At 32.2% G+C, this 115,343-nt stretch carries 114 protein-coding genes, 1 tRNA gene, 1 other RNA gene and 1 pseudogene (2 of these 117 cut by a window edge); 77 read left to right on the top strand and 40 right to left on the bottom strand.

Annotated features, from left to right (window positions below; genetic code table 11):
* On the top strand, positions 1-640 hold the 3' end of the coding sequence (gene cydC / locus MHI13_RS15920) for a thiol reductant ABC exporter subunit CydC (RefSeq protein WP_064210431.1). 1,052 nt of this gene lie to the left of the window's left edge; 640 of the gene's 1,692 nt are visible here — the last part of the coding sequence; the start codon falls outside the window, past its left edge; it ends in the stop codon at positions 638-640.
* Between the two features lie 106 nt (positions 641-746).
* Here the strand turns inward: cydC and mgrA are convergent, their stop codons facing one another.
* Entirely contained in the window at positions 747-1,187 is a 441-nt protein-coding gene (gene mgrA / locus MHI13_RS15915) for an HTH-type transcriptional regulator MgrA (protein WP_002433445.1), read from the bottom strand.
* A 224-nt stretch (positions 1,188-1,411) separates the two neighbouring features.
* On the opposite strand from mgrA, the gene MHI13_RS15910 reads away from it, so the two are divergent.
* The 5 genes from MHI13_RS15910 to MHI13_RS15890 all read left to right on the top strand — a co-directional run bounded on the left by MHI13_RS15910 (position 1,412) and on the right by MHI13_RS15890 (position 6,997).
* A complete protein-coding gene (locus MHI13_RS15910) occupies positions 1,412-2,338 on the top strand; it encodes a CobW family GTP-binding protein (RefSeq protein WP_030059123.1) in 927 nt (308 codons plus the stop codon).
* 17 nt (positions 2,339-2,355) lie between these two features.
* Entirely contained in the window at positions 2,356-2,640 is a 285-nt protein-coding gene (locus tag MHI13_RS15905) for a hypothetical protein (RefSeq protein WP_002433193.1), read from the top strand.
* A gap of 142 nt (positions 2,641-2,782) precedes the next feature.
* Positions 2,783-3,724: a malate dehydrogenase gene (mdh, locus tag MHI13_RS15900; protein ID WP_064210432.1), complete on the top strand. Its 942-nt coding sequence runs from the start codon at positions 2,783-2,785 to the stop codon at positions 3,722-3,724.
* A gap of 202 nt (positions 3,725-3,926) precedes the next feature.
* Positions 3,927-5,483, top strand: coding sequence for an SLC13 family permease (locus MHI13_RS15895; protein WP_064210433.1), 1,557 nt, complete (start codon positions 3,927-3,929; stop codon positions 5,481-5,483).
* Positions 5,484-5,623: 140 nt separating this feature from the next.
* Entirely contained in the window at positions 5,624-6,997 is a 1,374-nt protein-coding gene (locus MHI13_RS15890; protein ID WP_064210434.1) for a cryptochrome/photolyase family protein, read from the top strand.
* 90 nt (positions 6,998-7,087) lie between these two features.
* Here MHI13_RS15890 and MHI13_RS15885 read toward each other — a convergent pair whose 3' ends face one another.
* The 3 genes from MHI13_RS15885 to MHI13_RS15875 all read right to left on the bottom strand — a co-directional run bounded on the left by MHI13_RS15885 (position 7,088) and on the right by MHI13_RS15875 (position 8,541).
* Complete coding sequence (locus MHI13_RS15885; protein WP_047795960.1) at positions 7,088-7,366, bottom strand: hypothetical protein; 279 nt, start codon at positions 7,364-7,366, stop codon at positions 7,088-7,090.
* Positions 7,363-7,980 carry a DUF1361 domain-containing protein gene (locus MHI13_RS15880; RefSeq protein WP_002433397.1) on the bottom strand — a complete coding sequence of 206 codons (618 nt, stop codon included), beginning with the start codon at positions 7,978-7,980 and terminating at the stop codon, positions 7,363-7,365. The genes MHI13_RS15885 and MHI13_RS15880 overlap by 4 nt, the downstream gene beginning before the upstream one ends.
* A 423-nt stretch (positions 7,981-8,403) precedes the next feature.
* Positions 8,404-8,541 (bottom strand): hypothetical protein, encoded by a 138-nt coding sequence (locus MHI13_RS15875; protein ID WP_281104051.1) that lies wholly within the window; start codon positions 8,539-8,541, stop codon positions 8,404-8,406.
* A gap of 243 nt (positions 8,542-8,784) precedes the next feature.
* Between MHI13_RS15875 and norA the strand changes: the two genes are divergently transcribed.
* The 10 genes from norA (at position 8,785) to MHI13_RS15825 (ending at position 20,534) form a co-directional block, all read left to right on the top strand.
* Positions 8,785-9,954, top strand: a complete 1,170-nt coding sequence (gene norA, locus MHI13_RS15870) for a multidrug efflux MFS transporter NorA (RefSeq protein WP_064210435.1) — start codon at positions 8,785-8,787, stop codon at positions 9,952-9,954.
* 259 nt (positions 9,955-10,213) lie between these two features.
* A complete protein-coding gene (locus MHI13_RS15865; RefSeq protein WP_002433156.1) occupies positions 10,214-10,693 on the top strand; it encodes a hypothetical protein in 480 nt (159 codons plus the stop codon).
* A gap of 139 nt (positions 10,694-10,832) precedes the next feature.
* Positions 10,833-11,315 (top strand): Cys-tRNA(Pro) deacylase, encoded by a 483-nt coding sequence (ybaK, locus tag MHI13_RS15860; protein ID WP_064210436.1) that lies wholly within the window; start codon positions 10,833-10,835, stop codon positions 11,313-11,315.
* A 219-nt stretch (positions 11,316-11,534) separates the two neighbouring features.
* Complete coding sequence (locus tag MHI13_RS15855; RefSeq protein ID WP_064210437.1) at positions 11,535-12,293, top strand: DeoR/GlpR family DNA-binding transcription regulator; 759 nt, start codon at positions 11,535-11,537, stop codon at positions 12,291-12,293.
* A complete protein-coding gene (pfkB, locus tag MHI13_RS15850; protein WP_064210438.1) occupies positions 12,290-13,210 on the top strand; it encodes a 1-phosphofructokinase in 921 nt (306 codons plus the stop codon). Before MHI13_RS15855 ends, pfkB begins: the two co-directional genes overlap by 4 nt.
* A gap of 5 nt (positions 13,211-13,215) precedes the next feature.
* Positions 13,216-15,198, top strand: coding sequence for a PTS fructose transporter subunit IIABC (locus MHI13_RS15845; protein WP_064210439.1), 1,983 nt, complete (start codon positions 13,216-13,218; stop codon positions 15,196-15,198).
* A 200-nt stretch (positions 15,199-15,398) separates the two neighbouring features.
* Entirely contained in the window at positions 15,399-16,580 is a 1,182-nt protein-coding gene (gene nagA, locus MHI13_RS15840; protein WP_340761497.1) for an N-acetylglucosamine-6-phosphate deacetylase, read from the top strand.
* 235 nt (positions 16,581-16,815) lie between these two features.
* Positions 16,816-18,168: a hemolysin family protein gene (locus MHI13_RS15835; RefSeq protein WP_064210441.1), complete on the top strand. Its 1,353-nt coding sequence runs from the start codon at positions 16,816-16,818 to the stop codon at positions 18,166-18,168.
* Positions 18,169-18,368: 200 nt separating this feature from the next.
* On the top strand, positions 18,369-19,208 hold the full coding sequence (locus MHI13_RS15830) for an aldo/keto reductase (protein ID WP_064210442.1): 840 nt from the start codon (positions 18,369-18,371) through the stop codon (positions 19,206-19,208).
* A gap of 216 nt (positions 19,209-19,424) precedes the next feature.
* Positions 19,425-20,534 carry a glycosyltransferase family 2 protein gene (locus tag MHI13_RS15825; RefSeq protein WP_047795964.1) on the top strand — a complete coding sequence of 370 codons (1,110 nt, stop codon included), beginning with the start codon at positions 19,425-19,427 and terminating at the stop codon, positions 20,532-20,534.
* On the opposite strand, the pseudogene MHI13_RS15820 reads toward MHI13_RS15825, so the two are convergent.
* The 8 genes and pseudogenes from MHI13_RS15820 to queC form a co-directional block, all read right to left on the bottom strand.
* A pseudogene (locus MHI13_RS15820) lies at positions 20,535-21,581 on the bottom strand (sensor histidine kinase); the annotation flags it as partial.
* Positions 21,582-21,583: 2 nt separating this feature from the next.
* Complete coding sequence (gene saeR / locus MHI13_RS15815) at positions 21,584-22,273, bottom strand: response regulator transcription factor SaeR (protein ID WP_064210443.1); 690 nt, start codon at positions 22,271-22,273, stop codon at positions 21,584-21,586.
* A complete protein-coding gene (locus MHI13_RS15810; protein ID WP_002433139.1) occupies positions 22,248-22,721 on the bottom strand; it encodes a DoxX family membrane protein in 474 nt (157 codons plus the stop codon). Before MHI13_RS15810 ends, saeR begins: the two co-directional genes overlap by 26 nt.
* 51 nt (positions 22,722-22,772) lie before the next feature.
* Positions 22,773-23,210: a DM13 domain-containing protein gene (locus MHI13_RS15805; RefSeq protein ID WP_030059103.1), complete on the bottom strand. Its 438-nt coding sequence runs from the start codon at positions 23,208-23,210 to the stop codon at positions 22,773-22,775.
* 280 nt (positions 23,211-23,490) lie between these two features.
* Positions 23,491-24,090 (bottom strand): hypothetical protein, encoded by a 600-nt coding sequence (locus tag MHI13_RS15800; protein WP_002433459.1) that lies wholly within the window; start codon positions 24,088-24,090, stop codon positions 23,491-23,493.
* Positions 24,091-24,189: 99 nt separating this feature from the next.
* Positions 24,190-24,903: a 7-carboxy-7-deazaguanine synthase QueE gene (gene queE / locus MHI13_RS15795; protein ID WP_064210444.1), complete on the bottom strand. Its 714-nt coding sequence runs from the start codon at positions 24,901-24,903 to the stop codon at positions 24,190-24,192.
* A gap of 3 nt (positions 24,904-24,906) precedes the next feature.
* Entirely contained in the window at positions 24,907-25,326 is a 420-nt protein-coding gene (gene queD / locus MHI13_RS15790; RefSeq protein WP_002433142.1) for a 6-carboxytetrahydropterin synthase QueD, read from the bottom strand.
* Position 25,327: 1 nt separating this feature from the next.
* A complete protein-coding gene (queC, locus tag MHI13_RS15785) occupies positions 25,328-25,999 on the bottom strand; it encodes a 7-cyano-7-deazaguanine synthase QueC (RefSeq protein ID WP_002433505.1) in 672 nt (223 codons plus the stop codon).
* 305 nt (positions 26,000-26,304) lie between these two features.
* Between queC and MHI13_RS15780 the strand changes: the two genes are divergently transcribed.
* The 7 genes from MHI13_RS15780 to ltaS all read left to right on the top strand — a co-directional run bounded on the left by MHI13_RS15780 (position 26,305) and on the right by ltaS (position 33,145).
* Positions 26,305-26,892 (top strand): anthranilate synthase component II, encoded by a 588-nt coding sequence (locus MHI13_RS15780; protein ID WP_064210445.1) that lies wholly within the window; start codon positions 26,305-26,307, stop codon positions 26,890-26,892.
* Positions 26,882-28,036 carry an aminodeoxychorismate synthase component I gene (pabB, locus tag MHI13_RS15775; RefSeq protein ID WP_340761489.1) on the top strand — a complete coding sequence of 385 codons (1,155 nt, stop codon included), beginning with the start codon at positions 26,882-26,884 and terminating at the stop codon, positions 28,034-28,036. The genes MHI13_RS15780 and pabB overlap by 11 nt, the downstream gene beginning before the upstream one ends.
* Position 28,037: 1 nt before the next feature.
* Positions 28,038-28,646: an aminotransferase class IV gene (locus MHI13_RS15770; RefSeq protein ID WP_064210446.1), complete on the top strand. Its 609-nt coding sequence runs from the start codon at positions 28,038-28,040 to the stop codon at positions 28,644-28,646.
* A 45-nt stretch (positions 28,647-28,691) separates the two neighbouring features.
* A complete protein-coding gene (locus tag MHI13_RS15765) occupies positions 28,692-28,898 on the top strand; it encodes a hypothetical protein (protein WP_064210447.1) in 207 nt (68 codons plus the stop codon).
* An 18-nt stretch (positions 28,899-28,916) separates the two neighbouring features.
* The gene (locus tag MHI13_RS15760) at positions 28,917-29,627 is read left to right on the top strand and encodes a 5-oxoprolinase subunit B family protein (RefSeq protein ID WP_002433099.1); all 711 of its coding nucleotides are present in this window, start codon (positions 28,917-28,919) and stop codon (positions 29,625-29,627) included.
* Positions 29,611-30,615, top strand: a complete 1,005-nt coding sequence (locus MHI13_RS15755; RefSeq protein WP_002433206.1) for a 5-oxoprolinase subunit C family protein — start codon at positions 29,611-29,613, stop codon at positions 30,613-30,615. The genes MHI13_RS15760 and MHI13_RS15755 overlap by 17 nt, the downstream gene beginning before the upstream one ends.
* 589 nt (positions 30,616-31,204) lie before the next feature.
* Positions 31,205-33,145: a polyglycerol-phosphate lipoteichoic acid synthase LtaS gene (ltaS, locus tag MHI13_RS15750; protein ID WP_002433215.1), complete on the top strand. Its 1,941-nt coding sequence runs from the start codon at positions 31,205-31,207 to the stop codon at positions 33,143-33,145.
* Positions 33,146-33,323: 178 nt separating this feature from the next.
* Here the strand turns inward: ltaS and MHI13_RS15745 are convergent, their stop codons facing one another.
* Entirely contained in the window at positions 33,324-34,139 is an 816-nt protein-coding gene (locus MHI13_RS15745; RefSeq protein WP_064210448.1) for a ZIP family metal transporter, read from the bottom strand.
* A gap of 121 nt (positions 34,140-34,260) precedes the next feature.
* Here MHI13_RS15745 and MHI13_RS15740 point away from each other — a divergent pair, with 121 nt between their 5' ends.
* The 6 genes from MHI13_RS15740 to MHI13_RS15715 all read left to right on the top strand — a co-directional run bounded on the left by MHI13_RS15740 (position 34,261) and on the right by MHI13_RS15715 (position 42,599).
* A complete protein-coding gene (locus tag MHI13_RS15740; RefSeq protein ID WP_193750983.1) occupies positions 34,261-36,150 on the top strand; it encodes an ABC-F family ATP-binding cassette domain-containing protein in 1,890 nt (629 codons plus the stop codon).
* A gap of 10 nt (positions 36,151-36,160) precedes the next feature.
* Positions 36,161-37,942 (top strand): DNA helicase RecQ, encoded by a 1,782-nt coding sequence (gene recQ, locus MHI13_RS15735; protein WP_193750984.1) that lies wholly within the window; start codon positions 36,161-36,163, stop codon positions 37,940-37,942.
* A gap of 292 nt (positions 37,943-38,234) precedes the next feature.
* Positions 38,235-39,212: an ABC transporter ATP-binding protein gene (locus tag MHI13_RS15730; RefSeq protein WP_064210451.1), complete on the top strand. Its 978-nt coding sequence runs from the start codon at positions 38,235-38,237 to the stop codon at positions 39,210-39,212.
* The gene (locus MHI13_RS15725) at positions 39,205-40,719 is read left to right on the top strand and encodes an ABC transporter permease/substrate-binding protein (protein ID WP_340761485.1); all 1,515 of its coding nucleotides are present in this window, start codon (positions 39,205-39,207) and stop codon (positions 40,717-40,719) included. The genes MHI13_RS15730 and MHI13_RS15725 overlap by 8 nt, the downstream gene beginning before the upstream one ends.
* Positions 40,720-40,865: 146 nt before the next feature.
* Complete coding sequence (gene hisC, locus MHI13_RS15720; RefSeq protein ID WP_064210453.1) at positions 40,866-41,921, top strand: histidinol-phosphate transaminase; 1,056 nt, start codon at positions 40,866-40,868, stop codon at positions 41,919-41,921.
* 144 nt (positions 41,922-42,065) lie between these two features.
* Positions 42,066-42,599, top strand: a complete 534-nt coding sequence (locus tag MHI13_RS15715) for a 5' nucleotidase, NT5C type (RefSeq protein WP_002433463.1) — start codon at positions 42,066-42,068, stop codon at positions 42,597-42,599.
* A 174-nt stretch (positions 42,600-42,773) separates the two neighbouring features.
* Here MHI13_RS15715 and MHI13_RS15710 read toward each other — a convergent pair whose 3' ends face one another.
* From MHI13_RS15710 to MHI13_RS15695, 4 genes are all read right to left on the bottom strand, one after another.
* Complete coding sequence (locus MHI13_RS15710; RefSeq protein WP_064210454.1) at positions 42,774-43,700, bottom strand: diacylglycerol/lipid kinase family protein; 927 nt, start codon at positions 43,698-43,700, stop codon at positions 42,774-42,776.
* A 143-nt stretch (positions 43,701-43,843) separates the two neighbouring features.
* Positions 43,844-45,349, bottom strand: coding sequence for a peptide MFS transporter (locus MHI13_RS15705; RefSeq protein WP_064210455.1), 1,506 nt, complete (start codon positions 45,347-45,349; stop codon positions 43,844-43,846).
* Positions 45,350-45,668: 319 nt separating this feature from the next.
* Entirely contained in the window at positions 45,669-46,169 is a 501-nt protein-coding gene (gene queF / locus MHI13_RS15700; protein ID WP_002452724.1) for a preQ(1) synthase, read from the bottom strand.
* 13 nt (positions 46,170-46,182) lie between these two features.
* Entirely contained in the window at positions 46,183-47,049 is an 867-nt protein-coding gene (locus MHI13_RS15695) for a DMT family transporter (RefSeq protein ID WP_064210456.1), read from the bottom strand.
* A 787-nt stretch (positions 47,050-47,836) separates the two neighbouring features.
* Here MHI13_RS15695 and nrdI point away from each other — a divergent pair.
* The 3 genes from nrdI (at position 47,837) to nrdF (ending at position 51,384) form a co-directional block, all read left to right on the top strand.
* On the top strand, positions 47,837-48,235 hold the full coding sequence (gene nrdI / locus MHI13_RS15690) for a class Ib ribonucleoside-diphosphate reductase assembly flavoprotein NrdI (RefSeq protein ID WP_023350668.1): 399 nt from the start codon (positions 47,837-47,839) through the stop codon (positions 48,233-48,235).
* The gene (nrdE, locus tag MHI13_RS15685; RefSeq protein WP_023350667.1) at positions 48,198-50,303 is read left to right on the top strand and encodes a class 1b ribonucleoside-diphosphate reductase subunit alpha; all 2,106 of its coding nucleotides are present in this window, start codon (positions 48,198-48,200) and stop codon (positions 50,301-50,303) included. Before nrdI ends, nrdE begins: the two co-directional genes overlap by 38 nt.
* Positions 50,304-50,415: 112 nt before the next feature.
* The gene (gene nrdF / locus MHI13_RS15680; RefSeq protein ID WP_002433452.1) at positions 50,416-51,384 is read left to right on the top strand and encodes a class 1b ribonucleoside-diphosphate reductase subunit beta; all 969 of its coding nucleotides are present in this window, start codon (positions 50,416-50,418) and stop codon (positions 51,382-51,384) included.
* A 156-nt stretch (positions 51,385-51,540) separates the two neighbouring features.
* Here nrdF and MHI13_RS15675 read toward each other — a convergent pair whose 3' ends face one another.
* The 3 genes from MHI13_RS15675 to MHI13_RS15665 all read right to left on the bottom strand — a co-directional run bounded on the left by MHI13_RS15675 (position 51,541) and on the right by MHI13_RS15665 (position 53,463).
* On the bottom strand, positions 51,541-51,855 hold the full coding sequence (locus tag MHI13_RS15675) for a CHY zinc finger protein (protein WP_002433075.1): 315 nt from the start codon (positions 51,853-51,855) through the stop codon (positions 51,541-51,543).
* Positions 51,856-51,880: 25 nt separating this feature from the next.
* On the bottom strand, positions 51,881-52,813 hold the full coding sequence (gene murB / locus MHI13_RS15670; RefSeq protein ID WP_002433388.1) for a UDP-N-acetylmuramate dehydrogenase: 933 nt from the start codon (positions 52,811-52,813) through the stop codon (positions 51,881-51,883).
* Between the two features lie 131 nt (positions 52,814-52,944).
* Positions 52,945-53,463, bottom strand: coding sequence for a GrpB family protein (locus MHI13_RS15665; RefSeq protein WP_064210457.1), 519 nt, complete (start codon positions 53,461-53,463; stop codon positions 52,945-52,947).
* Positions 53,464-53,583: 120 nt separating this feature from the next.
* On the opposite strand from MHI13_RS15665, the gene MHI13_RS15660 reads away from it, so the two are divergent.
* The 3 genes from MHI13_RS15660 (at position 53,584) to MHI13_RS15650 (ending at position 56,353) form a co-directional block, all read left to right on the top strand.
* Positions 53,584-54,474 carry an EMYY motif lipoprotein gene (locus tag MHI13_RS15660; protein ID WP_064210458.1) on the top strand — a complete coding sequence of 297 codons (891 nt, stop codon included), beginning with the start codon at positions 53,584-53,586 and terminating at the stop codon, positions 54,472-54,474.
* 147 nt (positions 54,475-54,621) lie between these two features.
* Positions 54,622-54,942, top strand: a complete 321-nt coding sequence (ytxJ, locus tag MHI13_RS15655; RefSeq protein ID WP_002433080.1) for a bacillithiol system redox-active protein YtxJ — start codon at positions 54,622-54,624, stop codon at positions 54,940-54,942.
* A gap of 292 nt (positions 54,943-55,234) precedes the next feature.
* Positions 55,235-56,353 (top strand): glycerate kinase, encoded by a 1,119-nt coding sequence (locus MHI13_RS15650; protein ID WP_002433418.1) that lies wholly within the window; start codon positions 55,235-55,237, stop codon positions 56,351-56,353.
* Between the two features lie 101 nt (positions 56,354-56,454).
* On the opposite strand, the gene pepT is transcribed toward MHI13_RS15650, so the two are convergent.
* The 4 genes from pepT to gdpS form a co-directional block, all read right to left on the bottom strand.
* Complete coding sequence (pepT, locus tag MHI13_RS15645) at positions 56,455-57,681, bottom strand: peptidase T (RefSeq protein ID WP_064210459.1); 1,227 nt, start codon at positions 57,679-57,681, stop codon at positions 56,455-56,457.
* A 19-nt stretch (positions 57,682-57,700) separates the two neighbouring features.
* Positions 57,701-58,195, bottom strand: coding sequence for a threonine/serine exporter family protein (locus MHI13_RS15640; protein ID WP_002469625.1), 495 nt, complete (start codon positions 58,193-58,195; stop codon positions 57,701-57,703).
* Between the two features lie 15 nt (positions 58,196-58,210).
* The gene (locus MHI13_RS15635; RefSeq protein ID WP_064210460.1) at positions 58,211-58,972 is read right to left on the bottom strand and encodes a threonine/serine exporter family protein; all 762 of its coding nucleotides are present in this window, start codon (positions 58,970-58,972) and stop codon (positions 58,211-58,213) included.
* 248 nt (positions 58,973-59,220) lie between these two features.
* Positions 59,221-60,291, bottom strand: coding sequence for a GGDEF domain-containing protein GdpS (gene gdpS / locus MHI13_RS15630; protein ID WP_002433106.1), 1,071 nt, complete (start codon positions 60,289-60,291; stop codon positions 59,221-59,223).
* Between the two features lie 409 nt (positions 60,292-60,700).
* On the opposite strand from gdpS, the gene MHI13_RS15625 reads away from it, so the two are divergent.
* Positions 60,701-61,786, top strand: coding sequence for a glycosyltransferase family 4 protein (locus tag MHI13_RS15625; protein ID WP_023350662.1), 1,086 nt, complete (start codon positions 60,701-60,703; stop codon positions 61,784-61,786).
* Between the two features lie 73 nt (positions 61,787-61,859).
* Here the strand turns inward: MHI13_RS15625 and MHI13_RS15620 are convergent, their stop codons facing one another.
* On the bottom strand, positions 61,860-62,501 hold the full coding sequence (locus MHI13_RS15620; RefSeq protein ID WP_002433300.1) for a YigZ family protein: 642 nt from the start codon (positions 62,499-62,501) through the stop codon (positions 61,860-61,862).
* Positions 62,502-62,645: 144 nt separating this feature from the next.
* Here MHI13_RS15620 and fakB1 point away from each other — a divergent pair, with 144 nt between their 5' ends.
* From fakB1 to whiA, 20 genes are all read left to right on the top strand, one after another.
* A complete protein-coding gene (gene fakB1 / locus MHI13_RS15615) occupies positions 62,646-63,512 on the top strand; it encodes a fatty acid kinase binding subunit FakB1 (protein ID WP_064210461.1) in 867 nt (288 codons plus the stop codon).
* Positions 63,513-63,639: 127 nt separating this feature from the next.
* Positions 63,640-64,932 (top strand): DEAD/DEAH box helicase family protein, encoded by a 1,293-nt coding sequence (locus tag MHI13_RS15610; RefSeq protein WP_081253930.1) that lies wholly within the window; start codon positions 63,640-63,642, stop codon positions 64,930-64,932.
* Positions 64,925-65,602: a ComF family protein gene (locus MHI13_RS15605; protein WP_064210462.1), complete on the top strand. Its 678-nt coding sequence runs from the start codon at positions 64,925-64,927 to the stop codon at positions 65,600-65,602. Before MHI13_RS15610 ends, MHI13_RS15605 begins: the two co-directional genes overlap by 8 nt.
* A 61-nt stretch (positions 65,603-65,663) precedes the next feature.
* Positions 65,664-66,239, top strand: coding sequence for a ribosome hibernation-promoting factor, HPF/YfiA family (hpf, locus tag MHI13_RS15600; RefSeq protein ID WP_023350658.1), 576 nt, complete (start codon positions 65,664-65,666; stop codon positions 66,237-66,239).
* A gap of 313 nt (positions 66,240-66,552) precedes the next feature.
* Positions 66,553-67,329 carry a peptidoglycan recognition protein family protein gene (locus MHI13_RS15595; RefSeq protein WP_064210463.1) on the top strand — a complete coding sequence of 259 codons (777 nt, stop codon included), beginning with the start codon at positions 66,553-66,555 and terminating at the stop codon, positions 67,327-67,329.
* A 521-nt stretch (positions 67,330-67,850) separates the two neighbouring features.
* A complete protein-coding gene (secA, locus tag MHI13_RS15590) occupies positions 67,851-70,385 on the top strand; it encodes a preprotein translocase subunit SecA (protein WP_064210464.1) in 2,535 nt (844 codons plus the stop codon).
* A 206-nt stretch (positions 70,386-70,591) separates the two neighbouring features.
* Positions 70,592-71,708 (top strand): peptide chain release factor 2 gene (gene prfB, locus MHI13_RS15585; protein WP_098905506.1). Its coding sequence is split into 2 segments (ribosomal slippage): positions 70,592-70,663 and positions 70,665-71,708, totalling 1,116 coding nucleotides; the frame shifts between segments, so codons are not numbered across the junction.
* Between the two features lie 332 nt (positions 71,709-72,040).
* Positions 72,041-72,820, top strand: coding sequence for a COG3942 and LysM peptidoglycan-binding domain-containing protein (locus MHI13_RS15580; protein WP_340761481.1), 780 nt, complete (start codon positions 72,041-72,043; stop codon positions 72,818-72,820).
* Positions 72,821-73,132: 312 nt separating this feature from the next.
* Positions 73,133-73,774, top strand: a complete 642-nt coding sequence (locus MHI13_RS15575; RefSeq protein ID WP_002433218.1) for a YfbR-like 5'-deoxynucleotidase — start codon at positions 73,133-73,135, stop codon at positions 73,772-73,774.
* A gap of 5 nt (positions 73,775-73,779) precedes the next feature.
* Positions 73,780-74,016, top strand: a complete 237-nt coding sequence (locus tag MHI13_RS15570) for a CsbA family protein (protein WP_002433094.1) — start codon at positions 73,780-73,782, stop codon at positions 74,014-74,016.
* A 278-nt stretch (positions 74,017-74,294) separates the two neighbouring features.
* Positions 74,295-76,280 (top strand): excinuclease ABC subunit UvrB, encoded by a 1,986-nt coding sequence (gene uvrB, locus MHI13_RS15565; RefSeq protein WP_002433232.1) that lies wholly within the window; start codon positions 74,295-74,297, stop codon positions 76,278-76,280.
* Positions 76,281-76,287: 7 nt separating this feature from the next.
* Positions 76,288-79,122, top strand: coding sequence for an excinuclease ABC subunit UvrA (gene uvrA / locus MHI13_RS15560; RefSeq protein ID WP_064210466.1), 2,835 nt, complete (start codon positions 76,288-76,290; stop codon positions 79,120-79,122).
* Positions 79,123-79,588: 466 nt separating this feature from the next.
* Positions 79,589-80,521 (top strand): HPr(Ser) kinase/phosphatase, encoded by a 933-nt coding sequence (hprK, locus tag MHI13_RS15555; RefSeq protein WP_037548404.1) that lies wholly within the window; start codon positions 79,589-79,591, stop codon positions 80,519-80,521.
* A gap of 6 nt (positions 80,522-80,527) precedes the next feature.
* Positions 80,528-81,364 (top strand): prolipoprotein diacylglyceryl transferase, encoded by an 837-nt coding sequence (gene lgt, locus MHI13_RS15550; RefSeq protein WP_064210467.1) that lies wholly within the window; start codon positions 80,528-80,530, stop codon positions 81,362-81,364.
* 8 nt (positions 81,365-81,372) lie between these two features.
* Positions 81,373-81,867 (top strand): acyltransferase, encoded by a 495-nt coding sequence (locus tag MHI13_RS15545; RefSeq protein WP_064210481.1) that lies wholly within the window; start codon positions 81,373-81,375, stop codon positions 81,865-81,867.
* On the top strand, positions 81,867-83,306 hold the full coding sequence (locus MHI13_RS15540) for a tetratricopeptide repeat protein (protein WP_064210468.1): 1,440 nt from the start codon (positions 81,867-81,869) through the stop codon (positions 83,304-83,306). Before MHI13_RS15545 ends, MHI13_RS15540 begins: the two co-directional genes overlap by 1 nt.
* 64 nt (positions 83,307-83,370) lie before the next feature.
* Positions 83,371-84,312, top strand: coding sequence for a thioredoxin-disulfide reductase (gene trxB / locus MHI13_RS15535; RefSeq protein WP_340761476.1), 942 nt, complete (start codon positions 83,371-83,373; stop codon positions 84,310-84,312).
* A 169-nt stretch (positions 84,313-84,481) separates the two neighbouring features.
* On the top strand, positions 84,482-85,393 hold the full coding sequence (rapZ, locus tag MHI13_RS15530; RefSeq protein WP_058121563.1) for an RNase adapter RapZ: 912 nt from the start codon (positions 84,482-84,484) through the stop codon (positions 85,391-85,393).
* Positions 85,390-86,385 (top strand): gluconeogenesis factor YvcK family protein, encoded by a 996-nt coding sequence (locus MHI13_RS15525; protein ID WP_002433187.1) that lies wholly within the window; start codon positions 85,390-85,392, stop codon positions 86,383-86,385. Before rapZ ends, MHI13_RS15525 begins: the two co-directional genes overlap by 4 nt.
* 125 nt (positions 86,386-86,510) lie before the next feature.
* Entirely contained in the window at positions 86,511-87,455 is a 945-nt protein-coding gene (gene whiA, locus MHI13_RS15520; RefSeq protein WP_002433095.1) for a DNA-binding protein WhiA, read from the top strand.
* 178 nt (positions 87,456-87,633) lie between these two features.
* Here the strand turns inward: whiA and MHI13_RS15515 are convergent.
* Positions 87,634-87,705: transfer RNA gene (locus MHI13_RS15515), tRNA-Arg, on the bottom strand.
* A 190-nt stretch (positions 87,706-87,895) separates the two neighbouring features.
* Here MHI13_RS15515 and clpP point away from each other — a divergent pair.
* Complete coding sequence (gene clpP, locus MHI13_RS15510; RefSeq protein WP_002433484.1) at positions 87,896-88,483, top strand: ATP-dependent Clp endopeptidase proteolytic subunit ClpP; 588 nt, start codon at positions 87,896-87,898, stop codon at positions 88,481-88,483.
* 278 nt (positions 88,484-88,761) lie between these two features.
* Here the strand turns inward: clpP and MHI13_RS15505 are convergent, their stop codons facing one another.
* Entirely contained in the window at positions 88,762-88,944 is a 183-nt protein-coding gene (locus tag MHI13_RS15505) for a hypothetical protein (protein ID WP_002433351.1), read from the bottom strand.
* A 31-nt stretch (positions 88,945-88,975) separates the two neighbouring features.
* Complete coding sequence (locus MHI13_RS15500; protein ID WP_064210471.1) at positions 88,976-89,875, bottom strand: TIGR01777 family oxidoreductase; 900 nt, start codon at positions 89,873-89,875, stop codon at positions 88,976-88,978.
* 895 nt (positions 89,876-90,770) lie between these two features.
* On the opposite strand from MHI13_RS15500, the gene MHI13_RS15495 reads away from it, so the two are divergent.
* The gene (locus MHI13_RS15495) at positions 90,771-91,538 is read left to right on the top strand and encodes a hypothetical protein (protein ID WP_064210472.1); all 768 of its coding nucleotides are present in this window, start codon (positions 90,771-90,773) and stop codon (positions 91,536-91,538) included.
* A gap of 50 nt (positions 91,539-91,588) precedes the next feature.
* On the opposite strand, the gene MHI13_RS15490 is transcribed toward MHI13_RS15495, so the two are convergent.
* Entirely contained in the window at positions 91,589-91,843 is a 255-nt protein-coding gene (locus MHI13_RS15490) for a hypothetical protein (RefSeq protein WP_064210473.1), read from the bottom strand.
* Positions 91,844-92,211: 368 nt separating this feature from the next.
* Between MHI13_RS15490 and MHI13_RS15485 the strand changes: the two genes are divergently transcribed.
* From MHI13_RS15485 to MHI13_RS15425, 13 genes are all read left to right on the top strand, one after another.
* On the top strand, positions 92,212-93,225 hold the full coding sequence (locus MHI13_RS15485) for a sugar-binding transcriptional regulator (RefSeq protein ID WP_002433152.1): 1,014 nt from the start codon (positions 92,212-92,214) through the stop codon (positions 93,223-93,225).
* Between the two features lie 52 nt (positions 93,226-93,277).
* A complete protein-coding gene (gap, locus tag MHI13_RS15480) occupies positions 93,278-94,288 on the top strand; it encodes a type I glyceraldehyde-3-phosphate dehydrogenase (protein WP_002432992.1) in 1,011 nt (336 codons plus the stop codon).
* A 200-nt stretch (positions 94,289-94,488) separates the two neighbouring features.
* Positions 94,489-95,679: a phosphoglycerate kinase gene (locus tag MHI13_RS15475; protein WP_064210474.1), complete on the top strand. Its 1,191-nt coding sequence runs from the start codon at positions 94,489-94,491 to the stop codon at positions 95,677-95,679.
* Positions 95,680-95,848: 169 nt separating this feature from the next.
* Positions 95,849-96,610, top strand: a complete 762-nt coding sequence (tpiA, locus tag MHI13_RS15470) for a triose-phosphate isomerase (protein ID WP_023350645.1) — start codon at positions 95,849-95,851, stop codon at positions 96,608-96,610.
* A gap of 2 nt (positions 96,611-96,612) precedes the next feature.
* Positions 96,613-98,130, top strand: coding sequence for a 2,3-bisphosphoglycerate-independent phosphoglycerate mutase (gene gpmI, locus MHI13_RS15465; RefSeq protein WP_064210475.1), 1,518 nt, complete (start codon positions 96,613-96,615; stop codon positions 98,128-98,130).
* A gap of 135 nt (positions 98,131-98,265) precedes the next feature.
* On the top strand, positions 98,266-99,570 hold the full coding sequence (gene eno / locus MHI13_RS15460; protein ID WP_002432982.1) for a surface-displayed alpha-enolase: 1,305 nt from the start codon (positions 98,266-98,268) through the stop codon (positions 99,568-99,570).
* A gap of 198 nt (positions 99,571-99,768) precedes the next feature.
* Positions 99,769-100,227 carry a hypothetical protein gene (locus MHI13_RS15455; protein WP_153019934.1) on the top strand — a complete coding sequence of 153 codons (459 nt, stop codon included), beginning with the start codon at positions 99,769-99,771 and terminating at the stop codon, positions 100,225-100,227.
* Between the two features lie 68 nt (positions 100,228-100,295).
* Positions 100,296-100,529 (top strand): preprotein translocase subunit SecG, encoded by a 234-nt coding sequence (secG, locus tag MHI13_RS15450; protein ID WP_002433475.1) that lies wholly within the window; start codon positions 100,296-100,298, stop codon positions 100,527-100,529.
* Positions 100,530-100,843: 314 nt separating this feature from the next.
* On the top strand, positions 100,844-101,584 hold the full coding sequence (locus MHI13_RS15445; protein ID WP_023350643.1) for an alpha/beta hydrolase: 741 nt from the start codon (positions 100,844-100,846) through the stop codon (positions 101,582-101,584).
* A 30-nt stretch (positions 101,585-101,614) separates the two neighbouring features.
* Complete coding sequence (rnr, locus tag MHI13_RS15440) at positions 101,615-103,993, top strand: ribonuclease R (protein ID WP_002433114.1); 2,379 nt, start codon at positions 101,615-101,617, stop codon at positions 103,991-103,993.
* Between the two features lie 24 nt (positions 103,994-104,017).
* Positions 104,018-104,488, top strand: a complete 471-nt coding sequence (smpB, locus tag MHI13_RS15435; protein WP_002433363.1) for an SsrA-binding protein SmpB — start codon at positions 104,018-104,020, stop codon at positions 104,486-104,488.
* A gap of 119 nt (positions 104,489-104,607) precedes the next feature.
* Positions 104,608-104,969: a transfer-messenger RNA gene (gene ssrA, locus MHI13_RS15430) on the top strand.
* A 91-nt stretch (positions 104,970-105,060) separates the two neighbouring features.
* Positions 105,061-105,492 carry a GNAT family N-acetyltransferase gene (locus MHI13_RS15425; RefSeq protein ID WP_064210477.1) on the top strand — a complete coding sequence of 144 codons (432 nt, stop codon included), beginning with the start codon at positions 105,061-105,063 and terminating at the stop codon, positions 105,490-105,492.
* A 122-nt stretch (positions 105,493-105,614) separates the two neighbouring features.
* Here the strand turns inward: MHI13_RS15425 and MHI13_RS15420 are convergent, their stop codons facing one another.
* Both MHI13_RS15420 and MHI13_RS23500 read right to left on the bottom strand, forming a co-directional pair.
* Positions 105,615-106,187 (bottom strand): hypothetical protein, encoded by a 573-nt coding sequence (locus tag MHI13_RS15420; RefSeq protein ID WP_064210478.1) that lies wholly within the window; start codon positions 106,185-106,187, stop codon positions 105,615-105,617.
* A gap of 153 nt (positions 106,188-106,340) precedes the next feature.
* On the bottom strand, positions 106,341-106,409 hold the full coding sequence (locus tag MHI13_RS23500; protein ID WP_095658921.1) for an epsilon family phenol-soluble modulin: 69 nt from the start codon (positions 106,407-106,409) through the stop codon (positions 106,341-106,343).
* Positions 106,410-107,195: 786 nt separating this feature from the next.
* On the opposite strand from MHI13_RS23500, the gene MHI13_RS15415 reads away from it, so the two are divergent.
* Positions 107,196-107,396, top strand: a complete 201-nt coding sequence (locus tag MHI13_RS15415; RefSeq protein WP_002433447.1) for a cold-shock protein — start codon at positions 107,196-107,198, stop codon at positions 107,394-107,396.
* 124 nt (positions 107,397-107,520) lie between these two features.
* The gene (locus MHI13_RS15410; protein WP_002433286.1) at positions 107,521-108,255 is read left to right on the top strand and encodes an SGNH/GDSL hydrolase family protein; all 735 of its coding nucleotides are present in this window, start codon (positions 107,521-107,523) and stop codon (positions 108,253-108,255) included.
* 309 nt (positions 108,256-108,564) lie between these two features.
* Here the strand turns inward: MHI13_RS15410 and MHI13_RS15405 are convergent, their stop codons facing one another.
* The 3 genes from MHI13_RS15405 to MHI13_RS15395 all read right to left on the bottom strand — a co-directional run bounded on the left by MHI13_RS15405 (position 108,565) and on the right by MHI13_RS15395 (position 109,964).
* Complete coding sequence (locus tag MHI13_RS15405) at positions 108,565-108,789, bottom strand: hypothetical protein (RefSeq protein ID WP_002433282.1); 225 nt, start codon at positions 108,787-108,789, stop codon at positions 108,565-108,567.
* Positions 108,790-108,812: 23 nt separating this feature from the next.
* Positions 108,813-109,097, bottom strand: a complete 285-nt coding sequence (locus MHI13_RS15400; RefSeq protein WP_064210383.1) for a hypothetical protein — start codon at positions 109,095-109,097, stop codon at positions 108,813-108,815.
* 120 nt (positions 109,098-109,217) lie between these two features.
* Positions 109,218-109,964 carry a poly-gamma-glutamate hydrolase family protein gene (locus MHI13_RS15395; protein WP_064210382.1) on the bottom strand — a complete coding sequence of 249 codons (747 nt, stop codon included), beginning with the start codon at positions 109,962-109,964 and terminating at the stop codon, positions 109,218-109,220.
* A gap of 180 nt (positions 109,965-110,144) precedes the next feature.
* On the opposite strand from MHI13_RS15395, the gene MHI13_RS15390 reads away from it, so the two are divergent.
* A complete protein-coding gene (locus MHI13_RS15390; RefSeq protein ID WP_064210381.1) occupies positions 110,145-110,750 on the top strand; it encodes a GNAT family N-acetyltransferase in 606 nt (201 codons plus the stop codon).
* Positions 110,751-110,883: 133 nt separating this feature from the next.
* Positions 110,884-111,117 carry a hypothetical protein gene (locus tag MHI13_RS15385; RefSeq protein ID WP_002433190.1) on the top strand — a complete coding sequence of 78 codons (234 nt, stop codon included), beginning with the start codon at positions 110,884-110,886 and terminating at the stop codon, positions 111,115-111,117.
* A 61-nt stretch (positions 111,118-111,178) separates the two neighbouring features.
* On the opposite strand, the gene lnsA is transcribed toward MHI13_RS15385, so the two are convergent.
* The 3 genes from lnsA to tsaA all read right to left on the bottom strand — a co-directional run bounded on the left by lnsA (position 111,179) and on the right by tsaA (position 112,446).
* Positions 111,179-111,763 (bottom strand): lipoprotein N-acylation protein LnsA, encoded by a 585-nt coding sequence (gene lnsA, locus MHI13_RS15380; protein ID WP_047795995.1) that lies wholly within the window; start codon positions 111,761-111,763, stop codon positions 111,179-111,181.
* A 192-nt stretch (positions 111,764-111,955) separates the two neighbouring features.
* A complete protein-coding gene (gene tsaT, locus MHI13_RS15375; RefSeq protein ID WP_002433387.1) occupies positions 111,956-112,141 on the bottom strand; it encodes a type II toxin-antitoxin system toxin TsaT in 186 nt (61 codons plus the stop codon).
* 32 nt (positions 112,142-112,173) lie between these two features.
* Positions 112,174-112,446, bottom strand: a complete 273-nt coding sequence (gene tsaA / locus MHI13_RS15370) for a type II toxin-antitoxin system antitoxin TsaA (RefSeq protein WP_241497403.1) — start codon at positions 112,444-112,446, stop codon at positions 112,174-112,176.
* Between the two features lie 423 nt (positions 112,447-112,869).
* Here tsaA and MHI13_RS15365 point away from each other — a divergent pair, with 423 nt between their 5' ends.
* Positions 112,870-113,073 (top strand): sterile alpha motif-like domain-containing protein, encoded by a 204-nt coding sequence (locus MHI13_RS15365; protein ID WP_002432976.1) that lies wholly within the window; start codon positions 112,870-112,872, stop codon positions 113,071-113,073.
* Here MHI13_RS15365 and MHI13_RS15360 read toward each other — a convergent pair.
* Entirely contained in the window at positions 113,065-113,301 is a 237-nt protein-coding gene (locus MHI13_RS15360) for a hypothetical protein (RefSeq protein WP_064210380.1), read from the bottom strand. The genes MHI13_RS15365 and MHI13_RS15360 overlap by 9 nt on opposite strands.
* Before the next feature lie 211 nt (positions 113,302-113,512).
* Here MHI13_RS15360 and MHI13_RS15355 point away from each other — a divergent pair, with 211 nt between their 5' ends.
* A complete protein-coding gene (locus tag MHI13_RS15355; RefSeq protein ID WP_064210379.1) occupies positions 113,513-114,097 on the top strand; it encodes a histidine phosphatase family protein in 585 nt (194 codons plus the stop codon).
* Between the two features lie 55 nt (positions 114,098-114,152).
* On the opposite strand, the gene MHI13_RS15350 is transcribed toward MHI13_RS15355, so the two are convergent.
* Together MHI13_RS15350 and MHI13_RS15345 are read right to left on the bottom strand one after the other, a co-directional pair.
* Positions 114,153-114,770 carry a LysE/ArgO family amino acid transporter gene (locus MHI13_RS15350; RefSeq protein ID WP_002433295.1) on the bottom strand — a complete coding sequence of 206 codons (618 nt, stop codon included), beginning with the start codon at positions 114,768-114,770 and terminating at the stop codon, positions 114,153-114,155.
* 180 nt (positions 114,771-114,950) lie between these two features.
* Positions 114,951-115,343, bottom strand: the 3' portion of a protein-coding gene (locus tag MHI13_RS15345) for a GNAT family N-acetyltransferase (protein ID WP_002433370.1). It continues 114 nt past the right edge of the window; 393 of the gene's 507 nt are visible here — the last part of the coding sequence; its start codon lies beyond the right edge, outside the window; its stop codon occupies positions 114,951-114,953.

Raw genomic sequence — 115,343 nt, 5'->3', positions numbered from 1 at the left:
TTTAACTATTCACGAAGGTGAGAAAGTAGCTATCATTGGTCCGTCAGGTTCCGGGAAAAGTACTTTACTACAAGTCATGTTAGGTCTATATCATGTTGATCAAGGTACTGTAAAATTAAAACGCCAAATAGTTACTGATATTAATGAGGAAGACAAGTATTATAAGATGAATGGTATGTTACAGTCTCAACATATATTTGATGGGACGGTACGAGATAATTTATTTTCAGAAAAAGAGGATGCTATATTAAAACAAGCTCTTCAATCTGTAGGACTTGGGTACTTGAATCTAGAAAGAAATGTAACATTAGATGGAGAAAATTTATCTGGTGGCGAAAAACAACGGTTGAGCTTAGCTAGACTTTTACTCAGAGATTCAGCTGATATATGGATTTTAGATGAACCAACGACTGCATTAGATTTAGAAAATACTACTAAAACGATGAATTTAATTGAAGCATCTTCAAAAACGTTAGTTATTGCCACACATGATTTAGATGTGCTTCCACGTTTTGATAAAATTATAGTTATGATTGATGGAGAAATTAAAGAAAGTGGTTCTTATGAAAGTCTATTAGAAGGTAATGGCTATTTATCTCAGATGATTGAAATTAACCATAGTTCAAAAAATGTACATTAACAGCAAATAAAGTCGTATCGGTAATCGATACGACTTTGTCTGTTGTTTCATTAAAATGTATATTAATTCCTTAGTTTAACTTTAATTTCATGACAGAAACTTTCTATTATTCTTTCGTTTCAGTAAATGCATCGATGACTTTACCTAATAAGCGATTAAGTTCTTTGACTTCTTCTTTAGATAAAGATGAAGCTGTTGCAACTTTCTCCGATGCTGTGCTTAATTCAGGTCTAATTGTTTCGCTCTTATCTGTTAAGTGAATAAATACTTCACGTTGATCCACTTCAGAACGTTCGCGTTTAATTAAATCAACTTGTTCCATTCGTTTAAGTAATGGTGATACAGTCCCTGTATCTAGTGCTAATTCTGTAACGACTTTTTTGACATTAACAGGTGACTCGTCCCATAAAATCGTTAATACAAGAAATTGTGGGTAAGTTAGGTTGTACTTTTTAAAGACTTTGTTAGAGTAGTAGCGATTAACTTGTCTTTGAGCATTGTACAAACTAAAGCATAGCTGCTCTTTTAAATTATGTTGATCAGACATTAAAGTTCTCCTCCAGACATTCTATCCGTTTTTTCTCTTTTTCGGATTGGAATCCGTCTATGTTGTACAAAATATAATTTATACAACACTTTGATTCAATGCCATGCTAAAATTAAAGTATGCTTAAAGTTTAGAAGATATCTTACATTAAATCAAGTAAAAAGATAATTAAATATATATGTTATCATTTTCAAAAATGCTTGTAATAGAAAAGGGAATATAATATGAGAAATAATAAAGATGAAAAAATAACAATTTCTATCATTAGCGGATTTTTAGGTAGTGGTAAAACTACTTTACTGACACATTATATTAGTGAAATATTAAAAACTGATGAGAAAGTTAAAGTTATTATGAATGAATTTGGCTCATTAGACGTTGATGGTAATCATTTAAGTAATATCGTAGATGTACGTTCAATATTGAATGGCTGTGTTTGTTGTGATTTAAAAATAGATTTAGTGAATCAAATTGAATCACTTGTACAAGGTAATGAAACGGATCATATCATTATTGAAGCTACAGGTATCGCACATCCTATTGAAATTATAATGGCCTGCCAAGATCCACGAATTGTAAAGTATGTACGCCAACCACAAGTCATTGGTGTCGTTGATGCAGAGCGCTTTATAAATAGAATGCAGTATTCGGAGTCAACAATGAGATTAATGGAAGAACAGCTTGAAGTGAGTCATATATTAATTGTGAACAAAACAGATTTGATTAGCGAAGACAAACAGCAACAATTAAAAGATGAATTAAATCTAATCAATGCACAGGTTCCAATTATTTTAACAAGTTATGGAAAGGTAAACATCGATGAAATATCACAATTTCGTGACGATCTCGTAACGACACACACACATTCACATCATCATGGTATAAATAGTATGCAATATACGTTTAGTGGACCAATCGATCGGCAACTTTTTTATCAATTTATTTTACGCTTACCTGATAACGTTTTACGTTTGAAAGGATACGTTCAATTCCGTGATACACCAAATGAAACTTATGAATTCCAGTATGCATATGGTATGCCAGATTATGGAGTTATTGATAAAGATTTGCCTCTAACCATTGTAATTATTGGAGAGCAATTAGACGTTAATAGGCTAAAAAATAAGCTCGATATGATACAATTTTCATAATTAAGGAGAGTATGGTTATGAATAATGAAGATAAACGTGAACAACAAATTAAATTTGAGAAAAACTTAATCACATTTCCGTATTTAGGATTTGCTATAGTTGTGTTGTTATTTAATATTTTTTATCCAGATATTAAAGTATCTATGGCTCTATTTGGATTATTCTTTGCATATAATTTAGGACTACTATTTATTGCTTTCATCAGACATTTCAAACGCACGTTAATTTTAACTTTAGTATTAACTGTTCTAAGTGGTGCAGCTTTCTTCACATTATTATATGTGTTTGGTTTAAGACATTAATTTTTGTTTAATCAAAAGTTTATTTAGTAAAAATGAATAATGATATTTGAGAAGTTTTGTTATTTCAATGTTATACTTTAATTGAAATAACAAAGCTTTTTATTTTTTAGATAGATAAATATAAATTAGGAGGCTATTGTTCATGAATACTAGAAGAAAAGTTTCAATCATTGGAGCAGGAAACACTGGATCAACTTTAGCTTTTGTATTGGCTCAAAAGGAATTAGCAGATATTGTAATGATTGATCGTCCGCAATCAGAGGGATTTGTTAAAGGAAAAGCATTGGATATTTTAGAAAGTGGACCTATTTTTGGATTTGATACAAACGTTCAAGGTTCTGTTGAAATTGAAGATATTCAAGATTCAGATATCGTCGTGATGACTGCAGGAATACCACGAAAGCCTGGAATGACAAGAGATGATTTAGTCCAAACAAATGAAGAAATAGTTTATCAAACATCTCTTAATATAGCGAAGTACGCACCTAATGCTACGATTATTGTATTAACCAACCCAGTAGATGCTATGACTTATACTGCATTAAAAGCCTCAGGTTTTCCAAAAGAACGTGTAATTGGACAATCTGGTGTTCTTGATACAGCTCGCTATCAAAGTTTTATTGCTGACGAATTAAATGTTTCAGTAAAGGATATTAATGGTCTTGTGCTTGGAGGACATGGAGATACAATGGTGCCACTTGTAGAATCAACTCAAGTTAATGGCGTACCAGTCAAAGATTTAATTGCGGAAGATGTTTTAGATCGTATTGTAAATCGAACAAGAAAAGGCGGAGCTGAAATTGTAGAATTATTAGGCAAAGGTTCAGCATATTATGCACCAGCTACGGCTATATATGAAATGATTGAAGCTATTTTAAAAGATCTAAAACGCTTGTTGCCAAGCATTGCATATTTAGAGGGTGAATATGGATTCTCTGATATTTGTTTAGGTGTTCCAACTATTCTTAGCAAGAAGGGTATAGAAAAAATTGTAGAAGTCAATTTAAATGACAAAGAACTAGAACAATTAAAATATTCAGCTGAGTCAGTCGAAAATGTGAAAAATGCATTAAAAAATAAATAAGAAGTTGAATAAGCCTCTTTTGCATGGTTTCTAATCTTGCAAAAGAGGCTTATTTATCATTTTAATTTTAAAATTTGTACTAGTTATTTATTACAATTTACAAATATTTTGATGATTATGTGTATTTTATCACATCAGCAACTTATTAAAGCGCTTTCTTGATATAATCTAAGTGAAATCATAGTTTAAGGAGTCGATAGGGATGACTAAAGCGAAACCACAAACACATTCACAAAATCAGAATCAAAACACTCAAAGTAACAAGGGATATAAACCTATATGGATTATTATAAGTTTTGCTTTACTGATTGGAATCTTACTATTACCAACGCCTTCTGGTTTACCTATTATGGCGAAAGCAGCGTTAGCAATATTAGCATTTGCCGTGATTATGTGGGTGACAGAAGCGGTTTCGTATCCAGTATCTGCCACACTCATATTAGGTTTAATTATTATATTACTGGGATTTAGCCCTGTTCAGAACTTATCTGAAAAGTTGGGGAATCCTAAAAGTGGAGATGCTATTTTAAAAGGAAGCGAATTATTAGGTACAAACAACGCGCTTACTCATGCTTTTAGTGGATTTTCAACATCTGCAGTTGCACTGGTAGCTGCTGCATTATTCCTTGCCACAGCTATGCAAGAAACCAATTTACATAAACGTTTAGCATTAATAGTTCTTTCAATAGTTGGAAATAAAACCCGGAATATTGTTATCGGTGCGATAGTAGTATCTATTGTTTTAGCTTTCTTCGTACCTTCAGCTACCGCTCGTGCTGGCGCTGTAGTACCTATTTTATTAGGAATGATTGCAGCTTTTAAAATGAGCAAGGAGAGTAAGCTTGCTTCTCTACTAGTTATTACTGCAGTACAAGCAGTATCCATATGGAATATTGGTATAAAAACTGCCGCTGCTCAGAACATTGTAGCTATTAATTTTATCAATCAAAATTTAGGGCATGATGTTTCTTGGGGAGAGTGGTTTTTATATGCAGCACCATGGTCTATTTTAATGTCTGTAGCGTTATATTTCATTATGATTAAAGTAATGCCTCCAGAAAGAGATTCAATAGAAGGTGGAAAGGAATTAATCAAGAAAGAATTAAATGAACTAGGTCCTGTGAGTGCTAGAGAATGGCGTTTAATCGCTATTTCAATTTTATTACTCTTCTTTTGGTCTACTGAAAAGATATTACATCCGATTGATTCAGCATCAATAACATTAATTGCTTTAGGGATTATGTTAATGCCTAAAATTGGGGTTATTACGTGGAAAGGTGTTGAAAAGAAAATTCCTTGGGGTACCATTATAGTCTTTGGTGTAGGAATTTCTCTTGGTAATGTTTTATTAAAAACTGGTGCGGCACAATGGTTAAGTGACCAAACATTTGGGTTAATGGGGCTTAAAGGATTACCAATTATTGCAACAATTGCTTTAATCACATTATTTAACATATTAATTCACTTAGGATTTGCCAGTGCGACAAGTCTATCATCTGCTTTAATACCAGTATTCATTTCATTAACATCAACACTTCATTTAGGCGATCATGCAATTGGCTTTGTGTTAATTCAACAATTTGTAATTAGTTTTGGTTTCTTGTTACCTGTAAGTGCTCCGCAAAATATGCTTGCATACGGTACCGGAACATTTACAGTCAAAGATTTCTTGAAAACGGGGGTACCTTTAACGATTATTGGTTACATTCTAGTAATAGTGTTTAGCTTAACCTACTGGAAATGGTTGGGCTTAGTTTAAAAGATAAATTATAAAAAATAAGTAACATTTTATAGGCTGAGGCAAATGATTGTCTCAGTCTATTTTAATGAAATTCTCGTTGTGTTCAAGTCCTCTTTTCAGGGTAAATTAATAAAAAATTATGTTAGGTGGTAACAATCATGGCATTAGGAGTCATCTTAAATAGAGTCTTTAGAACGGATAACAATCCTTTATTTGAATATGTCTATCAAAATATGGAAGATATAGATCAATGCTATTACATTATTCCTAAAGAAGATTTTGGTAATGAAGCAAAAATGAAACGTAATTATTATTATGGAACATTACAAAAATTTGTTCATGCGCTCTATGAAAACGATATTCAACCATTTCTAATGGATTATGATGAATTGGTTGATTTCTTTAGAGAAAAAGGAATCAATGAGGTGGTTATTGCTGGTGATATAATGAGTTATCACAAGGAAGATTATGACATTTTACATCAGAGAGAACAATTTAAAAAAGAAGATATATCGGTAACAACAATAAGAGCCAATCATTATTTTAAACCAAGTAAAACACGAAATAATAAAGGCGAACCTTATAAAGTATTTACGAGTTTTTATAAAAAATGGCGCCCTTATTTAATGAAAAGAACAGTTTACAATTATGATATTAAAGATTTAGCTAAATTAGGGGTTAAATCAAAACAAAAATTAAAAGGGGACTATAGTCAAAGTGGTATAAGTGAGGAAACTGCCCAGTACAAATGGTCTGATTTTCTAGATAAAGACATAGAGGATTACGATTCAAATCGTGAATACTTGCCTGAAGTCCTTACGAGTCAATTAAGTATATATTTAGCATATGGAGTGCTCGATATTATTCAGATATTTAATGACTTACTAGATGGTTATGATAAAGATGAACAAAATTATGAAGCATTTATTCGTGAATTAATTTTTAGAGAGTTTTATTATGTCTTGATGACTCAATATCCTAAGACAGCACATATTGCATTTAAAGAAAAATATCAAAATTTGAATTGGTCTTATAATGAAGATAATTTTGATTTATGGAGAAAAGGTATGACAGGATTTCCGATTATTGATGCTGCAATGGGAGAACTTAACACTACAGGATATATGCATAACCGAATGAGAATGGTCGTGTCACAATTTCTTACAAAAGATTTATTTATTGATTGGACGTGGGGCGAAGAGTATTTTAGACAAAAGCTAATCGATTATGATGCTGCTTCAAATGTGCATGGTTGGCAATGGTCTGCTTCAACAGGAACAGATGCTGTGCCATATTTTAGAATGTTTAATCCAGTGCGACAAAGCGAACGTTTTGATAAAAAGGCATTATATATTAAAAAATTTATACCGACACTTAATGATGTTGATGCTAAATATTTACACGATACCTATAAACATGAGCGCCAAATTAAAGAACAAGGTATTGAGTTAGGAAAAGATTACCCAAAACAAATGGTAAATCACAGTGAGAGCCGAGATCATGTAATGTCGGAATTTAAAGCAATGGAATAAAAAAGTGTAAACAATTGAAAAATCACTCCATAAATGAACTTTATGGAGTGATTTTATGTAATTTCTGAGTTTTTTACACGTGCATTTGTGTTAGCTTAATCTAAAAAGACAAATATAAACTGCTACATATTCAAAGAAAGTAATAATATACATATATTTGAGTCTAAGCTTAACTTTGAAAGGAACATCCCAATTTGGATAATGTCTTTCATAGTAAGCAATCTGCATGATAAATAGTCCTATACCTAATGGTAAAAACATGAGTTGAATACTTTTACTATAATTAAATCCAACGTCGTGCCAGAAATGACCAATAATGAGCTGTAAAATGATGAGAATGATGATTAATAATATAATACTGAATATCATTTTTGTAGTCTCACCCCTTTTACAAATAGAACAATCGTACTTTGCATAATTACCATTAAAAGTACAAACATGAACGTTTTAATATTAAACACAGAGAGTACTTGGGTAAAAATCTTTAAAGGTTCATCAATTAAATAAACCGTATGAAGTCTTAAAAAACGGCCGATATATATGCCTAATCCATTTAAGAACATAAGTACAATGATAAGTGTACGATTTAACCATAAGTGAGAAGTTAAATGTCCTATTTCCATAAAGATTAAAATCATAACATATATCGCTAAGAAAACGCCTAACATGAGGTAAGTAAAGTATACCCATTCAGTAAGATTCAACCCTACAAGAAAATTAAATTGAAATTGGTTCAAATGTATTAAATCTGTAATCATATAAAACGTATTAGGTACTAAAAGTAAAAATATCAATCCAAAGACAATAAATAATGGCCATTCGAATGCTTTCTTTGGTTTAAATAATTTTAAAAGTAAGCAAAGTTCAAAGGGCACATAGGCTAAAAATAAATTTAATGTCATGAAATTAAAAACTCTTGTTTCAGCAAGAGAAATAATAAATAAAATTATAAAGTATATCCTTGCAATGTAACGTGGTTGCATTATCATGCACTACTTTCTTAAAGATTTTAATAATTAATTGAATTGTCGAGTTTTAATGGTAACTGTAAATGCTTGTCATATCAAATAATATGAGGTTCACATAAAAATGTAGCCACAAATTCTTTCTAGGACTTGTAGTATACGAGTATTATAGATTTAATAAATTAAGTCCTATGACTAAATGATGTTTTAGATTAATAGCTATAGATGTCATTGTCATCATTCTTTATGCAGTAGTTGATATTTTAGCTATATAGAGATATACACGATGTGATTCATAGGTTTAAGGTATGAAAGTAGCTTATAAATGAGCAAATAGTTTATCATCCATAAATGAGTTATTATGTGATAAAGTAATTCATTCTAAATTTCATTGATATCTTTAGATTCTTATTTTTAAGCCTTAAAATTAAAAGTTTAAAGTCACCTTATCGTATTTGCTTCTAAATGACTCACTGCTCCTAATCTTTCATTTTGTTGTGCAATATCAGTGATTGAACCTACACTATTTTCATCTCTCTCATCAAAGCACATGGTACTGCTATTCATTTGATGTTCCATCATTATAGACTTTTATTTATATTTATAGCAACTTAATTATACTAAACACAATTGCGCTGCGCTTAAAACATTAGGAATATTTATTGTAAAATGTTAATGAAATATTATACAATGTAGAAACTTTAAGTTAATTAAACAAGACGCATTAATAAGTACATTTTTAATTTGATAGATAACAGATATTTTCAAACGTCGTGAATTAAAATGAGTTTTTAGTCTTACATGTAGAGAGGAGGGCATCTTATGAGAAAGCAATTATTTACATTGTACTTTGATATATTTCTAATTTTCTTAGGAATTGGCCTTGTTATCCCAGTATTACCAGTTTATTTAAAAGATTTAGGTTTAAAAGGGAGCGATTTAGGAGTTTTAGTTGCCGCATTTGCACTGTCACAAATGGTTATTTCTCCATTTGGAGGTACTTTGGCGGATAAATTAGGCAAGAAACTTATCATTTGCATAGGCCTTGTTTTATTTTCAATTTCAGAATTTATGTTTGCTGCTGGACAGACTTTTACTATTCTTATGATTTCACGTGTGTTAGGTGGATTTAGTGCAGGAATGGTAATGCCAGGCGTCACAGGCATGATTGCTGATATTTCTAAAGGCGCAGATAAAGCTAAGAATTTCGGGTATATGTCAGCCATTATTAATTCTGGCTTTATATTAGGACCTGGGTTTGGTGGATTTCTAGCTGAAATCTCACATAGATTGCCGTTCTATTTTGCAGGATCTTTAGGAGCTATCGCGTTTACAATGTCTCTCGTTTTAATTCATAATCCTAAAAAAGAAACGACAGATGGCTTTCATCAATATCAACCTGAATTATTTACTAAAATCAATTGGAAAGTGTTCATTACACCCGTTATATTAACGTTAGTTTTGGCATTTGGTTTGTCAGCTTTTGAAACATTATTCTCATTATACACTTCTGAGAAAGCCAATTATTCACCTAAAGATATCTCAATTGCGATTACGGGTGGGGGCATCTTTGGTGCTGTATTCCAAGTTTTCTTCTTTGATAAATTTATGAAGTATATGACTGAACTTAATTTTATAGCAAGCTCCTTACTCTATTCAGCAATAGTTCTTGTGATGTTGATACTAGCCAATGGTTACTGGACAATTATGGTAATTAGTTTCATTGTATTTATAGGTTTTGATATGATTCGTCCAGCTTTAACGAATTATTTCTCAAATATTGCAGGTGATCGCCAAGGATTTGCTGGAGGTCTTAATTCCACTTTTACCAGTATGGGTAATTTTATTGGACCTTTAGTAGCAGGAGCCTTATTCGATGTAAACTTAGAGTTTCCATTATACATGGCTATAGCAGTTTCTTTAAGTGGTATTGTAATTATCTTTATTGAAAAGTGGCTAAGAACTAGGCGTAAGCAATCACAATCTTCATAAAAAATATAAATCATTAAACACTCTAAGATTACGAAAAACGTACAACTTAGAGTGTTTTGTTAATTTATAGATATTGAGAACCGTAAATTTTAAGTACCTAAATAAGTTTATATGCGTCTTTTATGTAACAAAAGTAACAACTTCATTAATATAAATGTTACAAACATTACAATCTATTTAAATTGTAACCTACATATCTTTTTTCAAAAATTAATATGTTAAGATAGATGAAAATCTTAAGAGAAATGTGGGTAAGGGGATGAATTTGAAAAATATATTATTGAGTGTTGTAGCCGTAATACTATCAATTTGTTTAGTAGGATTAATTTTCCTAGCTACAAACCAAAATGCTTTAGCAAAAGTACATCAAACGATATGTACATTTTCAAAAGTAAATAAAGTCTCTTATATCGAAGATACATTTAATTTACATTCAAACTATACGGCTAAAGCATCTGAAAAAGATAAGAACGATAAAGATAATGAGATAACGTATAATAAATTCAATAATAAAACTACAAACAATCAAACATCTTATAAATTCACACCACAAGAATGCAACGTGATAGCTTTAAACTACGCAGATCATCATTTGAAAACTAATTATAAAATTGACCACATGCAGAGTGAATCACCTAAAGCTAAATATTCATTCTCAGATGCTAATGGTAAACAACACACAAATATTTCAGTAGATGAAGATGGCCATGTAAATAATGAACAATCTCATTCGAGATAATAATTCACTCTTTCAATAATTCTAGAAAGAGTGAATTTTTATATATGCAGAAAATATAGCAATTCGTTTAAAGAATACGAATTGTTGTTGGACATGTTAAAATATATTGAATCAAAGCTACAATATTGAGGGTGGAAAGATGGCTAAAACTAAAAAAACAAATGCGATGCGTATGCTTGATCGCGCAAAAATTAATTATGAGATGAATACGTATGAAGTCTCGGATAAACATCAACATGGTGAACAAATTGCTAAATTGGTTGGTGCAAATGTTGAAGAAGTCTATAAAACACTTGTGCTTGAAAACGCGAATCATGACCACTACGTCTTTGTAATTCCAGTCAATGCGTCATTAGATATGAAGGAAGCGGCTCATGTAGTAAACGAGAAAAAACTTCAATTAATGCCATTAGAGCAACTAAAACAAGTTACTGGCTACGTAAGAGGTGGTTGCTCACCTATAGGTATGAAACATTTATTTCCAACTACTATTGATGTTTCTGCCAAAAATTTAGACAAACTATATGTTAGTGGTGGTCAACGTGGTATGCAAATCATCATCCAAGTAGACGATCTTATAGAGATAACTCAAGCGCAACTGGCACATATTACACATAAATAAGAGGGAAGATGTGTAATATTATGATTGGTTTTGAAAGAATAGATTACTGATACTAAACTCCCGTACTTACGCGTTCACATTGATTATTTATAAAACATCTATTAATTTAGATGTTTTTTATTTTGTCACAAAATGAATGTTTTTGATTGTTTATGATAATTTATGATTGAAAAATGTAAGCGCACTCATTATAATGATAATTGAGATGGGGTGATAAAAGTGATTTCAGAAAAACGTCACGATTTGATATTGCAAGAATTAGCTAAAAAAGACTTCTTAACACTCCAAGAATTAATAGATAGAACAGGGTGTAGTGCTTCAACAATCAGAAGAGATCTATCCAAACTACAAAAGATAGGTAAATTGCAACGTGTTCATGGTGGAGCAACCCTCAATCAAAATCGTGTAGTAGAACCTGGATTGACTGAGAAATTGACACAGAACCTACGAGAAAAGCAAAAAATTGGTAAACGTGCCGCTCAAGAGATCCAAGACAACGAATGCATTTTCTTAGATGCAGGTTCATCTACTTTGGAAATGATTCAATATATCGATGCGAGAGATATCATTGTTGTCACGAATGGGATGACACATGTTGAACAGTTATTAAAGAATGGGATAAACACTTTAATGATTGGTGGACAAGTGAAAGGAACAACAATGGCAACTGTAGGTGCAAACGCACTGGAAACGTTAAGAAGATATTGCTTTGATCGTGCATTCATCGGAATGAACGGTATGGATTCGAAGTATGGTTTTACAACACCAGATGAACAAGAAGCTTTAATTAAAGAGACGGCAATGAAACTATCTAGTGAGAAATATGTACTTGTCGATCAAACGAAATTTAACCAAGTTTATTTTGCAAGAGTACCATTACTAGATGGAACTAAAATCATTACTTCACAGAAGGCGCTAAAAAATAAAGTCACTGAAACGTACACCAATCAATATCATTTTTTAGGAGGACAATCATGATATATACAGTTACATTTAATCCCTCAATTGATTACATCATGTTTACAGATGGTTTCGAATTAAAAGGATTAAATAGAGCAAAAGAAACGTATAAATTTGCAGGTGGTAAAGGGATAAATGTTTCAAGAGTACTAAAAACTCTAGATGTTGATTCAACTGCACTTGGTTTTGCTGGTGGTTTTCCAGGAAAATTTATATCAAAAACTTTAGAAGAAAGTAAAATTCATACAGATTTTATTGAAGTAGATGAGGATACTCGTATTAATGTAAAACTCAAATCTGGTCAAGAGACTGAAATAAATGCTCCAGGTCCTAAGGTGACACAAGAGCAATTTCAAGCTCTGATAACTCAAATCAAAAATACAACTAGTGAAGATACAGTTATTGTAGCTGGTAGTGTTCCTAATAGTATTCCAAGTGATGCTTATGCTCAAATTGCTGAGATAACTAAAAACACAGGCGCTAAGCTTGTAGTAGATGCTGAAAAAGATTTAGTTGATACAGTATTACCGTACCGACCACTATTTATTAAACCAAATAAAGATGAGCTTGAAGTAATGTTTAATACGACTGTATCAAGTGATCATGATGTTGTTAAATACGGTAAAGAAATTCTTAAAAAAGGTGCACAATCCGTGATCATTTCTCTAGGTGGCGACGGTGCGATTTATGTGGACGAACACCAAAGTATTAAAGCTGAGAATCCACATGGTAAAGTCATTAATACTGTAGGCTCTGGAGATAGTACTGTTGCTGGAATGGTAGCAGGCTTAGAATCAGGATTGTCTATCCAAGATGCTTTTAAACAAGCAGTGGCCTCAGGAACAGCAACTGCGTTTGAAGAAGATTTAGCAACTAGGGATGCTATAGAAAAAATTAAATCTCAAGTTACGGTTTCTGTACTTGATGGGGAGTGAATTTAATGAGAATCACAGAATTATTAACTAAAGATACAATTGCAATGGATTTATCTGCATCAGATAAAAATGGGGTTATAGATGAATTAGTCAATCAATTAGATAAAGCAGGAAAACTTAGTGATGTTGCTTCATTTAAAGAGGCTATTCATAACCGTGAATCACAAAGTACAACGGGAATTGGTGAAGGTATTGCGATTCCTCACGCAAAAGTTGCAGCTGTAAAATCGCCTGCAATCGCATTTGGTAAATCTAAAGAAGGTGTAGATTATCAAAGTTTAGATATGCAACCTGCACATTTATTCTTTATGATTGCTGCTCCAGAAGGTGGCGCACAAACTCATTTAGATGCACTTGCTAAACTTTCAGGCATTTTAATGGATGAAAATGTACGTGAGAAGTTAATTAATGCTGAATCTCCTGAAAAGGTATTACAAATTATAGATGAAGCTGATGATGAAGCTACTAAAGAGGAAGAAGCAGAAGCGCAAGAAAATGAAGCAAATGCTTCAGGTGCTATGGCAAGTACCTCAGCAAGTGAGCATGCTAATGATAGTAATGAGCCATATGTTCTAGCTGTAACTGCTTGTCCAACGGGTATCGCACATACGTATATGGCTAGAGATGCTTTGAAAAAACAAGCTGAAAAAATGGATGTTAAAATTAAAGTAGAAACTAATGGTTCAAGTGGTGTGAAAAACCATTTAACTGAACAAGATATTGAACGTGCAACTGGTATTATAGTTGCGGCAGATGTTCATGTAGAGACTGATCGCTTTAATGGTAAGAATGTTGTTGAAGTGCCAGTGGCAGATGGAATAAAACGTCCTGAGGAATTAATTAACACTGCATTAGACACTAGTCGCAAACCATTTGTTGCTCGTGGCGATAGTGAAAAAGAGAATGACGATAAAAATGAAGAGAAACTTAGCCCTGGTAAAGCATTCTATAAACACTTAATGAATGGTGTTTCTAATATGTTACCACTTGTAATTGCTGGTGGTATTTTAATGGCGATAGTATTCTTATTTGGGCCAAATTCATTTAATCCTAAAAGTTCTGAGCACAATGCGTTTGCAGAACAATTATGGAACATTGGTAAAAATAGTGCCTTCGCATTAATTATTCCAGTTTTAGCAGGTTTCATCTCTCGTAGTATTTCAGATAAACCAGGTTTTGCTGCCGGTTTAGTTGGTGGTATGCTAGCAATTTCAGGTGGTTCAGGATTTATCGGTGGTATTATTGCAGGTTTCTTAGCGGGTTACTTAACTCAAGGAATAAAATATATTACACGTAAATTACCGCAAGCAGTAGAAGGGTTAAAACCAACTTTAATCTATCCAGTGCTTTCAGTAACAATTACTGGTCTTTTAATGGTTTATGTCTTTAATCCTCCAGCTTCATGGCTTAATCATTTATTATTAAATGGTTTAAATAGTTTATCAGGTTCAAACATCATGTTATTAGGACTAGTTGTAGGTGCGATGATGGCAATTGATATGGGTGGACCATTCAATAAAGCTGCATACGTATTCGCTACTGCAGCATTAACTGAAGGAAATGCTGCGCCAATTACAGCAGCTATGATTGGTGGTATGATTCCGCCATTAGCTATTGCTACAACAATGTTAGTCTTTAGAAAGAAATTTACGAAAGAACAAAGAGGTTCAATCGTTCCGAACTATGTAATGGGATTATCATTTATAACTGAAGGTGCAATTCCGTTTGCTGCAGCTGATCCGTTACGTGTGATTCCATCAATGATGGTCGGTTCAGGAGTTGCAGGTGCAATTGCACTAGGTCTAGGCTCTCGAATTAACGCACCACATGGTGGTATTATCGTAATTCTTGCAACTGACTTCAGTCATGTCTTACAAACTATACTTGCATTAGTTGTAGGTACGTTAGTTTCAGCACTATTATACGGTTTCTTAAAACCAAAAGTTACTAAAAATGAAATCCAAGCATCTAAAGCTATGGATGAATAATATAAATTATGAAGAGCTCTTGCTAGAACATTGTTGTTTGGCAAGGGCTTTTTTCATGCATTTTTCTAAGTAGAGTAAATGCTTTTAATATGAGGTAGGTATCAAGTATAAATAGAAATGAATGATAAGAGGCGCTAATAAAGATATAATAAAATAGCTGAAGAACAATATGACAATATAAAGAAAAGAAGGTTTAAAGAATGTCAGAATATGTAATAACGAATGGGAAAATATACACAGAGGAACAAACGATTGAAAAAGGTTTTGTTCACATTAAAGAAGGCAAAATCTTAAGCGTCGGGTCCGGACATTTTCAAGAGGAAGAAACAGATACTAATGAATCAATTCAATATATCGATGCTAAGGGACAACATATTTTACCAGGATTTATAGATATACATATACATGGTGGATATGGCGAAGATGCAATGGATGCCTCATATGACGGACTTAAACATTTAGCAGAATCACTACTATCTGAAGGTACCACTTCCTTCTTAGCGACAACGATGACTCAATCTACAGAGAATATTAACCGAGCTTTGAAAAATATTGTGACTTATAAAGCTCATCAAGACATTGCTAACGCAGCAGAAATAGCTGGAGTTCATTTAGAAGGACCATTTATTTCAGAACATAAAGTAGGAGCGCAACATCCTAAATATGTTCAGCGTCCTTCCGCCGATCAAATTTACGCTTTCCAAAAAGTGGCAGATGGTTTAATTAAAATCATTACATTTGCCCCAGAGGTTGAAGGAGCACAAGAAACGTTAAAGGCCTTAAAGGATAATATTATATTTTCTATTGGTCATACTGTAGCGACGTACGATGAGACTAATGAAGCTGTTATGAGTGGCGCTAAACACGTGACCCACTTATATAATGCTGCTACTGGATTTGCTCATCGTGATCCAGGTGTTTTTGGTGCTGCGTGGTTAAATAAAAATTTGAAAACTGAAATGATTGTTGATGGTGTACATTCACATCCTGCTTCTATCGCTCTTGCTTACCAACTTAAAGGTAATAAAAATTTCTATCTAATTACTGATGCGATGCGAGCAAAAGGTATGCCGGAGGGTGAATATGATTTAGGAGGTCAAAACGTTATTGTAAAAGATAAAGAAGCACGTTTAGAAAGTGGCGCACTTGCTGGCAGTATCTTAAGAATGAATGACGGCCTACGAAATTTGATTAATTTTACTGGAGACAGTTTAGAACGTTTATGGCGCGTAACTAGTTTAAATCAAGCTATTGCTTTAGGCATAGATGATGTTAAAGGAAGCATTGAGATGGGTAAAGATGCAGATATTGTTATATTAGACGATGAGTGCAATGTAAAAACAACAATTAAAAACGGTGTGCCACATCATTTTGGAAAGTAATGTGTAACATTGATTAGGACAATTGTTTTGATTATAATATACCATTGAGTTTATATTTAACATTCTAGAAACGATGTATGATAAAATAGAAGAAATTACATTTTTTTCGGGGGTGTCACGATGGGAAGGTCTTAACATGTAGTCGTCACTTATTTAATAACGATGATTTTAAAAACGTGTTACCTATGCGTGACACATATAATATGGAGGTGAATCCCTAGAAATAGGGAATTAATTGGAAACTTCGACCATAATTAGTTTAATCACATTTTTTCTTTTGATTGCATTAACTACAGTATTCGTTGGATCTGAATTCGCACTTGTTAAAGTGAGATCGACGCGAATTGAACAATTAGTTGAAGAAGGAAATAGAAGCGCAAAAATAGTCAAAAAAATGATAGCTAACTTAGATTATTACCTATCTGCATGTCAGTTAGGTATCACAGTTACATCATTAGGTTTAGGTTGGTTAGGGGAACCTACTTTTGAAAAGTTATTACATCCTCTATTCGACTTATTGCATTTACCTGATGCATTAACTACGACAATTTCATTTGTTATATCATTTATTGTTGTGACTTATTTACACGTGGTATTAGGTGAATTAGCACCTAAATCATTTGCGATTCAACATACTGAACAACTCGCATTACTTTATTCAAGACCACTTTATTACTTCGGTAATATCATGAAACCATTAATTTGGTTAATGAATGGTTCGGCACGTGTGATTGTAAGAATGTTTGGTTTCGATCCAGACGCCCAATCGGATGCGATGTCAGAGGAAGAAATTAAAATTATTATAAATAACAGTTATAACGGCGGAGAAATCAATCAAACAGAGCTTGCATATATGCAGAATATCTTTTCATTTGACGAACGCCATGCGAAAGATATCATGGTACCACGTACGCAAATGGTTACACTCAATGAACCATTTAACGTGGATGAGTTACTTGAAACGATAAAAGAACATCAATTTACCCGTTATCCTATCACTGAAGATGGGGATAAAGACCATGTAAAAGGATTTATAAATGTTAAAGAATTTTTAACAGAATATGCTTCAGGTAAACCGATTAAAATTGCAAACTACATTCATGAGTTGCCAATGATTTCAGAAACTACTCGCATAAGTGATGCACTTATAAGAATGCAAAGAGAACATGTGCATATTAGTTTAATCATTGACGAATACGGTGGCACAGCTGGTATCTTGACTATGGAAGATATTCTAGAAGAAATCGTTGGTGAAATTCGTGATGAGTTTGATGATGATGAAGTGAATGACATCGTTAAATTGGACGATTCAACATATCAGATTAATGGTCGTGTACTATTAGATGACCTTAATGAACAATATGGTATCGAATTTGAAGATTCTGAAGACATAGATACAATTGGTGGTTGGCTTCAATCACGCAATACGAATTTACAAAAAGATGATTATGTTGATACTGAGTATGATCGTTGGGTTATTACTGAAATCGACAATCATCAAATTATTTGGATCAATTTAAAATATGAATTTAATAATCATCGACCATCTGTAGATGAAGAAGATGAAAGTGAAAATTCTGATTCATAATGCTTTTAAGGCGCTTAAACCTAATGTTTAAGCGTCTTTATTTGTATCTCATATAGGCGATAAGTTATGCTTAATGACACAATTTAAAAGAAATATTTCAAATCATTCATGATGGAAGAACGCAACAAACTTAATTTTTAATAAATCATATGTTTGTTCCAAACCTATGAAAAGTTTGGATAAAAAGGAGAGAAATATAAATGGTAAATGATACACAAGTTTTAAATAATGGATATCCAATGCCTTCAATTGGTTTAGGTGTTTATAAAATTACTGATGAAGATATGGAAAATGTAGTGAATACTGCTATAGAAACAGGTTATCGTGCTTTTGATACTGCATATTTTTATGGAAATGAAGTAGCATTAGGTAAAGCTTTACAGAATTCAGGAGTAGATAGAGAAGATTTATTTATTACATCTAAATTATGGAATGATTATCAAGGATATGACAATACGATTGAATATTTTAATCACTCCTTAGAAAACTTAGGTTTAGACTATATTGATCTATTTCTAATTCACTGGCCATGCGAAAAAGATGGTTTGTACATAGAATCTTATAAAGCCATAGAAAAACTATATGAAGAAGGTAAAATTAAAGCTATTGGAGTTTGTAACTTTAAAAAGCATCATTTGGAAAAGTTAATGAAGGAAACGGAAGTAGTTCCTCAAGTTAACCAAATAGAATTACATCCTTATTTCAACCAGGAAGACGTTCAAGAATTTTGTGATGACCATGACATTAAGGTAACTGCATGGATGCCTCTAATGAGAAATAGAGGTTTATTAGATGATCCGACAATAGTAGATATAGCGAAACGTTATGATAAAACGCCTGCTCAAATTGTTTTACGCTGGCATTTAGCACATAATCGAATGATTATACCTAAATCAAAGACACCAGAACGAATTAAAGAAAACTTTGATATATTGGATTTTAACTTAGAACTCACAGATGTTGCGGAAATTGATAGTTTAAATAAAGGTGCACGTCAAGGTAAAGACCCCGATGAGGTGAGTATTGGAGATTTGAAATAGTATCAAGCATAGTGATGATTGACTGCGTAAACTTTAAAAAAGTTCTATTTTTTACATTATTTTTGAAGAAAATATATTTATTAATTTATAATAAAGGGTAGGAATAAGTATTGAGCTAAAGTTAAGATTATGTAAATAAATAGTTTTGGCTAGAATATACTATTAAGAAATTGATAAAATATTATTAAATCAATTTATAGAAAAGGATGTAATCAGATGAAAGTCAGAGTCATCGTTCCTTGTTATAACGAAGGCGAAGTCGTATTAAAAACTTATGACAAATTGACTGAAATTATGTCGAAGGATAGTTCAGTTAAAAACTATGAATACGATTTATTATTTATTGATGATGGTAGCAAGGACACTACGATTGACCATTTACAAAATCTTGCTGCTTACGATAGCCATGTTAAGTTTCTATCATTTAGTAGAAATTTCGGAAAAGAAGCTGCAATGATTGCTGGTTATCAAAATAGCACTGATCATGATGCTGTAGTGATGATTGATGGCGATTTACAACATCCTCCTGAATATATACCTCAAATGGTTGAAGGATATTTAGAGGGATATGATCAAGTTATTGCTAAAAGAGACCGTAAAGGTGAAAACTTCGCTCGCAAATCTATGTCTCGTTTTTATTATAAAATGATCAATACTTTTGTAGAGGATATTCAATTTGAGGATGGTGTGGGTGACTTTAGATTACTAAGCCAACGTGCGGTGCAAGCCTTAACATCACTTGATGAGTATAATCGTTTTTCGAAAGGATTATTTGAGTGGATAGGTTATAATACTAAGATATTCACTTATGAAAATGTGACACGTGAAGCAGGCGAATCGAAGTGGACATTCAGAAAACTATTAAATTATGGTATTGATGGTTTGATTTCATTTAATAATAAGCCATTGCGTATGATGATTTATTTAGGAATGTTTACTTTCTCAATTAGTATTTTATATATCGTCTATTTATTTATTAATATTTTAATTTCAGGTATTAACATACCTGGTTATTTCACAACTATTGCTGCGATCCTCCTATTAGGGGGGATACAACTTATATCTATTGGCGTGATAGGTGAATATATCGGTCGTATATACTATGAAGTTAAACATAGACCGAAATATATTGTACAAGCGACTAATCTTAAACCTATTGATAATGAATCTAGTCAGAAACAAACACATAATAAAGTTGAAACACCACAATATAAAAATAGAGATGACTATTATAAATTGAGTACTTATCGTAGGGAAAGTGCGCAAGTTAAGTCTAATACACAAGCTAATAAGCAACAAGATCGTTATAAAGAACATGTTTATTAAAGAAAAGTTAAACTTTTTTAATGTAAGCATCATAGTTGTTCCCACATTAAGTTCACTTTCTACTGATATTGAGGCATCGATTTGTTGTGCAAGTTCACTGGCAATGTATAATCCTAGTCCCGAACCGCCTGTTTTCGTATTTCTTGAATCTTCTACTCTAAATGTTCTTTCAAAGATGCGAGATTGAAGTTCATGCATAATACCAATGCCTTCATCTTTTATAGCTATATTAATGCTATCTTTATTAGCATTTTCAGAAATAATAATATCAATTCGACTTCCATAATTAGAAAACTTTAATGCGTTATCTAATAAATTAGTCAAAATACGTTCTAAAGGAGGTCGATATTGATAAAAAGCATCAATACGACTACAGAAATTAACTTCCAATGATCGATGTTCAAGTTTAATACGTTGTTCGTAGGTTTGTAATATATTTACAAGTAACTGATCCAATTGAATTAATTCTAATGGATAGGAACGACCTGTGTTAAGTGATATCACATGTGTCATATCATCAAATAAGGTGGATAGACGGTTGGCCTGTTTAATTAACGTCTCATAGGCTGCATGTACTTCTTGCTGTTCTTGGATGACTCCATCACGTAAACCTTCAGTATATGAAATAATTCCTGCAAGTGGTGTCTTTAAATCATGGGCAAGATTTTGAATAATTTCAGTTTTTTCCTGTTGTTCATTTTTAATCATGTCCATTTGTTTAGTGATTTCATCTGCCATTTTATTGAATGAGTCATTTAATTCTCTAATTTCTCTGGGTGATTGGAAAGTATCATCATCTATTAAATGCTCACCGTTGACAAACTGTTTCGTCTTAATGTTGAATTGTTTAATTTTCTGGATTAAAGGATTAATAAAGATACTGCATATTAATAGTGTTAAACAACTTGTAATCATTGTCGTAATGCTTAAGCTTAATGTCATGTGACCATTGAACCACATAAGTTTATACGCAATGACCAGTATAATGGTTGTTAAGAGTACACTGGAAATAACGCCGATAGCGATTTGGCTACGAATAGAGAACATGCTTATCGGCTCCTTTCAAATTTATATCCTAACCCCCATACCGTTGTTATTGTATATGAGATGAAATGATGTTTCTCTAATTTTTCTCGTATGCGATGGATATGAACATTAACAGTATTTGCATCCTCGTAGTAATCATATCCCCAAACATTTTCTAAAAGTTCTGACTTGGAAATGACTTCATTTTCACGAGAGGCAAGGTACCATAATAATTCAAACTCTTTAATACGCATAGGAATTTCTTCACTATTTATGGTTAATGTTTTACTTTGATTTTTCAAAATGAGACCGTTAAATTCAAGTTGCTCGGTCTGATGATTAGATTGATATTTACTAATACGTGCAAGTAAATTATTTGTCCGTAATACTAGTTCTCTAGGGCTAAATGGTTTCTTAACATAATCATCAGCGCCTAATGTTAAAGCGTAAATTGTGTCGTGTTCTTGTGTCTTAGCTGTTAAGTAAATAAAAGGAATATCAAGTTGCTGCGCCTTCATTTCTTTTACAATATCGTAACCTGAAACTTCAGGCATCATAATATCTAAAATCATGACATCGATTTCTGATGACAGCAATTTGATAGCTTCTTTACCATTTGTTGTCGTTGTTACGTGATAACCTTCATATTCAAAATAAGTCTGACAAATATCTACAATATCTTGCTCATCATCTACGATTAGTAAGTGGGTCATGCTTGTCTTCACCTCGGTTGTTACGTACTCTTAATTGAGTGATAACTTCTTTAAGTGAAATCTTGTTAATTAGTGAGTGACTCATTAATAAGATTATAAAGAATGCTAATTGTAAAGGGTACGTAAAAATCATATCTGCTAAGATATAATTTATCATAACAAAGGCACCAAAGAAACTTGCAGTATAAGCCAAAACGCCTAAGATTAAACCTAGACCGATTGCCATTTCTCCTAACGGGATAATGAAGTTAAATAAACCTGTGGAATGGGAGACAATATTTTCGAAAAACCATTTATACCATTGCGGAGAATCTGTATTATCGCGAATGACAGGTACTAGACCATTAAGTGTGAAATCGCCTGTAAACTTCTCCAAACCTTGCCGGAAAATGACAATTCCAGAACCTACGCGAATGATAAAAATTATTAATAAACTTAACTTGTTCATAGTTTTTCCTCTCTCTTTCTCTCAATACAAACATATGAATATGTGATTAAGTTATTTTAATTTTGCGCCACCGAAAATGACATGAGCCTTTTCACAATAAATTGTTACTTCGTTGTATTTATTTAAATCAATGTTTTTTAAATTAAATGTTTGTTGAGATTTGTTGTAATCCACTGTTGAAATTTTCTTTCCTGATTTAATATTGCCATCTTTCGTTAAGTATACATATAGGTCTGGTCCTTTAGATGACTTATAGTCTTTAAGCATCAATTTGCCATTTTCAATTTTTGCTGTACCTTCGACCTTTTCGCCGTTTTTAGATTTAAATGTACCAGATAATTTTTTTGATTTATCAGTTTTAACTTTGCTTTCTTCTTGTTGTTTATCTTTATCGTGAGCATGTTCATTATTTGAATTAGAATTTCCACAAGCTCCTAAAGTAAGGGATGTCACAATTGCGCTTACTGCTAATAAATATTTGGTATTCATGATGTATTCCTCTTTTCTATTTGTATTTAAGATAAGTTTAATCGGAGTAACAAATATAAACCATTAACTTTTTATTAACTACATTTAAAAAAGAATTAAATCAAAATAATTATTATTTATAGATTTAAGTATTAATGTGATTTTAAAGATTAAAATGAAAAGTGGAGGATTAGAAGGTAAAAAAAGACTGAGATAACAATGATTATCTCAGTCCAAATATAGATGTTGGAAATAGGTGAGGAAATTAAGAGTTCTTATTACGATTAACAAAGTATAAGTATTATAAGTTTCCTTTCACAAAAAAGATACCTTGCCACAAAATATATGCTATGAATAGGAAGTAAATAATCACAAATACATACCAAAATGGTGTCAAAATCATCATTAAAGTCAATGATAAAATAATAATAATTGTACCAGTGGTGATAGGTCTTTTAACTTTTCGTAATAAAGACAAGTGTTCGATTTCAGATAACTTAAAGGTTCCTACAAATAGTAATACAGCGCCAATAATAAATATCGCTGGGGCTAAATAAGGTAAAGACATGTATACAGATTGTTCACTAGAAATATCAGTGATAAATTGAGCTAAACTGATGACTATGGCAAATATAGTAGCGATAAATTTTTGTTCTTTTATCAAAAATGGATATAATTTGTGATTTAAATATATCTGTAAAAATGTCCATACTAAAAATAAAATTGTAGTGAATAAAGTTATGAAATTAAACTTATCAATCACAAATATATCAATCACACAGTTGATTGATATTGATAATAATATGGAGCTAAACTTAAGTTGTTTGTATTGATGCCGATATAAGTCTAAACCGGTAACGAGTATGACAACGGCAATATTAATTAATATAAATATAATCATGTTGAACTCCTATCCATAATTCTTCATCTCAACATTATATCAATTAACATAAACTTAATCATTACATAACACTCAAGAAACTTTAACTTATTAATTATTTTAAACTCCTTTTTTATTACTCCACAATAATGTATGTAATTGTGGAAGTACATAAACATGGTTCATCTCATCACTTTCCATCACTCTGTCTACTAGTTTTTCATATCTTTCTAATAATTTATCAGTATGGTTTTCGACTTCATCTTCTAAATAGGGATTACCCACTTGAAGGTAAAATGGAATTGAAGGGTAACGATGGTGAATCATTGTTGCAAATTCATAATCTTCTTCATTAAATATAACAACTTTTAAATTAAGTGTGTCATGTACACATTGAGCAATAACTGAATCTAATATATCTAAATTTGGTTTCATCATTGAACTAGGTGGTTTAGGACTAATGGTTAAATCATTAATTTGAGTCATCCATGGTTGGAATTTACTTCCTTGTGTTTCTAATGCTGTATAAATATTTTTCTCTTCAAACAAATCTACTAAATCTTGAATTCCTTTAATTAGGGCTGGATTACCTCCTGAGATAGTGACATGATTAAAATGGTTGCCACCTACTTCGAGTAATTCTTCATAGATTTCTTCAGCCGTAAGTAGACGGATATCTTCCTTAGCACTACCATCCCAGGTGAATGCTGAGTCGCACCAACTACAACGATAATCACAACCAGCTGTACGCACAAACATCGTTTTACGGCCAATTACACGACCTTCGCCTTGAATCGTAGGTCCAAATACTTCTAAAACAGGAATCTTAGCCATAAATTACTGAGCATCCTTTGGTCTATAAACTACATAGCTTGTTGGTGTTTCACGTAAGAATACTTGAACACATTTAGGCTGATTATCACGTTTACTCAAGTAGTCTTTTACCATAGTATAAATTGTTTGTGCGACAATTTCTGTAGATGGATTTTTGCCTTTAAATGGTTCTAAATCATTTAATAAATGATGATCGAATTGATTGTGGATTAACTTTTTCAAATCGGCAAAGTTTACAAGAAAACCATTATGATCTAATTCATCCCCAGCTATAGTTATGTTTACGAAATACGTATGACCATGTGTCCTCATACATTTACCAGCATCTTCACAGGGGATATAATGTGCAGCAGAAAAATTAAAGTCTTTATTTAATTCGAATTGGTAGGGGTGTTCTACACTTGGATAGATTTGTTGTAACATATTACTCGACTCCTTTGCTTTCTAAATAATGATGTAAACCACGAGCTCTTAACTTGCAAGCAGGACACTCTCCACATCCATCTCCGATAACACCGTTATAACACGTTAATGTATTATGGCGTACATAATCTAATACACCTAATTCATCACTTAATTCCCATGTTTGGGCTTTATCTAGCCACATTAATGGAGTGTGAATGACAAAATCTTTATCCATTGAAAGGCTCAATGTCACATTCATTGATTTAATGAAACTGTCTCTACAATCTGGGTATCCTGAAAAGTCAGTTTCGCATACGCCAGTGATGATGTGTTTAGCATTAAGTTGGTAAGCTAAGGCTCCGGCAAATGATAAAAACAATAAATTACGTGCAGGAACAAATGTATTAGGTATACCATCATCATTTTCTTCAATCTCTAAATCATGTTGTGTTAATGCATTAGGTGTGAGTTGAGATAAAAGAGACATATCTAAGATATGATGTTTTAAATTTTGTTCATTTGCAATTTTTTTAGCGACTTCAATTTCAGTATCGTGTCTTTGACCATAGTTAAATGTGACAAGTTCTACTTCTTTAAAATGTTTTTTTGCATAAAATAAACAAGTCGTACTGTCTTGACCACCACTAAATACTACGATAGCTTTGTCTTTGTCTAAGGTACTTTTAGTCATAGCAATTACTCCTCATCATTAAAATTTGACATAAAAAAAGTCTATCTCTATAAAAAAGATAGACACGAGGATGTAAGAACACATATAGTTTTAATCATATAACCAAAAGTATATGTATACTCACATTCATTGGAGTTGAATACTCGTCTAGTTTTTTATAGAGGGTTTCGGCTAGGAACCTCTTTTTATTAATTTTGTACGCAAAATAGAATAAACGATATACTGTATAAAATCAAGTCACGTTCTGTGATAATAGAGTGACAAATATAATAAAATAATAAAATTTAATTTTTCGGAGCAAACTTATGATTGTAATGATAGATAACCATGATTCTTTTACTTATAATTTAATAGATTATCTTAAAGTTCAAACGACTGATGAGGTTAAAGTTATATCAGTTGATGAAGTATCAATTACAAAGCTTAAAAAGTTGAGTCCTAAAGCTATTATTATTTCACCTGGGCCCGGTAAACCAAGTGATTATCCGGTACTTTCAACCATTATTTCTCATTATGACCAACTTATTCCAATTCTTGGCGTTTGTTTAGGCTTCCAACTCATTGTTGAATATTATGGTGGTCGTATTATTCATAGCCCTAAACCTATACATGGTCATACCACTACTCTACGCCATATCAATGAAGGTATTTTCAAAGGACTTCCTCAAGAGTTTAACGTGATGAGATATCACTCATTAATGGTAGATCCAGAATACATACCAAACACTTTAAAGGTCACTGCGACTAATGACGAGAATGTTATTATGGCAGTTCAACATCAATATTTATCCATTTACGGTGTGCAATACCACCCAGAATCTATTTTAAGTGAATATGGCCATGACCAACTTAAATTATTTTTAAATGAGGCAGGCGTTGAATATGCATGTTGAATTCAATTACCGATATTTTGAAGATGAAGAAAGTTGTACGGATTATCATATTCTGATGGAAGAATGTCTAGATTCTAAGATTGCATACAGTGTTGAGGAAGTGGGGAATGTTATTCATTTTGCTGAAAATGAACAGCAAAAAGGTTACTATGTCGCAGTCTATATAGCGTATGAAGCGGCTCCATATTTTAATAAGTATATGTGTGTAAATACAACAGGAGAAGCAAAGATTTTAGCAGCTGCATACTCATTCAAGTGTGGTCGAGATGTAGAGAGAAATCGTCGTCAGGATGGTGCTCAAACAAATAATACTTTATCGCATCATTTTAAATTCATAGAAAGTGATGAAGCAATGATTAATAAAATAAAGCACATTCAAAAAGCCATAGTAGATGGCCATACATATCAAGTTAACTACACTACGCGATTAATTTCAGATATTCAGGTACCTATTAAAGCACTATATGACAAACTGAATAATCAACAAAATGGTAGTTATACAGCTCTAATCGATACACCAGATATAAAAGTAGCATCTATTTCTCCAGAGTTATTCTTTCAAAAAGGAAAATTTGGAGGTAAGAGCAACGTCATTGTCAGTAAACCTATGAAAGGAACTATGCCCAGAGGTCGAACTATAGAGGAAGACGAAACATTATATAATAAATTAAAGCATTCCGATAAAGATAGAGCCGAAAATGTCATGATAGTAGATTTGTTAAGAAATGATATTTCTCGAATTTCACAAAGTGGCACAGTTAATGTATACAAACCATTTATGATTGAGCGTTATAACACAGTATTTCAAATGACGAGCATGGTTACTGGGCAGCTGGAGTCAGATATGAAGCTCATAAATATTTTAACTGCTTTATTTCCTTGTGGATCAATTACAGGCGCACCTAAATTAAGTACCATGAAATATATTGAACAATTAGAATCATCCCCTCGCTCAATATATTGTGGAACGATAGGTATGTTACTACCAGAAGGACGTATGATTTTTAATATTCCAATACGTACGATTGAATATAGAAATCAAAGTGCAATCTATGGCGTTGGCGCTGGTATTACTATTGATTCTATCCCTGAAAATGAAGTTCAAGAATTTCACGACAAAACTAAAATCTTGGAGAATTTGTAAGATGCAATTATTTGAAACAATGAAACTTGAAGATGGTTGTATATATAGAGAAGTTTATCATTTAAAAAGAATTACAGAATCAAGCAAAGAGTTAAAATTTAATTTTGATCAACAGCAATGGTATGAGTTAACTCAAATAATAAAGACGACATATCCAAATGGCAAATATCGTTTGAAGTTAACTTTAGAACAAAATGGGCAATTAAATTATGTACTCGCACCTTTAGCAGATAAGACATTTTTTACAGCAAAAATAGTTCAAAGATCTCATCTAATAAAAGAATCGATTATCGTTAATAAAACTTCTGAACGTCATTATCTAGAACATAGTCATGAAACAGATTTAATACTTTTATATGATGAAAATGGTAAAATTTTGGAATTTGACATTGGCAACATTATGATCGAGGAAGGAAATGAATGGTACACACCATGTTATAACGATGACTTTCTACGAGGCTGTATGCGTCAATCACTTATTGATCAAGGTAAATTAAAAACGAAGAATATAGATATAGATGATTTTAGAAAGAAATTACAAAGAAAACAAATTAATGTCTATTTAATCAATAGTCTACGAGAGGTTGCCGATGTCAAAATTTATCTATAAAATTAATATGAAAGAAATTTGAATATTTAAAAGAAGAGGTAGCCTATGACAATTTTATGGTTAGTTATCTTAGTTGTGCTCACAATTTTAAATAAATATATTGTTCAAAAATTGTTATCGCAAAATAAAATGCTTTACGCACGAATTTGTGCAACGATAACTAGCCTATGTGCATGTCTATTGGTTTATCTTTTAATAAAATCGTTGATGCCGCATGTCATTGATTTAATGAATGTGTTTTATCATTACTAATTTGTATGAGGTGGAAATATGAAAATATACAGTCAAGGCGACCAAGCTATTGTTGTATCTATTGAAAAAGATGTATCTCAAAACCTTACAGAGGATTTATTAGCATTAAGATCATATTTAATTGATAAAGCATATCCATTTATTACTGAAATTGTACCTACAGAATCTGATTTGATGATTTGCTATGATGCTAGAGACATGATTAAACATCACAATATTCAATCACCATTTTTATATATGAAAGCTTTAATTGATTCAATACAAATGGAAATTAACCACCATGAAGGCGAACAACAACTTATTGAGGTACCCATCGTATATGGTGATGAATTTGGTCCAGACCTCCCTGAATTATTGAAGCATCTTAAACTTAAATTATCGGACTTTATACAATTACATACCGGTGCGAACTACTTTGTTTCAATGATGGGATATTCTCCTGGATTTCCATATTTAACGGGTATGCATAAAAAGTTACATGTTAATCATACGAGTAAACACAAAAAATTTATCCCAGCTGGTTCAGTAATTCTTGAGGGGAAAAAATGTGGAATTGTAACTACTGATACGTATAACGATTGGTTGGTTATAGGATATACACCACTTAAATTATTCTTTCCTAATCAAGAAGATTTTACGTTATTTAAATTAGGGGACAATGTAACTTTCAAAGCGAAAGAGAAAAACGATATAGAGCTAGGAGATTTTAAACATGTCAATCATAATTGAAAATAGTGGGCTATTTAGTAGTTTTCAAGATTTTGGGCGAGATGGTTATGAACATGACGGCGTTATACCTGGTGGGGCTTTAGATGATTTAGCTCATGAAATTGCAAACCGACTTGTAGCCAATGACAAAAATGAAGCTACGCTTGAAATGACACATAAAATGGCAACGATTCGTTTTACTGAACCTGCGTTGATTGCTTTAACTGGTGGTAATTTCAAAGCCGAAACTCAAAATATAAAAGTATACCCTAATAAATTATATCTGATAGAAAAAGGGGAAGTACTTAAATTTAAAGAAACAAGTCGCACCTCACGTGTATATCTAGCAATTGGTGGAGGATTTAAGTTAGATAGATGGCTTGATTCTACGTCTACAGATTTCAATGTTAAAATAGGTGGTTTTAGAGGAAGGAAATTGGAAAACGGGGATGAAGTAGAATTAAAACGTGACTATTCTAAACGTCATATTAAATTATTTGAAAACTTAGCTAAAACACGGACAACGGATTGGGGAATAGATGGATATGCACTATCCTTTAACTACATTTCAGACGTATTTCATGTAGTTAAGAACAAAGGTACCGAGGATTTTAAGAAGGATGCTATTCAACGTTTTACGTTAACTGATTATAAAGTATCTAGTAAAACGAATAGAGTAGGAATGTTATTAGATGGTCAGAAAATCAAAGCCTATTATGATGATATGCCGGCACATCAATCAGTTAAAAAAGGAACAATACAAGTTAAAAGAGATGGTACACCTATCGTCTTATTAAATGATCACTATACATTAGGAAGTTATCCTCAAATTGGAACAATAGCAAGTTATCATTTAACAAAGTTAGCTCAAAAACCTCAAGGGTCTAAATTAAAATTCCAATTTATAGATATTGAAACAGCGGAGAAGAATTTGATTAAGTATAGTAACTGGTTAAACCAGCTGTTTCATGGGATTGAGTATCGTATGCAACTTGAAATGATGAAATAGCTAGTTGAAGAGGATAAATTAAAGTTTTTTTATTAGCTAGTACTAAAGTATGATGAAATGAGTGGGATAAATAATTATAATTAGATATTGTTTTATAAAATCTTTGAGTCGCACAACTATTTGATTTATTTGTATTAGTGACAATAACATACTTTTATATCGTGTTTTTACTTGATATTTGTAACACATTACTATATATTTATAAATTGAACTATGTATTATTGTTACAATATGATTACAAACATCATAATTTCTTAATAAAAAGTTAACAACTTTAAAGTATGAGTTAGTACTAAACTTTATTACGAACTAGCTTACATTGAATTATAAATAATGAATTTTATAAAATGAATAAATAGTTATCAAACACTGAGCCAATGGAACATTAAAGGAAATAAAAATAACCAGTAAATATTGAATTGTCGGAAAGCGACAATATATCATTTTGATAATTAAGTATTAAATCCAAAGTACGTATTAAGTTTTATAATTAATTTCTGATTATCAACTTTGAAATTTTTTATTTGATTATTAAACATTGTGATAAATGTATAAAAATGATTTATTACTATTAACGGAGGAAACAAACATGAGTTTACCCAAAAAGAAAATTAGTCTTTTTGCGTTCTTCTTATTAACGGTATTCACGATTACCTTGAAGACGTATTTTTCATATTATGTTGATTTTTCTTTAGGTGTTAAGGGATTAGTTCAAAACTTAATATTACTTATGAATCCTTATAGTTTAATTGCACTAACTTTGAGTGTGTTCTTATTCTTTAAAGGTAAGAAAGCTTTCTGGTTCATGTTTATTGGGGGATTCCTATTAACGTTTCTACTTTATGCAAACGTTGTATACTTCCGATTCTTCTCAGACTTTTTAACATTTAGCACATTGAACCAAGCAGGTAACGTTGAATCAATGGGTGGCGCTGTCGGAGCATCATTTAAATGGTACGACTTCGTTTATTTCATTGATACGATTATTTACCTTATTATTTTAATTTTTAAACGTAATTGGTTGGATACAAGAGCATTTAGTAAGAAATTTGTTCCAGTTGTAATGGCAGCTTCAGTGGCATTATTCTTTTTAAACTTAGCATTTGCAGAAACAGATAGACCTGAATTATTAACTAGAACATTTGACCATAAATATCTTGTTAAATACTTAGGTCCTTATAACTTTACTGTTTATGATGGCGTAAAAACAATCCAAAACAATCAACAAAAGGCACTTGCTTCTGAAGATGATTTAACTAAAGTTTTAAATTATACAAAGCAAAAGCGCACTGAACCAAATCAAGAGTATTATGGTGTAGCGAAAAAGAAAAATATTATTAAAATACACTTGGAAAGTTTCCAAACTTTCTTAATTAACAAAAAGGTAAACGGTAAAGAAGTTACCCCATTCTTGAATAAATTATCAAGTGGTAAACAAGACTTTACTTATTTCCCTAACTTCTTCCATCAAACTGGACAAGGTAAAACATCCGATGCCGAGTTTACTATGGATAATAGTTTATATGGATTACCACAAGGTTCTGCATATTCACTTAAAGGCGATAACACTTATCAATCATTACCAGCTATTTTAGACCAAAAAGAAGGTTACACTTCAAACGTAATGCACGGTGACTATAAAACATTCTGGAACCGTGACCAAGTGTACAAACATTTTGGTATTGATAAGTTCTATGATGCAACATATTTTGATATGTCTGATGATAATATTGTTAACCTTGGTCTTAAAGATAAACCGTTCTTTAAAGCATCAGCTGACTATCAATCTAAAATGAAAAAACCGTTCTACTCTCATATGATTACATTAACGAACCACTATCCATTCACATTGGATGAAAAAGATGCATCAATTGATAAACCTAACACAGGTGACACAACAGTAGACGGTTATATTCAAACAGCACATTATCTTGACCAAGCTTTAGAAGAGTACATTACTGATCTTAAGAAAAAAGGTCTTTACGATAATTCAGTTATTATGATTTACGGTGACCATTATGGTATCTCTGAAAATCATAACAACGCTATGGAAAAACTATTAGGTGAGAAAATCACTCCAGCTAAATTTACTGATTTAAACCGTACTGGTTTCTGGTTGAAAATACCTGGTAAATCAGGTGGCGTAAATAAAGAGTATGCTGGCCAAATGGACGTTATGCCAACAATTCTGCACCTAGTAGGTATCGACAGTAAGAACTACTTAATGTTTGGTACAGACATGTTCTCTAAACAACATAATGATGTTGTACCATTTAGAAACGGTGACTTTATTACTAAAGATTATAAATACGTAAATGGTAAACTTTACTCAAATAAAGATAATGAATTACTAACGAAGAAACCTAAGGACTTCGACAAGAATAAGAAACAAGTTGAGAAAGATCTTGAAATGAGTGATAGCGTTCTTAACGGTGACTTATTCAGATTCTACAAAAATCCTGACTTCAAGAAAATTAACCCATCTAAGTATGAATACAAAACAGGTCCTAAAGGTAACGAGAAAAAATAATACTACACATCAATCTGGATTGAGTAGCTAAACCAAGTTTACTCAATCCAGATTTTTCCATTTCACAAAAAAAGAGGGCTATCAGATTCTTCGCGTATCGCGAAACAATTTATCTGATAGTCCTCTTTTTTATATAAGCAAAAATTAATCTAAATTAATTAATGTAACTTAAATACAACTAACCCAGAGCAACATCAAGTATCATCATAATCGTAAACCCAATCATTAAGCTCATTGTAGCTAAATCGGTATTATTACTAGATTGAGAATCTGGGATAAGTTCCTCAACGACGACAAAGATCATCGCACCAGCGGCAAAGGCTAATGCATAAGGTAAAACGGGATTTACAACTAAGATAGCAGCTGCACCAATTGTTGCAAAAATAGGCTCAACAATAGCCGAAGCTTGCCCATAATTGAAAGATTTCAATCGAGAAGCACCTGCAGCTCTGATTGGCATGGATAATGCAGCACCTTCAGGAATATTTTGAATACCAATACCTATAGCAAGACCTATTGCACCTAAGAAAGTGGCTTGTCCATTACCTGAGACAATGCCTCCAAACGCTACACCAATTGATAATCCCTCGGGAATATTATGTAGCGTAATTGCTAATACAAGTAATGTATTTTTACCGAGTGATGTTTTCACACCTTCACGCTGTTGATTTTTATCTTGAGCATTTTGATGAATATGAGGAATAACGTAATCTAATGCTCGAATAAAGAAGCCACCAAGAATAAAACCTATTGCAGCAGGAAGCCATGGAACCGAACTTCCTTTACTCGACTCAATAGCAGGTTCTAATAACGACCAAAAACTTGCCGCTATCATAATACCTGCTGCAAAACCTTGCATTGAGTTTAAAACTTTATCATTTACCTTCTTAAACACAAAAACAGCTGCCGCACCAAGCGCAGTTAATAACCACGTGATGATACCAGCTGTGAGTGCTTGAATATATGGTGGCAGATTTTCAAAGAATTGTGCCATAAGTATGTCTCCTTGTATCATTTAAGTCTAAAAAGGTGTATAATATATAGAACTGAATTAAGCTTAACAAAATTATTTTAAAAATTCGATAGTTGACAATATTCTTTATTTGAAAAGGAAGATAAGCATGGAAGCATATAAAATTGAACATTTAAATAAATCCTATGCAGATAAAGTCATATTCGACAATTTAAATTTATCTATCTCAGAACATGAAAGAATTGGTCTTGTAGGAATTAATGGTACAGGGAAGAGCACATTACTCAAGGTTATCGGTGGCATAGATGAAGATTTTACTGCAGATATTACTCACCCTAATCAATATCGAATACGTTATTCATCTCAGAAGCAAGATTTAGATGGAGATATGACAGTATTTGAAGCAGTATTAAGTTCGGACACACCTACATTAAGTATTATTAAAGCATACGAAAGTGCTGTAAATGCTTATGCAGCTGATCAAAGTGAAACAAAATTAAATACTATGATGCGTGCGCAAGAAGCAATGGATAGGAATGAAGCGTGGGACTATAATGCTGAAATTAAAACGATATTATCAAAATTAGGTATTAATGATACTAATAAATATGTTCGAGAGCTTTCAGGTGGTCAACAAAAACGTGTTGTTCTAGCTAAGACGCTTATTGAACAACCAGATTTATTGCTACTTGATGAGCCCACAAACCATTTAGATTTTGAGTCCATTAACTGGTTAATTAATTATGTAAAACAATACCCGCATACTGTTTTATTTGTAACCCACGATCGTTATTTCCTAAATGAAGTATCTACTCGTATCATTGAATTAGATAGAGGGAAGTTAAATGCATACCCAGGTAATTACGAAGATTACATAGCAATGCGTGCTGAAAATGAGATAATTGAACAAAAGCAACAGCAAAAGCAAAAAGCACTATATAAACAAGAATTAGCTTGGATGCGAGCGGGAGCTAAGGCGAGAACAACTAAACAACAAGCACGTATTAACCGATTTAATGATCTTGAATCAGAAGTAAAGAGTCACCATTCTCAAGATAAAGGAGAATTGAACCTTGCATATTCTAGGCTTGGTAAACAAGTTTATGAATTAGACCATGTAACGAAGTCGATTAAAGACAGAGTATTATTTAAAGATATTACTGAAATTATTCAAAGTGGGCAACACATAGGCGTTGTAGGGCCTAATGGTGCAGGTAAAACAACGTTACTAAATATACTAAGTAATGAGGACCATGACTTTGATGGAGAGTTAAAGATTGGGCAGACTGTTAAGGTAGCCTATTTTAAGCAAACAGAGGAAACGTTAAATCGCGACATTAGAATGATTGATTATTTACGTGAAGAAAGTGAAGTGGCTAAAGAGAAAGATGGAACTTCGATTTCTGTCACTCAATTATTAGAGCGATTCCTATTTCCAAGTTCTACTCATGGTAAGAAAATTTATAAACTATCCGGTGGAGAACAAAAAAGACTTTATTTATTACGTCTTTTAGTACATAAACCTAATGTACTTTTACTAGATGAGCCAACAAACGATTTAGATACTGAAACGCTCACTATTTTAGAGGATTATATCGATGATTTCGGTGGTTCTGTAATAACTGTTAGTCACGATCGATATTTTCTTAACAAAGTTGCACAAGAGTATTGGTATATTCATGATGGTTACATGGAAAAAATCAAAGGTACATTTGAAGATTATGAGGCTTATAAGAAAGAACAAGATAGGCAAACATCATTAGCTAAACAATCTGCACAACAATCTAAACAACAGGCGCAAACAAGAAAGAAATCAGGGTTATCTTATAAAGAAAAATTAGAATACGAAACAATTATGACACGTATTGAAGAGACGGAAGAAAGATTGGAAGTCATTGATGAAGAAATGGTAGCCGCTAGTGCGGATTATGGCAAAATCAAAGAACTAAATGAAGAAAAAGAACAACTTGAACAAACATATGAAGCAGACATCACAAGATGGAGTGAACTTGAGGAAATAAAAGAACAATAAGGGGAATGAAATCATGCAAGAAACTTTATCGCATTATTTTGGTTACGAAACATTTCGACCTGGACAAAAGGAGATTATAACCAAAATATTAGACCATCGCAATACGCTTGGAGTTCTTCCAACCGGTGGCGGTAAATCAATATGCTATCAAGTACCAGGACTAATGCTTGGGGGCACGACGATTGTTATAAGTCCACTTATTTCATTAATGAAAGACCAAGTTGATCAGCTCAAAGCGATGGGCATCAAAGCTGCTTATTTAAACAGTAGTCTGACTCAGAAGCAACAAAAAGAGGTTGAACAAGAACTTAAGCAGGGTGACATTCAATTCTTATATGTAGCACCTGAGAGATTTGAGAACTCTTATTTCTTAAATTTACTTCGAAAAGTTAATATTCATTTAGTTGCATTTGATGAAGCACATTGTATTTCTAAATGGGGTCATGATTTTAGACCAAGTTATCAAAGTGTTATTCACAGAGTATTTTCTTTACCTCAAGATTTCACGATTGTAGCGTTAACAGCTACCGCTACGGCTGAAGTTCAACAGGATATTATGGAAAAGTTAAACATCGGCAAACATGACGAAATTAAGACGAGCACGAAACGTCGCAATTTAATTTTCAGAGTGAACCCTACGTACCAACGTCAAAAATTTGTAGTGGACTACGTGACTAGTCATGAAGGGCAAGCAGGTATTATTTATTGTTCAACTCGTAAACAGGTTGAAGAGTTAAATGAAGCTTTAGAAAATGAAAACGTTAAAAGTACAATTTATCATGCTGGTCTCACAAATAAAGAACGTGAAGAAGCGCAAAACGATTTTCTATACGATCGTGTAGAAGTGGTTGTCGCTACAAATGCCTTTGGAATGGGAATAGATAAATCAAATGTGCGCTATGTGGTTCATTATAATATGCCTGGAGATATAGAATCTTATTATCAAGAAGCTGGACGTGCTGGTCGTGATGGTTTAAAAAGTGAATGTATCCTGTTATTTAGTGAACGAGATAAGGGCTTACATGAGTATTTTATTACTGTTTCACAAGCAGATGATGATTATAAGGATAAAATGGGTGAAAAACTTACTAAAATGCTTCAATATACGAAGACTAAGAAATGTCTCGAGGCAACGATTGTGCATTACTTTGAACCAAATGAAAATTTAGAAGAATGCGATCAATGCAGTAATTGTGTACAAGAAAATAAAACATATGATATGACACGTGAAGCTAAAATGATAATAAGTTGTATAGCTAGAATGAAACAACAAGAGAGCTATAGCGTTATTATCCAAGTATTAAGAGGCGAAATTACAGACTATATAAAATACAATGATTACGATCAACTTACAACTCATGGGTTGATGAAAAACTACACTACATCTGAATTAGCGCATTTAATTGACGAGTTACGTTTTAAAGGTTATCTCAATGAAAATGATGAAATCCTCATATGTGATATTTCAGTTAAAGATTTACTTAATGATAGTACGAAAGTTTATACTACGCCGTTTAAACAAAAAAGCAAAGAAAAGGTTTATATCAATACGGTCGAAGGTATCGATCGCGCACTTTATAGTGAACTTGTTGAAGTACGTAAACAACTTAGTGATAAATTAGATATCCCTCCAGTGAATATTTTTTCTGATTATACACTTGAAGAATTTGCGAAACGTAAACCAGAAACTAAACAAGAAATGATTTCAATAGATGGAGTAGGAAGCTATAAATTGAAGCATTACTGTCCAAAGTTTTTAGAAAAAATACAGACCTATAAAACAAGTATATAATACATTATCCTAACAACGACAAAGTCTATCTTATCTAGATTTTGTCGTTGTTTTTAAATTAACGCGTAATTTTTGAACTATTGACGATATCAAATTTGCAAAAATAAAATACTCTCTTCTAAAACGCCCATAAGTATATTTGATTCATATACTATTTTTAATAAGTGTAGAAAATTTGAAAAATTCAATAATATAAAGCTTAATAAAATGTTATTTTCTCATTAAAAGTGATTTAATAGGGAATATAGATTAAAAATTGTCTACTTTTAGTAGAATGAACGAAGGTGAAATTGTGATTAAATTTAAGAATGTTACGAAACGATATGGGAATAATACAGCAGTAGATAATGTAAGTTTTAATATCAAAGAAGGGGAATTTTTCGTGTTAATTGGACCATCAGGGTGTGGAAAAACGACAACACTTAAAATGATTAATCGCTTAATTCCATTAAGTGAAGGATATATTTATTTTAAAGATAAACCTATTAGTGATTACCCAGTATATGAAATGCGTTGGGACATTGGATACGTCTTACAACAAATTGCTTTATTTCCACATATGACTATAAAAGAGAATGTTGCACAAGTACCTCAAATGAAGAAATGGAAAGATAAAGATATCGATCAACGTGTAGACGAATTATTAAATATGGTTGGTTTAGAACCTGAAAAATTTAAAAACCGAAAACCTGATGAATTGTCAGGTGGACAGCGCCAACGTGTGGGTGTGGTAAGAGCTTTAGCAGCAGATCCTCCTGTTATTATTATGGATGAACCATTCAGTGCCTTAGATCCTATAAGTAGAGAAAAATTACAAGATGATTTAATTGAGCTACAAACTAAAATTAAAAAGACTATTGTCTTTGTTACACATGATATTCAAGAAGCAATGAAATTGGGAGATAGAATTTGCCTATTAAATGATGGTCATGTTGAACAAATTGATACACCACAAGGTTTCAAAGATCATCCTCAAACTGACTTTGTAAAACAATTTATGGGAAGTCACCTTGAACAACAATCTCAAAACAGACTGACTAATATAAAAATTAAAGAATTAAATATACATCGTCCTTTAGAAGGAATGTCAGATACATCAAGTTATCCTGAAGTGAATGAGAATCAGAAAGTAGAGGACATTTATCATCTTCTAGCACAAACAGATGCTGTTATTGTTAATGATAGTAACAATCAAAATCAGTATTTACTAAAACGTGAAGACATCTTCAACTATTTAGCTGAAAGAAAGGAGAACGTCACACATGCATGAGTTTCTAAACACGTTAAGTGATAGAAAAGGACAACTTCTTTCTACGATTATTGAACACATCCAAATTTCATTTATCGCATTATTAATTGCAACTATTATTGCAGTACCTTTAGGAATACTATTAACGAAAACTAAAAAAATATCAGAGATTGTAATGAATATCGCTGCGGTATTACAAACTATTCCTTCTCTAGCATTATTAGGTCTGATGATACCAATATTTGGAATTGGACGAGTGCCTGCAATCATTGCTTTAGTTGTATATGCTTTGCTGCCTATATTGCGTAATACATACACTGGTATAGAAGAAGTAGATCCATCTTTAGTTGAAGCGGCTAAAGGTATTGGCATGAAACCATTTAGAAGACTTACGAAGGTAGAGCTACCTATTGCGATGCCTGTTATTATGGCAGGTATACGTACTGCAATGGTATTAATTATCGGAACTGCTACTTTAGCAGCACTTATTGGTGCTGGTGGTTTAGGGGATCTTATTTTACTAGGTATTGATCGTAATGATAGTTCACTTATTTTAATTGGTGCGATTCCAGCAGCTTTATTAGCTATTATTTTCGATTTAATATTAAGATATATGGAGAAGCTTTCATATAAGAAAATTTTAATTACTCTTGGTGCAATTGTACTAGTAATTTTATTGGCAATTGTAATTCCGCTGTTTGCACAAAAGGGTGACAAGATTAAGCTTGCGGGTAAATTAGGTTCAGAACCTTCAGTTATTACTAACATGTATAAAATCTTAATTGAAGATGAAACAGATGACACTGTTGATGTTAAAGACGGAATGGGTAAAACATCGTTTTTATTTAATGCCTTGAAATCTGATGATATAGATGGTTATTTAGAGTTTACGGGTACTGTGTTAGGTGAGCTTACTAAAGAAGACTTAAAATCTAAAAAAGAACCAGCAGTATATCAACAGGCAAAGACAAGTTTAGAGAAGAAAGATCACATGACGATGCTTAAACCAATGAAATATAATAATACGTATGCGTTAGCAGTTAAACGAGACTTTGCAAAGAAAAATAATATTAAGACGATCGGCGATTTACAAAAGGTTGAAGATAAACTTAAACCAGGATTTACATTAGAATTTAACGATCGTCCTGATGGTTTTAAAGCCGTTAAAAAGGCGTATAATCTTAATATTTCTAATGTGAAAACAATGGAACCAAAGCTACGTTATACAGCTGTTGAAAAAGGAGACATTAATTTAATCGATGCGTATTCAACAGATGCTGAATTAAAACAATATAATATGGTTGTGTTGAAAGACGATAAACACGTATTCCCACCTTACCAAGGTGCACCAATGTTTAAAGAAAAATTCCTTAAAGAACATCCTGAAGTTAAGAAACCACTGAATAAATTAGCTGGAAAAATAACAGATGAACAAATGCAAGAAATGAACTACAAAGTAACAGTTAAAAAGCAAGATCCTTATAAAGTAGCCAAAGATTATTTGAAAAAAGAAGGGTTAATTAAATAATATTTATTGAATTCCTGACACGATGAAATGTCAGGAATTTTTATTTATCAGCCATTAAAGGTTCATTGATTTTAAAATGCATTATTGTTTATAATTAATATTAATTTTTTGAAAATTTCAGTCAATTTAGAGGGGGATGCTCAACTATGAAAAGTCAGTTAAATCAATTATGTGCATATGAACCTGGTCTTTCTCCAGAAGCATTAAAAAAAGAGTATGGGATTGAGGGTGAATTATTCAAATTAGCATCAAATGAAAATTTATATGGACCTACGCCAAAAGCCAAAGAAGCAATCAAGCAACATTTAGATGAGCTATATTATTATCCCGAAAGTGGCTCACCAAGTCTAAGAAAAGCTATTAGTAAACATTTAAATGTCGACGAATCACGTATTTTATTTGGTGCCGGTCTTGATGAAGTGATATTAATGATTTCAAGAGCGGTGTTAACACCTGGAGATAAAATTGTGACGAGTGAAGCTACTTTTGGACAGTACTATCATAATGCTATCGTCGAGTCAGCCGAGGTTGTTCAAGTTCCACTTAAAGAGGGTGGGTTTGATCTAGAAGGTATCCTACAAAGTATTGATGATCATACAGCTCTAGTTTGGTTATGTAATCCTAATAACCCAACTGGTACATATTTTGATCAAGAAACGCTAAATGATTTCTTAGAACGTGTGCCGAGTCATATTCCGGTATTAATTGATGAAGCGTATGTTGAATTTGTAACTGCACCAGATTTTCCTAACACTTTAGAGTTACAAGAAACATTTGAGAATGCTTTTTTACTGCGCACATTTTCTAAAGCTTATGGCTTGGCTGGATTAAGAGTAGGTTACGTAGTTGCTTCTTCTGATGCTATTGAAAAGTGGAACATCATTAGACCACCATTCAACGTTACTAGAATCTCAGAATATGCAGCAATTGCTGCACTAGAAGACCAAGCGTATTTGAAAGAAATTACTCATAAAAATGCTATAGAACGTGAGAAATTTTATCAAATTCCTCAAAGTAAGCACTTTTTACCAAGTCAAACTAATTTCATCTTTGTAAAAACCAACAATAGTAAAGCGTTATATGATGAGTTACTAAAGGTAGGATGTATTACTAGACCTTTTCCGGATGGTGTAAGAGTTACGATTGGATTTCCTGAACAAAATAAGAAGATGTTAGAAGTATTAAAAGACTTCAATTATTAAGATGTTCTAATATTTATATATTTAAAAGTTAAAAGGGTGTAGTGCAGAATGAAGATTTTTGAATGAATACTGTGCTACACTTTAATATTTGCTATACTAAATCATGTATTTAAGTTTCAAAATCATTAGGGAGTGTACTTTAGAATGTCTCGAAAGAAAATAGCTATAGATATGGATGAAGTCTTAGCTGATACGCTAGGTGAAATTATTGATGCAGTAAATGAGAGAGCAAATCTTGGGATTTCCATCGAATCTTTAAATGGTAAAAAATTAAAACATATGATGCCTGAACATGAAGGATTAGTGACTGAAATATTAAGAGAGCCAGGTTTCTTTAGACGTTTGAAAGTGATGCCACACGCTCAAGACGTAGTTGAAAAATTAAATCATCATTATGACGTATATATAGCTACAGCAGCAATGGATGTGCCAACATCATTTCATGATAAATATGAATGGTTATTAGAATTCTTCCCATTCTTAAACCCACAACACTTTGTATTTTGTGGGAGAAAAAATATTGTGAATGCTGATTATTTAATAGATGATAATCCAAAGCAACTGGAGATTTTTGAAGGTAAATCAATTATGTTTACAGCATCTCATAACATAAATGATGATAGATTTGACCGTGTAAGTGGTTGGAAAGACGTTGAAGATTATTTCTTAGGTAACTAGAATTTCTTTATAAAACATATAAACGGCAACTTCTAATTGTTATTTCAATAGAGGTTGCCGTTTACTATTATTCAAAACTTTATGTTTTCTTATTTAAAATTGATTTATATTCATGAAGTTGCGAGTAAATACTTAACTTTATTTAAATCAAATACTTAGCCTAAATAAATCAACTTATGATTTTCCAAATTCTGGAAAGGTAAGAAGTTGTATAGCTTTAGGTAAAACTTCAATTTCAATAGGTGTTTCTAAACTAATCTCACCATCTATATCGACTTTCATATTAGGTTCAGTGGATAGAGCAATATGTTGACCTGGAATATGGTCTATGCCCTCAGTAATTTCATTCCAATTCATACTATCTCTTTTCTTAAAAATATCATTTAAAATACTAAAACTTTGATCATCGAATATAAACGTATCAACTTTTCCATCTTGAGGAGAGAGGTCAGTTAAAGGAACGCGTCCGCCACCGATATTTGGGCCATTAGCTATAAGAAGCATAGAGGTATTACCAGTTTCTTCTCTTCCATCAACGTTGAGCTTAAAGTTGAATTTACTAGGATTCATTAGTGTTTTTACTGTTGATCCAATATAACTTAGCTTGCCAAAAACATCCTTAGAACCTTCTTGGACATTCTCAGCATTTTGAACTATTAGCCCTAAACCAACAAAGTTAAGGACAAAAGTATCATTAACTTTCATTACATCATATGAACCAACTTGTGCTGAAAGTAATTGGGAACTTGCATTTTTAAAGTTAGAGTCTAAGTTTAATGTTTTAGTGAAGTCATTAAATGTTCCACCTGGGATAATACCCACTGGCAATTGTAAATCGTGTTGCATGACACCGTTTACCAGTTCATTAACAGTACCATCTCCACCTAAAATAAATAATATATCTATTTCTGAACCATATTTATCATTCTTAATAGATTCACAGTATTTGATAATGTCGCCTTCGTTTTCACTTAACTGAATTGATAAGTGCTTACACATTGAACTAAGTGATTTAGTCACCTCACCAAGTCCTTCATATATATCTTTTAGGCCACTATGTTCATGATAAAACAAGACACCATGGTTATATTTATTTTCCATTTTGAATGCCTACTTTCGTAAAATTCTCTTAGTTTAAGGGTTACCCTTTTTCGAGTAACAAAAGCAAATAATTAGAAATTATAACTATTATAAAATAAAAAAACCACAAGTCGAAAATAATCGACTTGTAGCTAGAGATACGATTAACGAATGCCTTTCATCGCTTTTATAATTTTAGGACTGAATGCAAGAATAATAAATGTAATTACAGCTGTAGTAACACCTAAGAAAATGAAGTAATTCGTTTGACCCAATGGATCTATTAATTTAACTAATGTACCATTAAATGCTTGAGCAGATGCGTTTGTTAATAACCATAAACTCATCATTTGAGCATTGAATGCTTTCGGTGCTAATTTTACTGCTGCACTATTACCAGTAGGAGAAAGACACAACTCACCAACGACACATATGATATATGAGAGAATTACCCAGTTTACTGAGAAATGCGCGTTTCCGTAAATATTACCAATAATACCCATCATAATATATGATGCGCCAGCCATTAAAGCGCCTATAACAAATTTCATTGGTAGGCTAGGTTGACGTTTACCTAATTTTTGCCAAACTGCAGATACAACTGGTGCAAATAATAAGATAAACAAAGGATTTATTGATTGGAAGATGGCTTCACCGAAGTTTGTTTTCCAACCAAATAAATTTAATTTCATATCTGAATGCTCTATACCATAAATATTTAATACGTTAGAGCCTTGTTCTTGTATTGCCCAGAAAAGCATACCTAAAATAAATAAAGGAATAAAAGCTTTTACACGTGAACGTTCAATATCAGTTACTTCTTTACTGCGAATCATAGTAGTGAAATAGATAATTGGTAATGCAATACCTAAAACGAGTACTGAATTACTAACTAAATCGAATGATAGTGTATGAGTTATGTAAGAAATGATAACTACTATCGCTATAACTACTGTAATCATCGCTATAATTATACTGTATTTTTTCTTTTCAGTTGGTGATAGTGGATTTGTTGGTTTCATGCCTACACTACCTAAATTTTTGCGATTAAATAATACGTACCAAACTAAACCTAATGCCATACCAATAGCAGCAATTAAGAATCCGCCATGGAAGTTTTTAACATTAATGAAGTGTTGCAAAATAATAGGTGAAACAAGTGCGCCAAAGTTAACAGACATATAGAAGATAACAAATCCTGCGTCCATTCTCACGTCATTTTGTGGATACAAACGACCTACAATATTTGAAATATTTGGCTTCATTAAACCTGAACCAACAATAATAAAGAACATAGAAGCGAATAGGCCAAACATTGCAAATGGTAAACTTAAACAGATATGTCCGATAATTATTAAAACTGCACCTATTAAAGTTGCACCACGTGTCCCTGTAATTCTGTCCGCAATCCAACCTCCTGGAATAGAAGACATATATATTAAAGCCCCGTATACAGACATGATAGACATTGCCGTAGTTTTATCGATTCCAAGTCCATGATCTTGTATCGCAAAATACATATAAAAAATAAGCATCGCTCTCATGCCGTAGTAGCTAAAACGCTCCCAAAACTCTACGAAAAAGAGTACGCCTAAACCTCGAGGATGCCCAAAGAATCCATGTTGAGGTATTTCTTGAACTGCTTGCTCATGGGAATTATTCGTTGTCATAATATCATCCCATCCTTTCTTCCCCTAATACCATATTTAATTGTTTAAAAATGATTGTACTATTGTAAATAATAAGTTTCAACAATTTTCAAAAAATAAAAATAATATGAATATTCAGTCAATTTATAGATTTTACTACATTTATAAGATAATATGTGTCTTTATTTGATTAATTATAAGCATGTGTAGAAATAAATCAATATAAATAAAATACGCTTTAACGCGTCAAAGTGCAATACTTTTTTATCAAATTTGAAAATAATTTTTTATAACAAAAATCCTCCATTAAACATTTAATTTTAATGGAGGATAGTGGTATTTATCGATTATCAATCTTTTCAGGATACATATCGTGATTCATCAAACGATGTTCAGCCATCTTTTCATATTTAGAATTAGGACGGCCATAGTTTGTATATGGGTCAATTGAGATGCCACCTCTAGGTGTGAATTTACCCCAAACTTCAATATAATGAGGATCCATAAGTTCAATCAAATCATTCATAATTATATTCATACAATCTTCGTGGAAGTCACCATGGTTTCTAAAGCTAAATAAATATAGTTTCAATGATTTAGATTCAACCATTTTGACATTAGGGATATATGAAATATAAATTGTTGCAAAATCTGGTTGGCCTGTAATAGGGCATAACGATGTAAACTCTGGACAATTAAATTTGACGAAGTAGTCACGACCTTGATGCTTGTTATCAAAGGTTTCTAGAACATCTGGTCTGTAATTAAAATCATACGTATTGTTTTGATTTCCTAGTAAAGTAATATCTTGAAGTTCATCTTTTTGACGTCCTTGTGCCATTAATTTAGCTCCTTTAACTTTCTTTTATATTTGATTCTCGTCGTGCCTTTTCAAACATATAGTAACTTGCGCTAATAATAACAACATAACCTAAAGTAGCTAACATATCTGGTGTTTCTCCGAATAAGATGAAACCAAATAATGCTGTGAATATTATTGAAGCATATGTGAAGATTGAAATGTCTTTAGCAGGCGCAAAGCTATATGCAAGCGTGATACCTATTTGTCCAACAGCTGCAGATAAACCTGCACCAAGCAAGTATAAAACTTGGACAGTTGTCATAGGTTCAAATGTGAAAATTGAGAATGGTATTAAGACAACAACTGAGAATAATGAGAAATAAAATACAATTGTATAAGGTTTTTCACGTGTACTAAGTGCACGAACACATGTGTAAGCTGACGCAGCAACTATACCTGAAAATAAGCCGGCTATTGATGGAATCACTGATGATGAAAATTCAGGTTTAACAATGAGTAACATACCTAATATAGCGATAATCATCGCTGATATTTGATATTTACGAACCTTCTCATGTAAAAAGATTAAACTTAGGAGAATTGTCCAGAAAGGATTCAATTTCATTAGTGTATCGGCATCACTAAGTACCATATGGTCAATAGCGTATATATTCAGTAATACTCCTATGAGACCTAGTGTAGAACGTGAAATCAATAAAGGTTGGCTACTCAGTTTACCAAATATAGGTTGCTTATATTTTATGATAAAAAATAGAGGTATAAACATAGCTACTAAATTTCTAGCTAAAGATTTTTGGAAGACAGGTAAGTCTCCAGCAAGTCTGAAGAATACAGACATAAAACTAAATCCAATAGCAGAAATTAAGATAGCAATAATACCTTTTACTTTTGGATTCAATATTATCGCCTCAATACAATAAGTTTAACGTAACTATATTAGCATAAATAAAGGAGCTATGCATGAGTACTTGCAAATTAAAGAGAGACGTTTTATAATAATTACACGAACACATGTTCTGTTAGTAAGTGCTAGACTATTAAGCAACTCAATTGTGAGTAATGAAAGTGATTAATATTCAAATTGGTATATATAGGTTGCATACTATCATATTGAGATTTTACCAGGTCACACAATGAACAGGTACGTCTAAATTTTAGTAAAATGCAAGCAAAGAAACTTGAAAAAATTTTTTTATTCAGAATATTAGTCTTTAAACACGTAGTGGTGCACTTTCTAAAAATTTTAGTTTTTTCGTCATTAAACTTTAACTTTCATTAAACATTCTACTTATGTATAATGAAACACAGAATATAGTATTAACTTTTAAAACCAAACACTATATATAGTGTTTAGAGTTTAAAAGTTAATACTGGGAAATTAATTAATTTTAATGCAAAATCACACTAATTCAAATGATAAATCATTGCAAAATTAGTAATCAGTTACAAATAAAGCAATTTATCATTTAGTATTATTTAAGTTTTAAGTACTATATGTAGTGGTTATAAACTTATAGACATACTAAAGGCATTAAAATAAACTTTCTTTTACAAGAAATAAGAATATTTAGAAATTAAAAATTATAACGGTTTACACCTCTATACTAGTGGTGCTTTTATTTTTTGAGTTTGTGAATGCTCAATATAGACACGACAACTAAAGATTGAAGAAAGAAGGTGATCCAATGAAAGTAGTATATTTCTCATTTTCTGGAAATGTTAGACGTTTTATAAAGCGAGCAGAAATTGATGACACGTTAGAAATTACTCAAGACAATTGTACGGAACCAGTAAATGAACCATATATCTTAGTTACTGGCACTATTGGATTTGGAGAAGTGCCACAACCTGTTCAATCTTTTTTAGAAGTTAATCACGCTCAATTACAAGCGGTAGCTGCAAGCGGAAATCGTAATTGGGGGCAAAATTTTGCTAAAGCAGGCCGTACAATCTCAGAGGACTATGATGTTCCTCTACTTATGAAATTTGAAGTACAAGGTACGAACAATGATGTAATTGAATTTAAGGATAAGGTGGGTAATTTCAATGAAAACCATGAACGAGAAGAAATACAATCATATTGAACTAAATAATGAAGTAACGAAGCGGAAAGATAATGGTTTCTTTGATTTAGAGAAGGATCAGGAAGCATTAAAAGTTTATCTTGAAGAAATCCACGATAAAACAATTTATTTCGATGATGAAATTGAACGTTTACATTACCTTGTGGATAATGACTTTTATTTCAATGTATTTGAGAAATACTCTGAAGAAGAATTACGAGAAATTACTGAATATGCTAAGTCAATCCATTTTCAATTCGCTAGCTACATGTCTGCAAGTAAGTTCTATAAGGACTATGCTTTAAAAACAAACGATAAAAGTCAATTTTTAGAAGACTATAATCAACATGTTGCAATTGTTGCCCTTTATTTAGCTAATGGTGATACTAAACAAGCAAAACAATTTATTTCTTCTATGGTTGAACAACGTTATCAACCAGCAACGCCTACTTTCTTAAACGCAGGTCGTGCACGTCGCGGTGAGCTCGTTTCATGTTTCTTATTAGAAGTTGATGATAGTTTAAATTCTATTAACTTTATTGATTCAACAGCGAAGCAACTAAGTAAAATTGGTGGCGGTGTCGCTATTAATTTATCAAAATTACGTGCCCGTGGAGAGGCAATCAAAGGTATTAAAGGTGTTGCTAAAGGTGTATTACCAGTAGCTAAAGCACTTGAAGGTGGATTTAGTTATGCCGATCAATTAGGTCAAAGACCTGGTGCAGGTGCTGTATATTTAAATATTTTCCATTATGATGTGGAAGAATTTTTAGATACTAAAAAGGTCAATGCTGATGAAGATTTACGTTTATCTACAATTTCAACAGGTCTTATTGTTCCTTCTAAGTTCTTTGATTTAGCTAAAGAAGGTAAAGACTTCTATATGTTCGCCCCACATACTGTAAAACAAGAGTATGGTGTGACATTAGATGATATTGATTTAGAGAAATATTATGATGATATGGTTGCTAATCCTAACATTGATAAGAAGAAAAAAGATGCACGTGAAATGTTAAATACAATTGCACAAACTCAACTACAATCTGGTTATCCGTATTTAATGTTTAAAGATAATGCAAATAAAGTACATGCCAACTCCGATATTGGTCAAATTAAAATGAGTAATTTATGTACAGAAATTTTCCAATTACAAGAGACATCTATTATCAATGACTATGGTACACAAGATGAGATTAAACGTGATATTTCTTGTAATCTTGGCTCTCTAAACATTGTTAATGTTATGGAATCAGGTAAATTCAGAGATTCTGTTCACACTGGTATGGATGCACTTACTGTAGTGAGTGATGAAGCTAATATACAAAATGCTCCAGGTGTTAAAAAAGCTAATAGTGAGTTGCACTCAGTAGGTCTAGGTGTAATGAACCTTCATGGATATTTAGCAAAAAATAAAATCGGTTATGAGTCTGAAGAGGCGAAAGACTTTGCTAATATATTCTTCATGATGATGAACTATTATTCTATAGAACGTTCAATGGAAATAGCTAAAGAACGCGGAGAAAGCTATCAAGATTTTGACCAATCAGATTATGCTAATGGCAAATACTTTGAATTCTATACTTCACAAGAATTTGAGCCACAATTTGAAAAAGTTCGCCAGCTATTCGATGGTTTAGATATTCCAACTTCAGAAGATTGGAAAGCTCTACAAAAAGAAGTAGAACAATATGGTCTTTATCATGCTTACCGTTTAGCTATTGCACCTACTCAAAGTATTTCATATGTGCAAAATGCAACAAGCTCTGTAATGCCTATTGTAGATCAAATTGAGCGTCGTACTTATGGAAATGCTGAAACATTTTATCCAATGCCTTTCCTATCACCTGAAACAATGTGGTATTACAAATCAGCATTTAATACTGATCAAATGAAATTAATCGATTTAGTTTCAACAATACAAACACATGTAGACCAAGGTATTTCAACAATTCTATATGTAAATTCAGAAATTTCTACACGTGAACTTTCAAGATTATATGTTTACGCACACTATAAAGGACTAAAATCACTTTATTATACACGTAACAAATTACTTAGTGTAGAAGAATGTACAAGCTGTGCAATCTAATATTTTAAATTAAATAAAATGCTAGAAATTTCAATCACTGCTAATTATGTTTATCATATTTAGTGTGGTTGAAATTCTCTATGCAATACATAATAATGACAGGAGGATTTACATGAAAGCGGTCAACTGGAACACCCAAGAAGATATGACGAATATGTTTTGGCGTCAAAACATATCACAAATGTGGGTCGAAACAGAGTTTAAAGTTTCAAAAGATATAGCAAGTTGGAAAACATTGACAGATTCTGAAAAAGAAACATTTAAAAAGGCTTTAGCAGGATTAACAGGGCTAGATACTCATCAAGCAGACGATGGAATGCCTTTGATTATGTTACATACGACTGATTTAAGAAAAAAAGCTGTATACTCATTTATGGCTATGATGGAACAAATTCACGCTAAAAGTTATTCTCATATCTTCACAACATTACTTCCGTCTAGTGAAACGAACTATTTGTTAGACACATGGGTAATTGAAGAACCTCATTTAAAATATAAATCAGATAAAATTATCGACAACTATCATAAGCTTTGGGGAAAAGAAGCATCAATTTTTGACCAATATATCGCAAGAGTATCAAGTGTATTCTTAGAAACGTTCTTATTTTACTCTGGTTTCTACTATCCGCTATACCTTGCTGGTCAAGGTAAAATGACGACTTCTGGTGAAATTATTCGTAAAATCTTATTAGATGAATCAATTCACGGTGTTTTCACTGGTTTAGATGCTCAAAGCTTACGCAATGAGCTGTCAGAGAGTGAAAAGCAAAAAGCAGATCAAGAAATGTATAAGTTATTAAACGAACTTTATGATAATGAAGTATCTTATACACACTTATTATATGATGATATTGGTTTAACTGAAGATGTACTTAACTATGTTCGTTATAATGGTAATAAGGCTTTATCTAACTTAGGTTTTGAACCTTATTTTGAAGAACGTGAATTTAATCCAATTATCGAGAATGCTTTAGATACATCTACTAAGAACCATGACTTCTTCTCAGTAAAAGGTGACGGCTATACGTTAGCATTAAATGTTGAAGCGTTACGAGATGAAGACTTTGTATTCGATGAATAATAAATATTAACCTAATAAGAAGAAAAACCTTTAGTTTACAATACTTACCGTGTTGTATAACTAAAGGTTTTTTGATTTTTATATAATAAAAAGGTTAAACAAACTCAATTGCTTAACCTTAGTTACAAAATGACTATTAAAAACTTTTAAAGTAAGTTATATTTCAAAATACAAATGATAGTGAAATTTACATCTACTATTAAAATGTGCTTTGCATTTAGGACACACTTCAACCATCATGTAGTCGTGAATACTCATTTCATGGTTGCACACACCACACATAATAACTTTTTTATCAAATTCTTTCTCAGTCCATCTTTGTATAGAATGCGATTCATGTTCATCATGACATTTATAACAAGGATAATATTTGTCACAACATTTAAATTTAATTGCAATAACATCTAAAAAAGAGTGATAGTGAGTACATCTTGTCTCTTTATCAATGACTGAACCGTGAATATTAGGCATAGATTAGATGTACCTCCTTATAAAATTAACTTTTAGGGTGTTCTCCAATAATACGTACTTCTGTATTTAATTCTACATCAAATTTATCTTTAACAGTTCTTTGTACGTGGTGAATTAAATCTTCGTAATCTGTTGCCGTACCTTTATCTACATTAACCATAAAGCCAGCATGTTTTTTAGATACTTCTACGCCACCGATGCGATGACCTTGTAAATCAGAGTCTTGAATTAATTTACCAGCGAAATGGCCAGGAGGTCTTTGGAATACACTTCCACAAGAAGGGTATTCTAATGGTTGTTTTGATTCTCTTCTTTCAGTTAAATCATCCATTTTAGCTTGAATTTCATCTAAATGACCTGGCATTAAAGTGAACGCTGCTTCAAGTACAACAAGATGTTTCTTTTGAACAATACTATTTCTGTAATCTAGCTCTAATTCTTCATTAGTTAACTTGATTAAATCACCTTTCTCATTAACGCATAGCGCATAGTCGATACAATCTTTAACTTCACCACCATATGCACCAGCATTCATAAATACAGCACCACCGATTGAACCTGGAATACCACATGCAAACTCTAAACCAGTAAGAACATGATCTCGTGCAACTCTTGAAACATCAATGATTGCAGCGCCACTACCAGCGATAATCGCATCGTCAGAAACATCAATATGATCTAATGAGAGTAGACTTAGAACGATGCCTCTTATTCCGCCTTCACGTATGATAATATTTGAACCATTACCTAAGTATGTAACAGGAATATTATTATTATAAGCGTAAGCTACAATTGCTTGCACTTCTTCATTTTTTGTTGGGGATAAATAGAAATCTGCCTCTCCGCCAGTTTCAGTATATGTATAACGTTTGAGAGGTTCATCAACTTTAATTATATTGTCGGGAATAATCGACTTTAAATCATTTAAGATGTCACTTTTATTCAACGGTTTGTACATCCTTTCTCATCTTCTTAATATCATTATTATTATATCAACTTTAATAGTTATTTGCGAAATTTGAATATATTATTTTACCATTAAATAGACAAAGTAAGAATTCTCGTATTGATGTGTAGTAAATGCTCTAATTAATTTAAGTCTCTACTTAAATCCTCAAAGATACTTTGTTTTTGATTTTCATACATACGAATGGCTCGCACATGTTTCAATATATTTTGTTTTTTCGTGGAAAATAATTGAGAAATTTTCTTATCTTGTGTTAATAATTGGTCAACCTTTTGATACTGTTCAAAAAGAGGGGTATCTAACTGTATAATATGTAATCTTACTTCTTGCTTAAGTTCACTAAGATTATTGAATCGAGCCATCACTACTTTTTTCTTATAGGAATGGTGAAGTCGGTAAAAACCAGCATAATTCAAACGTTTTTCATCTAGAGCAGTAATATCGTGTAAATTATTGACTCCTACAAGTACATCCAATATGGGTTCTGTAGCATAATTAAAATGACGCGTGCCACCAATATGTTGAGTGTATTTAACTGGTGAATCTAATAAATTAAACATTATATTTTTGACGTTTTGGTATTCTTTAGCGAACGATTCATTTAAGTCCTCTTTGACTAAAGGTTGAACATAAGTATACATGATTTACTCCTTGTGAATTATAATTTCTCAATTTTACAGTAAAGTCTGACATACTATAACACAATTCATTTTCATAATAAATACGTTTATGTATAATGTTTAATGATAAGGAGTGCAGATATGAAAAAATTACTATTTATTGCAACAATTGTCATATTTATAACCACGCTAACAGCCTGTGGAAATAAAACTAACAAAGATTTTAATGAGTTTGACAATAAACTCAGTGATGTTAAGAAAAAGCAAAAAAACGTTGAAGAAGTTATAGATAAAATACATTTAAAAGAGTTAGATAACTTAAGTAAAACGGATACGACAGATAAAAACAAAAAAGAATTTATTGCACTTCAAAAAGATATTAATAACTATCTCATGCCGGAATTTAAGAAATATAAAAAGGCTGCTAATCAATTACCTGCAAATACAAATGATGTTAAAAATCTACGTAACTCGTATTTAGATACTGTTAAAGAGAAAGAAACTTCAATTAATGATTTAAAATCATTTGTTGATTTATGTAATCGTTCTATCAAAGATAATGAAGATATACTAGATTATACGAAACTTTTCGAAAAAAATAGATCAGAGGTAGAATCTGATATTAATAAAGCTACTAATAAAAGTGATGCTGATCAACTAACATCTAAATTAGAAGAAAATAATAAGCAACTCAAATCTACAGCTAAGAAATATCTCAATTCTTCTACTACAAATTCAGATTCAGCTAAAAAAGCAATCAATAATCATATTTCACCATTGATTGATAAACAAATTAAAGATATTAACCAAACTAATATTTCAGACCAACACGTAGATAATGCTAGGAAAAATGCAATTGAAATGTACTACAGTTTACAAAATTACTATGACACACGAGTAGATACTATCGAAATTAGTGAAAAATTATCTAAAATTGATGTGGATAAATTACCAAAAGAGGGTAAAGATATTTCAAGCAAAGATAAAGAATTTAACAAGCAATACTATGAGTTAAAAGAAAATGTAAAATAGTTATTTTTTGAATTAAATAAAATAAAAATCGATGGTTAACATTATACAGCAGAATGTGTATAATTGTACCCACTGAGATGATTCTTGGGATATGAATATCACGCATATGCTCATAAAATGTGATAAATATTTTTAGAGGTGAATAGAATGGCTATTAAGCTGAGTTCAATTGACCAGTTTGAACAAGTCTTAGAAGAGAATAAATATGTTTTTGTATTAAAACATAGTGAAACTTGTCCAATTTCTGCAAATGCGTATGATCAATTTAATAAATTTTTATATGAAAGAGATATTGATGGTTACTATTTAATCGTTCAACAGGAGCGTAAATTATCGGACTATATTGCAGAAAAAACGAATGTGAAGCATGAATCTCCACAAGCCTTTTACTTTGTAAATGGTGAGATGAAGTGGAATGCTGATCACGATGATATTAACGTTTCTCAACTTGCACAAGCTGAGGAATAAATGAAAATAATTTAAATGCTTAAGTGGCTTGTCATAGACATCTGATAGTGAAGATGTATGGCAAGCCTTTCGTATATTATGAAAAATTCTAAGAAAATATGTATAATGTGTTAGTGAATTATGTATAAGTACATCATTATCCTTAAATTTATAAAGATAAGTGTATAATCATATCCTAATAAATATTACTTGTAAAATAAGTACGCGGATAGGTTCAAATGCGAATCATTAAACAATATTTAAGTTGAAAATCATTTTGAAAAAGAGTAAAAGATATAAGGTGGTTAAGACAATGAAGGTTTTAGTAGCCATGGATGAGTTCAATGGAATTATTTCCAGTTATCAAGCGAATAGGTACGTTGAGGAAGCGGTAGCAAGTCAAATTGAACATGCAGATATTGTACAGGTTCCATTATTTAATGGAAGACATGAATTAATGGATTCTGTATTTCTATGGCAGTCTGGAAATAAATATCGTGTTAAAGCTCATGATGCCGATATGAATGACGTAGAAGCGATGTACGGCCAAACTGATAGTGGAATGACTGTTATTGAGGGGAATTTATTCTTAAACGGTGAAAAGCCGATTGATCAGCGTTCTAGTTATGGTTTAGGTGAAGTGTTAAAAGCAGCACTGGATAATCAAGCGAAACATATCGTTATATCTCTAGGAGGTATTGGTAGCTTTGATGCAGGTGCCGGTATGTTACAAGCGCTTGGTGCAAAATTCTATGATGATGAAGCAAACATTGTAGATGTGAGTGAGGGTGCATATAAAATTAAATATATTAGACGCATTGATTTATCTGATGTACATCCTCAGCTCGCTAATGCCAAATTACAATTAATGTCCGATTTTTCAAGTCGATTGTATGGTAAGCAAAGTGAGATTATGCAAACGTATCAAACGTTTCAATTAAATCAAAACGAAGCTGCTGAAATTGATAATTTAGTTTGGTATTTTAGTGAACTATTTAAAAGTGAACTCAAATTAGCAATTGGCCCTATAGAACGTGGTGGTGCTGGGGGAGGCATTGCTGCAGTGTTAAAAGGCTTATATCAAGCTGAAATATTAACAAGTCACGAACTTGTTAATCAAATTACACATTTAGAAGATTTAATTGAGCAAGCCGACTTAATTATTTTTGGGGAAGGACTCAAAGAAAAAGATCAAATTCTAGAGACAACTACTTTGCGTATTGCTGATTTAACTCAAAAATATCATAAACCTGCCATCGCAATTTGTGCCACAAGTGATAAGTTTGATTTGTTTGAATCGCAAGGTGTGACTGCAATGTTTAACACATTTATAGATATGCCTGAAACGTATACAGATTTTAGAATGGGCATTCAAATACGCCATTACACAGTTCAAGCTCTTAAATTACTTAAAACGAGTCTTAATCAATAAATCTATTTTAGATAATAAAAAAAGAAAGCGGGCTAGAAATATGATTCATAAAAAATTATATTTCTAGCCCGCTTTTAAATTAATATCAAAGTTTCGAATGATTATTCTTTTTTAGCAACTTCTTCAGCGATACCTACGACAACTTGAACTGCTTTTTCCATAACATCTATTGATGCATATTCGAATGGACCGTGGAAGTTACCACATCCTGTGAAAATATTAGGTGTAGGTAACCCCATAAATGATAATTGTGAACCGTCTGTGCCACCACGAATAGGTTCAGTATTAGGTTCAATATCAAGTTTAGCAAATACACGTTTAGGGATATCAATAATGTGTTGTAAAGGTTTAATTTTTTCTGCCATATTATAATATTGGTCATGAACATCGACTTTTACAGGGAAATCCTCATAGTGAGTATTGATGTCATCACGAATTTCCATCATGCGTTTTTTTCGTAAGTCGAACTGCTTTTTATCATGATCACGAATGATATATTGGAGCGTTGCTTTTTCAACGTTACCCTCGAAACTCATTAAATGATAAAATCCTTCATATCCTTCAGTACGTTCAGGCACTTCGCTAGGTGGTAGAAGACTATTAAATTGTTGGCCTAAATTAATTGCATTCACCATTGCGTTTTTAGCGGAACCAGGGTGAACATTCACGCCGTGACAAGTAACTGTAGCTTCCGCCGCATTGAAACTTTCAAATTGAAGTTCACCCAATTGGCTTCCGTCCATTGTGTATGCGAAGTCAGCATTAAAACGAGCAACGTCAAACTTGTGAGGTCCTCTACCAATTTCCTCATCGGGTGTGAAACCGACTCGAATACGACCGTGCTTAATTTCAGGGTGATCAATTAAGTATTTAATACCTTCCATAATTTCGACAACACCTGCTTTATCGTCAGCGCCAAGTAATGATGTACCGTCTGTAACCATTAATGTATGTCCTACAACTTGGTTTAACTCAGGGAAAACACTTGGGTTTAGCACACGATGAGTATCTCCTAACTGGAGCGCTTGCCCATCGTAGTTGTCTATAATTTGTGGTTGAACATTTGTTGCGTTGAAATCTGGTGATGTATCGACATGGGCCAAGAAACCTACTGTTGGCACCTCATCATCTACATTGCTTTCTAAAGTAGCGAATAGATATCCATATTCATCAATATCAGTAGATAACCCAAATGCTTGAAGTTCATTTTCCAATAAACTTAATAAATCCCACTGTTTATCTGTGGACGGTGTTGATTGAGAGTTTGGATCTGATTGCGTATCGATTTTTACATATCTTGTTAATCGGTTAATAATTTGTTCTTTCATTATAAACATCCCCTTAAGGTTAAACTCTATTATTCATATTATACGATTTTCTATAAGTTTTACCTTTGATTTTACCATAATACTGTTTAATACGAGTGTAAATATAATAGATGATTTCAGACACAAGTATACCGAAAGCGATGGCGCCCGAAATTAAAGTGACCTCTAAAAATGTATTTACTGCATAAGTATAATTATTAGAGACTAAGTAGCGAGTCGCTTCGTATGCAGCTCCTCCTGGTACTAAAGGAATGATTCCTGGAACGATAAAGATGATAACAGGTCGTTTATATCGTCTGCTCATAGTATGACTCATTAAACCTAAAATTAAACTTCCTAGGAAAGAAGCGCCTACTTTTCCTAAGTCCATCCCAACTGTGAATTGATAAATTGTCCAAGCTACTGCACCTACGAAACCACAGGCTACAAGTAACTTTTTGGGCGCATTAAATATAATTGAAAAAAGGACTGTGGAAATGAAACTAATTGTAAAATGGAATAAATAAAATAACATTATTAACAGCCTTTCTTATAATAGTAGTAATACAATTGCGACACCCGCACCTATTGCAAAGGCGGTAAGCGCAGCTTCAACGCCACGTGACATACCAGCTAACAATTCTCCTGCTAATAAATCACGAATGGCATTGGTTATAAGGATACCAGGAACTAAGGGCATAACACTTGCAATAGTAATAATATCTTGATTTTTAGCGATTCCAATTTTGGTGAAAATTGCAGCGATACTGATAACTACTGCTGAGGCTACAAACTCTGAGAAGAATTTAATTTGAATGTATTTTTGTACAAAACTAAAAGTTAAAAATGCAGCACCTCCAGCTAAACACGCAATCCAAAAGTCAGAAGCGGTACCTCCAAACATAAATAAGAAGAAGCCACAAGCTATAAATGCAGCAAGAAAATTCATAAAGAATGAATACTGTAGAGATGCACGTCTAAGGTGAATTAATTCTGTTTTAGCTTCATCAATCGTAATTTGATTGTTAGAAATTTTACGAGATAAGCTATTGGTAAGAGCGATTTTCTCCAAATCTGTTGTACGTTCACGAATACGTATTAATCGTGTACTAGTGCGATCATTAAGTGAAAATATAATCGCAGTAGATGTAACAAAACTATATGTATCATGCAAACCATAACTATGTGCAATACGGTTCATTGTATCTTCAACACGATACGTTTCCGCGCCCGCTTCAAGTAAGATTCTACCTGCAATTAATACTACATCGATAACTTTATTTTCATCTATTATCGTGATGGAATCTGACATACATCTTCACCTCCAAGACAATTTTATTTTTTATGAACAATTGAAGTTTACAACTTGCGCCTTTAACTTTCAATAGACACTACACTATTAAGGGGTGAATTTTAATTTTCTTATTGTTGTAGTTGTTGTGAAGTTTATTGATAGAATATGATGTTTTTATGAAAATGAATATAAAAAAACTGCCATACATAGATTCATTTTAATCATAAGATTAAATGGTTTACATCTATGATAGCAGTATTTAAAACTTATAGTTTAACAATAGGGTTAAACATCACTTTATTACGTCCTTCACTTTTAGCAACATGAACCATATCGTCGGCATCTTTAAATACTTTACGTTGTGATTTACGATCATCTTGGGTTAAGTATCCGACCCCTATTGAAACGGAAAGTTTGATAACTTCCTTATCTGGAAGATGGAAAGAAGACTTCTCTACACCAGAACGAATATTTTCAGCTAATTTTACGCTTTGATCTAGCGAGTAATTTCTAATGACAACTGAGAATTCTTCTCCACCGTTTCTGAAGATTTTAAATTGATTTGGTACATAATTTTTTAATAGCTGTGACATTTGTTTAAGTACAGCATCACCCGATTGGTGTGAATAAATATCGTTTACATCTTTAAATCCATCAATATCGATTAAGAGTAAAGCTAGACTTTGATTTTTTTCTTCAGCAATACGTGAAACTTCATTTAAATGTCTATCAAATTCTTTAACATTTCCTAAACCTGTAAGGTAATCGTATTTGTCCTCATTTTCATAACGGTTAACTAATGAGAAGAAATGCCAAATATCTACGAATGTAATGGCAGAAGCAATAGTAATAATTAAAGAAATAGGAATAAGTACTAATATTTCTATTAAGTCATAAATTGGACTTGCAAATGCTAATATTAATAAAATGATAATACTAATGAAATTTAAAATTAGTAAAGAAACAATATCATTTTGTTTTAAAAATGGACCTACAGCACTTACAACACCAGCAATTACGACTAAAGTAATGCCATAAATAATTGAATTTCCAAATATTAATACATCAACTAATGCAACAATGAATGCGGAAGCCAGTGTATATATCATATTTGTATAGCGCCCTAAAAATAATAAAGGCACGAAAGTTAAATGAACGAGATATTCGCTCTTAAATGGAATAGGATATGCAGCTAAGAGTAGAGAAACGAGTGTCATTAAAACTGTCACGTATTCTTTTGAAAATACCATTTTTTTATTTTCTGAATACTGTAATCTGTGAAATAGATAAATACCTGCGACCATGACAGATATGTTGTAAATGATTGCTTCAAACATTTCTAAACCGACTCCTTTGTTGACCATTAGCTATTGTAAGTGAAAACTTACAATTTGTCATCATTTAGCCTTGGAAATTTTGTTCACAAAATGGAATTTAATGTTAAAATAGTCGCTTAAATGGTATGATAGAAAAAATATATTTGAATTGAAAAAGGTTTAAGTATGATAATTTTTTTATCAATGCTTATTAGATAAATAACACGTGTCATCGGAAAGGGCATTCCGGTAACATTCGTTCTAGACTATTGAGGGAGGGGGCGTTATGTTTTATCGTAACGCATAAAATACGTCTGGATATACTATAAATTTATGTGTAGCATCCATCTTCGTCTAAAATTAATTTGATAGAGATGATTACACAAGAAATTTTAAGAAATTGATTAACTTATTTAATGAAGGTGAACTGATGTATACTTTACTACTCATAGCATTTACCATGATAGTCAGTTTAATAATTACGCCCATTATCATTGCAGTATCAAAGAAATTAGACTTGGTAGATCGTCCTAACTTTAGAAAGGTGCATACCAAACCGATTTCGGTAATGGGTGGTACAGTCATATTATTCTCTTTTTTAATAGGTATTTGGTTAGGCCATCCTATTGAGAGAGAAGTGAAGCCTCTTATTTTAGGTGCCATCATCATGTACCTTGTAGGACTTATTGATGACATATATGATTTGAAACCATACATTAAACTTACGGGGCAAATAGTAGCTGCGTTAGTTGTCACATTATATGGCATTACTATAGATTTCATTTCATTACCTATGGGGCCGACGATTCATTTTGGATTTTTAAGTATACCGATAACAGTTATTTGGATTGTTGCGATAACGAATGCCATCAATCTTATTGATGGTCTTGATGGTTTAGCATCAGGAGTATCTGCAATTGGATTAATGACTATCGGGTTTATCGCTATTTTACAAGCGAATATCTTTATTATTATGATATGTTGCGTGCTATTAGGTTCGCTCATTGGATTTTTATTTTATAATTTCCATCCAGCTAAAATATTTTTAGGTGACAGTGGGGCGCTCATGATAGGTTTTATCATAGGATTTTTATCATTACTTGGTTTTAAAAATATTACATTTATTGCGTTATTCTTCCCAATTGTCATTCTAGCGGTGCCTTTCATTGACACATTGTTTGCGATGATTCGTCGAATGAAGAAAGGTCAACATATCATGCAAGCTGATAAATCTCATTTACATCATAAGTTATTAGCTTTGGGATATTCACATAGACAAACCGTACTACTTATTTATTCAATTGCAATCATGTTTAGTTTATCAAGTGTGATTCTTTACTTATCACAACCACTTGGTGCACTCATGATGTTTATCCTAATTATATTTACAATCGAATTAATTGTAGAATTTACTGGTTTGATTGATGATAATTATCGTCCAATTTTAAATTTAATTACTCGAAAAGGGGACCACAAGCAACATCGTTATGATGAGCAACAGCCCCCTAGACACTAATAGAACGATCACGTGTAAGGATAAAAAGGATAACTCCTCATGCGTGATCGTTTTTTTTTATACATCATTTAAATTAGGTCGTTGAGATATCGAAAGGTAATAATTTAATATCTTCTTCTTCTAAATCATAATTACTAGCTGTAATACGGTTAAGAAACTGGATAAATTCATCATAATCCTCTTTTACAACATCTATTTGATAGCTCACTTTGTCGGTATAAAATTGATTTCTTAACATATAAGGTGTTGAAGCGAGCTCGTATTCAAATTTTCCAGTTAAATCATAACTTATAGTGACTGTTACAGGTACAGCTTCTCTTAGTTCTACTCGTCCAATATCGTATATAACGTCTCTAACAGCACCGCTATAAGCACGGATAAGACCGCCACCACCTAATTTAATACCTCCGAAATAACGTGTGACTACTACACATGCGTCATGAATCTCTAATTTTTTTAAAATTTCTAGCATTGGTACACCAGCAGTACCACTCGGTTCACCATCGTCATTCGCTTTTTGGATGTTCATTTCAGGGCCAACAGTATAGGCTGAACAATTGTGAGTTGCATCTTTATGAGAGGATTTGATTTCATTAATAAATGCTTTTGCCTCCTCCTCGTTTTGAACGGGTCTAATATGTGCGATAAAGCGAGATTTATTAATGACATTTTCAATTTGATGTTCTTCTTTGATAGTAATTATCGGTTTTACCATATATTTTTGTCACCTACAATTTCGTACGTTTTTCAATAATATTATTATACACATATCTATGAAGAGTCTAAATCATTTAAATAAGATTTTCTTTTTCATAAAAATATTGTATTATGACAATGAGTATAATTGAGGAGGACTACTATGAAGGTTGCAGTAATGGCCGATTCAACAGGCTATTTACCACAAGAAATCATTGATAAATATAATATACCGATTGCTCCATTAAGTGTGACATTTGATGATGGGCATACATTTACAGAGAATGACCAATTTTCAATAGATGATTTTTATAAGAAGATGGCTTCATCTAAAACTATACCTACAACAAGTCAGCCCGCTATTGGTGAATGGTTGAAAAACTATGAAAAACTTAGAGATGAAGGATACACAGATATCATTGTAATTAACTTATCAAGTGGTATTAGTGGAAGTTATCAATCTGCTACACAAGCCGGAGAAATGGTTGATGGTGTTAACGTGCATACATTTGATAGCCGTCTCGCTGCAATGATTGAAGGTAGCTTTGTGATCTATGCAATTCAACTAGTAGAAAAAGGTTACACAGCTAAAGAAATTATTGATGAACTAACTGATGTAAGAGAACATATAGGCGCATATCTTATTGTTGATGATCTTAAGAATCTACAAAAAAGTGGGCGTATTACAGGTGCTCAAGCTTGGGTAGGTACGTTATTAAAAATGAAACCTGTACTTCGCTTTGAAGAAGATGGTAAAATTCATCCACATGAAAAAGTGCGTACGAAAAAACGCGCATTTAAATCTTTAGAATCAAATGTCTTTGAATTAATTAAAGACTTGGATGAAGTAACTGTATTTGTCATCGATGGTGATAAAAAAGAAGATGGACAAGCATTTTTACAACAACTTAAAGAAGACTACCCTAATGTGAATATTCAATACTCCGAATTCGGTCCAGTTATTGCATCTCATTTAGGTTCTGGTGGTTTAGGTTTAGGTTACTTCCCTAGAAAAATTGAAATTAATTAATAATATTACTGATAAAAAGTCTGAAACATGTAAGAGGATGAGAACTTTAGTAATTACGACATGTAATTAGTAGAGAACTAAATCTTCTAAAGTGTTTTAGGCTTTTTTAGTTAGAAAGTAGGGATTTATGATTAAACATTACGGTAAACTTATCTTTCCATCAATTCAGTTAAATGATGAAAAAGTTGCTCGTATCACGAAAGGCATTATTAAAAAAGAAGGACATTATTATTGTATTCAATGTGGTAATGAGGATAATAGTTATATGTCAAAGTACTATTCTCCCTTTTTGGACAAAGAAATTATTTACTGTAGGCGATGTATTCAATTAGGAAGGATAGATAGCATCACAGACTATAGAATTACCGAAAGTACACAATTAGCTACTGAAGGAGAGTTTGAATTACCATTTACATTGTCAAAGCAACAACAATATGCATCTGACGCTATCATTAAAGCTATAAAAAATTCTGAAAATCTCTTATTATATGCAGTGACAGGTGCAGGTAAAACAGAAATGATGTTTGATGGAATTAGCTTAGCACGGCAACTTGGACACAATGTGGCAATATTATCTCCTAGAGTAGATGTAGTTATTGAAATTAGTCATCGCATCAAAGAGGCTTTTAAAAACGAAGAAATAGATATTTTGCACCAGAAACAATCTCAAAAGTATAATGGGCATTTTGTTATCGCAACAGTGCATCAATTATATAGATTCAAACAACACTTTGACACTATTTTTATTGATGAAGTCGATGCCTTTCCATTATCTATGGATCCCAAACTCTTATTAGCAATCGATACCGCTTCTAAAACAATTCATTCTCATATTTATATGACAGCAACACCACCACGTCAACTTATTAAACAAATGTCTTCTAATAAAATAATTAAACTTCCAGCACGATTTCATAGACAACCACTACCCGTACCTCGCTTTAAATATTTCAAATTAAACACAACTCGGGTGCAACCTCAATTCATTCATCTTTTGCAAACGCAAATTAAACAACAACGGTATACTTTGGTATTTTTTAATCACATTGAAACTATGAAAAATGCATATCTAAGGTATCGAGCTCATATTCCTAATCTCATCTGTGTTTATAGTGAAGACGTATATAGATTTGAAAAGGTAGAAGCACTTCGCCGTGGTGAGCACTCAATCGTTTTTACAACAACTATACTGGAAAGAGGATTTACCATGGCGAGGTTAGACGTTATTGTCATAAATGCAGAAACATTCTCTAAAGCGGCTTTAATACAAATCGCCGGACGTGTAGGGCGTAAAATAGAAGAACCAAATGGACTTGTACTATTTCTTCATGAGGGTGTCAGTCTATCAATGATGAGTGCTAAAAAAGATATTACAGAGATGAATCGTTTAGGTTATAAAAGAGGGTGGCTAGATGCGTAGATGTATACAATGTATGACACCATTGAAAGAAATTATTCATGTATATAATATTTTTAAACCGCCCACACCATTTTGTGAACGATGCGAACAATTGTGGAATAACATAAGAATAACTCATCTCGATGAAAGATGTTCTAGATGTCTTAATATAAAACCTTCTGATTCAAATGACTGTCTGGATTGTCAATTCTTGGAAAAGGAATTCAAATTGATGGATCAATTGTATTGTCAATATCGTTACCAAGGAGTAATGAAAGACGTCTTACAACAATATAAATTCATGCGAGACTATGAACTTTCGAGTGTGTTATCTGAAAAATTGCAGTTGCCTCAAACAGATTATGATTATATTGTTCCGATTCCATCGCCATTTCAACGTGATGTTGAACGGACATTTAATCCTGTAGCTACAGTTTTAGATAAAATGGGGGTTGATTATGTGAATATTTTAGGAACAAATATACGCCCAAAACAGTCTGAGTTAGGTAAATTAGAACGTAGCAATGCTCCAAATCCGTTCTACGTAAAGGAAGAAGACATTGACATAAGGGATAAAGTAATACTACTCATTGATGATATTTATACAACTGGATTAACAATACATCATGCAGGGTGTAAATTATTATCATTAAATGTCAGAAAATTCAAAGTGTTTGCGTTTGCACGATAAACCAAACGTGGTAAAATATAAGTAAGCATTACCAATATAAGAGGTTAAAGGAGAGATTACTATGATTAGATTTGAAATTCATGGAGATAACCTCACTATCACAGATGCAATTCGCAACTATATTGAGGACAAAATTGGTAAGTTGGAGCGTTATTTTAATAATGTGCCTAATGCAGTAGCACATGTTAAAGTTAAAACTTATTCTAATTCAGCTACTAAAATTGAAGTTACTATTCCGTTGAAAGATGTGACATTAAGAGCTGAAGAAAGACATGATGATTTATATGCTGGCATTGATTTAATCACTGGTAAATTAGAACGACAAGTACGAAAATATAAAACTCGTGTAAATCGTAAACATAGAGATCGTGGAGATCAAGAAGTATTTGTGGCTGAAGTACAAGAAGCATCACCTGGGGAAGTAAGTGGTGCTGAAGAATCTGTGAGCGATAGCGAAATTGAAATTATCCGTTCAAAACAATTTAGCTTAAAACCAATGGATTCAGAAGAAGCAGTTCTACAAATGAACTTATTAGGACATGATTTCTTCATCTTTACAGATAGAGAGACAGATGGGACAAGCATTGTTTACAGACGTAAAGACGGTAAATACGGATTAATCGAAACAACTGAATAAAATTTGTATAGACATATTGATTAATATGTGAAGTGATTAAAGAGGCTTTCTATTTTGTATTGATAGGAAGTCTCTTTTTAATTGGATGATTTAGAGAGTGGCCAGATAGGCTACTCTTTTTTAATTTAAGGTTTTTTAGCTAATTAATTGTATAGAAACTTATTTTTTAGAAAATTCTTAATAAGATACACAAACATTTCACTTTTAATGCAAATAAATACTTGATTTTAATTTGTTATTAGAATAATACTATAAGTGAAATTATTAAATAATAATTTTAATAATTAAAACAATATGAAAGAGGTGAGAAAGTATGCCAAAAATAACAATTCTTTTTTCTACGTGTATGATGTTGATGTCAATGTCGCTCTTTTATACACCCGTTAGTCATGCCCAAAGTCTATCCTTAAAACAAACTATGGTGAATCAACAAAATCAAAATAATACTACTACACAATTCTCGGGAAATACTGATAATGCGAAGAAAGCTACTACAGATGATGAACCGTCGTTTGAAAACTCTAAAGTAAATCAATATATTATCCAACATCATCTTCAACATTCTCACGTTGTCAATGATCCACGTATGAACACTCTTCCAAAATTGAAATATAAGGAAGGTACTTATATTGGTGTTGTAATCCATGAGGTAGGTGAAGACCATCGCTCTTTACAAAAATGGGTTGATAACATGTATGCAACATACAATACAGCATTTGTACATGCATTTGTTGATAATAATGAAATACATCTTACTGCACCTTCAAAATATTATGTATGGGGGGCTGGACCTAAAGCGAATCCATACTTCTATCAAATTGAACTTGTAAGAATGTATAACTTCGTAGATTTTGCGAAATCAGTGAATAACCAAGCATGGCTTGCAGCATTTATGTTAAAACAAAATGGAATAACTCCAACACTTGCTGACACAAATGAAGGAAAAGGTTCTGTTATCAGTCATTGCGCAGTAAGCAAATACTGGGGCGGAACAGATCATGTTGATCCATATGCATATTACGCAAGATGGGGTTACGATATGCAACAAATGTATGAATTAATTAAATACTACTATGATAATATGGCGTAAAATCGCATGATTGTAATATACGTGTATTAGACTCGGCTAGAAGCTTATATTAGGCTTCTAGCCTTGTTCATTTTGTTTGCTCCTACAGTAAGTTTTTATTTTAGAGTTGTTTATTTGCATATACTACTCCACTAATCATTTAACCGTTAATTGATGGACACATATCTTTGATTATGCTAACGTGGTTTGACGATTCTAAAATTGTATAATTTCAATTTCAGTTATTTAAACTACGGTTTTTATAATATATTCGAAAATTATTTATTTATGACGAGAAAAAATTGTTTCTATCGTGTTAAAATAAATATGTTGTTGATTTATAGGAATAGCTACAATTTATGGTTGGATTATAGAGTCTAACTAGTCATAACTAACAAGAACTTCATTTTCAATGAGGAAAGTAACAAGGAAGATATTAGTAAGATTCAAGGTATGAGTATATAAGTATAATTTTAATGGTATTAATGATAAGATAAATTGTTGTAAGCCAAACAGTTTTAGCTAAAGGAGCGACGCATGTAATGGGATTTTTATCGAAAATTGTTGACGGCAATAAAAAAGAAACGAAACGCTTAGGTAAACTTGCAGATAAAGTACTCGCGTTAGAGGACGATACTGCATTATTAACTGATGAAGAAATTCGTGAAAAAACTAAAGCGTTCCAAAAAGAATTATCCGAAATTGATGATGTAAAAAAACAAAATGATTATTTAGATAAAATTTTACCTGAAGCATATGCACTTGTACGTGAAGGCTCTAAGCGTGTATTTAACATGATACCTTATAGAGTACAAGTTATGGGTGGTATCGCGATTCATAAAGGCGATATCGCTGAAATGAGAACCGGTGAAGGTAAAACTTTAACAGCGACAATGCCAACTTATTTAAATGCGCTGGCCGGTCGTGGCGTTCACGTGATTACAGTCAATGAGTATTTATCAAGTTTTCAAAGTGAAGAGATGGCTCAATTATATAATTTCTTAGGTTTATCTGTTGGACTTAACTTAAATAGTAAGTCTACTGAAGAAAAGCGTGAAGCATATGCACAAGATATTACTTATAGTACTAATAATGAACTTGGCTTCGATTACTTAAGAGATAATATGGTGAATTATGCTGAAGAAAGAGTTATGCGTCCATTACATTTTGCAATTATTGATGAGGTCGATTCTATTTTAATTGATGAGGCGAGAACACCTTTAATTATTTCTGGTGAAGCTGAAAAATCTACATCATTATACACTCAAGCTAATGTATTTGCTAAGATGCTCAAAGCAGAAGATGACTATAATTATGATGAAAAAACAAAAGCCGTTCATCTAACTGAACAAGGTGCTGACAAAGCTGAGCGTATGTTTAAAGTAGACAATTTATACGACGTTCAAAACGTTGAAATCATAAGCCATATTAATACTGCATTAAGAGCTCATGTAACGTTACAACGCGATGTGGATTACATGGTTGTTGATGGCGAAGTACTTATTGTGGACCAATTTACAGGACGTACGATGCCTGGTCGTCGTTTTTCTGAAGGATTGCACCAAGCTATCGAAGCTAAAGAAGGTGTTACGATTCAAAATGAATCTAAGACTATGGCATCTATTACATTCCAAAATTACTTCAGAATGTATAACAAATTAGCTGGAATGACTGGTACTGCAAAAACTGAAGAAGAAGAATTCCGCAATATATATAACATGACAGTAACTCAAATTCCTACGAATAAACCTGTCCAACGTGTTGATAAGGCAGATTTAATTTATATTAGTCAAAAGGGTAAATTTGACGCAGTAGTCGAAGACGTAGTTGAGAAGCATAAAAAAGGACAACCTATCTTATTAGGTACCGTGGCAGTAGAAACATCAGAATACATTTCTAATTTGCTTAAAAAACGTGGTATCCGACATGATGTATTAAATGCGAAAAACCACGAACGCGAAGCGGACATCATTGCAAACGCTGGTCAAAAAGGTGCTGTAACCATTGCGACAAACATGGCTGGTCGTGGTACAGACATCAAACTTGGCGATGGTGTTGAAGAACTTGGTGGACTCGCTGTTATAGGTACTGAACGTCATGAATCTCGTCGAATTGATGACCAGTTACGTGGTCGTTCAGGACGTCAAGGTGATAGAGGTGACAGTCGTTTCTATCTATCACTTCAAGACGAATTAATGGTTCGTTTTGGTTCAGAACGTTTACAAAAAATGATGAATAGACTTGGTATGGACGATTCAACTCCAATAGAGTCTAAAATGGTTTCAAGAGCTGTTGAATCTGCTCAAAAACGCGTAGAAGGTAACAACTTTGATGCGCGTAAACGTATCCTTGAATACGATGAGGTGTTACGTAAACAACGTGAAATTATTTATAATGAACGAAATGAAATTATAGATAATGAAGATAGCTCTCAAGTAGTCAATGCTATGTTACGTTCAACACTTCAACGATCTATCAACTATTACATTAATGAAGATGATGATAATCCTGATTATGCACCATTTATAAACTATGTGAATGATGTCTTTTTACAAGAGGGAGACTTAGCGGAGTCTGAAATTAATGGTAAGGATTCTGAAGACATCTTTGAAGTTGTTTGGGCGAAAATAGAAAAAGCTTATGAGCGTCAGAAAGAAAAATTAGGCGATCAAATGAGTGAATTTGAACGAATGATTTTATTACGTTCTATCGATAGTCACTGGACAGATCATATCGATACAATGGATCAATTACGTCAAGGTATTCACTTGCGTTCATATGCACAACAAAACCCTCTTCGCGATTATCAAAACGAAGGCCATGAACTGTTTGATATTATGATGCAAAATATTGAAGAAGATACTTGTAAATATATCTTAAAATCTGTAGTACAGTTTGAAGATGATATTGAACGTGAAAAAACAAAAGATTTAGGTGAGGGTAAACATCTAACTGCTGAAGATGGTAAAGAAAAAGTAAAATCTCAACCCATTGTAAAAGGTGATCAAGTAGGGCGAAACGACCCATGTCCATGTGGCAGTGGTAAAAAGTACAAAAATTGCCACGGACAAGCATAAATCACCACTAAATGTTGCAATGTTCAATAATAAAGACTGAGGCATATTCTAATGGCTCGGTCTTTATTATTATTTTCTTGATACTAATGTCATGACTTCGAACTTTTTAAGTTTGAATGTTAATTTTCATAAAGACGAATTTCATGTAAGATATAGTATGATAAATGCTAAAAGCGCTAAACATTCAGTAATAGGAGAGAAAATCAATGGAATTATCTGAAATTAAACGTAATATAGACGAATATCAAAATAATTTAAATCAAATTAGGGGGTCTCTTTGACTTAGAGAATAAAGAGACTAATATCCAAGAATACGAAGAGATGATGGCAGATCCAAACTTCTGGAATGACCAAAATAAAGCTCAAGAAATTATAGATAAAAATAACGCTTTAAAGTCGATAGTGAATGGATATCACGATTTAGCCAATGAAGTTGATGATATGAGTGCAACTAGAGAATTGTTACAAGAAGAATATGATGAAGATATGAAAGAAGAACTTGAGAATACTGTCATTCAATTTAAAGATAAAATGGATCAATTTGAATTGCAATTACTTCTGGATGGGCCACATGATGCAAATAATGCCATACTTGAACTTCATCCAGGTGCCGGAGGAACTGAATCACAAGATTGGGCGAGTATGTTACTAAGAATGTATCAACGTTATTGTGAACAAAATGGCTTCAATGTTGAGACGGTGGACTATTTACCTGGTGACGAAGCAGGCGTAAAAAGCGTAACGCTATTGATTAAAGGTCATAATGCTTATGGTTACTTAAAAGCAGAAAAAGGCGTGCACCGATTAGTCAGAATCTCACCATTTGATTCCTCGGGTAGACGACATACGTCGTTTGCCTCTTGTGACGTGATTCCAGATTTTAATAATGATGAAATCGAAATAGAAATTAATCCGGATGATATAACGGTTGATACCTTTAGAGCCTCAGGAGCTGGTGGTCAGCATATTAACAAAACAGAATCAGCGATCAGAATTACTCACCATCCTACAGGTATTGTAGTCAATAACCAAAATGAACGTTCGCAAATTAAGAACCGAGAAGCAGCAATGAAAATGTTAAAATCTAAGTTATACCAACTAAAATTAGATGAACAAGAACGTGAAATGGCTGAAATTCGTGGTGAACAAAAAGAAATTGGGTGGGGAAGTCAAATACGATCTTATGTTTTCCATCCTTATTCAATGGTTAAAGACCATCGAACAAATGAAGAAACTGGTAAGGTTGATGCAGTCATGGATGGCGATATTGGGCCGTTTATAGAAGCTTATTTAAGAAAAGAAATGGACAATGAAGAAGTTTAATAATTTAAGTTCCTCATTTATTAGTGTTAGTGACTAGTAAATGAGGTTTTTAATTTAATAAACATTAAGTAGGTAATGTTTTGTGTAATAAAATATCTAATAATAATATGTAATATGCAATTTATAATATTACCACATAGATTTTCAGACTTAGAAAAGTAACCCTTTACACCGTTATTGTAAAGATAGTTAGCGTTTTATATCGTGTTTTTGTAATCATTCTCTTTTTACTGTTATATTACATCGCTATAACATTAAACATCTCAAGCTAGGGGTGTGCTATATTTGAACTTGTAAATTTAAGAACAAACTAGCAAAGGAATGACAACTAGATGAAAAAAACGCTAACTGTAACTTTAAGTTCGATTGCAGCATTTTTTGCAATCAACACTGCAGCTAACGCTCAAGAATCAGAGGCGTCTCAACAGGACGTAAATTCACCAGACGTTGTTACAACGAATCAATCTAATTTAGGAACATATATAGTTAAAGCAGGAGATTGTTTATATAATATCGCAGTAGAACACGGTATCACTTTAGAACAATTATATACATTAAACCCAGGAATTCAACCGCTTATTTTCCCTGGTGATAAAATAGTTGTTTCAGAGAGTGGCGTTAATCCAGCACAATTTGAAAGTGAAGAAATTTCTATTCCGCAAACTACATTTGAGTCAACTTCAACTGACGAATCAGGTGTTACTTATGAAAATTATGAGACACCAATCAATTTTTCTCAAACTTCTTATGATGGTTTAAGAAGTATTTCGAATGCGGGTAACCTATATACTGATGGACAATGCACTTACTATGCATTTAATCGTCGTGCTGAATTAGGAAAACCAATTGGTAGTTTATGGGGCAATGCTAGCAACTGGGCAGCATCTGCTAGCCAAGCTGGATTCAATGTAAATAACACACCTGAAGTAGGAGCTATATTCCAAAGCGCTCCTGGACAAAATGGTGCTGGTGCGTATGGACATGTAGGCGTTGTTGAGTCAATAAATCCTAATGGTACATTAACTGTTTCTGAAATGAACTGGAACGGTGGCGTAAACGTTAAATCATATAGAACAATTTATAATACAGGTTCTTACAATTATATTCACTAAAAGACTAAATTATAAAAGTGAAAAAGAAAAAATTAATATATGTATTTTAAACAAGGCTGTAACAGTGTTTATTGTTACAGCTTTTTTATTCGAGTTACACTATATGTCATCAACTTAATAAGTAAGCTATTTAAACTCTTATTGAAATTTAATTATCAAACAAGGATAGTCTAAGATATATGCAAACTAGAATCTCTTACCTTTATAAAAAATTAATATATAAAAATATGAATTTACTTTCAATAATAAAATGGATTGATATAATAACTATAAGTAATTAGACAAATTTCGTTTGCAGGGAGGTATCGTGATATGGGTGTACATCAATATTTTAAAAGACTTTCTGATTTAGAAAAATTAATAAGACTACCGGGTAAGTTTAAATATTTCGAACATAATGTCGCTGCCCACTCATTTAAAGTGACTAAAATTGCCCAGTATTTAGCAACTGTTGAAGAATATTATGGAAATGAAATCAATTGGAAAAGTCTATATGAGAAGGCGTTAAATCACGATTTCGCGGAAGTTTTTACCGGTGACATCAAAACCCCTGTTAAATATGCAAGCAGAGAATTAAAGAAACTATTCTCCCAAGTAGAGGAAGAAATGGTAGATACATTCATTAAAGAGGAGATTCCTGAACAATATCAAAAAGTATACAGAGAACGACTGCAAGAAGGTAAAGATGATTCTTTAGAAGGCCAAATTCTCTCAGTGGCAGATAAAATTGATTTATTATATGAAACTTTTGGAGAAATTCAAAAACGTAACCCAGAACCTTTATTCTTTGAAATTTACGAAATGAGTCTAGAAACAATTATTCAATTTGATCATTTAAATTCAGTAAAAGACTTCATAGATAATGTTATTCCTGAAATGCTTACAGAAAACTTCATTCCAAGAACTGAGTTACGTGAAACGACTATGACAATCTTAAATAGAAGAAATGGGTGACGATAATGATTTGGTATGCATGTGCCGCCTTTTTTCCTTGTATATTAGTGGTATTATTTAGTGTTGTCACTAGAAGTAAATGGATAGGTACATTATTAACGCTAATATTAATAGGTACTTCGATTTATAAAGGTTTTTTTCATAATGAATGGATCATATTTATAGATGTAGTGAGTCTTCTAGCAGGTTATTTAATCATTGATAAATTGAAACTTCATAAGAATCAAGATGATTCTCGTTAGGAAATATCAATATATAGAAAGCGTAAACAAATCTTTTGAAGGTTACAGAAGATTGTTTTATAGTATCTTTAAACGAGAAAGACTTAAATTAAATAACTTATTAAACAAGCATGGTGTTTCACTATGTTTGTTTTTATTTTCAAAAAAATCCCAAGCGAACAAACGTTTGCTTTAGTCGTTATAAATTTGTTAGAATAGTACATAATGAAACTTAAGACTATAAACGTGAGTGTTAAATTTTAAATGAGTGAGAAATTAAATAGGAGGCGTATGTCAGAATGGTTGAACATGTTCCATTTAAGTTGAATTCTGAATTTGAACCACAGGGGGATCAACCTCAAGCGATACAAAAAATTGTTGATGGTGTGAATAATGGAAAACGTCATCAAACTTTACTTGGTGCGACAGGAACAGGTAAAACATTCACTATGAGTAACGTCATCAAAGAAGTCGGTAAACCTACATTGATTATTGCACACAATAAGACATTAGCTGGGCAACTTTATAGTGAGTTTAAAGAATTCTTCCCTGAAAATAGAGTAGAATATTTTGTAAGTTATTACGATTATTATCAACCAGAAGCTTATGTTCCATCGACTGATACTTTCATAGAAAAGGACGCCTCCATCAATGACGAAATTGACCAATTACGTCATTCGGCTACAAGTGCGTTATTTGAACGCGATGATGTAATAATTATTGCTAGTGTAAGTTGTATTTATGGTTTAGGTAATCCGGAAGAATATAAAGACTTAGTAGTTAGCGTTAGAGTTGGAATGGAAATGGATCGCAGTGAATTGCTACGAAAATTAGTAGATGTTCAATATACACGTAATGATATTGATTTCCAACGTGGTACTTTTAGAGTGCGTGGAGATGTTGTAGAGATTTTCCCTGCATCTAGAGAAGAAATGTGTATTAGAGTAGAGTTCTTTGGAGATGAAATTGATCGCATCAGAGAGGTCAATTATTTAACTGGTGAAGTGATACGTGAACGTGAACATTTTGCTATTTTCCCAGCCTCTCACTTCGTAACTCGTGAAGAAAAAATGAAAGTTGCAATTGAACGAATTGAGAAAGAATTAGAAGAACGACTTAAAGAATTACGTGATGAAAATAAATTATTAGAAGCTCAGCGACTTGAACAGCGTACGAATTATGATCTCGAAATGATGCGTGAAATGGGCTTCTGTTCAGGTATCGAGAATTATTCTGTTCATCTTACATTAAGACCTTTAGGCTCTACACCTTTTACATTGCTTGACTATTTTGGAGATGATTGGCTTGTGATGATTGATGAATCACACGTTACTTTACCACAAATTCGTGGTATGTATAACGGTGACAGAGCTCGTAAACAGGTGCTTGTAGATCATGGGTTCCGTTTACCAAGTGCACTTGATAATAGACCTCTAAAATTTGAAGAGTTCGAAGATAAAACTAAACAACTTGTATATGTTTCTGCTACACCAGGACCTTATGAATTAGAACATACTGATGAAATGGTTGAACAGATTATTCGTCCAACTGGCTTACTCGATCCTAAAATCGACGTTAGACCAACTGAAAATCAAATTGATGATTTACTCAGTGAGATTCAAGAACGGATAGATAGAGATGAACGTGTGTTAGTAACAACATTAACTAAAAAAATGAGTGAAGATTTAACCACATATATGAAAGAAGCGGGTATTAAAGTTAACTATTTACACTCTGAGATTAAAACATTAGAACGTATCGAAATTATTCGGGATTTGCGTATGGGAACTTATGACGCTATTGTAGGGATTAACCTGTTGAGAGAGGGTATTGATATACCTGAAGTGTCTCTAGTAGTTATACTCGATGCTGATAAAGAAGGATTTCTACGATCAGATCGTTCTTTAATTCAAACAATAGGTCGTGCTGCACGTAATGATAAAGGTGAAGTTATTATGTATGCAGATAAAATTACTGATTCAATGCAATATGCAATTGATGAAACGCAAAGACGTCGAGATATTCAAACGGCGCATAATAAGGAACACGGTATAACTCCTAAAACGATTAATAAGAAAATACATGATGTTATTAGTGCTACAGTAGAAAGTGATGAAACTAATGATCAGAAACAAACAGAACTACCTAAGAAAATGACTAAAAAAGAAAGACAAAAAACTATTGAAAATATAGAAAAAGAAATGAAGAAAGCAGCTAAAGATTTAGACTTCGAAAAAGCAACAGAATTAAGAGATATGTTATTTGAATTAAAAGCAGAAGGGTGACGTTTAAATGAAAGGACCGTCAATAGTCGTTAAAGGCGCACGTGCACATAATTTAAAAGGGGTAGATATTGAGCTACCCAAAAATAAACTTATTGTCATGACTGGACTTTCAGGCTCTGGTAAGTCTTCTTTGGCATTTGATACGATTTATGCAGAAGGACAAAGACGATATGTTGAGTCTCTAAGTGCATATGCACGTCAGTTTTTAGGACAAATGGATAAGCCAGATGTTGATACAATTGAAGGTTTATCACCTGCCATTTCTATTGATCAAAAGACAACTAGTAAAAATCCACGATCAACTGTTGCAACTGTAACTGAAATCTATGACTATATACGTCTGCTTTATGCACGCGTAGGTAAACCATATTGTCCGCACCATGGAATAGAAATAGAGTCTCAAACTGTTCAACAAATGGTGGATAGAATTCTAGAACTTGAAGAACGTACAAAAATCCAACTACTTGCACCTGTAGTGTCTCATAGAAAAGGAACACACGAAAAATTAATTGAAGATATAGGTAAAAAGGGTTATGTACGCTTACGTGTCGATGGAGAGATTGTAGATGTTAATGAAGTGCCCGAACTTGATAAGAATAAAAATCATACTATTGAAGTAGTTGTCGACCGCTTAGTCGTTAAAGATGGAATTGAGACGCGTTTAGCAGATTCAATTGAAACGTCTTTAGAACTAGCGGAAGGTAACTTGACTGTTGATGTCATTGATGGTGATGAACTAAAATTTTCTGAAAATCATGCATGTCCTATTTGTGGATTCTCAATTGGTGAGTTAGAGCCAAGAATGTTCAGTTTCAATAGTCCATTTGGTGCATGCCCAACATGTGATGGTCTTGGTCAAAAACTAACAGTAGACATGGATTTAGTTGTTCCTGATAAAGATAAATCATTAAATGAAGGTGCAATTGAACCATGGGAGCCTACAAGTTCGGACTTCTATCCAACATTGTTAAAACGCGTATGTGAAGTCTATAAGATTAACATGGATAAACCATATAAAAAACTGACAGATAGACAAAAGAATATCTTGATGCACGGTTCTGGAGATAAAGAAATTGAGTTTACTTTCACTCAACGTAATGGGGGCACACGTAAACGCAAAATGGTATTCGAAGGGGTCATTCCTAATATCAATCGACGCTACCATGAGTCTCCTTCTGAGTATACCCGTGAAATGATGAGCAAGTACATGACAGAACTTCCATGTGAAACGTGTCATGGTAAACGTTTGAGCCAAGAAGCTTTATCTGTATATGTTGGCGGTTTTAATATTGGTGAAGTCGTGCAATACTCCATTAAAAATGCTTTGAATTATTATGAAAAGATTGAATTAAGTGTGCAAGATAGAGCGATAGCAAACCAAATCCTTAAGGAAATTATTTCAAGATTATCTTTCTTAAATAACGTAGGTTTGGAATATCTTACTTTAAATCGTTCATCTGGTACTTTATCAGGTGGGGAAGCACAACGTATTCGTCTTGCAACACAAATAGGTTCAAGATTAACAGGCGTATTGTATGTATTAGATGAACCTTCAATTGGGCTACATCAAAGAGATAACGATCGCCTAATTAGTACATTAAAAGAAATGAGAGATTTAGGAAATACGTTAATTGTTGTCGAACACGATGATGATACGATGAGAGCAGCAGATTATTTAGTAGATGTAGGTCCAGGTGCAGGTAATCATGGTGGAGAAATTGTTTCAAGTGGTACACCTGCTAAAGTAATGAAAGATAAAAAATCATTAACTGGACAATATCTTAGTGGCAAAAAACGTATTGATGTACCCGAACATAGACGAGAAGTAACTAATAAGAAAATTAGCATAAAAGGTGCTAGAAGCAATAATCTTAAAAACGTCGATGTTGAATTTCCTTTATCAGTAATGACTGTTGTTACTGGAGTTTCTGGTTCTGGTAAAAGTTCATTAGTTAATGAAATTTTATATAAATCTCTTGCCCAAAAAATTAATAAATCTAAAATAAAACCTGGAGATTTTGACACAATTGATGGTATTGATCACCTCGATAAGATTATTGATATTGATCAATCTCCAATTGGTAGAACTCCACGTTCAAATCCAGCCACTTATACAGGCGTTTTCGATGATATTAGAGATGTCTTTGCTCAAACGAATGAAGCTAAAATACGTGGTTATCAAAAAGGTAGATTTAGTTTCAATGTTAAAGGTGGACGTTGTGAAGCTTGTAAAGGTGACGGTATCATTAAAATAGAAATGCATTTTTTACCAGACGTTTATGTACCATGTGAAGTGTGTGATGGTAAACGTTATAATCGAGAAACCTTGGAAGTAACTTATAAAGGTAAAAATATTGCCGATGTATTAGAAATGACTGTTGAAGAAGCAACACATTTCTTCGAAAATATTCCAAAAATTAATCGAAAGCTTCAAACACTTGTTGATGTCGGCTTAGGTTATATTACTTTAGGACAACAGGCGACAACTCTTTCAGGTGGTGAAGCTCAACGTGTAAAATTAGCTTCTGAATTGCATAAGCGTTCCACAGGACGTTCTATTTATATCCTTGATGAACCTACAACGGGGCTGCACGTTGATGATATTAGCCGTTTGTTAAAAGTTTTAAATCGATTAGTAGAAAACGGTGATACAGTTGTGATTATTGAACACAACTTAGATGTAATTAAAACTGCAGATCACATTATTGATCTTGGACCTGAAGGTGGCGAAGGCGGGGGTACTATAGTTGGTACTGGTACTCCGGAAGAAATTGCTGAAAATAAAGACTCTTATACTGGAACATATTTAAAACCTGTTTTAGAAAGAGACAGTATAGAATAAATAAATAGCCAATTAGTAAAGATAACGCTTCAAAGTTTTAGTTAACCTTTACTAATGCTAACCAACTTTGACAGGCTAGGACATTAATATTGTCCTAGCCTTAATTCTTTATCATAATGATAGCTTTTAAAATTAAGATATATTCATTGTAAGTTTTTAATTCTTATTAACCATTGCAACAAGTCCATAGCTAATAAAGTTTTTTCTAAAGTATTTATTGAGATATGCAAGTTAAAGTGAGTGTTTTCTAACTTTAATACAAGAATTCAAACCTATAATTTACTAATGGTTAAAATACTCTCCTCAGATGTTAAAAGAATTTGACATTCATATATTTAAGTTAATGGTTATTTAAGAATATTTTAAAAGTTAAATCGTCATTTTAATATAGATTGTGAGTTCATTTTTGATATGATAATAGAATAGAGAATAGATACGAAGGGATATTATAATTTGAGGTGAACCCATGTTAACAACAGAAAGACTGGTTAATACACTTAATCTAGATTTAATCGCCGGAGAAAAAGGCTTAAATAGACCGATAAAAAATACGGATATATCACGTCCTGGTCTAGAAATGGCAGGCTATTTCTCTCACTATGCTTCAGATAGAATTCAATTGTTAGGAACTACTGAACTATCTTTCTATAATCTACTTCCTGATGATGAGAAAGAAGGAAGAATGAGAAAATTATGTCGACCTGAAACTCCAGCAATTATTGTGACGCGAGGATTAGAGCCCCCTGAAGAATTAATTTCTGCAGCAAAAGAACTAAATACACCTATTATTATTGCTAAAGATGCTACGACAAGTTTGATGAGTCGTTTGACTACATTTTTAGAGCATGAATTAGCTAAAACCACATCTTTACATGGAGTACTCGTCGATGTTTATGGAGTAGGTGTATTAATTACAGGTGATTCAGGTATAGGTAAAAGTGAGACTGCATTAGAATTAGTTAAACGTGGTCACAGACTTGTAGCTGATGATAATGTTGAAATTAAAGAAATCACTAAAGACGAATTAATAGGCAAACCACCTAAATTGATTGAGCATTTACTTGAGATTCGAGGACTGGGAATTATTAATGTTATGACTCTATTTGGTGCAGGGTCTATTTTGACTGAGAAACAAATTCGTTTAAATATTAATTTAGAGAATTGGAATAAAGATAAATTATATGATCGAGTTGGGCTTAATGAGGAAACTTTGAAAATCCTCGATACTGAAATTACTAAAAAAACAATTCCTGTCAGACCCGGTCGAAATGTTGCCGTAATTATTGAAGTTGCAGCGATGAATTATCGATTAAATATAATGGGAATTAATACAGCTGAAGAGTTTAGTGAGCGTTTAAATGAAGAAATCGTTCGCAATAGTCATAAAAGTGAGGAGTAGTATGAAATGGGTTTAACTCTAGGATACATTGATCCAATTGCTTTTAGTATTGGACCTGTACATGTTCGTTGGTATGGAATTATTATCGCATGTGGTATATTACTGGGTTATTTTATTGCACAAGCTGCACTAAAAAATGTTGGCTTACATAAAGATACATTAATAGATATTATATTCTATAGTGCTATATTTGGTTTTATTGTGGCACGTTTATACTTCGTGATTTTCCAATGGCCATATTACATGCAAAATCCAGGTGAAATACCGAAGATATGGCATGGAGGTATAGCAATCCACGGTGGTTTAATTGGTGGATTTATTACAGGTGTTATCGTATGTAGGTCTAAAAATCTACACCCGTTACAAATCGGTGATATTGTAGCGCCAGGTATTATATTAGCTCAAGGTATAGGTAGATGGGGTAATTTTATGAATCATGAAGCCCATGGTGGACCTGTATCGAAGGCGTTTTTAGAACACTTACATTTACCGGATTTTATTATTAGAAATATGTATATCGATGGTCAGTATTATCATCCTACATTTTTATATGAATCTGCGTGGGATGTTCTCGGTTTTATAATTCTAATTAATTTGAGGAAACATCTAAAAATAGGGGAAACGTTCTTTATTTATCTTATTTGGTATTCAATTGGCCGATTCTTCGTTGAAGGACTGCGAACTGATAGTTTAATGCTTACAAGTCATATTAGAGTTGCACAACTCGTATCAGTCATTCTTATCGTTGTTAGCATTATTCTTATTGTATATAGAAGAGTTAAGTATCATCCTTCAACTTTTAAAAATTCTGGACCACTTCAATGGCCAGGTAAAAGGGCGTAGTGTGTATGGTGAGACGATTAAACAAACAAAAACCTTTCTCCATAAACCCTCTGTGGCAAGTTTATAAAATAGTGAGATTTCCTAAGGTTTTTAAACAAACGATTATTATTGAAATTTCTCGTTTTATACCAAGCATGCGTCTAAAACGCTCTATTTATCGCAAGTTTTTAAAAATGGCTATAGGTCAGAATACAGCATTTGCATATAAAGTTTTACCTGACTTGTTTTATCCAGAGTTAATTTCTGTTGGCAACAATAGTGTTATTGGTTATAATACTACAATATTAACGCATGAAGTACTTATCGATGAATGGCGACAAGGTAGAGTTACCATTGGGCATCATACATTGATTGGTGCTAATGTGACGATTTTACCTGGAGTTAGAATAGGAAACCATGTAAAAGTCGGAGCTGGTACGGTCATCACTAAAGATATACCTGATTATAGCTTTGTATTTGGTAATCCTATGCATATAAAAGTTGATAGAGGAGGTGACAATTAATGGCACGTGAAGACAATAAGATAATACCAATGATTTTCGACGAAACTTTTTACCGTAAAATGGCTATACAAAAATGGCAACAACAAGATTATAATAAAGCTGCAAATTACTATAGCAAAGTGCTCGAATTGTCACCTGAAGATTATGATATTCAATTACATTATGCACAATGTTTAACGAAAATAAATTTAGGTAGAAAAGCAGAGCAAATATTTTACGAAAATATTGTAAATGATTTTCATGTTGCAGATAGTTTCTATGAGTTAAGTCAATTAAATATAGAGTTGAATGAACCAAACAAGGCATTCTTGTTTGGTATTAATTATGTACTTTTAACAGATGATCAAGACTTTAGAGAAGTACTAGAAAAGACATTCGAAGTGACCTATACAAGTGAACATAAAATTGAATTAGAAGCACAATTATTTGCTACACAATTATTATTCCAATTTTTATTTTCACAAGGACGACTGAATGACGCGCGAGCATATATTCTAAGTCAAGATGAGCATATTCAATCCCATCGTGTTATACGTAATCTGCTTGCGATGTGCTATCTTTATTTAAGTGAGTATGAAACAGCTAAAGAGATGTTTGAAGCGTTATTGAGTGAAGATAATTCAGATGTTCATGCCTTATGTCATTATACACTCTTACTTTATAACACAAATGAAATGGAGAAATATAAGAGGTATCTTAAAATATTAAACAAAGTTGTACCTATGAATGATGATGAAAGTTTTAAACTAGGAATTGTATTAAGTTATTTAAAACAGTATCAAGCATCTCAAAATTTACTTTATCCTCTATATAAAAAGGGTAAGTTTTTATCCATTCAAATGTATAATGCATTGAGCTTTAATTTTTATTACCTCGGAAATAAAGATGAAAGTGTAGACTTATGGAATAAATTACTACAGATATCTAAAGTAGATGTTGGTTATGCGCCATGGGTGCTTGAGGAAAGTAAATCAGTTTTTAACCAACGCATTCTTCCACTATTATTGGATGACGATAGTCATTATAGACTATATGGAATCTTTTTATTAAATCAACTCAATGGTAAAGAAATTCTTATGACAGAAGAGATTTGGTCAATCTTAGAATCAATGAATGATTATGAAAAATTATATCTAACGTATCTGGTACAAGGATTAACATTAAATAAATTAGATTTTATTCACAGAGGTATGTTGAAATTATATGAAATGGATTATTTTAAAAACGATACCTCACTATTTATTGACTGGATTGATCAAGCTGAAGCGATTATCTCTGAAAAAGTTGATTTAGCAGAGGTAGACAGATATTTAGCTGCATTTGTATATATGCACTATAAATATACCAATCACGCTATGACTAAAAAACAAATTATTGATTCTTTTGAAATCACACGATATAAATTAGATAAAACCATTGCTTTTATTTTGAGCATATAAATTTAAGAAATAAATGGTATAGTATATAATGCGATAATGATTAATAACTAGGAGGCATTAAAAAATGACTGAAGTAGATTTTGACGTAGCCATTATCGGCGCAGGTCCTGCCGGTATGACAGCAGCAGTTTATGCATCTCGTGCAAATTTAAAAACAGTTATGATTGAACGTGGTATACCAGGTGGTCAAATGGCCAACACTGAAGAGGTAGAGAACTTTCCAGGATTTGAAATGATTACGGGTCCAGATTTATCTACGAAAATGTTTGAACACGCGAAAAAATTTGGAGCAGAGTATCAATATGGAGATATTAAATCTGTAGAAGATAAAGGTGACTACAAAGTAATTAACTTAGGTAATAAAGAAATTACGGCTCATGCAGTGATTATCTCAACTGGTGCAGAATATAAAAAAATTGGTGTGCCTGGGGAACAAGAACTTGGTGGACGTGGTGTAAGTTACTGTGCTGTGTGTGATGGTGCCTTCTTTAAAAATAAACGATTATTTGTTATTGGTGGTGGCGACTCAGCAGTTGAAGAAGGAACATTCTTAACTAAATTCGCTGATAAAGTAACAATCGTTCATAGAAGAGATGAATTACGTGCGCAGAATATTTTACAAGAACGTGCTTTCAAAAATGAAAAAGTTGATTTCATTTGGAGTCATACTTTAAAAACAATCAACGAAAAAGATGGCAAAGTAGGATCAGTAACTTTAGAATCTACTAAAGATGGTTCGGAAGAAACGTACGATGCTGATGGAGTTTTCATTTACATTGGAATGAAACCTTTAACAGCACCATTTACTAATTTAGGAATCACAAATGAAACAGGATATATTGTCACTAAAGCTGATATGAGTACGAATGTCCCTGGAATCTTTGCAGCTGGTGATGTTCGTGATAAAGGATTACGTCAAATTGTAACTGCAACGGGAGACGGTAGTATTGCAGCTCAAAGTGCAGCAGATTATATCACAGAGCTTAAAGATAAATTAGAAGCTTAATCTACACAATCACATGTAGCTAGGACATTGATGTCGACAAGTAGTCGCTATCAATCGTTCTAGCTTTTTTGATTAATAAAGAAGATTCCTTTAGATATACTAGTATGATAAGATTAATTTAATTATATGAAGTAAGAGCGAAGAACTTAAATGGTGGTGACTTTAAAAAATGAAAAATAGCGAAAATGAAATTGTTAAAAGTGAATTATTAGTTGTTACAGGCATGTCAGGAGCGGGTAAATCACTAGTGATACAAAGTCTTGAAGATATGGGGTTCTTCTGCGTAGATAATTTACCACCAGTTTTATTACCCAAATTTGTAGAACTCATGGAACAAGGTAATCCTTCTTTACAAAAGGTGGCAATTGCCATTGATTTAAGAGGGAAGGAGTTATTTAAATCTTTAATTAAAGAAATTGATATCATTAAAAGTCGTAATGATGTTATCGTAGACGTCATGTTTTTAGAGGCTAAAACAGAAAAACTTATTTCTCGTTATAAAGAATCAAGAAGAGCACATCCATTGAATGAAAATGGACAACGTTCTCTTATTGAAGCAATTAATGAGGAGAGAGAACATCTTTCTGAAATTAGAAGCATTGCAAACTTTGTTATCGATACGACGCTATTAAAACCTAAGGAATTAAAGCATAGGATCGCTAAATTTTATTTAGATGATAATTTTGAAACGTTTACGATTAATGTTACCAGTTTTGGTTTTAAACATGGAATTCAAATGGATGCTGATTTAGTATTCGATGTAAGATTTTTACCAAATCCATACTATGTAGAAGAACTACGCCCGCTGACTGGTCTTGATGATCTGGTCTATAACTATGTAATGAAATGGAAAGAAACTGAGATTTTCTTTGACAAATTAACAGACCTCTTAAAGTATATGATCCCAGGTTATAAAAAAGAAGGAAAGTCACAACTTGTTATTGCCATAGGATGTACAGGTGGTCAACACCGATCAGTTGCTTTAGCAAAACGTTTAGGCGAATATCTTGATGAGATTTTTGATTACAATGTCTATGTGCATCACAGAGATGCTCATATTGAAAGTGGAGAGAAAAAATGAAACAAATGAAAGTAGTACTTATCGGAGGAGGAACAGGCTTATCTGTTCTAGCAAGAGGATTAAGAGAATTCCCTATAGATATTACTGCTATTGTTACTGTCGCTGATAACGGCGGAAGCACAGGGAAGATTAGAGATGTTATGGATATACCTGCTCCAGGTGATATACGTAATGTTATCGCAGCGCTTAGTGATTCAGAATCAACGTTAACTCAACTTTTTCAATACCGTTTTGATGAAAATAAAGTCGACGGCCACTCACTAGGGAATTTGGTTATTGCAGGGATGACAAGTATAACTAATGATTTCGGTCATGCGATAAAAGAACTTAGTAAAGTTCTCAATATCAAAGGGCAAGTTATACCATCAACAAACACAAGTGTTCAATTGAATGCAGTCATGGAAGACGGAGAAATTGTTCGTGGAGAAACCAACATACCTAAAACAAATAAAAAAATAGATCGCGTCTTTTTAGAACCTGGGGATGTTGAACCTATGGAAGAAGCGGTTGAGGCACTAGAACATGCAGATTTAATCGTTCTTGGGCCTGGTTCGTTATATACAAGTGTTATCTCTAATTTATGTGTTAAAGGGATTTCTGAAGCATTACTTCGCTCTAATGCACCAAAACTTTATGTTTCTAACGTAATGACTCAACCGGGAGAAACAGATAATTACGATGTTAAAGAACATATAGATGCAATTTGCCAACAAGTCGGTGAAGATTTTATCGACTTTGTGATATGCAGTAATGAAAATTATAGCAAAGACGTTTTACGTAAATATGAAGAAAAAAATTCAAAACCAGTAGAAGTTCATAAAGAAGAGCTAAAAAACAAAGGTATAAGAGTTTTAACAGCTTCAAATTTAATTGAAATTTCTGACGAACACTTCGTACGCCATAATACTAAAATTTTATCAGGTATGATTTATGAGCTTGCACTAGAATTAACAAGCACAATTCAGTTTAACCCTAATGATAAACATAAATAGTGTTAGTGCAATATTTGTTATGATATGATAGCTTACGTGTGTTTTATCAAAGTAGTGTAATGTAATCTCTATGTCGACCATACATAGATCAAAATAGAGTTGATTTAGGAAGGAATGAGTATTCTATGAGCTTTGCATCAGACATGAAAAATGAATTAACACGTATTGAAGTTGATGAAGCAAATGCTAAAGCAGAGCTCAGTGCATTAATTCGTATGAATGGCGCACTTAGTTTATCTAATCAACAATTTGTAATTAACGTACAGACTGAAAATGCAACGACAGCACGACGAATATACTCTCTTATTAAACGAATTTTTAATGTAGAAGTTGAAATATTGGTTCGAAAAAAGATGAAACTAAAAAAGAACAACATCTATATTTGTCGTACAAAAATGTTAGCGAAAGAAATCTTAAATGATCTTGGAATACTTAAAGAGGGCATCTTTACCCATGAAATTGATCCTGACATGATTAAAGATGACGAAATGAGACGAAGTTATTTAAGAGGAGCCTTTCTTGCTGGTGGCTCAGTAAATAATCCTGAAACATCTTCTTATCATCTCGAAATCTTCTCGCAATATGAAAGTCACTCAGAAGGTTTGACTAAATTAATGAATAGTTATGAATTAAATGCAAAGCATCTTGAACGTAAAAAAGGTAGTATTGCTTATCTAAAAGAAGCTGAAAAAATTTCGGATTTTCTTAGTTTAATAGGTGGTTATCAAGCGTTACTGAAATTTGAAGATGTGCGCATTGTTAGAGATATGAGGAATTCTGTGAATCGGTTAGTAAACTGTGAAACAGCGAATCTAAATAAAACAGTGAGCGCAGCCATGAGACAAGTTGAGAGCATACAACTTATTGATCAAGAAATTGGTTTGGATAACTTACCAGACCGATTGAGAGAGGTAGCTAAATTACGAGTTGAACATCAAGAGATATCATTGAAAGAATTAGGTGAAATGATTTCAACTGGGCCAATATCTAAGTCGGGTATGAACCATCGACTAAGAAAACTTAATGAACTTGCAGATAAAATACGTAATGGAGAACAAATCGAAATGTAAGCATAGGTATTTTTGAAATAAATTCAAAAATACCTCATTTATGTTTAGAAGAGCAGGGTCATGTAAAATTTCATGAAACTACGTTTTATATCGTGTTTTATTAATTGACAAGACAAAAAAGAACGCCGTCATTACAGCGTTTTCAATGTAAAAAATGTATGTAATTTAAAGTTAAAAGCCCCCTCGAGAGGAATTGAACCTCTATTATAAGAACCGGAATCTCATGTGTTATCCATTACACTACGAGGGGTAAATGAGGATAGAAACATTTTTCTGTACTAATAATAGTGATAACAGTACAATAAAAACGATAATTCTAGTTTACAAATCTTATAGTTAAGCGTCAAACTGAATTTTTAAATAGTAAGTTCAAAATTTTGACCATTTTTGACTTTTAAGGTAAAATAAAATTCAACAGTTATTACAAGGAGGAAAAATAGATGAATTTAATTCCTACAGTTATTGAAACAACAAATCGCGGTGAACGCGCATATGATATTTATTCCCGTTTATTAAAAGACCGTATTATCATGTTAGGTTCTCAAATTGATGATAATGTAGCTAATTCAATTGTATCTCAATTATTATTCTTACAAGCTCAAGACTCTGAAAAAGACATCTACTTATATATCAATTCACCAGGTGGTAGTGTTACAGCAGGTTTTGCTATTTATGATACAATTCAACATATTAAACCGGATGTTCAAACAATTTGTATTGGTATGGCAGCATCTATGGGATCATTCTTATTAGCAGCAGGAGCTAAAGGTAAACGTTTTGCATTACCAAATGCTGAAGTTATGATTCACCAACCTTTAGGTGGTGCACAAGGTCAAGCGACTGAAATCGAAATTGCTGCAAACCATATTTTAAAAACTCGTGAAAAATTAAATCGTATTTTAGCTGAGCGTACAGGTCAATCAATTGAGAAAATTCAACAAGATACTGATCGTGATAACTTCTTAACTGCTGAAGAAGCAAAAGAATATGGTTTAATCGATGAAGTCATGGAGCCAGAAAGTAAATAATTAAAAGCTAGAATATCTTTTAGTTAATTTTCTGTCACACTGTCTACAAAGTTACTAACTTTGTGGGCAGTTTTTTTATGTAGTTTTAGCTCAAGGCGTTTTCTCGTTATAGGTTTCTTAAAAATTTTTCAATTAAATAAATCGCTTAGAGTGGGTGAAAAAATCAACATTCAATACTTATAAAAAAAGAGACAACGATATTGTGAAAATTAAAAGTTGAGTTAACATGTTCAACTTGTTTATGAATCACAAATCATGTCTCTTAATCATTTTATTGCTTAGTGCTTCTTTTCTTTTATAAGTAATCGCAAAACTACAATGAATAATGTTAAACCTACAATTGTAAAGAGTAATGACATTAATATCATTGCAATTGTGTGATCAAATGCAAATATTCCATTCAATATTAATAAAATACTAGCAATAATTAACAAAATATAAGTTAATTGATTGTCTTTCATTTTATAAACCTTCTTCGTACGTTGTAATTTCTTAGGCTTTAACTAAATCATCTAACGCATTCTTTAAATTGTTAAACTTAAACTCAAAGCCGAGTGCGTGTAACTTATTTGGTAAAACCTTTTGAGTGTCTAAAACAACTGTTGACATTTCTCCAAGAACTAAACGCATTGCTAATTTTGGCGCCCAAGTTTCATGAGGTTTATGCATTGCTCTAGCTAAAGTATATCCAAATAAGTTTTGTCTTTCAGGGATTGGTGCTGTTAAATTGAAAGGACCGTGTGCATCTTTATTATCTATAGTAAATATAATACCTCTGATTAAATCATCTATGTGAATCCAAGAATACCATTGTTGACCTGAACCTAATTTACCACCGACATAAAAACGGTACGGTAATTCCATAGTTTGTAACGCTCCACCAGTATCAGAGAGAATAAGTCCAAATCTTCCTAAGACTACTCGTGTTCCGAAATCTTTAAATTTATTAGCGAAACGTTCCCATTGGTAAACAATATCTGATAGAAAATCAAAAGGTAAAGTTTGATATAATTCTGTATAACTATAATATAAATCAGGAGGATAATATCCCATAGCACTCGCGTTAAATAAAACTTCTGGTTTTTGAGTACGGCTTTCAAATAACTCATATAAAGCTTGTGTAGACTGAATACGACTAACCATCATGACTTGTTTTTGTGATTTAGTCCAGCGTTTATTGAGCGTTGCACCTGCTAAATTGATAACTACATCTATATCAGGAACGTCATTTTGCCAGCCTTCTTTTGACCAATTGACGTAAGTAATTTTAGATTCATTAGATGTTTTATCTTGTCGGGTTAAAATAGTAATATGTGCATCCGTCTTTTTAATTTCCTTTACTAAATGTGAACCTACCATTCCAGTTCCACCAGTAATTAAGTATTGTTTCATCATTTCACCTCATTTTAAAAATAAAAGCGCTTACCTTATTGATAGTGATTATTAATATTCAAAAATTATACATTTTTTAGCCAATAAGATGTCAAATACTTTTATGAATTTGCATTTAAAATTAAAACATTTCAGTTATAATTAAATTGTACCTTCGATAATTAATTAAACATCTCTTAATTAGTATGAGTATACCCCATAATATACTAACGAAGGTAAATTTTGACTCCCTTTAGTAGTGGATCCATGCGAGCAACGTATGGGTCCTTTTTTATATTTTAAAATACATAAATCACTTTTTACAGAAAATGATTTCAATAGATTTTAAAGTCTCTTTAATTGTTTGATTAGTCTAATTTAAGGTTATTATCTATTAGATTGATGTAATATATTATTACCCAAGTAACCATTTAATTATTACAATGAGGGCTATAATTAATAATGTGATTATAAATCCAGCAATATGATTTGACTTACTGTCTTCATAATTATCATTTTTAATCATCATGTATTTCAAATTATTGTGAGATTTTTTATTTTGTGAATTCTCATTATTAAAGTCATACATTTAATCACGTACCATTCATGTTAAGTTTAGATTAAGAAATTAAAAATATAGTGTTTACTTATGAGTATGATGTTATCATATAAAAAATAGGCAAATGAAAACATACAGTTTTTAGTAAATTATAATTAATTGCTTTTAACGAGTAGTTAGTTCATTATATAAAGTTGAATTATAACTATATATTTCATTCAACTATAGTTATAAGGAAGGTTTTTTATTTTCAAAATGAATCATTGAACAATAAATATCGTAAAAATGAGCATAATAAACAAACTTAAATTTTATTATATATGAATTCCTAATAATTGAAAGAGAGGTAAGTAAGGAATGAGTGGTTTGGCAAAAATAATTAGTACCATCATAGTATTACTTTTATTAATTGGCTTAGCATTTGGAATATTCTCTTTTGTAGACAGTTCTAAAAAAGCTAATGAGCGTCTTAACAGTGATAAAACTGAACAAAATGATAAGAAGAAAGATGACAAGAAAGATAAAGACAAAGATAAAAATAAGGATAATGACAAAGACAAATCTAAAGATACTAAAGTAAACAAAACACAACAAGCTCCACAACAAACACAACAGACTCAACAAACGCGTCAAACACAACAAACACAAGAGACACAACAAACAAAGCAGTCAACACAACAAGCTCCAAGCACATCTGAGAAGACACAACAGACACCAACTCAACAAAGAAACACTCAAGAAAAGCAAAAAACTAAACAACAAAAGGCAGAACCACGCTCATCACAACAAACTCAAGAAGCACAAACAGATGAGAAGACAACTGAGCAGTCTAAGTCAGAAAATAAAAATGATAATAAACCTCAAGAACAACCAAGTTCAGAAGAGAAATCATCATCTCAACAGCCTAGTTCACAACAATCAAGTTCACAACAACCAAGTTCTCAACAGGATAATAGAAAACAACAATCGCAATCAAATAGTAATACTAGCAATAGTAGTAATCAATCTGTTCAAAAAAACACGAGTCAAACTCAACAATCTAGTAATCAAAGCAGTAGCACTCAGGAACGTTCAAGTAATCAAAGCTCATCCAATAATAGCTCACAAAATTCAAAAGAAGATTAAAAAATTAAGCCAACGTCCTTTAATAAGGATGTTGGCTTTTAATATATTATTTAGAATAACCAATATACTAACCAAGATAATAAAAAGGAGATGAACATGATTGAAAAACACCCTATAGTACATCCACAACCTGTATGCGTACATCCATAAGAATATGTTTTCTTAATCATTCTTTTATCCTCAAATTGATGATCTTCATTGGTATGTTGATTTGATTTAAAATATTCATCATCTTTATAGCGCATATCGCTTGGGTCTATCACTTCTACTTTTTCTTTTGAATCTTTATTATTCTCATTTGTCATTTTGTATCCCTCTTCATGAAAAATCTTTGTCAACAATTTTAATTATAATTGAATTAATCAAGGATTTAAAACAGATGATTATATTTAATATAGCTTGGGTAAAATTATCTCGTAAAGGTAATAAAACAATAATTTAAACCTTTTGGAGCTCATAATGAACACTTCAAGGATGTAAACGTTTTATTATCAACTTTAATAATTATTAATAAAAATATGAGTTAATTTGCTTGCAATTTATTATACGCAATAGTACTATTGCAAGTGTAAAGAGGTTAATTTTTGTCCCAGGTGGGACTTAAAAAGTCAACCCATGGTTGTGAGTAGCCCCTCGATTACCTTTTTATAAAGATATAAGGAGGAAGGTAGTAGTGAAAGACTTAATAAAAGTTCAGCAAAAGCTCATACCTGACCTTGTTGACAAGATGTATCGACGTTTTTCGATTTTAACTACTATCTCTCAAAACCAACCAGTGGGTAGAAGAAGTTTAAGTGAACACATGGACATGACTGAAAGGGTCTTAAGATCTGAAACAGACATGTTGAAAAAGCAAGAATTAATTAAAGTTAAATCAACCGGTATGGAAATCACTCATGAAGGTACTGAAGTCTTATCGCAACTCAGTGATTACTTCAATGTTTATAGTGATGACCACAGAATGGCTAGAGCGATTAAAGAAAAGTTCAACATTAAAGATGTTCATGTCATTCCAGGTGATTCAGATTCGAATCAAACAGTTAAAAGAGAAATAGGAAGACAGGCTGGTCAGTTACTAGAAAGTATTTTATATGAAGATGCAATTGTTTCTGTAACTGGAGGATCCACGATGGCATACGTAAGTGAATCTATTCATTTACTACCATTTAATGTTTTCTTTGTTCCAGCTCGAGGTGGACTAGGTGAAAATATGGTCTACCAAGCAAATACTATTTCTTCTAGTATGGCTCAACAAGCTGGTGGATACTACACAACATTGTATGTACCAGATAATGTGAGTGAATCTACATATGACACTTTGATGTTAGAGCCATCAGTGATTCATACGTTAGATAAAATTAAACAAGCAAATGTTACAATTCACGGTATTGGTGATGCGCTGAAGATGGCGCATCGACGTCAATCACCAAAAGAAGTGATTGATAAACTTCAACATCATCAAGCCGTTGGAGAAGCTTTTGGATATTATTTTGATGCTCAAGGCAATGTGGTTCATAAAGTTAAAACGATTGGGCTACAATTAGAAGACCTTGAGAGTAAAGATTTTATCTTTGCTGTAGCAGGTGGACAATCTAAAGGAGAAGCAATTAAAGCTTATCTCTCTATTGCTCCAGACAATACTGTATTAATCACAGACGAAGCTGCAGCGAAAGTTATTTTACAATAGTAATAAAAAGTTTAATACTTTTTAAATATCATTTTTAAAGGAGGCCATTATAATGGCAATTAAAGTAGCAATTAATGGTTTTGGTAGAATTGGTCGTTTAGCATTCAGAAGAATCCAAGATGTAGAAGGTCTTGAAGTAGTAGCAGTTAACGACTTGACAGATGACGAAATGTTAGCTCACTTATTAAAATACGACACTATGCAAGGTCGCTTCACTGGAGAAGTTGAAGTTATAGATGGTGGATTCCGTGTTAACGGTAAAGAAATTAAATCATTCGATGAACCAGATGCAAGCAAATTACCTTGGGGAGACCTAGACATCGACGTAGTATTAGAATGTACTGGTTTCTACACTGATAAAGATAAAGCACAAGCTCACATCGATGCAGGTGCTAAAAAAGTATTAATCTCTGCTCCAGCTACTGGTGATTTAAAAACAATCGTATTCAACACTAACCATGATGAATTAGATGGTTCTGAAACAGTTGTATCAGGTGCTTCATGTACTACTAACTCATTAGCACCAGTTGCAAAAGTTTTAAATGATGAGTTTGGTTTAGTTGAAGGTTTAATGACTACTATCCATGCTTATACTGGTGACCAAAATACTCAAGATGCTCCTCACAGAAAAGGCGACAAACGTCGTGCTCGTGCAGCAGCAGAAAACATTATCCCTAACTCTACAGGTGCTGCTAAAGCAATTGGTAAAGTTATTCCAGAAATCGACGGTAAATTAGACGGTGGAGCTCAACGTGTTCCAGTTGCTACAGGTTCATTAACTGAATTAACTGTAGTATTAGATAAACAAGATGTAACAGCTGATCAAGTAAATGAAGCAATGAAACAAGCTTCTGATGAATCATTTGGTTACACTGAAGATGAAATCGTATCTTCTGACGTTGTAGGTATGACTTACGGTTCATTATTCGATGCTACTCAAACTCGTGTAATGACTGTTGGTGACCGTCAATTAGTTAAAGTTGCAGCTTGGTACGACAATGAAATGTCTTATACTTCTCAATTAGTTCGTACATTAGCTCACTTAGCTGAACTTTCTAAATAATTGAAGCATAGTGTATAAGCACGTTATTCAAGTTATTTAAAGTACACATGTCGAGAGAGTAACTCTCTCAAACGTTCATAATTTGATTAGTGCTCTGTACTGTTTAATTAGATATATAAGCTTATGAGTAAGCGGGGAGCACAAACGCTTCTCCGCTTATTTTTATATAAAGTTTTCCTATTTAAAGGAGGAAATTAATAATGGCTAAAAAAATCGTTTCAGATTTAGATTTAAAAGGTAAAGTAGTTCTCGAACGTGCAGACTTTAATGTTCCGTTGAAAGATGGAGAAATCACTAATGATAACCGCATTGTTCAAGCGTTGCCAACTATTAAATACATTATTGAACAAGGTGGTAAATTAGTATTATTCTCTCACTTAGGTAAAGTGAAAGAAGAAAGTGATAAAGAAGGTTTATCTTTAAAACCTGTAGCAGATGATTTATCTAAAAAATTAGGTAAGGAAGTTACTTTCGTACCTGAAACACGTGGAGAAAAACTTGAAACTGCTATCAAAAATTTAAATGAAGGCGATGTATTATTAGTTGAGAATACTCGTTTTGAAGATATTGATGGTAAGAAAGAATCTAAAAATGATCCTGAATTAGGCAAATATTGGGCATCATTAGGTGATGTATTCGTTAACGATGCATTTGGTACAGCTCACCGTGAACACGCATCTAACGTAGGTATTTCTACTCATTTAGAAACAGCAGCTGGTTATTTAATGGAAAAAGAAATTAAATTTATTGGTGGAGTTGTTAACGACCCACACAAACCAGTTGTAGCTATCCTAGGTGGTGCCAAAGTTTCAGATAAAATTAATGTCATCAAAAACTTAGTTAATATCGCTGATAAAATTTTAATTGGTGGCGGTATGGCTTATACATTTATGAAAGCGCAAGGTAAAGAAATTGGTCTTTCGTTATTAGAAGAAGACAAAATTGACTTCGCTAAAGATTTATTAGAAAACAATGGCGATCAAATTGTCTTACCAGTAGATTGTAAGGTAGCTAAAGAATTCTCTAATGACGCGAAAATCACTGAAGTTTCAATTGATGATATCCCAGCTGATCAAGAAGCAATGGATATAGGTCCTAAAACTGTTGAACTATTTAATGAAGAATTACAAGGTGCACATACAGTAGTGTGGAATGGACCTATGGGTGTATTTGAATTTAGTAACTTTGCAAAAGGTACTATCGGTGTATGTGAATCAATCGCTAACTTAAAAGATGCTACTACAATTATCGGTGGCGGTGATTCTGCAGCAGCAGCTATCTCACTAGGTTTCGAAGATGACTTTACTCATATTTCTACTGGTGGCGGTGCATCATTAGAATATTTAGAAGGAAAAGAATTACCAGGTATTAAAGCAATTAACGATAAATAATTGAATGAACCTCGCTTGGTTAAGGCGTAAGTTTTTAAATTTAATGATATGGGAAAAGGATGAATGAAAGCTTATATATGCTTTCTTTATCTGACTCATATGTCATCATTAAAATTTATTATCTTACAAATTTTTAAATTTAACACTAAATTATTAAGGAGTGTAATGAATGAGAACACCAATTATAGCTGGAAACTGGAAAATGAATAAAACAGTTCAAGAAGCTAAAGATTTCATAAATGAATTACCAACATTACCTGATCCTAAAGAAGTAGAATCAGTAATTTGTGCACCAACAATCCAATTAGATGCTTTAGTAACTGCTGTTAAAGAAGGTAAAGCACAAGGATTAAAAATCGGTGCTCAAAACGCATACTTCGAAGACAGTGGCGCATACACTGGTGAAACATCACCTGTAGCTTTAGCTGACTTAGGTGTTAAATATGTCGTGATTGGTCACTCAGAACGTCGTGATTATTTCCACGAAACTGATGAAGAAGTAAATAAAAAGGCTCACGCAATCTTTAATCATGGTATGACACCAATTATTTGTGTTGGTGAATCAGATGAAGAACGTGAAGCAGGTAAAGCAAATGAAGTAGTAGGTAATCAAGTTAAAAAAGCTGTTGAAGGCTTATCTGAAGATCAACTTAAAGAAGTAGTTATTGCTTATGAACCAATTTGGGCAATCGGCACTGGTAAATCTTCTACTTCAGAAGATGCTAATGAAATGTGCGCGCACGTACGTAAAACATTAGCTGACTTATCAAGCCAAGATGTTGCTGAAGCAACACGTATTCAATATGGTGGTAGTGTTAAACCAAATAATATTAAAGAATATATGGCTCAATCAGATATTGATGGTGCATTAGTAGGTGGCGCATCATTAAAAGTTGAAGATTTCGTACAATTATTGGAAGGTGCAAAATAATTATGGCTAAAAAACCAACTGCCTTAATCATTTTAGATGGTTTTGCAAATCGTGAAAGTGAACATGGTAACGCTGTAAAATTAGCAAACAAGCCTAATTTTGATCGCTATTATGATAAATACCCAACTACACAAATTGAAGCGAGTGGTTTGGATGTAGGTCTTCCAGAAGGACAAATGGGTAACTCGGAAGTAGGTCACATGAATATTGGTGCAGGTCGCATTGTTTATCAAAGTTTAACTCGTATTAATAAATCTATCGTAGATGGGGATTTCTTTGAAAACGATGTATTAAATAACGCAGTTAAACATGTAAAAGATAATAATTCAGCACTACATGTATTTGGTCTATTATCTGATGGTGGTGTTCACAGTCACTATAAACATTTATTTGCAATCTTAGAATTAGCTAAAAAACAAGGTGTAGATAAAGTTTATGTTCATGCTTTCTTAGATGGACGTGACGTAGATCAAAAATCTGCACTAAAATATATTGAAGAAACTGAAGCTAAATTCAAAGAATTAGGCGTTGGCCAATTCGCTTCAGTATCAGGACGTTATTATGCGATGGACCGCGATAAACGTTGGGATCGTGAACAAAAAGCTTATAATGCTATCCGTAACTTCGAAGGTCCAACTTATGCTTCAGCCAAAGAAGGTGTGGAAGCTAATTACAACAATGATGTTACTGACGAATTCGTTGAACCATTTATCATTGATAATCAAAATAATGGTGTCAATGATGGTGACGCAGTTGTATTCTATAACTTCCGTCCTGATAGAGCAGCTCAACTTTCAGAAATTTTCACTAATCAAGCATTTGATGGTTTCGAAGTTGAACAAGTTAAAGATTTATTCTATGCAACATTCACTAAATATAACGATGATGTAGACGCTGAAATCGTTTTTGAAAAAGTTGATTTACACAATACAATCGGGGAAGTTGCACAAAATAATAACTTAAAACAACTACGTATTGCTGAAACTGAAAAGTATCCACATGTAACTTACTTTATGAGCGGTGGTCGTAACGATGAATTCGAAGGAGAGCGTCGTAGATTAATCGATTCTCCTAAAGTTGCGACATATGATTTAAAACCAGAAATGAGTGCTTATGAAGTTAAAGATGCTCTTTTAGAGGAATTAGATAAAGGCGATTTAGATTTAATTCTATTAAACTTTGCTAATCCTGACATGGTAGGACATAGTGGTATGCTTGAACCTACAATTAAGGCAATTGAAGCTGTAGATGAATGTCTAGGCGAAGTTGTTGATAAGATTCTTGAAATGGACGGTCATGCTATCATCACTGCTGACCATGGTAACTCTGATCAAGTGTTAACAGATGATGATGAACCAATGACTACGCACACTACAAATCCAGTTCCAGTAATTGTAACTAAAGAAGGCGTAACTTTACGTGAAACAGGACGTTTAGGAGATTTAGCTCCTACACTATTAGACTTGTTAAATGTAGAACAACCTTCTGATATGACTGGTGAATCATTAATTAATCACTAATACAGAATTTAGGTGTTAAATTAAGGGAGGAAATTTAGTACTCTCGCATTTTACAACCTTGCTAATAAATTATTTTAATAAAATTATAAATAGGGCTATAATAGCTTTATAATATATTTAAAGGAGATATTAAACATGCCAATTATTACAGATGTTTACGCTCGCGAAGTCTTAGACTCACGTGGTAATCCAACAGTTGAAGTTGAAGTACTTACTGAAAGTGGTGCTTTCGGTCGTGCATTAGTACCATCAGGTGCTTCTACTGGTGAACACGAAGCAGTTGAATTACGTGATGGAGACAAATCACGTTATTTAGGAAAAGGTGTTACTAAAGCAGTAGAAAACGTTAATGAAATCATTGCACCAGAAATTGTTGAAGGTGAATTTTCAGTATTAGATCAAGTATCTATCGACAAAATGATGATTCAATTAGACGGTACAAATAATAAAGGTAAATTAGGCGCTAATGCTATTTTAGGTGTTTCAATCGCAGTAGCACGTGCAGCAGCTGACTTATTAGGTCAACCTTTATATAAATATTTAGGTGGATTCAATGGTAAACAATTACCAGTTCCAATGATGAACATCGTTAACGGTGGTTCACACTCTGATGCACCAATCGCTTTCCAAGAGTTTATGATTTTACCAGTTGGTGCTGAATCATTTAAAGAATCATTACGTTGGGGTGCTGAAATCTTCCACAACTTAAAATCTATCCTTAGTGAACGCGGTTTAGAAACTGCAGTTGGTGACGAAGGTGGATTCGCTCCTAAATTTGAAGGTACTGAAGATGCTGTTGAAACAATCATCAAAGCTATCGAAAAAGCTGGTTATAAACCAGGTGAAGATGTATTCTTAGGATTTGACTGTGCTTCTTCTGAATTCTATGAAAATGGCGTATATGATTACACTAAATTCGAAGGTGAACACGGTGCTAAACGTAGCGCAGCAGAACAAGTTGACTACTTAGAAGAATTAATTGGTAAATATCCAATCATCACTATCGAAGATGGTATGGATGAAAACGATTGGGAAGGTTGGAAGCAATTAACTGATCGTATCGGTGATAAAGTACAATTAGTAGGTGACGATTTATTCGTTACAAATACAGAAATCTTATCAAGAGGTATTGACCAAGGTATTGGTAACTCTATCTTAATTAAAGTTAACCAAATCGGTACTTTAACTGAAACATTTGAAGCAATTGAAATGGCTCAAAAAGCTGGTTACACAGCTGTAGTTTCACACCGTTCAGGTGAAACTGAAGATACTACTATTGCTGACATTGCAGTTGCTACTAACGCAGGTCAAATTAAAACTGGTTCATTATCAAGAACTGACCGTATTGCTAAGTATAATCAATTATTACGTATTGAAGATGAATTATACGAAACAGCTAAATTTGATGGAATTAAATCTTTCTACAATTTAGACAAATAATATCTCTAATATTAAATAAATGAGTTCACGCTTTAATCTTTAGGTTTCACGCCCTAAAGAACTTATAGACCCGTTACAGAGTTGAGGCTGTAATGGGTCTTTTTAATACTTTTATTACATCGTATCTCGTTTAATTTAACCCATTAAACTGATATAATAGTTAAAGTAATTTTAAAAAGGAGTACCATTATGGAAGATATAACAGATTCAAATGTTAGAGAAAAAAGATCTGGCCGCTTAATAGCAATGAGTTCTTTATTATTTTGTATTTTATTAATCATTCATCATTTTGTAGTTTTAGATGTAACAACCGCTAAATCATTGCTATCTTTAGCTGGTCAAAAGACTTCTGACACTGCAGTACATAATATTCTAAATAGTGATAGATATACAGGCGTAATGTACATTCTTGCATACTTAGCAGGAGTCGTGGCACTTTGGAATCGCCATCCATATTTATGGTGGTTTATGTTTGCTGTATATATTTCTAATGCATTATTCACACTTGTTAATTTATACATGTTTGTTCAAGCCATTTTGGATGTTAAAAATGTTGTCGCAGTTTTACCTATACTCATTGTTGTAATTGGCTCTATTATTTTAGCGATTTATATGTTAGTTGTTTCGATAGCTAGAAAAAGTACTTTTAATAGATAGAAGTTTGATAACTCTATTAGAGATGTGTTATAATTCGTCTCGTATATAATGAACGGAGGACAATTTTTATGCATACATTAATCATCGTTTTATTAATTATAGATTGTATTGCATTAGTGACTGTTGTATTACTCCAAGAAGGTAAAAGTAATGGACTTTCAGGTGCTATTAGTGGTGGCGCGGAACAGTTATTTGGTAAACAAAAACAACGTGGCGTCGATTTATTCTTGCATAGATTAACAATTATTTTAGCTATTATTTTCTTCGTACTTATGTTCTGTATCAGTTACTTAGGTATGTAAGCCATAAGATAATGTATTAATGAAGTTAATGAATCTTAACCAAGTCTGATAGAAGATGTGATTAACAAGAACTATAATAACTCACATATACTATCAGCCTGAGTCCGACGATATACTTGTCGGGCTTTTTTATTTTATAATGTATTATAATGATGTTTTTAATACCTATATATAAGGGAATAGTTCAAAGACGCTTAATAAGCATTATTGAAGTTCTTTTTATAATGAAAATTATGCTAATAGTAACCTGAAAGCAGACAAGATTAAATATAAAGAAATGAGTTCTCAATAAAAAAGGGAGAGGGATTCTAACCATGCAAATTAAACTACCAAGACCATTCTTTTTTGAAGAAGGGAAACGAGCTGTGTTATTATTACACGGTTTCACTGGCAACTCAGCTGATGTGAGACAATTAGGTCGTTATCTTCAGAAACAGGGTTATACATCTTATGCACCTCAATATGAAGGGCATGCAGCACCGCCGGAGGAAATTTTAAAATCTAGCCCATATGTATGGTTTAAGGATGTTTTAGATGGTTATGACTACCTGGTTGAACAAGGCTATGATGAAATAGCAGTAGCAGGTTTATCACTAGGTGGGGTCTTCGCATTGAAATTAAGCTTAAATCGTGATGTGAAGGGTATTATAACGATGTGTGCTCCTATGGATGGCAAGACGGAAGACACTATTTATGATGGATTCCTTGATTATGCTCGTAATTTTAAAAAATATGAAGGCAAAGATCAGGAAACAATTGATAAAGAAATGAAAGACTTCCATCCTACTGAGACGCTTAAAGAACTTAGTGAAACTTTACTTCGTGGTAAAGAACAAGTAGACGAGGTTATTGAGCCTATTCTTGTTATACAAGCAGAACAAGATAAAATGATTGATCCTCAATCAGCGAATTATATATATGAACATGTTGATTCTGATGAAAAGGATATCAAATGGTATCATGAATCAGGACATGTAATTACAATTGATAAAGAAAAAGAACAAGTTTTTGAAGATGTATATCAATTTTTAGAATCATTAGATTGGACAGAATAATTAATTTAAAAGTAAGAAAGGAGGGGCATAATGAATTTAAAGCAATCCATCGAAGAAATAATTAAACAACCTGACTATGAACCCATGTCAGTGTCAGATTTTCAAGATGCGTTAGGTTTAAATAGTGCCGACTCATTTAGAGATTTAATTAAGGTGCTCGTTGAACTAGAACAAACGGGTTTAATCGAACGAACTAAGACAGATAGATATCAAAGAAAAGAATCAAGTAAGTCCAATTCTAAATTAATCAAAGGAACTTTAAGTCAGAATAAAAAAGGATTCGCTTTTCTTCGACCAGAAGATGATGAAATGGAAGACGTCTTCATTCCTCCAACAAAAATTAATCGAGCGCTAGATGGCGATACAGTAATTGTAGAACTTCAAAAATCTAGAGGAGAACATAAAGGTAAAGTTGAAGGTGAAGTTAAATCAATTGAGAAACATTCTGTAACTCAAGTGGTAGGAACATATAGTGAAGCAAAACATTTCGGTTTTGTTATTCCAGATGATAAACGAATTATGCAAGATATCTTCATTCCTAAAGGTCAAAGTTTAGGTGCTGTAGATGGACATAAAGTACTCGTGCAGATTACTAAATATGCTGATGGTACAGACAACCCAGAAGGTCATATTTCAGCAATACTAGGTCATAAAAATGATCCAGGTGTAGATATTTTATCTATCATTTACCAACATGGGATAGAAATTGAGTTTCCAGATAACGTACTTAAAGAAGCGGAAGATGTTCCTGAAGAAATTGAACCATCTGAAATTGAAGGTCGTCGTGATTTAAGAAATGATTTAACAATAACTATAGATGGTGCAGATGCTAAAGACTTGGATGATGCCATAGCAGTTAAGAAATTAAAGAATGGCAATACTGAATTGACTGTAAGTATCGCAGATGTAAGTTACTATGTGAAGGAAGATTCAGCTTTAGATAAGGAAGCATATGATAGAGCGACAAGCGTTTATTTAGTAGACCGAGTGATTCCAATGATTCCTCATCGTTTAAGTAATGGTATATGTTCATTGAATCCTGAAGTCGACCGCTTAACGTTAAGTTGTCGTATGGAAATTAATGCACGTGGCGAAGTCGTTAATCATGAAATATTTGATAGTGTGATTCATTCTAATTATCGTATGACTTATGATGCTGTAAATAAAATTATTACAGATCAAGATCCTCAAGTGCGTGCACAATATAAAGATTTGACGCCGATGCTTGATTTAGCGCAAGATTTATCTAATCGTTTAATCCAAATGCGACGTCGTCGTGGTGAAATTGACTTTGATATTAATGAGGCTAAAGTACTAGTAAATGAAGAAGGTATTCCTACAGATGTTCAAATGCGTGAACGTGGTGAAGGTGAACGTTTAATCGAATCATTCATGCTAGCTGCTAATGAAACAGTGGCAGAGCATTTCAATAAAATGGAAGTACCATTTATCTATCGAGTTCATGAGCAACCTAAGTCAGATCGCTTAAGACAATTCTTCGACTTTATTACTAATTTCGGTATTATGATTAAAGGTACTGGTGAAGATATTCATCCTACAACTTTACAAAACATTCAAGAAGAAGTTGAAGGTCGACCAGAGCAAATGGTTATTTCAACAATGATGTTGCGTTCAATGCAACAAGCACATTATGACGATGTAAACCTTGGACACTTCGGCTTATCTGCCGAGTATTATACGCACTTTACATCTCCAATCCGTCGTTATCCTGATTTAACGGTGCATAGATTGATTCGCAAATATCTAATAGAGAACTCTATGGATAAAAAGGAATTACGACATTGGGAAGATACGTTGCCAGAACTTGCTGAACACACGTCTCAACGCGAGCGTCGTGCTATAGAGGCAGAACGTGATACAGATGAATTGAAGAAAGCTGAATATATGATTCAACATATTGGCGATGAATTTGAAGGTATCATTAGTTCAGTTGCTAACTTTGGTATGTTTATTGAATTGCCTAATACAATTGAAGGTATGGTTCATATTGCTAATATGACTGATGATTACTATAATTTTGATGAACGCCAAATGGCTCTTATAGGTGAACGCCAAGCGAAGGTGTTCCGCATTGGTGATGAAGTGAAAGTCAAAGTCACTCATGTTGATGTAGACGAACGCATGATTGATTTTCAAATTGTGGGTATGCCTTTACCTAAAAATGATAAATCCCAACGTCCAGCACGTGGTAAAACAATTCAAGCAAAAACACGTGGTAAGTCATTAGATAAGTCTAAAGATGACAATAATGGCAAAGGCAATAAAAAGAAACGCAAGCAACGTAAAGGTAAGAATGCACGTAAAAAAGATAAACAAGGTAAAACAAATCATAAACCATTCTATAAAGATAAAAGCGTGAAAAAGAAATCACGCCGTAAGAAAAAATAGTCATCAAAGATGAGGTGAGTATGAATGGCTAAGAAAAAAACTAAATCACCAGGTACTTTAGCGGAGAATCGTAAAGCAAGACATGATTATAACATTGAAGATACGGTTGAAGCGGGTATTGCACTGCAAGGTACCGAAATCAAGTCTATACGACGTGGAAGTGCGAACTTGAAAGATAGTTATGCTCAAGTTAAACGTGGTGAAATGTATTTAAATAATATGCATATTGCTCCATATGAAGAAGGTAATAGATTTAATCATGATCCTTTACGTTCTCGTAAATTATTATTGCATAAGCGTGAAATTATTAAATTAGGAGAACGTACACGAGAAATTGGCTATTCTCTAATCCCATTAAAACTTTATTTAAAGCATGGACAATGTAAAGTTTTATTAGGCGTTGCACGAGGTAAGAAAATTCACGATAAACGTCAAGCTTTAAAAGATAAAGCGATGAAACGTGATGTCGATCGTGCGATAAAAGCCCGTTATTAAGCATGCGTATTGCTTAAACGGGTGCCATTTGGTATGATTAATGATGTTGTTATTTAAATGAATGATGCATATTGTCATACCAAATTGTTTGTATTATTATTTGTCATTAATATTATTTCGGGGGCGTTTTTGGATTCGACAGGGGTCCCTCGAGCACACTAAGCGTGTCGGAGGGTTGTCTCCGACATCAACACATTTCAGTAAATATAACTGACAAATCAAACAATAATTTCGCAGTAGCTGCGTAATAGCACACTGCATCGCCTAACAGCATCTCCTACGTGCTGTTAACGCGATTCAACCCTAGTAGGATATGCTAAACACTGCCGTTTGAAGTCTGTTTAGATGAATATTAATCAAACTAGCATAATACTGGTTGTCTGTTGCTTACTATTATGCGAAATGAATCAATAGACTACACACGTAGAAAGGTGTGTATCAGGACCTCTGGACGCGGGTTCGAATCCCGCCGTCTCCATATTATTGAAACCCGCAGCCTATATGGTTGTGGGTTTTATTTTTATACTTATTATTTTAATTAACTGTATTTTTAAAAGATTAGGGGAATTCATATGTCATTAACTAGAAGAAAAATTGAGAAAAAAGATTATCATAAGGTATTAGATATTTGGGAGAAGTCTGTAATTAGCACTCATGATTTTTTAAAAGAAAAAGATAGATTAGAGTTAAAAACTGAAATACCGAATTATTTAAATGATGTTGAAGCTTATTTTTGGTGTGATGACGAGGAAATTATTGGGTTCTCAGGTACAAACGACCAAAACCTAGAAATGTTGTTCATAGATCCTAAGTATTTCAGAAAGGGCTATGGAACTCAAATACTTCAAACTCTAATTCGTGAACACCAAGTAAGATATGTAGAAGTTAATAAAGATAATTATAACGCGGTTAAGTTCTATCAAAAGAATGGTTTTGAAAAATATAAAGAATCTCTAAAAGATCAACAAGGAAGAGATTATCCTATATATTATCTTAAGTTATAATTAAGTGATTCTTAAGTTCAATATAAATATTGAATGTGAATATTAAACGGAAAGTTTGATTTATTTGTAAAAAAAGTCATGGATGCTAAGTAAAGGTATAGCATTCATGACTTTTTGTGATTCTAAAATCCTCTTTGGGTATTAGTATTTGTTTGTCCTTGTGAGTTATTCATGCCTTGGCTATTATTTGCAGATTGGTTGTTGCCAGTTGAATATTGTTGTTGATTATTCTGTGATGGTTGTTGTCTTTGGGAATTATTTTGTTGTGTATTGTTAGTTTGATTTTGTTGTTGATTTTGTTGTTGGTTTTGTGAATTAGCTTGATTGTTATACGAATTTTGGTTATTGCCGTTAGTATTGTTAGCGTTATTAGCATTATTATTTTGAGGTTGATTTGAAGTATTGTTTGCTTGTGATGCGCTATTAGATGATTGTTGATTAGCTTGTTTATTTTTAGGTTTTGAATCCTTACTTTTTGAACTTTTATCTTTGCTTTTCTTACCTAATTTACTGTCTTTGATGTTATCTTTAGCGTTATTAACTTTTTTATCACCTTTTGAATCTTTTTTATCCGACTTTTTAGATTCCGTTTTTGAACTGTTTTTATCTGAATCTTTTTTATCTGAATGATCACTATGACTACATGCACTTAGCACTAAAAAGCTTGATAATAATACGGCAAAAAATTTCTTCATTAAAATTTCACTCCTAAAATAATGATTTTATTGTGATAATTTTTCTTTACCCAAAATCGTTAAATCTAATTTAAAATTAATGTAAAATTTTAAAAGAGTTATTTATAAATGAAATAAAAAAGCCCCTCTATTGAAAGAGGGGAAGATAATTAATTATTTTTTGTTACCAAATAAACCTTTGAAGAATTCGATTGCTTTTTTGATTAAGTTAACGATGAACATTTGACTCACCTCCTATGTATTTGTTAGCTGTAGTATATTATTATTAGAGAAATTTTTGTTAATTATTTCAAAAGTAGTAAAAAATTATTCATAAATGTAGTTTTTTAGTATATATTTAATAACTTTGAATTCTTTTCTGTTAATTCTAAAAATTAATAACAAATTTATTCAATATTTATTATAATAATACTAGGGATTTATTATATAAAAAAAGTACCCTTCAATAAAGAAGGGCACCACTACTACTCAAAAATATTATTTACCAAATACGTCTTTAAAGAATTGAATTCCTTTTTTTAATAAATCAAAGATGAACATTTATAAGCACCTCCAATTAATTGATTATGTGTATATCATATGGCAAGTATTGGAGATTTTGGTGGTTAATGCGTAAATTATTATATATGGTTCTTTTGTGTGAAAAAATTAAAAATTGAGATAATTTTGAATTCCTAACTGTATAATTTTTATTGAATTTCTACTTTAGCTACTTATTTTTGTGCAATTTAAAAAGTCACATTAACTATAACTTTAATTTTGTGATAATCATTTTATTTAATAGTTATGGTATATGTGATGATAAATAGTTATCTTTAAAAATTTGAAATATAAATTAATTTAAGAAATTCATGGAAAAGACTTTACTTATTTCAAAATAAGCGTATAGTGAATGTTAAGTAATAAAGAACGTGAAGTTGATTGTGGAATTATTTTTATAGAATATTCTCTTTTAATTAATGGATTTGTTACAAATATTTAGTGCAACAGCACATGGAGGTATTCTATATGAATAACGGTACAGTTAAATGGTTTAATTCAGAAAAAGGCTTTGGATTCATCGAAAGAGAAAATGGCGGGGACGTATTCGTTCATTTCTCAGCAATCGTAGAAGACGGTTATAAGTCTTTAGAAGAAGGTCAAAACGTTGAATTCGACATTGTTGAAGGCGAACGTGGTGAACAAGCAGCGAACGTTGTTAAAATGTAATTAAAAGTTTTAAAGCCCTCTTAGGAGGGCTTTTTTATTTGTAAGATGGTATCCTTAATCTAATAAAATGCTAAAATATATAAACTAGTAAATTTTCAATATAAATAAGTATAAGGAGAAATACATGCATAAAGCAAAAATGATATTGAATGAAGTACCAACGATGTTGAAGTCATTGAAGAACATTTTCAATATTATCAATGGGAATAAAGATTACTATAATCCAAAAATTGATATGAAAAAAGAAGATGATAATCTTAATGGGAAAAAAATTATCTTTTTAGGGTCTTCTATAACTTATGGTGCGGCTTCGAAAGGAATCTCTTTTGTTGAATATCTCACAACAGAATATGAAGTAAAAGGAATCAAAGAGGCTAAATCAGGCACAACATTAGCTGGGAAAAATGTAAATAGTTATTTAAATCGACTCAGAAAGTTAAATTTTGTGAATACTAAAATTGATGCTGTTGTAATACAGTTATCTACGAATGATGCAAGATTTGGTTATGAAATTGGTGAAATGAGTCAGTCTTTTGACCTTGAAAGTTTTGATACTGAGACGACATTAGGTGCGATTGAATATATTATTAAGTATGTTCATACTAAATGGCATTGTCCAATCATCTTTTATACCTGTATTAGAGAAAATGATCTAACTTATAAGCAGTTAGTTAATCATCTTTATCCACTTAAAACAAAATGGGATATACATATTATTGATATTTTTAATAATGATGAAATTAATAAATTAGCTAAAAGTGATAAAGAAATGATGGCAGATGATTCACATCCAACCAAAAAAGGTTACCGTTATTTATATACACCTATCTTAGTAAAACAATTAGATGAGATATTATAAAAAAAGCTGCATATCGCAGCTTTTTTAATTTCTTATTTATATAGGCCCAAAGTGATATCCTTTTTGAATTATTTTGTCTTCATTATAAAAAAATCGCCTGTACAGCGCTTTAATAATGACGAAAATTAAAGTCTGTACGGCGACAACAAGAAGTAATGTTAAACACTCACAGAGTGCAACACATATAGAGTACCATAAAACTATATTTATGGCTATTTTATTAGTTTGACAATAATAAAATAATTATTAAAGTTCTGTTAACATAAATTGATAATTCATTAAATATAGAATTATCGCAATTTTTAAAGATTACGTATTGTTGTTATCAAATATACAAATTTCTTCTTGTTCTAGGCTTACTGAAACATATAAATGACTGTCATAAATATTCACATCATTTTCATTAGATAAGTTAATTTCAGCAAGTATTTTAAATGCACCATTATCTAATGGTTCTACAATTGATAATTCACCCTCATTTTTTTGAATTAAAAATTTGCGATTTGAATGATTATCAATTTTCCAATTATCCATTAAAAATCACCTTACTAAAAATACTAACCAAAGCTTTTTTCAATTTCAGTAAAAGCTTTGGTAGTTAATTTAATATTATAAATCGTTTGATCTTTAATATCACCTTCAAGATAGCCCTCTTCTATAAGTACTTTACAGTTATGAATAAAATCATCATATTCACGGTCACAGAAATAATCATCTTGAGTAGTTATAGAATCTTTAAAGTCATTAGATTGCTCTTCAGATAATCCTTCATTTGAACGTTCCATATATAATTTATAAAACTTTGCGACTGTATATTTTTGTTCTTTAGTTAATTCATCCATATATTAATCCCTCCACACAAAATACATATCACTTTATACCCTAGATACGTACTTGTAGAAACGCTGAAAAAAATGATTTTTAATAAAAATTTTTATATGTAGGTAGAAGGTCATTTGAGTTTATTTTGCTTTTTTTATACCTTTTTCTACAGCGTTCGCAAACTTATAAAAATCTCTAGTATATTTTTTAGGATTACCTCGCGTTGTTTTATCTAATTTATGATGTTTGAAAAACTCCTCGCGCTGTGCAGTGGTCAATTCGAGTTGTACTCCTGAATCTGTATCATTTTTATTTACAAAATTATCATCAGATTGCGCATTAATCTCTTTCGGACTCTCTTTAACGGTAAAATCTTTCTTACGTAATGCCTTCGCAATCGCTTTTGCCATTTTAGTATCTTTTCCACCTATGTACACGATAGGGTCATCTCCAGAAGAACCATGAATTGAAATTGTCTCATTCGATTTTTCTAACATTTTGATTAATCTCGGTTCATCGTAATTCGTTGAAGTCACGTGAAGTTGATCATTATTATGTTTACGTAAACCTTCAAAAGAATAAAAGTTATATTTACCCACGTTCGACACACGTCTTGCAAGCTCTGTTGTACCTGGTTCTATTCCACCACCGTGAATGGCTGTAAGTAAAATATTATTATCCTTTCTATGTTTCGTCACAATTCTCCAATCCTTGTTTTTAGTGGTATTCTTTTTTAATTCTTCAAAATCACTATAGCGATCGCTTGAAGGTTTAGAAGCTGATTTTCTAGTGTTATAGAAAATCAAAACCACTACTATGATAGTGATGACAATTAACGCTATAGCTAAATAATAAAGTATGGAATATAGACTGCCTTTATTGCTCATTATATCTCCTTTGTTTTCAATAATTTAACTCATAAATGATAACAATGATTTTATTAAATAAACAAGTATTTCATCTTTTATTTTCTATATAAAAATAATTGAACTTACTTTAATAGGGTAAACAATTATTGTTAATTCAATGTATTTTTTATTTTAAAAATAATTTACGAAGGTGATAAAGTGGAGGACATTCAGATTAAAAGTGCTCAATCAAGTGACAAGGAAGGAGGAAGATTAACTCATTTAGCTATTGATGAAATGGCACAAGTTATTTTAGGTGAGACATCGAATGAACGATTAAATAAACAGTTACAGCAATTATGGCAAAAGAAGGGTAACCGATTTAGTCATGATATTTCTTATGTAGCAAAAGAAGAGGGACAAGTTTTAGGTGCCATAACTTGTACCTCATTAGTCAAATTAGAAAAATCAATGTTTCAAACTGTGCTTGAAATCATCAAAATGAAAAAATTGAAATCATTAAAAATTATTTTATCCAATTTCAAAAAGATATATTCTCTAATTACAATGGATGAAGGAGAGAAAGATGAATTTCATGTGAGTATGCTTGCAACTCTCCCGAAAGCTAGAGGTAAGGGCGTTGGTACGAAATTATTAAAATTTGCTGAACGTCTTGCTATCAATGATGGTTTTGACAAAATTTCATTAACAGTAGTTCAAGATAATAAGAAAGCTCTAAGCGTCTATCAGAAATTCGGTTTTTCGATTGTAGGAGAAATCAATCAATCGCCATTTTATTTATTTAAGATGAGAAAGCATCTTTAGTGAAAGTTCTAAGTAATATCCAAACTAGAGCGATATTTTCTAAAAATATTATGAATTAATTAAATAATTAGATTGTTTTCACACTCCCTTAACAATAATGTGCTATTTTATAATAAAGGGATGTGATGTTGTTATGGATAAAGAATTATTAAGAAGATATTTGAATGATGATAGTTTTAAAGCAGTAGCCGTGGTCGTTGGAAATAAGAAAATCGTATTGGAGAATGATATTCACGTCGATTATGAAAATGAGATTATCATCTATCCGCTTAAGAATTGCACACGAATTATCCCATTTAGCTCTATTTCTTATTTAGACCTTTTAGATAGAAATGAGCAATTCGTTAACTATTTTAAAGAAGTTTAATTTGAGAAAACCCTCCTTAAACAATAGGTTATTCATTTACCTTAACTATTGTCTGGAGGGTTTAATTTTTAATATTTTTAACTAACTTTAAACGATAGTCATGTGTAAAATTATCTTTTAATGCATATGGTGAAATGATGTATAATCCATGATCACTTACAGCATTTTTATCTACACCGTATTTGTAAGCTTGATAAATTATTTTAGTGCAATAAGTGAATTTTTGACTTTTCAAATTTAGCGTAACGAGATATCGGCTATCACTATTTTCGTAATTACGTTTTACCCAATTTGCTGCTTTTTGTCCAGCATTTGGTTTTACACTACGATACACTTTTATCCAATCGTCTTTTCCAGTACCGAAACGCCGTTGATATGATTCAAATGATTCAGTTATAGGTTGATCACCAGGGCCTTCAATTTGAAGCACAGTATCTTCATCTATGGCTATACTTGAATGGCCGAAGAACCCGAATAATACAGGACCTTTAGTAATGATAATGTCGCCCGGTTTAAGTTTAAAATCTTTAGTGTCTATGCTTTCATAAGATTCTTTATCTTTATTGAAGACGTTGATTGAAAATAAAATTAAAAGTACTATAACCAAAGTTATAAATAGAATGGTAAGTTTATATTTAGTTTTCATTTATAGTGAAAACTCCTTCATTAAATATACTAAATTAATTATTATATTAAATGACTCTATATGTAAAATAAACTTCATTTTCAAAAATAAAAAAGCTAAGTCAAAATTAATGACTTAGCTAAAAATCAATATTAGCATGAGTTAACTGAACTCACAGATGAATTGCAATTAATATCGCTCTACTACAAAAGGTTACAACCCGAAAATGAGTGTGTATATAAGCATAGCAAATCCAAAAATCAAGAATATTACAGTAAATCCTAAATAAGATTCTTTTCTTTCTTCTTTCTTAGTCTTAAGCATAATTGTTAAAATAATAGCTCCAGCGACTATAAATATAATTGCTAGCCATAACAATATTTGAAAATGCAAACTCACAATGATTCCCTCCTTATCTCAGTGTTACTTAATTACAAGAAGTCGTAAAAAATAGGATAAATATAGTAAAGTGCTAATACTATATTTATGAAAAATATAATTTCGCTTAGCAAATCAGTGTAAATAATAGCTATTATTAGACTAGTGAATAAAGCGACGCCACAAATACATAATCCTGGTATCAACCATAATTGATTATCAACATTTGCGTTATAAGTTATAAGCACATTAAAGGCTATAAATAATATGGTCAATAAAATATTAATCACATTTATACTAAATATTTTCACAGGTGGCCACCTCATTAGACACGTATAGCATAAAGTCTTTTACATACTATAATATCATTAATTACTCACAGGTAAATCAATTACTTTTAATTATATACAATTTACATTTTAATTTACTCATACTCATAAGATATTGTAAAACAAATGAATTAGAAAGTTTACTAAATTTGTAAATGATGAAGTATTTTGTGAGAGTTTTGGACTCATTTAGGTCATGAAAAGTTAATTGTATTTAACAGTAAATGATTACTAAATAAGAAACCAATAAAGATTATGAAATATTTTAAATGTAATTATATGTGAAGAATTTTAAAAGAGCATATTAAAAAAAGTGCAAAAGTAAAATTTTGCACATAGACAATCTCGAGTAATTTGGTATGATAAAGAGTAATACTATATAACTTAGCTATTAATAAGTGGAAAAGGGGTTGAGGTGGAATGACTTTTTATGATTTTATTTTAGGTTTTATAAATGATGATACACCTTTAGGTAGTTTAGCAAATTATATTTTAGATGATATTCATTTTCCCCGTGAAGAAAAAAACAATAAAGCCATTCGTGCATACGTGCTTGATCACTATAGAGACCATCAGTTAATTGAAAGTACGAATAGAGCAATTAGTTTATATAAATTAATTTGAGTAATACCAATTATGAGTATTAAGCGCTTCCCATACATCTTTAGTCTTGAAATTAACTTCGTTATTTCTTATAGAAAAAGGTTCAATAAGATCTTTGTCTAACCATGCATTAATCAATTCTTTTGGAACGCCATCTAATAACATATCAGTTTTACTAATAATTAAACATTCCCAGTCTAACGAAACTGAATTAGGATTTACATAATTGCATTGATTATGACTATCCATAATAGACACTCCTTTAGTAAATGTAAATCTGATGTTAAGTTATACCCATACTCACAAATTTAAAACAATTTAATATGCAGATAAGCAAATTTGTATATTATTAGAAGTCGTTTACATCTCATTTTCATAGTGATTAAATGAATATTGAAATAGAAATTGTATAGAATGCTAAATAGTAAAAGTAAGTCATTGTAGTGAAGAGGTGTTTATTATGACTAAAACATTTTATTTAATGAGACATGGTCAAACAGTTTTCAATTTAAAAGGAAGAATTCAAGGTGCGAGTGATTCGCCATTAACAACATTAGGGGTTAGGCAAGCTCAGTCTGCTAAAGATTATTTTGAAAAGCATCATATTACATTTGATACATTAGTTTCGTCATCACAAGAGCGTGCCTGTGAAACTCTTGAAAATGCAGTACCTAACCAAAATTATAAAAGATTAAAAGGTATTAAAGAATGGGGTTTTGGTTTATTTGAAGGAGAGAGTATTGAGTTATTAAAGGCAATTAAAAAGCCTGAGAATTTATATGGTGATTATGTAGTACCCTTTGGTGGTGAATCAAAATCTGAGGTTGAATCCAGAGTTTATGAAACACTTGAGGATGTCGTTGCTAATCAAACTAATCAAACAGCTTTGGCAGTAAGCCATGGTAGTACGATTGGTTTATTTGTTAGAAAGGTGTTAGGTAATCAAGAGGGTAGCACTTATGACATCGGTAATTGTCATATCTTAAAATTTGAATATGATGATAATCAATTTAAATTCATAGAAATCATTGAACCTACAAACTAAAAATAATAAGCTCAAGTCCTTAAATAGCTATATTATGGGCTTGAGCTTATTTGTACTAAAAAAGAAGTTGACACAATTTTTTAATGATTAAAATTGCAACAGCTATAATGATAATGCTAGATAACTTGTTTATCACAACTAATAGTTTACCTGATTTATCGATTGTTCCAACCGATTTACCTACTAAAGCTAAGAAAATAAACCAAATCCATGAAACAAATATACATGTTAAAGTAAAAGCGAATTTGTTATTTCCTTCGTAAGCTGACGCACTTGTACCTATAACGCCAATAGTATCCATAATTGCATGTGGATTTAATAAAGAGACAGATAAAGCAAAACTTATTTGTTTTGTTGTAGATAGTCCACCTTCTTGTTTAATAGGATCAGGCGTTTCATTCCAAAGTGTCCATGCCATATAAAGCAGAAAAATAAGTCCAATAATGTAGATCACGATTTGTAAAAGAGGTAGTGACATTAATACTAAAGAAACACCGATAACCGCTAAGCTAATTAGTATAGAATCACATATTCCTGCTGTAATAACTGCTGGGAAGGCTTTAATTAGCTTAGATTGATTTGCTCCTTGATTAAAAACGAAAACATTTTGTGCGCCTAAGGGTAAGATTAACCCTATAGCTAAGAGAAAACCGTGTATTACTGCTTCACTCATAAAGGGGATCACCAGCCTTTAAAGATTGAAAATTCAGATAATTTAAGCTAATTATAACTTTTAAAAATAATAATGTCTAAGACTTATGTATATTTATAAAAACTAAATCATAGCGGAAACATACGCCCGCAGATAGGGTATCTTCCATACCCCATTTACGCATGTTTTAAATAAACTTTCTTAAGAATTTGATGGAATGTCAGAAGTATAGTAAATGAGCCAATTCTCATCTAAATATTCATCCCCAATTTTACTAGCATTTTTTTCAAAGGCTAAATTTTCAAACCCGAGAGAACTGAAAAATATTTTAGCGCTTATGTTATTTGAAGCGATTGTGGTCATCAACATTTCAATACCTTGCGTTTTAGCGAATTCAATTATGTGATTAATGAGCTCTCTATTAATAATTTCATCATTATCTTTAACAAAATTATTCTCTAAAACGGCTTTATGACGCTTTCCAACAAATTTTATTTGCTTTAACGTACATGTTGCAACAAGATGATTATTATCAAATGCGCCGAAAACGTTTAAATACTTTGTTTCTTCCGAGAGAATAGAGTTTAGACATTC

This window comes from Staphylococcus sp. FSL K6-0223 (assembly GCF_038008285.1).
This window is presented reverse-complemented; position numbering and strand designations above follow the sequence as displayed.

What these genes read in the sequence shown, in the direction of transcription:
- gpmI (WP_064210475.1), top strand. Translation starts at nt 96,613, where the DNA reads ATGGCTAAAAAACCAACTGCCTTAATCATTTTAGATGGTTTTGCAAAT.
- MHI13_RS15745 (WP_064210448.1), bottom strand. Translation starts at nt 34,139, where the DNA reads ATGGCACAATTCTTTGAAAATCTGCCACCATATATTCAAGCACTCACA.
- MHI13_RS15445 (WP_023350643.1), top strand. Translation starts at nt 100,844, where the DNA reads ATGCAAATTAAACTACCAAGACCATTCTTTTTTGAAGAAGGGAAACGA.
- uvrA (WP_064210466.1), top strand. Translation starts at nt 76,288, where the DNA reads ATGAAAGGACCGTCAATAGTCGTTAAAGGCGCACGTGCACATAATTTA.
- MHI13_RS15635 (WP_064210460.1), bottom strand. Translation starts at nt 58,972, where the DNA reads ATGTCAGATTCCATCACGATAATAGATGAAAATAAAGTTATCGATGTA.
- MHI13_RS15890 (WP_064210434.1), top strand. Translation starts at nt 5,624, where the DNA reads ATGGCATTAGGAGTCATCTTAAATAGAGTCTTTAGAACGGATAACAAT.
- MHI13_RS15625 (WP_023350662.1), top strand. Translation starts at nt 60,701, where the DNA reads ATGTATACTTTACTACTCATAGCATTTACCATGATAGTCAGTTTAATA.
- MHI13_RS15505 (WP_002433351.1), bottom strand. Translation starts at nt 88,944, where the DNA reads ATGAAAGACAATCAATTAACTTATATTTTGTTAATTATTGCTAGTATT.
- pepT (WP_064210459.1), bottom strand. Translation starts at nt 57,681, where the DNA reads ATGAAAGAACAAATTATTAACCGATTAACAAGATATGTAAAAATCGAT.
- MHI13_RS15620 (WP_002433300.1), bottom strand. Translation starts at nt 62,501, where the DNA reads ATGGTAAAACCGATAATTACTATCAAAGAAGAACATCAAATTGAAAAT.
- mdh (WP_064210432.1), top strand. Translation starts at nt 2,783, where the DNA reads ATGAATACTAGAAGAAAAGTTTCAATCATTGGAGCAGGAAACACTGGA.
- MHI13_RS15610 (WP_081253930.1), top strand. Translation starts at nt 63,640, where the DNA reads ATGATTAAACATTACGGTAAACTTATCTTTCCATCAATTCAGTTAAAT.
- nrdF (WP_002433452.1), top strand. Translation starts at nt 50,416, where the DNA reads ATGAAAGCGGTCAACTGGAACACCCAAGAAGATATGACGAATATGTTT.
- lnsA (WP_047795995.1), bottom strand. Translation starts at nt 111,763, where the DNA reads ATGAAAACTAAATATAAACTTACCATTCTATTTATAACTTTGGTTATA.
- ybaK (WP_064210436.1), top strand. Translation starts at nt 10,833, where the DNA reads ATGGCTAAAACTAAAAAAACAAATGCGATGCGTATGCTTGATCGCGCA.
- secG (WP_002433475.1), top strand. Translation starts at nt 100,296, where the DNA reads ATGCATACATTAATCATCGTTTTATTAATTATAGATTGTATTGCATTA.
- MHI13_RS15495 (WP_064210472.1), top strand. Translation starts at nt 90,771, where the DNA reads ATGAGTGGTTTGGCAAAAATAATTAGTACCATCATAGTATTACTTTTA.
- MHI13_RS15640 (WP_002469625.1), bottom strand. Translation starts at nt 58,195, where the DNA reads ATGTTATTTTATTTATTCCATTTTACAATTAGTTTCATTTCCACAGTC.
- nagA (WP_340761497.1), top strand. Translation starts at nt 15,399, where the DNA reads ATGTCAGAATATGTAATAACGAATGGGAAAATATACACAGAGGAACAA.
- MHI13_RS15780 (WP_064210445.1), top strand. Translation starts at nt 26,305, where the DNA reads ATGATTGTAATGATAGATAACCATGATTCTTTTACTTATAATTTAATA.
- MHI13_RS15910 (WP_030059123.1), top strand. Translation starts at nt 1,412, where the DNA reads ATGAGAAATAATAAAGATGAAAAAATAACAATTTCTATCATTAGCGGA.
- MHI13_RS15715 (WP_002433463.1), top strand. Translation starts at nt 42,066, where the DNA reads ATGTCTCGAAAGAAAATAGCTATAGATATGGATGAAGTCTTAGCTGAT.
- queF (WP_002452724.1), bottom strand. Translation starts at nt 46,169, where the DNA reads ATGGCACAAGGACGTCAAAAAGATGAACTTCAAGATATTACTTTACTA.
- queD (WP_002433142.1), bottom strand. Translation starts at nt 25,326, where the DNA reads ATGTTACAACAAATCTATCCAAGTGTAGAACACCCCTACCAATTCGAA.
- MHI13_RS15665 (WP_064210457.1), bottom strand. Translation starts at nt 53,463, where the DNA reads ATGTATACTTATGTTCAACCTTTAGTCAAAGAGGACTTAAATGAATCG.
- clpP (WP_002433484.1), top strand. Translation starts at nt 87,896, where the DNA reads ATGAATTTAATTCCTACAGTTATTGAAACAACAAATCGCGGTGAACGC.
- tpiA (WP_023350645.1), top strand. Translation starts at nt 95,849, where the DNA reads ATGAGAACACCAATTATAGCTGGAAACTGGAAAATGAATAAAACAGTT.
- MHI13_RS15410 (WP_002433286.1), top strand. Translation starts at nt 107,521, where the DNA reads ATGCATAAAGCAAAAATGATATTGAATGAAGTACCAACGATGTTGAAG.
- MHI13_RS15420 (WP_064210478.1), bottom strand. Translation starts at nt 106,187, where the DNA reads ATGAAGAAATTTTTTGCCGTATTATTATCAAGCTTTTTAGTGCTAAGT.
- MHI13_RS15885 (WP_047795960.1), bottom strand. Translation starts at nt 7,366, where the DNA reads ATGATATTCAGTATTATATTATTAATCATCATTCTCATCATTTTACAG.
- MHI13_RS15875 (WP_281104051.1), bottom strand. Translation starts at nt 8,541, where the DNA reads ATGGAACATCAAATGAATAGCAGTACCATGTGCTTTGATGAGAGAGAT.
- pabB (WP_340761489.1), top strand. Translation starts at nt 26,882, where the DNA reads ATGCATGTTGAATTCAATTACCGATATTTTGAAGATGAAGAAAGTTGT.
- saeR (WP_064210443.1), bottom strand. Translation starts at nt 22,273, where the DNA reads ATGACCCACTTACTAATCGTAGATGATGAGCAAGATATTGTAGATATT.
- MHI13_RS15905 (WP_002433193.1), top strand. Translation starts at nt 2,356, where the DNA reads ATGAATAATGAAGATAAACGTGAACAACAAATTAAATTTGAGAAAAAC.
- MHI13_RS15725 (WP_340761485.1), top strand. Translation starts at nt 39,205, where the DNA reads ATGCATGAGTTTCTAAACACGTTAAGTGATAGAAAAGGACAACTTCTT.
- tsaA (WP_241497403.1), bottom strand. Translation starts at nt 112,446, where the DNA reads ATGAGGTGGCCACCTGTGAAAATATTTAGTATAAATGTGATTAATATT.
- trxB (WP_340761476.1), top strand. Translation starts at nt 83,371, where the DNA reads ATGACTGAAGTAGATTTTGACGTAGCCATTATCGGCGCAGGTCCTGCC.
- uvrB (WP_002433232.1), top strand. Translation starts at nt 74,295, where the DNA reads ATGGTTGAACATGTTCCATTTAAGTTGAATTCTGAATTTGAACCACAG.
- murB (WP_002433388.1), bottom strand. Translation starts at nt 52,813, where the DNA reads ATGTACAAACCGTTGAATAAAAGTGACATCTTAAATGATTTAAAGTCG.
- MHI13_RS15405 (WP_002433282.1), bottom strand. Translation starts at nt 108,789, where the DNA reads ATGGATAATTGGAAAATTGATAATCATTCAAATCGCAAATTTTTAATT.
- MHI13_RS15525 (WP_002433187.1), top strand. Translation starts at nt 85,390, where the DNA reads ATGAAACAAATGAAAGTAGTACTTATCGGAGGAGGAACAGGCTTATCT.
- MHI13_RS15500 (WP_064210471.1), bottom strand. Translation starts at nt 89,875, where the DNA reads ATGAAACAATACTTAATTACTGGTGGAACTGGAATGGTAGGTTCACAT.
- MHI13_RS15825 (WP_047795964.1), top strand. Translation starts at nt 19,425, where the DNA reads ATGAAAGTCAGAGTCATCGTTCCTTGTTATAACGAAGGCGAAGTCGTA.
- MHI13_RS15760 (WP_002433099.1), top strand. Translation starts at nt 28,917, where the DNA reads ATGAAAATATACAGTCAAGGCGACCAAGCTATTGTTGTATCTATTGAA.
- MHI13_RS15805 (WP_030059103.1), bottom strand. Translation starts at nt 23,210, where the DNA reads ATGAATACCAAATATTTATTAGCAGTAAGCGCAATTGTGACATCCCTT.
- nrdI (WP_023350668.1), top strand. Translation starts at nt 47,837, where the DNA reads ATGAAAGTAGTATATTTCTCATTTTCTGGAAATGTTAGACGTTTTATA.
- pfkB (WP_064210438.1), top strand. Translation starts at nt 12,290, where the DNA reads ATGATATATACAGTTACATTTAATCCCTCAATTGATTACATCATGTTT.
- MHI13_RS15540 (WP_064210468.1), top strand. Translation starts at nt 81,867, where the DNA reads ATGGCACGTGAAGACAATAAGATAATACCAATGATTTTCGACGAAACT.
- smpB (WP_002433363.1), top strand. Translation starts at nt 104,018, where the DNA reads ATGGCTAAGAAAAAAACTAAATCACCAGGTACTTTAGCGGAGAATCGT.
- MHI13_RS15415 (WP_002433447.1), top strand. Translation starts at nt 107,196, where the DNA reads ATGAATAACGGTACAGTTAAATGGTTTAATTCAGAAAAAGGCTTTGGA.
- MHI13_RS15490 (WP_064210473.1), bottom strand. Translation starts at nt 91,843, where the DNA reads ATGACAAATGAGAATAATAAAGATTCAAAAGAAAAAGTAGAAGTGATA.
- MHI13_RS15865 (WP_002433156.1), top strand. Translation starts at nt 10,214, where the DNA reads ATGAATTTGAAAAATATATTATTGAGTGTTGTAGCCGTAATACTATCA.
- MHI13_RS15425 (WP_064210477.1), top strand. Translation starts at nt 105,061, where the DNA reads ATGTCATTAACTAGAAGAAAAATTGAGAAAAAAGATTATCATAAGGTA.
- gdpS (WP_002433106.1), bottom strand. Translation starts at nt 60,291, where the DNA reads ATGTTTGAAGCAATCATTTACAACATATCTGTCATGGTCGCAGGTATT.
- fakB1 (WP_064210461.1), top strand. Translation starts at nt 62,646, where the DNA reads ATGAAGGTTGCAGTAATGGCCGATTCAACAGGCTATTTACCACAAGAA.
- MHI13_RS15475 (WP_064210474.1), top strand. Translation starts at nt 94,489, where the DNA reads ATGGCTAAAAAAATCGTTTCAGATTTAGATTTAAAAGGTAAAGTAGTT.
- ltaS (WP_002433215.1), top strand. Translation starts at nt 31,205, where the DNA reads ATGAGTTTACCCAAAAAGAAAATTAGTCTTTTTGCGTTCTTCTTATTA.
- eno (WP_002432982.1), top strand. Translation starts at nt 98,266, where the DNA reads ATGCCAATTATTACAGATGTTTACGCTCGCGAAGTCTTAGACTCACGT.
- MHI13_RS15845 (WP_064210439.1), top strand. Translation starts at nt 13,216, where the DNA reads ATGAGAATCACAGAATTATTAACTAAAGATACAATTGCAATGGATTTA.
- hpf (WP_023350658.1), top strand. Translation starts at nt 65,664, where the DNA reads ATGATTAGATTTGAAATTCATGGAGATAACCTCACTATCACAGATGCA.
- gap (WP_002432992.1), top strand. Translation starts at nt 93,278, where the DNA reads ATGGCAATTAAAGTAGCAATTAATGGTTTTGGTAGAATTGGTCGTTTA.
- hisC (WP_064210453.1), top strand. Translation starts at nt 40,866, where the DNA reads ATGAAAAGTCAGTTAAATCAATTATGTGCATATGAACCTGGTCTTTCT.
- MHI13_RS15710 (WP_064210454.1), bottom strand. Translation starts at nt 43,700, where the DNA reads ATGGAAAATAAATATAACCATGGTGTCTTGTTTTATCATGAACATAGT.
- queC (WP_002433505.1), bottom strand. Translation starts at nt 25,999, where the DNA reads ATGACTAAAAGTACCTTAGACAAAGACAAAGCTATCGTAGTATTTAGT.
- MHI13_RS15570 (WP_002433094.1), top strand. Translation starts at nt 73,780, where the DNA reads ATGATTTGGTATGCATGTGCCGCCTTTTTTCCTTGTATATTAGTGGTA.
- MHI13_RS15580 (WP_340761481.1), top strand. Translation starts at nt 72,041, where the DNA reads ATGAAAAAAACGCTAACTGTAACTTTAAGTTCGATTGCAGCATTTTTT.
- MHI13_RS15660 (WP_064210458.1), top strand. Translation starts at nt 53,584, where the DNA reads ATGAAAAAATTACTATTTATTGCAACAATTGTCATATTTATAACCACG.
- MHI13_RS15400 (WP_064210383.1), bottom strand. Translation starts at nt 109,097, where the DNA reads ATGGATGAATTAACTAAAGAACAAAAATATACAGTCGCAAAGTTTTAT.
- ytxJ (WP_002433080.1), top strand. Translation starts at nt 54,622, where the DNA reads ATGGCTATTAAGCTGAGTTCAATTGACCAGTTTGAACAAGTCTTAGAA.
- MHI13_RS15705 (WP_064210455.1), bottom strand. Translation starts at nt 45,349, where the DNA reads ATGACAACGAATAATTCCCATGAGCAAGCAGTTCAAGAAATACCTCAA.
- MHI13_RS15605 (WP_064210462.1), top strand. Translation starts at nt 64,925, where the DNA reads ATGCGTAGATGTATACAATGTATGACACCATTGAAAGAAATTATTCAT.
- secA (WP_064210464.1), top strand. Translation starts at nt 67,851, where the DNA reads ATGGGATTTTTATCGAAAATTGTTGACGGCAATAAAAAAGAAACGAAA.
- MHI13_RS15880 (WP_002433397.1), bottom strand. Translation starts at nt 7,980, where the DNA reads ATGCAACCACGTTACATTGCAAGGATATACTTTATAATTTTATTTATT.
- MHI13_RS15765 (WP_064210447.1), top strand. Translation starts at nt 28,692, where the DNA reads ATGACAATTTTATGGTTAGTTATCTTAGTTGTGCTCACAATTTTAAAT.
- MHI13_RS15360 (WP_064210380.1), bottom strand. Translation starts at nt 113,301, where the DNA reads ATGGATAGTCATAATCAATGCAATTATGTAAATCCTAATTCAGTTTCG.
- MHI13_RS15675 (WP_002433075.1), bottom strand. Translation starts at nt 51,855, where the DNA reads ATGCCTAATATTCACGGTTCAGTCATTGATAAAGAGACAAGATGTACT.
- MHI13_RS15355 (WP_064210379.1), top strand. Translation starts at nt 113,513, where the DNA reads ATGACTAAAACATTTTATTTAATGAGACATGGTCAAACAGTTTTCAAT.
- MHI13_RS15810 (WP_002433139.1), bottom strand. Translation starts at nt 22,721, where the DNA reads ATGAACAAGTTAAGTTTATTAATAATTTTTATCATTCGCGTAGGTTCT.
- MHI13_RS15385 (WP_002433190.1), top strand. Translation starts at nt 110,884, where the DNA reads ATGGATAAAGAATTATTAAGAAGATATTTGAATGATGATAGTTTTAAA.
- MHI13_RS15755 (WP_002433206.1), top strand. Translation starts at nt 29,611, where the DNA reads ATGTCAATCATAATTGAAAATAGTGGGCTATTTAGTAGTTTTCAAGAT.
- MHI13_RS15350 (WP_002433295.1), bottom strand. Translation starts at nt 114,770, where the DNA reads ATGAGTGAAGCAGTAATACACGGTTTTCTCTTAGCTATAGGGTTAATC.
- MHI13_RS15395 (WP_064210382.1), bottom strand. Translation starts at nt 109,964, where the DNA reads ATGAGCAATAAAGGCAGTCTATATTCCATACTTTATTATTTAGCTATA.
- MHI13_RS15595 (WP_064210463.1), top strand. Translation starts at nt 66,553, where the DNA reads ATGCCAAAAATAACAATTCTTTTTTCTACGTGTATGATGTTGATGTCA.
- MHI13_RS15575 (WP_002433218.1), top strand. Translation starts at nt 73,133, where the DNA reads ATGGGTGTACATCAATATTTTAAAAGACTTTCTGATTTAGAAAAATTA.
- MHI13_RS15895 (WP_064210433.1), top strand. Translation starts at nt 3,927, where the DNA reads ATGACTAAAGCGAAACCACAAACACATTCACAAAATCAGAATCAAAAC.
- lgt (WP_064210467.1), top strand. Translation starts at nt 80,528, where the DNA reads ATGGGTTTAACTCTAGGATACATTGATCCAATTGCTTTTAGTATTGGA.
- hprK (WP_037548404.1), top strand. Translation starts at nt 79,589, where the DNA reads ATGTTAACAACAGAAAGACTGGTTAATACACTTAATCTAGATTTAATC.
- whiA (WP_002433095.1), top strand. Translation starts at nt 86,511, where the DNA reads ATGAGCTTTGCATCAGACATGAAAAATGAATTAACACGTATTGAAGTT.
- mgrA (WP_002433445.1), bottom strand. Translation starts at nt 1,187, where the DNA reads ATGTCTGATCAACATAATTTAAAAGAGCAGCTATGCTTTAGTTTGTAC.
- rapZ (WP_058121563.1), top strand. Translation starts at nt 84,482, where the DNA reads ATGAAAAATAGCGAAAATGAAATTGTTAAAAGTGAATTATTAGTTGTT.
- norA (WP_064210435.1), top strand. Translation starts at nt 8,785, where the DNA reads ATGAGAAAGCAATTATTTACATTGTACTTTGATATATTTCTAATTTTC.
- MHI13_RS15365 (WP_002432976.1), top strand. Translation starts at nt 112,870, where the DNA reads ATGACTTTTTATGATTTTATTTTAGGTTTTATAAATGATGATACACCT.
- MHI13_RS15800 (WP_002433459.1), bottom strand. Translation starts at nt 24,090, where the DNA reads ATGATTATATTTATATTAATTAATATTGCCGTTGTCATACTCGTTACC.
- nrdE (WP_023350667.1), top strand. Translation starts at nt 48,198, where the DNA reads ATGAAAACCATGAACGAGAAGAAATACAATCATATTGAACTAAATAAT.
- rnr (WP_002433114.1), top strand. Translation starts at nt 101,615, where the DNA reads ATGAATTTAAAGCAATCCATCGAAGAAATAATTAAACAACCTGACTAT.
- MHI13_RS15650 (WP_002433418.1), top strand. Translation starts at nt 55,235, where the DNA reads ATGAAGGTTTTAGTAGCCATGGATGAGTTCAATGGAATTATTTCCAGT.
- MHI13_RS15830 (WP_064210442.1), top strand. Translation starts at nt 18,369, where the DNA reads ATGGTAAATGATACACAAGTTTTAAATAATGGATATCCAATGCCTTCA.
- MHI13_RS15770 (WP_064210446.1), top strand. Translation starts at nt 28,038, where the DNA reads ATGCAATTATTTGAAACAATGAAACTTGAAGATGGTTGTATATATAGA.
- queE (WP_064210444.1), bottom strand. Translation starts at nt 24,903, where the DNA reads ATGGCTAAGATTCCTGTTTTAGAAGTATTTGGACCTACGATTCAAGGC.